Source organism: Tenacibaculum finnmarkense (genome assembly GCF_900239185.1).
Taxonomy (GTDB): Bacteria; Bacteroidota; Bacteroidia; order Flavobacteriales; family Flavobacteriaceae; genus Polaribacter; species Polaribacter finnmarkensis.
Genome location: NZ_OENA01000097.1, coordinates 126,540 through 241,882, shown reverse-complemented (window position 1 = coordinate 241,882; position 115,343 = coordinate 126,540). Strand labels below are relative to the sequence as shown.

Annotated in this window: 102 protein-coding genes, 1 other RNA gene, 1 pseudogene and 1 riboswitch (1 of these 105 only partly in view); of the genes and pseudogenes, 55 read left to right on the top strand and 49 right to left on the bottom strand. The window is 31.3% G+C overall.

The genetic code is table 11. The annotated features are described in order from the left end of the window. A protein-coding gene (locus AQ1689_RS12155; protein ID WP_180947590.1) for a YheT family hydrolase crosses the window boundary here: on the top strand, window positions 1-369 show its final stretch. 675 nt of this gene lie to the left of the window's left edge; the window shows 369 of its 1,044 coding nt (coding positions 676-1,044); its start codon lies off the left edge, out of view; its stop codon occupies window positions 367-369. A gap of 250 nt (window positions 370-619) precedes the next feature. Continuing rightward, entirely contained in the window at window positions 620-1,849 is a 1,230-nt protein-coding gene (locus AQ1689_RS12150) for a lipoprotein N-acyltransferase Lnb domain-containing protein (RefSeq protein ID WP_232122556.1), read from the top strand. Here AQ1689_RS12150 and aroQ read toward each other — a convergent pair. The 3 genes from aroQ to AQ1689_RS12135 all read right to left on the bottom strand — a co-directional run bounded on the left by aroQ (window position 1,826) and on the right by AQ1689_RS12135 (window position 3,555). Continuing rightward, complete coding sequence (gene aroQ / locus AQ1689_RS12145) at window positions 1,826-2,242, bottom strand: type II 3-dehydroquinate dehydratase (protein ID WP_101915542.1); 417 nt, start codon at window positions 2,240-2,242, stop codon at window positions 1,826-1,828. The two genes, AQ1689_RS12150 and aroQ, sit on opposite strands and share 24 nt — an antisense overlap. Before the next feature lie 103 nt (window positions 2,243-2,345). Next, window positions 2,346-2,927: an outer membrane beta-barrel protein gene (locus AQ1689_RS12140; RefSeq protein ID WP_101915541.1), complete on the bottom strand. Its 582-nt coding sequence runs from the start codon at window positions 2,925-2,927 to the stop codon at window positions 2,346-2,348. A 154-nt stretch (window positions 2,928-3,081) separates the two neighbouring features. Continuing rightward, window positions 3,082-3,555, bottom strand: coding sequence for an outer membrane beta-barrel protein (locus tag AQ1689_RS12135; protein WP_101956248.1), 474 nt, complete (start codon window positions 3,553-3,555; stop codon window positions 3,082-3,084). 95 nt (window positions 3,556-3,650) lie between these two features. On the opposite strand from AQ1689_RS12135, the gene AQ1689_RS12130 reads away from it, so the two are divergent. Beyond that, a complete protein-coding gene (locus AQ1689_RS12130) occupies window positions 3,651-4,568 on the top strand; it encodes a site-specific tyrosine recombinase (RefSeq protein ID WP_101956247.1) in 918 nt (305 codons plus the stop codon). Window positions 4,569-4,909: 341 nt separating this feature from the next. Here AQ1689_RS12130 and ffs read toward each other — a convergent pair. After that, an RNA gene (gene ffs / locus AQ1689_RS12125) (signal recognition particle sRNA small type) lies at window positions 4,910-5,008 on the bottom strand. 164 nt (window positions 5,009-5,172) lie between these two features. On the opposite strand from ffs, the gene AQ1689_RS12120 reads away from it, so the two are divergent. The 4 genes from AQ1689_RS12120 to AQ1689_RS12105 all read left to right on the top strand — a co-directional run bounded on the left by AQ1689_RS12120 (window position 5,173) and on the right by AQ1689_RS12105 (window position 10,329). Further along, on the top strand, window positions 5,173-5,694 hold the full coding sequence (locus AQ1689_RS12120; protein ID WP_101956246.1) for a DUF4199 domain-containing protein: 522 nt from the start codon (window positions 5,173-5,175) through the stop codon (window positions 5,692-5,694). Window positions 5,695-5,801: 107 nt separating this feature from the next. Further along, the gene (locus AQ1689_RS12115) at window positions 5,802-6,758 is read left to right on the top strand and encodes a glycosyltransferase family 2 protein (protein ID WP_101915539.1); all 957 of its coding nucleotides are present in this window, start codon (window positions 5,802-5,804) and stop codon (window positions 6,756-6,758) included. A gap of 29 nt (window positions 6,759-6,787) precedes the next feature. Then, window positions 6,788-8,500: a phospho-sugar mutase gene (locus AQ1689_RS12110; protein WP_101956245.1), complete on the top strand. Its 1,713-nt coding sequence runs from the start codon at window positions 6,788-6,790 to the stop codon at window positions 8,498-8,500. Beyond that, a complete protein-coding gene (locus tag AQ1689_RS12105; protein ID WP_101915537.1) occupies window positions 8,500-10,329 on the top strand; it encodes an ABC transporter ATP-binding protein in 1,830 nt (609 codons plus the stop codon). Before AQ1689_RS12110 ends, AQ1689_RS12105 begins: the two co-directional genes overlap by 1 nt. Before the next feature lie 192 nt (window positions 10,330-10,521). Here the strand turns inward: AQ1689_RS12105 and AQ1689_RS12100 are convergent, their stop codons facing one another. The 6 genes from AQ1689_RS12100 to AQ1689_RS12075 all read right to left on the bottom strand — a co-directional run bounded on the left by AQ1689_RS12100 (window position 10,522) and on the right by AQ1689_RS12075 (window position 17,348). Further along, window positions 10,522-11,943, bottom strand: coding sequence for a CCA tRNA nucleotidyltransferase (locus AQ1689_RS12100; RefSeq protein WP_101915536.1), 1,422 nt, complete (start codon window positions 11,941-11,943; stop codon window positions 10,522-10,524). A 39-nt stretch (window positions 11,944-11,982) separates the two neighbouring features. Then, window positions 11,983-13,974, bottom strand: a complete 1,992-nt coding sequence (locus AQ1689_RS12095) for an LTA synthase family protein (protein WP_239764714.1) — start codon at window positions 13,972-13,974, stop codon at window positions 11,983-11,985. Between the two features lie 109 nt (window positions 13,975-14,083). Then, window positions 14,084-14,635 (bottom strand): L-threonylcarbamoyladenylate synthase, encoded by a 552-nt coding sequence (locus AQ1689_RS12090; RefSeq protein ID WP_101956243.1) that lies wholly within the window; start codon window positions 14,633-14,635, stop codon window positions 14,084-14,086. Between the two features lie 19 nt (window positions 14,636-14,654). Then, window positions 14,655-15,680, bottom strand: a complete 1,026-nt coding sequence (locus AQ1689_RS12085) for a hypothetical protein (RefSeq protein ID WP_101956242.1) — start codon at window positions 15,678-15,680, stop codon at window positions 14,655-14,657. A 1-nt stretch (window position 15,681) separates the two neighbouring features. Beyond that, window positions 15,682-16,515 carry a glycosyltransferase family 2 protein gene (locus AQ1689_RS12080; protein WP_101915532.1) on the bottom strand — a complete coding sequence of 278 codons (834 nt, stop codon included), beginning with the start codon at window positions 16,513-16,515 and terminating at the stop codon, window positions 15,682-15,684. Between the two features lie 74 nt (window positions 16,516-16,589). Then, window positions 16,590-17,348 (bottom strand): glycosyltransferase family 32 protein, encoded by a 759-nt coding sequence (locus AQ1689_RS12075; RefSeq protein ID WP_101956241.1) that lies wholly within the window; start codon window positions 17,346-17,348, stop codon window positions 16,590-16,592. Window positions 17,349-17,395: 47 nt separating this feature from the next. Between AQ1689_RS12075 and AQ1689_RS12070 the strand changes: the two genes are divergently transcribed. After that, window positions 17,396-18,148, top strand: a complete 753-nt coding sequence (locus AQ1689_RS12070; protein ID WP_101956240.1) for a glycosyltransferase family 2 protein — start codon at window positions 17,396-17,398, stop codon at window positions 18,146-18,148. A 56-nt stretch (window positions 18,149-18,204) separates the two neighbouring features. Here AQ1689_RS12070 and AQ1689_RS12065 read toward each other — a convergent pair whose 3' ends face one another. Further along, complete coding sequence (locus AQ1689_RS12065; RefSeq protein WP_101915529.1) at window positions 18,205-19,020, bottom strand: 2,3,4,5-tetrahydropyridine-2,6-dicarboxylate N-succinyltransferase; 816 nt, start codon at window positions 19,018-19,020, stop codon at window positions 18,205-18,207. 327 nt (window positions 19,021-19,347) lie between these two features. Here AQ1689_RS12065 and AQ1689_RS12060 point away from each other — a divergent pair, with 327 nt between their 5' ends. Genes AQ1689_RS12060 through AQ1689_RS12035 form a run of 6 tightly spaced genes read left to right on the top strand, consistent with a single transcriptional unit; the run spans window position 19,348 to window position 23,188 of the window. Beyond that, window positions 19,348-20,082 carry a glycosyltransferase gene (locus AQ1689_RS12060; protein WP_101915528.1) on the top strand — a complete coding sequence of 245 codons (735 nt, stop codon included), beginning with the start codon at window positions 19,348-19,350 and terminating at the stop codon, window positions 20,080-20,082. A 13-nt stretch (window positions 20,083-20,095) separates the two neighbouring features. After that, entirely contained in the window at window positions 20,096-20,506 is a 411-nt protein-coding gene (gene ruvX / locus AQ1689_RS12055) for a Holliday junction resolvase RuvX (RefSeq protein ID WP_058884813.1), read from the top strand. A 55-nt stretch (window positions 20,507-20,561) separates the two neighbouring features. Then, a complete protein-coding gene (gene def, locus AQ1689_RS12050) occupies window positions 20,562-21,149 on the top strand; it encodes a peptide deformylase (protein WP_101903467.1) in 588 nt (195 codons plus the stop codon). A 35-nt stretch (window positions 21,150-21,184) separates the two neighbouring features. Beyond that, a complete protein-coding gene (locus tag AQ1689_RS12045) occupies window positions 21,185-21,604 on the top strand; it encodes a DUF5606 family protein (RefSeq protein WP_101915527.1) in 420 nt (139 codons plus the stop codon). A 3-nt stretch (window positions 21,605-21,607) separates the two neighbouring features. Beyond that, a complete protein-coding gene (gene mazG, locus AQ1689_RS12040) occupies window positions 21,608-22,387 on the top strand; it encodes a nucleoside triphosphate pyrophosphohydrolase (protein ID WP_101956239.1) in 780 nt (259 codons plus the stop codon). 39 nt (window positions 22,388-22,426) lie between these two features. Further along, window positions 22,427-23,188, top strand: coding sequence for an SDR family NAD(P)-dependent oxidoreductase (locus AQ1689_RS12035; RefSeq protein WP_101956238.1), 762 nt, complete (start codon window positions 22,427-22,429; stop codon window positions 23,186-23,188). Here AQ1689_RS12035 and priA read toward each other — a convergent pair. Both priA and AQ1689_RS12025 read right to left on the bottom strand, forming a co-directional pair. After that, the gene (priA, locus tag AQ1689_RS12030; protein WP_180947589.1) at window positions 23,185-25,626 is read right to left on the bottom strand and encodes a replication restart helicase PriA; all 2,442 of its coding nucleotides are present in this window, start codon (window positions 25,624-25,626) and stop codon (window positions 23,185-23,187) included. The genes AQ1689_RS12035 and priA overlap by 4 nt on opposite strands. A gap of 236 nt (window positions 25,627-25,862) precedes the next feature. After that, window positions 25,863-26,081 carry a VF530 family protein gene (locus AQ1689_RS12025; RefSeq protein ID WP_101915524.1) on the bottom strand — a complete coding sequence of 73 codons (219 nt, stop codon included), beginning with the start codon at window positions 26,079-26,081 and terminating at the stop codon, window positions 25,863-25,865. A 226-nt stretch (window positions 26,082-26,307) separates the two neighbouring features. On the opposite strand from AQ1689_RS12025, the gene gcvT reads away from it, so the two are divergent. Continuing rightward, window positions 26,308-27,390 (top strand): glycine cleavage system aminomethyltransferase GcvT, encoded by a 1,083-nt coding sequence (gcvT, locus tag AQ1689_RS12020; protein ID WP_101915523.1) that lies wholly within the window; start codon window positions 26,308-26,310, stop codon window positions 27,388-27,390. A 318-nt stretch (window positions 27,391-27,708) separates the two neighbouring features. On the opposite strand, the gene AQ1689_RS12015 is transcribed toward gcvT, so the two are convergent. The 4 genes from AQ1689_RS12015 to AQ1689_RS12000 are packed head-to-tail and all read right to left on the bottom strand — an operon-like array spanning window position 27,709 to window position 32,032. Further along, a complete protein-coding gene (locus AQ1689_RS12015) occupies window positions 27,709-28,830 on the bottom strand; it encodes an efflux RND transporter periplasmic adaptor subunit (RefSeq protein WP_101956237.1) in 1,122 nt (373 codons plus the stop codon). Between the two features lie 15 nt (window positions 28,831-28,845). Beyond that, window positions 28,846-30,087 (bottom strand): ABC transporter permease, encoded by a 1,242-nt coding sequence (locus AQ1689_RS12010; RefSeq protein WP_101956236.1) that lies wholly within the window; start codon window positions 30,085-30,087, stop codon window positions 28,846-28,848. A 2-nt stretch (window positions 30,088-30,089) separates the two neighbouring features. Then, a complete protein-coding gene (locus tag AQ1689_RS12005) occupies window positions 30,090-31,319 on the bottom strand; it encodes an ABC transporter permease (RefSeq protein ID WP_101956235.1) in 1,230 nt (409 codons plus the stop codon). A gap of 2 nt (window positions 31,320-31,321) precedes the next feature. Beyond that, window positions 31,322-32,032 (bottom strand): ABC transporter ATP-binding protein, encoded by a 711-nt coding sequence (locus AQ1689_RS12000; RefSeq protein WP_101956234.1) that lies wholly within the window; start codon window positions 32,030-32,032, stop codon window positions 31,322-31,324. 156 nt (window positions 32,033-32,188) lie between these two features. Here AQ1689_RS12000 and AQ1689_RS11995 point away from each other — a divergent pair, with 156 nt between their 5' ends. Further along, window positions 32,189-32,602, top strand: coding sequence for a thiol-disulfide oxidoreductase DCC family protein (locus AQ1689_RS11995; RefSeq protein ID WP_101956233.1), 414 nt, complete (start codon window positions 32,189-32,191; stop codon window positions 32,600-32,602). Between the two features lie 91 nt (window positions 32,603-32,693). Here the strand turns inward: AQ1689_RS11995 and AQ1689_RS11990 are convergent, their stop codons facing one another. Further along, window positions 32,694-33,782 carry a YncE family protein gene (locus AQ1689_RS11990; RefSeq protein WP_101956232.1) on the bottom strand — a complete coding sequence of 363 codons (1,089 nt, stop codon included), beginning with the start codon at window positions 33,780-33,782 and terminating at the stop codon, window positions 32,694-32,696. Window positions 33,783-33,786: 4 nt separating this feature from the next. Further along, window positions 33,787-35,679, bottom strand: coding sequence for a TonB-dependent receptor plug domain-containing protein (locus AQ1689_RS11985; RefSeq protein ID WP_101956231.1), 1,893 nt, complete (start codon window positions 35,677-35,679; stop codon window positions 33,787-33,789). Between the two features lie 32 nt (window positions 35,680-35,711). Beyond that, window positions 35,712-35,904, bottom strand: a riboswitch (cobalamin riboswitch). A gap of 120 nt (window positions 35,905-36,024) precedes the next feature. On the opposite strand from AQ1689_RS11985, the gene AQ1689_RS11980 reads away from it, so the two are divergent. From AQ1689_RS11980 to AQ1689_RS11960, 5 genes are read left to right on the top strand one after another with little or no spacing between them, the layout of a single operon-like run. Further along, window positions 36,025-36,528 (top strand): bifunctional adenosylcobinamide kinase/adenosylcobinamide-phosphate guanylyltransferase, encoded by a 504-nt coding sequence (locus AQ1689_RS11980; protein ID WP_101956230.1) that lies wholly within the window; start codon window positions 36,025-36,027, stop codon window positions 36,526-36,528. Between the two features lie 12 nt (window positions 36,529-36,540). Continuing rightward, window positions 36,541-37,581 carry a nicotinate-nucleotide--dimethylbenzimidazole phosphoribosyltransferase gene (gene cobT / locus AQ1689_RS11975; RefSeq protein ID WP_101956229.1) on the top strand — a complete coding sequence of 347 codons (1,041 nt, stop codon included), beginning with the start codon at window positions 36,541-36,543 and terminating at the stop codon, window positions 37,579-37,581. Between the two features lie 3 nt (window positions 37,582-37,584). Next, window positions 37,585-38,361: an adenosylcobinamide-GDP ribazoletransferase gene (locus tag AQ1689_RS11970; RefSeq protein ID WP_101956228.1), complete on the top strand. Its 777-nt coding sequence runs from the start codon at window positions 37,585-37,587 to the stop codon at window positions 38,359-38,361. After that, window positions 38,346-38,873 (top strand): alpha-ribazole phosphatase, encoded by a 528-nt coding sequence (gene cobC, locus AQ1689_RS11965; RefSeq protein ID WP_159459669.1) that lies wholly within the window; start codon window positions 38,346-38,348, stop codon window positions 38,871-38,873. Before AQ1689_RS11970 ends, cobC begins: the two co-directional genes overlap by 16 nt. Before the next feature lie 13 nt (window positions 38,874-38,886). After that, window positions 38,887-40,023, top strand: coding sequence for an ABC transporter substrate-binding protein (locus AQ1689_RS11960; RefSeq protein WP_101915563.1), 1,137 nt, complete (start codon window positions 38,887-38,889; stop codon window positions 40,021-40,023). 79 nt (window positions 40,024-40,102) lie between these two features. Here AQ1689_RS11960 and AQ1689_RS11955 read toward each other — a convergent pair whose 3' ends face one another. The 4 genes from AQ1689_RS11955 to AQ1689_RS11940 form a co-directional block, all read right to left on the bottom strand. Beyond that, window positions 40,103-41,299: a hypothetical protein gene (locus AQ1689_RS11955; protein WP_101915511.1), complete on the bottom strand. Its 1,197-nt coding sequence runs from the start codon at window positions 41,297-41,299 to the stop codon at window positions 40,103-40,105. 67 nt (window positions 41,300-41,366) lie between these two features. Then, on the bottom strand, window positions 41,367-43,814 hold the full coding sequence (locus tag AQ1689_RS11950) for a M1 family metallopeptidase (protein ID WP_101956227.1): 2,448 nt from the start codon (window positions 43,812-43,814) through the stop codon (window positions 41,367-41,369). 121 nt (window positions 43,815-43,935) lie between these two features. Further along, a complete protein-coding gene (locus AQ1689_RS11945) occupies window positions 43,936-44,442 on the bottom strand; it encodes a DUF4252 domain-containing protein (RefSeq protein WP_101956226.1) in 507 nt (168 codons plus the stop codon). A 12-nt stretch (window positions 44,443-44,454) separates the two neighbouring features. Then, window positions 44,455-44,682: a hypothetical protein gene (locus AQ1689_RS11940; RefSeq protein ID WP_145993533.1), complete on the bottom strand. Its 228-nt coding sequence runs from the start codon at window positions 44,680-44,682 to the stop codon at window positions 44,455-44,457. Window positions 44,683-44,904: 222 nt separating this feature from the next. On the opposite strand from AQ1689_RS11940, the gene AQ1689_RS11935 reads away from it, so the two are divergent. Beyond that, a complete protein-coding gene (locus AQ1689_RS11935) occupies window positions 44,905-46,323 on the top strand; it encodes a S41 family peptidase (RefSeq protein WP_101956225.1) in 1,419 nt (472 codons plus the stop codon). A gap of 81 nt (window positions 46,324-46,404) precedes the next feature. On the opposite strand, the gene AQ1689_RS11930 is transcribed toward AQ1689_RS11935, so the two are convergent. After that, window positions 46,405-47,376, bottom strand: a complete 972-nt coding sequence (locus AQ1689_RS11930; protein WP_101956224.1) for a patatin-like phospholipase family protein — start codon at window positions 47,374-47,376, stop codon at window positions 46,405-46,407. A gap of 62 nt (window positions 47,377-47,438) precedes the next feature. Between AQ1689_RS11930 and AQ1689_RS11925 the strand changes: the two genes are divergently transcribed. From AQ1689_RS11925 to AQ1689_RS11910, 4 genes are all read left to right on the top strand, one after another. Then, window positions 47,439-48,506 (top strand): WD40/YVTN/BNR-like repeat-containing protein, encoded by a 1,068-nt coding sequence (locus tag AQ1689_RS11925; protein WP_101956223.1) that lies wholly within the window; start codon window positions 47,439-47,441, stop codon window positions 48,504-48,506. Window positions 48,507-48,557: 51 nt separating this feature from the next. Beyond that, the gene (locus AQ1689_RS11920; protein ID WP_101956222.1) at window positions 48,558-49,370 is read left to right on the top strand and encodes a metallophosphoesterase; all 813 of its coding nucleotides are present in this window, start codon (window positions 48,558-48,560) and stop codon (window positions 49,368-49,370) included. Window positions 49,371-49,437: 67 nt separating this feature from the next. After that, window positions 49,438-50,235 carry a TrmH family RNA methyltransferase gene (locus tag AQ1689_RS11915; protein WP_101956221.1) on the top strand — a complete coding sequence of 266 codons (798 nt, stop codon included), beginning with the start codon at window positions 49,438-49,440 and terminating at the stop codon, window positions 50,233-50,235. A 112-nt stretch (window positions 50,236-50,347) separates the two neighbouring features. Next, window positions 50,348-52,033 carry a DUF262 domain-containing protein gene (locus AQ1689_RS11910; RefSeq protein WP_101956220.1) on the top strand — a complete coding sequence of 562 codons (1,686 nt, stop codon included), beginning with the start codon at window positions 50,348-50,350 and terminating at the stop codon, window positions 52,031-52,033. 107 nt (window positions 52,034-52,140) lie between these two features. Here the strand turns inward: AQ1689_RS11910 and AQ1689_RS11905 are convergent, their stop codons facing one another. Then, on the bottom strand, window positions 52,141-53,208 hold the full coding sequence (locus AQ1689_RS11905; RefSeq protein ID WP_101956219.1) for a methyltransferase: 1,068 nt from the start codon (window positions 53,206-53,208) through the stop codon (window positions 52,141-52,143). A gap of 236 nt (window positions 53,209-53,444) precedes the next feature. Between AQ1689_RS11905 and AQ1689_RS11900 the strand changes: the two genes are divergently transcribed. Together AQ1689_RS11900 and AQ1689_RS11895 are read left to right on the top strand one after the other, a co-directional pair. Then, window positions 53,445-53,786: a VF530 family protein gene (locus AQ1689_RS11900; protein ID WP_083501055.1), complete on the top strand. Its 342-nt coding sequence runs from the start codon at window positions 53,445-53,447 to the stop codon at window positions 53,784-53,786. A 71-nt stretch (window positions 53,787-53,857) separates the two neighbouring features. After that, entirely contained in the window at window positions 53,858-56,179 is a 2,322-nt protein-coding gene (locus tag AQ1689_RS11895; RefSeq protein WP_101915500.1) for a DNA topoisomerase 3, read from the top strand. Here the strand turns inward: AQ1689_RS11895 and AQ1689_RS11890 are convergent. The 3 genes from AQ1689_RS11890 to AQ1689_RS11880 form a co-directional block, all read right to left on the bottom strand. Next, on the bottom strand, window positions 56,176-56,853 hold the full coding sequence (locus AQ1689_RS11890; RefSeq protein WP_101956218.1) for a TrmH family RNA methyltransferase: 678 nt from the start codon (window positions 56,851-56,853) through the stop codon (window positions 56,176-56,178). The two genes, AQ1689_RS11895 and AQ1689_RS11890, sit on opposite strands and share 4 nt — an antisense overlap. Window positions 56,854-56,949: 96 nt before the next feature. Then, entirely contained in the window at window positions 56,950-57,417 is a 468-nt protein-coding gene (locus AQ1689_RS11885) for a DUF6495 family protein (protein WP_101915499.1), read from the bottom strand. Window positions 57,418-57,788: 371 nt separating this feature from the next. After that, a complete protein-coding gene (locus AQ1689_RS11880; RefSeq protein WP_101915497.1) occupies window positions 57,789-58,964 on the bottom strand; it encodes a GlmU family protein in 1,176 nt (391 codons plus the stop codon). 99 nt (window positions 58,965-59,063) lie between these two features. Between AQ1689_RS11880 and AQ1689_RS11875 the strand changes: the two genes are divergently transcribed. Continuing rightward, window positions 59,064-59,462 carry a 6-phosphogluconate dehydrogenase gene (locus AQ1689_RS11875; protein ID WP_101915496.1) on the top strand — a complete coding sequence of 133 codons (399 nt, stop codon included), beginning with the start codon at window positions 59,064-59,066 and terminating at the stop codon, window positions 59,460-59,462. An 11-nt stretch (window positions 59,463-59,473) separates the two neighbouring features. Beyond that, complete coding sequence (locus tag AQ1689_RS11870) at window positions 59,474-60,043, top strand: acyl-CoA thioesterase (protein WP_101956217.1); 570 nt, start codon at window positions 59,474-59,476, stop codon at window positions 60,041-60,043. Window positions 60,044-60,350: 307 nt separating this feature from the next. Here AQ1689_RS11870 and carB read toward each other — a convergent pair whose 3' ends face one another. Both carB and rpmH read right to left on the bottom strand, forming a co-directional pair. Next, window positions 60,351-63,203: a carbamoyl-phosphate synthase large subunit gene (carB, locus tag AQ1689_RS11865; protein ID WP_101956216.1), complete on the bottom strand. Its 2,853-nt coding sequence runs from the start codon at window positions 63,201-63,203 to the stop codon at window positions 60,351-60,353. A 122-nt stretch (window positions 63,204-63,325) separates the two neighbouring features. After that, window positions 63,326-63,487, bottom strand: coding sequence for a 50S ribosomal protein L34 (gene rpmH, locus AQ1689_RS11860; RefSeq protein ID WP_058884776.1), 162 nt, complete (start codon window positions 63,485-63,487; stop codon window positions 63,326-63,328). 228 nt (window positions 63,488-63,715) lie between these two features. On the opposite strand from rpmH, the gene AQ1689_RS11855 reads away from it, so the two are divergent. From AQ1689_RS11855 to AQ1689_RS11845, 3 genes are all read left to right on the top strand, one after another. Beyond that, window positions 63,716-65,329 (top strand): CTP synthase, encoded by a 1,614-nt coding sequence (locus tag AQ1689_RS11855; protein WP_101915493.1) that lies wholly within the window; start codon window positions 63,716-63,718, stop codon window positions 65,327-65,329. A gap of 210 nt (window positions 65,330-65,539) precedes the next feature. Further along, entirely contained in the window at window positions 65,540-67,420 is a 1,881-nt protein-coding gene (gene yidC / locus AQ1689_RS11850; protein WP_101956215.1) for a membrane protein insertase YidC, read from the top strand. Window positions 67,421-67,746: 326 nt separating this feature from the next. After that, a complete protein-coding gene (locus AQ1689_RS11845; RefSeq protein WP_101956214.1) occupies window positions 67,747-70,206 on the top strand; it encodes a TonB-dependent receptor domain-containing protein in 2,460 nt (819 codons plus the stop codon). Window positions 70,207-70,614: 408 nt separating this feature from the next. Here the strand turns inward: AQ1689_RS11845 and AQ1689_RS11840 are convergent, their stop codons facing one another. Further along, on the bottom strand, window positions 70,615-70,788 hold the full coding sequence (locus tag AQ1689_RS11840; RefSeq protein WP_058884772.1) for a hypothetical protein: 174 nt from the start codon (window positions 70,786-70,788) through the stop codon (window positions 70,615-70,617). Between the two features lie 147 nt (window positions 70,789-70,935). On the opposite strand from AQ1689_RS11840, the gene fumC reads away from it, so the two are divergent. The 4 genes from fumC to pip all read left to right on the top strand — a co-directional run bounded on the left by fumC (window position 70,936) and on the right by pip (window position 75,169). Further along, window positions 70,936-72,336 carry a class II fumarate hydratase gene (fumC, locus tag AQ1689_RS11835; protein ID WP_101956213.1) on the top strand — a complete coding sequence of 467 codons (1,401 nt, stop codon included), beginning with the start codon at window positions 70,936-70,938 and terminating at the stop codon, window positions 72,334-72,336. A gap of 146 nt (window positions 72,337-72,482) precedes the next feature. Next, window positions 72,483-73,349 carry a YkgJ family cysteine cluster protein gene (locus tag AQ1689_RS11830; RefSeq protein ID WP_101956212.1) on the top strand — a complete coding sequence of 289 codons (867 nt, stop codon included), beginning with the start codon at window positions 72,483-72,485 and terminating at the stop codon, window positions 73,347-73,349. Between the two features lie 88 nt (window positions 73,350-73,437). Beyond that, entirely contained in the window at window positions 73,438-73,911 is a 474-nt protein-coding gene (locus tag AQ1689_RS11825; protein ID WP_058884769.1) for a nucleoside deaminase, read from the top strand. Between the two features lie 331 nt (window positions 73,912-74,242). Then, on the top strand, window positions 74,243-75,169 hold the full coding sequence (pip, locus tag AQ1689_RS11820) for a prolyl aminopeptidase (RefSeq protein ID WP_101956211.1): 927 nt from the start codon (window positions 74,243-74,245) through the stop codon (window positions 75,167-75,169). A gap of 125 nt (window positions 75,170-75,294) precedes the next feature. Here the strand turns inward: pip and lgt are convergent, their stop codons facing one another. Genes lgt through cysS form a run of 3 tightly spaced genes read right to left on the bottom strand, consistent with a single transcriptional unit; the run spans window position 75,295 to window position 77,922 of the window. Continuing rightward, complete coding sequence (lgt, locus tag AQ1689_RS11815) at window positions 75,295-76,146, bottom strand: prolipoprotein diacylglyceryl transferase (RefSeq protein ID WP_101956210.1); 852 nt, start codon at window positions 76,144-76,146, stop codon at window positions 75,295-75,297. A 38-nt stretch (window positions 76,147-76,184) separates the two neighbouring features. Beyond that, a complete protein-coding gene (yidD, locus tag AQ1689_RS11810) occupies window positions 76,185-76,436 on the bottom strand; it encodes a membrane protein insertion efficiency factor YidD (RefSeq protein ID WP_058884766.1) in 252 nt (83 codons plus the stop codon). Between the two features lie 7 nt (window positions 76,437-76,443). Further along, window positions 76,444-77,922 (bottom strand): cysteine--tRNA ligase, encoded by a 1,479-nt coding sequence (gene cysS, locus AQ1689_RS11805; RefSeq protein ID WP_101956209.1) that lies wholly within the window; start codon window positions 77,920-77,922, stop codon window positions 76,444-76,446. Window positions 77,923-78,205: 283 nt separating this feature from the next. Between cysS and AQ1689_RS11800 the strand changes: the two genes are divergently transcribed. From AQ1689_RS11800 to AQ1689_RS11780, 5 genes are all read left to right on the top strand, one after another. Then, complete coding sequence (locus AQ1689_RS11800; protein WP_101956208.1) at window positions 78,206-78,853, top strand: DUF2459 domain-containing protein; 648 nt, start codon at window positions 78,206-78,208, stop codon at window positions 78,851-78,853. Between the two features lie 174 nt (window positions 78,854-79,027). Further along, window positions 79,028-79,372, top strand: a complete 345-nt coding sequence (locus AQ1689_RS11795; protein WP_101956207.1) for a tRNA-binding protein — start codon at window positions 79,028-79,030, stop codon at window positions 79,370-79,372. A gap of 106 nt (window positions 79,373-79,478) precedes the next feature. Further along, window positions 79,479-80,249, top strand: a complete 771-nt coding sequence (locus tag AQ1689_RS11790) for a phospholipase D family protein (RefSeq protein ID WP_058884762.1) — start codon at window positions 79,479-79,481, stop codon at window positions 80,247-80,249. 13 nt (window positions 80,250-80,262) lie between these two features. Further along, entirely contained in the window at window positions 80,263-82,071 is a 1,809-nt protein-coding gene (locus tag AQ1689_RS11785) for a DUF885 domain-containing protein (RefSeq protein ID WP_101956206.1), read from the top strand. Window positions 82,072-82,314: 243 nt separating this feature from the next. Further along, window positions 82,315-83,208, top strand: a complete 894-nt coding sequence (locus AQ1689_RS11780; protein WP_101956205.1) for a TIGR01777 family oxidoreductase — start codon at window positions 82,315-82,317, stop codon at window positions 83,206-83,208. A gap of 243 nt (window positions 83,209-83,451) precedes the next feature. On the opposite strand, the gene AQ1689_RS11775 is transcribed toward AQ1689_RS11780, so the two are convergent. From AQ1689_RS11775 to hemA, 9 genes are all read right to left on the bottom strand, one after another. Next, entirely contained in the window at window positions 83,452-84,768 is a 1,317-nt protein-coding gene (locus AQ1689_RS11775; RefSeq protein WP_101956204.1) for a dihydrolipoamide acetyltransferase family protein, read from the bottom strand. A gap of 213 nt (window positions 84,769-84,981) precedes the next feature. Further along, window positions 84,982-85,884: an oxygen-dependent coproporphyrinogen oxidase gene (gene hemF / locus AQ1689_RS11770; protein WP_101956203.1), complete on the bottom strand. Its 903-nt coding sequence runs from the start codon at window positions 85,882-85,884 to the stop codon at window positions 84,982-84,984. 59 nt (window positions 85,885-85,943) lie between these two features. Continuing rightward, window positions 85,944-86,690, bottom strand: a complete 747-nt coding sequence (locus AQ1689_RS11765) for an EI24 domain-containing protein (RefSeq protein WP_101956202.1) — start codon at window positions 86,688-86,690, stop codon at window positions 85,944-85,946. Window positions 86,691-86,794: 104 nt separating this feature from the next. Beyond that, on the bottom strand, window positions 86,795-87,412 hold the full coding sequence (locus tag AQ1689_RS11760; protein ID WP_101915477.1) for a TlpA family protein disulfide reductase: 618 nt from the start codon (window positions 87,410-87,412) through the stop codon (window positions 86,795-86,797). Between the two features lie 29 nt (window positions 87,413-87,441). Next, complete coding sequence (hemE, locus tag AQ1689_RS11755) at window positions 87,442-88,467, bottom strand: uroporphyrinogen decarboxylase (RefSeq protein WP_101956201.1); 1,026 nt, start codon at window positions 88,465-88,467, stop codon at window positions 87,442-87,444. Window positions 88,468-88,541: 74 nt separating this feature from the next. Beyond that, complete coding sequence (hemL, locus tag AQ1689_RS11750) at window positions 88,542-89,831, bottom strand: glutamate-1-semialdehyde 2,1-aminomutase (RefSeq protein WP_101956200.1); 1,290 nt, start codon at window positions 89,829-89,831, stop codon at window positions 88,542-88,544. Window positions 89,832-89,971: 140 nt separating this feature from the next. After that, on the bottom strand, window positions 89,972-90,937 hold the full coding sequence (gene hemB, locus AQ1689_RS11745) for a porphobilinogen synthase (RefSeq protein WP_101915474.1): 966 nt from the start codon (window positions 90,935-90,937) through the stop codon (window positions 89,972-89,974). Between the two features lie 73 nt (window positions 90,938-91,010). Further along, complete coding sequence (hemC, locus tag AQ1689_RS11740; RefSeq protein WP_101956199.1) at window positions 91,011-92,597, bottom strand: hydroxymethylbilane synthase; 1,587 nt, start codon at window positions 92,595-92,597, stop codon at window positions 91,011-91,013. Beyond that, window positions 92,581-93,849 (bottom strand): glutamyl-tRNA reductase, encoded by a 1,269-nt coding sequence (gene hemA, locus AQ1689_RS11735; protein ID WP_101956198.1) that lies wholly within the window; start codon window positions 93,847-93,849, stop codon window positions 92,581-92,583. Before hemA ends, hemC begins: the two co-directional genes overlap by 17 nt. A gap of 209 nt (window positions 93,850-94,058) precedes the next feature. Here hemA and AQ1689_RS11730 point away from each other — a divergent pair, with 209 nt between their 5' ends. From AQ1689_RS11730 to AQ1689_RS11705, 7 genes and pseudogenes are all read left to right on the top strand, one after another. Next, window positions 94,059-94,952 carry a helix-turn-helix transcriptional regulator gene (locus tag AQ1689_RS11730; protein WP_101915471.1) on the top strand — a complete coding sequence of 298 codons (894 nt, stop codon included), beginning with the start codon at window positions 94,059-94,061 and terminating at the stop codon, window positions 94,950-94,952. 5 nt (window positions 94,953-94,957) lie between these two features. Next, window positions 94,958-95,467, top strand: a complete 510-nt coding sequence (locus AQ1689_RS11725) for a TrmH family RNA methyltransferase (protein ID WP_101915470.1) — start codon at window positions 94,958-94,960, stop codon at window positions 95,465-95,467. A gap of 71 nt (window positions 95,468-95,538) precedes the next feature. Continuing rightward, window positions 95,539-96,546 (top strand): ferrochelatase, encoded by a 1,008-nt coding sequence (gene hemH, locus AQ1689_RS11720; protein WP_101956197.1) that lies wholly within the window; start codon window positions 95,539-95,541, stop codon window positions 96,544-96,546. A 70-nt stretch (window positions 96,547-96,616) separates the two neighbouring features. Then, window positions 96,617-96,820: a hypothetical protein gene (locus tag AQ1689_RS13355; RefSeq protein WP_232112778.1), complete on the top strand. Its 204-nt coding sequence runs from the start codon at window positions 96,617-96,619 to the stop codon at window positions 96,818-96,820. Between the two features lie 12 nt (window positions 96,821-96,832). Next, window positions 96,833-97,306 (top strand): annotated as a pseudogene (locus AQ1689_RS13350) (LipL32 family surface lipoprotein); the annotation flags it as partial. A 70-nt stretch (window positions 97,307-97,376) separates the two neighbouring features. Then, complete coding sequence (locus AQ1689_RS11710; protein ID WP_101915468.1) at window positions 97,377-97,958, top strand: CopD family protein; 582 nt, start codon at window positions 97,377-97,379, stop codon at window positions 97,956-97,958. Window positions 97,959-98,027: 69 nt separating this feature from the next. Then, window positions 98,028-98,444 carry a putative periplasmic lipoprotein gene (locus AQ1689_RS11705; protein WP_101915467.1) on the top strand — a complete coding sequence of 139 codons (417 nt, stop codon included), beginning with the start codon at window positions 98,028-98,030 and terminating at the stop codon, window positions 98,442-98,444. A gap of 69 nt (window positions 98,445-98,513) precedes the next feature. Here AQ1689_RS11705 and recR read toward each other — a convergent pair whose 3' ends face one another. Beyond that, window positions 98,514-99,131, bottom strand: coding sequence for a recombination mediator RecR (gene recR, locus AQ1689_RS11700; protein ID WP_101956196.1), 618 nt, complete (start codon window positions 99,129-99,131; stop codon window positions 98,514-98,516). Window positions 99,132-99,223: 92 nt separating this feature from the next. On the opposite strand from recR, the gene AQ1689_RS11695 reads away from it, so the two are divergent. From AQ1689_RS11695 to AQ1689_RS11670, 6 genes are all read left to right on the top strand, one after another. Then, complete coding sequence (locus AQ1689_RS11695; RefSeq protein ID WP_101956195.1) at window positions 99,224-100,687, top strand: aminoacyl-histidine dipeptidase; 1,464 nt, start codon at window positions 99,224-99,226, stop codon at window positions 100,685-100,687. A gap of 64 nt (window positions 100,688-100,751) precedes the next feature. Further along, entirely contained in the window at window positions 100,752-101,351 is a 600-nt protein-coding gene (locus tag AQ1689_RS11690) for an acyl carrier protein phosphodiesterase (protein WP_101956194.1), read from the top strand. A 39-nt stretch (window positions 101,352-101,390) separates the two neighbouring features. Then, window positions 101,391-102,263: an RluA family pseudouridine synthase gene (locus AQ1689_RS11685; protein ID WP_101956193.1), complete on the top strand. Its 873-nt coding sequence runs from the start codon at window positions 101,391-101,393 to the stop codon at window positions 102,261-102,263. Continuing rightward, window positions 102,254-102,931 carry a tRNA (guanosine(37)-N1)-methyltransferase TrmD gene (gene trmD, locus AQ1689_RS11680; RefSeq protein WP_101915462.1) on the top strand — a complete coding sequence of 226 codons (678 nt, stop codon included), beginning with the start codon at window positions 102,254-102,256 and terminating at the stop codon, window positions 102,929-102,931. The genes AQ1689_RS11685 and trmD overlap by 10 nt, the downstream gene beginning before the upstream one ends. Before the next feature lie 220 nt (window positions 102,932-103,151). Then, a complete protein-coding gene (rplS, locus tag AQ1689_RS11675) occupies window positions 103,152-103,499 on the top strand; it encodes a 50S ribosomal protein L19 (RefSeq protein ID WP_101915461.1) in 348 nt (115 codons plus the stop codon). 269 nt (window positions 103,500-103,768) lie between these two features. After that, window positions 103,769-105,994 carry an NADP-dependent isocitrate dehydrogenase gene (locus AQ1689_RS11670; protein ID WP_101956192.1) on the top strand — a complete coding sequence of 742 codons (2,226 nt, stop codon included), beginning with the start codon at window positions 103,769-103,771 and terminating at the stop codon, window positions 105,992-105,994. A 104-nt stretch (window positions 105,995-106,098) separates the two neighbouring features. Here AQ1689_RS11670 and AQ1689_RS11665 read toward each other — a convergent pair whose 3' ends face one another. From AQ1689_RS11665 to AQ1689_RS11645, 5 genes are all read right to left on the bottom strand, one after another. After that, the gene (locus AQ1689_RS11665) at window positions 106,099-107,247 is read right to left on the bottom strand and encodes a gliding motility-associated C-terminal domain-containing protein (RefSeq protein ID WP_101956191.1); all 1,149 of its coding nucleotides are present in this window, start codon (window positions 107,245-107,247) and stop codon (window positions 106,099-106,101) included. A gap of 20 nt (window positions 107,248-107,267) precedes the next feature. Next, complete coding sequence (locus tag AQ1689_RS11660) at window positions 107,268-110,375, bottom strand: hypothetical protein (protein WP_101956190.1); 3,108 nt, start codon at window positions 110,373-110,375, stop codon at window positions 107,268-107,270. Window positions 110,376-110,597: 222 nt separating this feature from the next. Then, window positions 110,598-111,755 carry a hypothetical protein gene (locus tag AQ1689_RS11655; protein ID WP_101956189.1) on the bottom strand — a complete coding sequence of 386 codons (1,158 nt, stop codon included), beginning with the start codon at window positions 111,753-111,755 and terminating at the stop codon, window positions 110,598-110,600. A 230-nt stretch (window positions 111,756-111,985) separates the two neighbouring features. Beyond that, on the bottom strand, window positions 111,986-112,672 hold the full coding sequence (locus AQ1689_RS11650; protein ID WP_145993771.1) for a hypothetical protein: 687 nt from the start codon (window positions 112,670-112,672) through the stop codon (window positions 111,986-111,988). Between the two features lie 29 nt (window positions 112,673-112,701). Further along, on the bottom strand, window positions 112,702-114,105 hold the full coding sequence (locus AQ1689_RS11645; protein WP_101956187.1) for a hypothetical protein: 1,404 nt from the start codon (window positions 114,103-114,105) through the stop codon (window positions 112,702-112,704). Window positions 114,106-115,343: the final 1,238 nt, after the last annotated feature.

Below are 115,343 nucleotides of genomic sequence, written 5' to 3'. Positions count from 1 at the left end.
GATAAAAAAAAGGTGCAAAACGCGACCAAACTTTGGCAGTTAGAAGCCCAATATACCGCACCAATATTTGGTTTTAAAAGCCCACAAGATTATTGGACAAAAGCAAGTTCAAAACCCTATATCAAAAAAATTACATTGCCAACATTGCTTATCAACTCACTTGACGACCCTTTTTTATCCGAAGAATGTTATCCTTTTGATGAAGCCAAAAATATGGCTAATTTTTATTTATTAACGCCAAAATACGGCGGACACGTAGGATTTATTTCAACTTTTAACACTTCAAAAAATGGCAAAAACATCAAAAATAAGTGGCTTGAACAAACTATTCTGAATTTTATTCAACAAAAAATAGGTGTTTCTTTTTAGAGCTTGTTTAAATTTATTTCAGAATCGCATAAAGTGAAGAGTCACCGTAAATCAGGATGTGAAACTGAACTAAATTCAGTTTGACGGATTTTATTTCTTATTCTTCTATTATATTTTTTTCAGATGAAAGCTGAATTCAAGTCACAAGCGCAACTTTTTGGTTAAATAATAATACCTCCATAAAAACTACTTTTTTTTAATCTTAATTAAGATATTTGTAAAACATACAATTTACTTTATTTGCTTATTTATGATGATAAAAAAAATTACACTTAGTAGCTTTCTTCTTTTCTTTTTTGTTGGAATTACTTCTTTTTTCGGGCAAACCAAACAAATTGATCAAATTAATAAAATAGCCCTAAAAAAAACCTTCGAATTATCAAATAACGCACAAATAAGCATCATTACTTCAGGTCCTGGCGAGGTTTTGTATGAAAAATTTGGGCACTCTGCAATTCGTGTAAAAGACCCTGTTTTAAACTTCGATTTAATTTACAATTACGGAATTTTTGATTTCGAAAACCCTACTTTTTATGCCGATTTCACCAAGGGTTTTATGAAATATAAATTAGCGAAATATCCTTTTTATTTGGCTTTAAAAAATGCACAATATTATAAACGCTGGGTGAAAGAGCAGGTTTTAAATTTATCGCAAGCACAAAAAAATGAGTTTTTCACGATTTTAGAAATCAATATTTTACCTGAAAATGCCGGCTATTTATACGACCCGTATTTTGATAACTGCGCCACAAAACCTCGTGATATTATTAAAAAAGTTGTCGGCAAAAATCTAATTTTTAAAGATGATTTTGTTACCCAAAAAATGTCTTTACGTGAATTAATGAACAACGAAATTCATCAAAATACTTGGGGAAGTTTAGGAATTAACATCGCTTTAGGAAGCCGATTAGATAAAATTGCAACGCCTAGCGAGTATTTATATTTACCCGATTATGTTTTTGAAGCCTTAAAAATTTCTAAGGTTTTAAAAGATGGAAAAAAAGAAAATATCATCTCAAAAACCAATATTTTATTAGATTTTAACGAAAAACAGCCAAAAAGCGATAATTTCAGCCCATTTTTAATTATTTTAATACTTTCTTTACTTGGTTTATATATCACCTATAAAGATTATAAAAATGCCAAAAGAAGCAAATCGCTCGATTTTATATTGTTTTTTACCACAGGAATCACCGGTGTTTTAATTGTCTATTTATGGTTTTTCACCAATCATTCAACCGCGCCAAATAACTTTAACTTTTTATGGGCTTTTGCGCCGAATTTAATTGTCGCTTTTTTACTAAAACAAAAAAAATCACCAAAATGGCTTTCAAAATATATGCTATTTTTACTGGTATTTTTAGTGATTTCAATGATTATTTGGATAACAAAAACGCAGTTGTTTTCAATTACCTTAATACCTTTATTTATTTTATTAGCCGTTCGTTATTGGTTTTTACAAAAAACTTTGAATCGCTAAATTATAACTTTGCAAGCCAAAGCCTAAAATTACACCTTTTGCATTTGCCGATAAATAACTTTTATGACGAAACGCTTCACGAGCGTGTACGTTTGAAATATGAACCTCAACAACAGGTGTTTCAATTGTTTTTACAGCATCGGCAATAGCGATTGAAGTATGCGTGTAAGCAGCGGCGTTTAACACAATTCCGTCATATTCGAAACCTATTTCATGTAATTTATTGATAAGTTCACCTTCAATATTTGATTGAAAATAACTTAATTCAATAGTTTTATAGGTTTGTTCTAACTCTTTAAAAAAATCTTCAAAAGAACTCGCCCCATAAATTTCTGGCTCTCGTTTTCCTAATAAATTTAAGTTCGGTCCGTTTATAATTATTATTTTTTTCATCAGAATATATTTTGCTATTTTACTTGGTAAAAATACTCTTTTAACTTTTAAGCATAAAAAAAGGGAAGCTAAATTGCTTCCCTTTTTTACGCTTAAAATTTTATTATAACTTATACGTTAATCCAAAATTCACATTAGATAAATTTAAGTTTAAACCAAATGAATTAACTGATTTAGCACCCGTAATATCTACCTTTGAACTGCTATAAGATAGAGCTCCAACTGAAGCTTTTAACGCTATCGACTTAGATACGAAATAGTTAATCCCAGGAGAAACATCAAGACTAAAAGTATTTCTATCAGGCCCTTCAATACCTGCCGTTTCTGTTTTATAAGTAGTGTATCCTAAGCCTGCCCCAACAACAAAAGAAAAATCATTTTTAGGAGTAAAGAAATAATCTGCTCCTGCCTTAACTCCAAAAGCAGTTGATTCAGCAGCTCCATTTTCAGAACCACTAATCGCTAAACCTAACTCTAAAGCTATATTTTCAGAAACAAAATAACCAACCGATGGAGAAAAAGTATAAATACTTACGTCTCCAGCTCCTGACATTTTACTATAACCTACACTACCCGAAACATAAATATCTTCTTGTGCAAAACCTCCTTTAACTTCATTTTTATTTTGTGCATTTGCTGTAAAACCTGCAGCAACAATTGCAATTGTTAATAGTACTTTTTTCATGTTTTTTTTTAAAAAAAAATTATCTAACAAACATATTATTATTTTTAGACATAAAAAAACTTAACGAACTAAAAATGAAGTATATCCGATTTAAGCATAAAAAAAGTGCTGTTATAAATAACAGCACTTTTATATAATTTAAAATTTTAATTCCTTATAAAGAAAAAGAATATGTTGCTCCAATTCCAAAAGAAGAAAGTGTTGTTTGATCAAGAACAACTGCTGCATAATCAACATGAGCTGTAATTGCGTTTGTTACTTTATAACCAACCATTGGTCTGTAGTAAAAACCACTTTCAGTATTTTCAGATGGTCTAACTCCTATTCCATATCCCATATCTAATCCTAAATAAAACTTTTCAGATACCGTAAAACGACCTGCTGCTGCTATTGGTAAAAAAGCGGCATCTGCGCCATCCCCTAAGAAATGTATGTGAGAAATAGCTCCACCTACTTTTAATTCTTCTGAAACTTTAAATAAATAGTTTACCTCAATAGCTCCTGTTACATCAGCTCTTGAATCTCCTGAAGGAATACCAATAGTACCACCAACATTTAATTCTGATTCTTGTGCGTTTGCTGTAAATCCTGCAGCAACAATAGCAATCATTAATAATACTTTTTTCATAATTTTAATTTTTTATTGATAAATTTGTCAAACAAATTTACTTTTTATTATCTTATTAAAACGTTTTTTTTTAAAAATAACCAATCTTATATACAATGAATTGGAAACAAGCTATTTCAGATTATACAAACTTCTTAAAAATAGAAAAAGGACTTGCAAAAAACTCCATAGAAAGCTATTCAAGAGACATTAAAAAACTGATTTTATTTATTGATACGCTAAACACGCCAATTTCTCCGATTAATATTACTTCGGAAATAATTGAGCAATTTATGTACGATATTAGTCAAAAATTAAACCCACGAAGCAAAGCACGGTTAATTTCAGGCTTGCGCAGTTTTTTTGATTATTTAGTTTTTGAAGATTATCGAAAAGACAATCCTACGGATTTAATTGAAAGCCCAAATACCATTCGAAAATTACCAGATACCCTCGAAAAAGAAGAAATTGACAATTTAATTAACGCCATTGATTTGAGTCATCCCCAGGGCGAACGCAACAAAACTATTATTGAAACCATTTTTAGTTGTGGTTTGCGAGTTAGTGAATTAATTAATTTGCAACTTTCCGATTTATTTTTTAACGAAGGTTATATTCGGGTATTAGGAAAAGGAAATAAATACCGATTTGTACCCATTCACAGTACAACTATTGACCGTTTAAATTTTTATATAAATGATATTCGCCCTGCGATAACTCCGAAGGAAAAAGAAGAAGATATTATTTTTTTAAACAGACGCGGAAGCCGATTAAGCCGTCAAATGATCTTTATTATTTTGAAAGAATTAGCCATTAAAACAAATCTTAAAAAAAGTATTGGTCCGCATACCTTGCGTCATTCTTTTGCAACTTATTTATTAAAAAATGGAGCAGATTTACGTGTTATTCAGCAATTATTAGGGCACGAAAGTATTACAACCACCGAAATTTACGTGCATTTAGATACGAGCTATTTAAAAGAGGTTGTTAATTTACATCACCCAAGAAGCGCGATTAATATTAATGACCAATAAAAATTTAAAACTGTCAGTTCGAGTGATTTTTTTCCTTCAAAAAAATTGTATCGAGAACTTTTACGTATAAAAAAATTAAAATTTAAATAAAAACCAAATTTTCGTCATTCTGAATTTATTTCAGAATCGCATAAAGTGAAGAAATTCGGCAAATCAGGATGTGAAACTGAAATAAATTCAGTTTGACGGATTCGATTTTTTAGCTATAAAACGTTTTTTAGATAAAATTTAAAAGGCCCTGTAAAATGAAAAAAAAACTTAAATAAGTTTTAGATGAATAATTTAGATGAAATAAGAAAAGGGTAATTAAAGAAAAGTAAAACGAAAATAGAAGACAAAAAAAATGGCAAGCTACCTACATCACACTGCTACAACCTAATACCCTTGCTGCGTTCCCGCCCTGGGGGATTCAAAGGGAGCTAGTTGTGTAGGACTTGCCGGGGCAAATTTACATCCTTTTTTTAAATTGACAATGAAAAAAATAGCTTTTTTTTTGTAACATTTTTAACCACCTGACTACTAACACATTGTTTAGAAACTTTTTTATACTAATTTAGAATCGAAAACAAAATAATATATTTGTATAACTAACCAAATTCAAACAATGGAAAATCAAGTAAACAGTAAAAGTATTATTTTAAATTATGGACTATATTTAGGGCTTCTAGGTATTTTTATTCACTTGATATTTTATGCAGCAGGTAGCCTAATCGCATCAAGCTCTATTATTGGTATTGTGGGTATTGTAGCCATGATTTCATTCATTATTTTAGGGATAAAAAAATTCAAAACAACTAACAGTGGTTTTTTAAGTTTTGGAGAAGCATTAAAAGTAGGTGTAGGAATTGCAGTAGTTAGCGCAGTTATTAGCGCTGTATATACGTTGATTTTTACGAATCTTATACAACCTGATTTTCAAGAACAAGTTATGGAAATTCAAAAACAAGCTTGGTTTGACGCTGGTTTAAATGATCAAGAGGTTGAAAAATCGGCAGCAATAGCAAAACAATTTAGTGGTCCAGGAATTACAATTCCTGTTTCAATAGTTATATCTGCTTTCTTCGGATTTATATTTTCTGCAATTGGCGGAGCTATTATGAAACACACTCTAGAAGATCAATATTAATAATCATTAAAAAAGGTAGGTTATAAAATTTTCGAAATACTCCAAATATTCGAAAGACTTTGTAACTTTACCTTTTTTAAATTTGCACTAATTTGTATCAAAAAAACATGGATATATCGGTAGTTATACCACTTCTTAATGAAGAAGAATCTTTACTAGAATTACACAATTGGATTGCTAAAATTATGCAATCCAATACTTATTTATATGAAATTATTTTTATTGATGATGGCAGCACCGATACTTCTTGGCAGGTAATTGAGCAATTATCCGAAGAAAATAATGCCGTAAAAGGAATTCGTTTTCAAAAAAATTACGGAAAATCGCAAGCTTTAGATGCTGGTTTTGGTTTGGCAAAAGGAGACGTTGTTATTACTATGGATGCCGACTTGCAAGACAGCCCCGACGAAATCCCTGGATTGTATGAAATGATAACAAGCCAAAATTTCGATTTAGTTTCAGGATGGAAAAAGAAACGATACGACAATGTTATCACCAAAAATATTCCGTCTAAATTATTTAATTGGGCAGCTCGAAAAACATCAGGATTACAATTAAACGATTTTAACTGCGGATTAAAAGCCTACAAAAATGAGGTTATTAAAACCGTAAAAGTTAGCGGAGAAATGCACCGTTACATTCCTGTTTTAGCTAAAAATGAAGGTTTTAATAAAATTGGCGAGAAAATAGTACAGCATCAGGCACGAAAATACGGGGTTACCAAATTCGGGATGGATCGGTTTGTGAATGGTTTTCTTGATCTAATTACGATTTCCTTTTTATCAAAATTCGGAAAACGTCCGATGCATATTTTTGGGCTTTGGGGAACATTGATGTTTTTCTTTGGGTTTTTATCGGCATTTTTTATCGGTTCTATGAAAATCTATCATTTATTTGCAGGTATAAAAGCTATTTTAATTACTGATAACCCTTGGTTTTTTATCGCTTTAACTTCTATGATATTAGGAACGCTCTTATTTTTAGCAGGATTTTTAGGAGAATTGATTATTAAAAGTAATCCGCAGCAAAAACACTACAAAATTAAAGAAAAACTGAATTTTTAATACACGTACTTTTACGTCACTTATATATTATGGAAGAGATCTTAAATAAAGCTAAATTATGGCTTTCTGAATCGTTTGATTTGGCTACTAGAAATGAAATTGAACAATTAATAAGCGAAAAATCGGATGATTTAGCCGATAGGTTTTATAAAAATTTAGAATTCGGTACAGGCGGAATGCGTGGAATTGTAGGCGCAGGAACAAACCGAATTAACAAATATACTTTAGGAAAAGCAACACAAGGTTTAAGTAATTATTTACATCAAATACATCCAAAGAAAGAATTAAAAGTTGCTATTGGTTATGACTGTCGTCATGATAGCAAATGGTTATCTAAAGTTGTTGCCGATGTTTTTTCTGCAAATAACATCAAGGTTTTTCTTTTTGAAGATCTACGCCCTACGCCTGAATTATCGTTTGCGGTAAATCATTTAGGTTGTGATGTTGGTATTGTTTTAACAGCTTCTCATAATCCGCCTGAATATAATGGTTACAAAGTATATTGGTCTGACGGAGGGCAAATTGTGCCACCACAAGATACGGCAATTATAAACGAAGTAAATTCATTAGCTTTTACGGATATTAATTTTAAAGCAAATGAAGAATTAATTTCGAGCATCGGAAGTGAAATTGATGAAGCTTTTTGGCAAGCATCGATTAAAAATGGAACTTTTGATGTAAAAAATCGTAAAGATTTAAAAATTGTTTTTACCAATTTACACGGAACGGCAATTAAATTAATTCCTGAAGTTTTAAAACGTGCTGGTTATACCCAAGTTCATATTGTGGAGGAACAAGCCCAGCCAAATGGAAGTTTTCCAACGGTAAAATCGCCAAACCCTGAAGAGCCTGAAGCTTTAAAAATGGCTGTTGATTTAGCGAATAAAGTAGGTGCTGATATTGTTTTAGGAACTGATCCTGATTCTGATAGAATTGGTATCGCTGTTCGTGATTTAGAAGGAAACATGAAGTTATTAAACGGAAATCAAACCATGAGTATGATGACCGATTTTTTAATTAATGATTGGAAAAATAACGAAAAATTAAACGGGAAACAATTTGTAGGTTCTACGATTGTTTCGACCAATTTAGTTAATGAAATTGCGAGTTCATACGGTGTTGAAACTAAAGTTGGTTTAACAGGTTTTAAGTGGATTGCAAAAATGATTAAAGATTTCCCTGAGCTTGATTTTATTGGCGGTGGTGAAGAAAGTTTTGGGTATATGGTTGGTGATTTTGTGCGAGATAAAGATGCGGTAACCGCTGCTTTATTAGCTTGTGAAATTGCGGCGGATGCCAAAGCAAATAACAGTTCTTTTTATCAAGAATTATTAGAATTATACACCCGTCATCATTTTTACAAAGAGCATTTAATTGCTATCGTTAAAAAAGGAATGGACGGTGCGCAACAAATCAAGCAAATGATGGCTGATTTACGTAGTAATCCTTTTACAGAAATGGACGGTGCCAAAGTAGAATTCTTATATGATTATCAATCATCGATTAAAAAGAATTTAATTACTGGTGAAGAAATACTTATGGATATTCCAAAATCGAATGTATTGATTTATCAAACTACCGACGGAACAAAAATGGCAGCCCGCCCAAGTGGAACAGAACCGAAAATAAAATTTTATTTCAGTGTAAACACCAAGTTAGAAAATATTAAAAATGCAGAGGCTATTGAAGCATCATTAGATGCAAAAATTCAAAGAATTATTAAAGAAATGAAACTAAATTAATGGGATATTTTAAAGATATATTAAAATATGAAAAAAAGTATCGAAAATTTACAGTTCTAAATATTGTATTTAATATACTTTACGCAATTTTTAATGTGCTATCAGTTTTAGCTTTTATCCCTGTTTTAGGGATTCTATTTGGTACTGATAAAAAAATTATAAATGAGCCAAACTATGAAGGTCTTAGTAAAATTGGTGATTTTTTAAAAGATAGTTTTTATCATTTTATATCAGAAAAAATAAAAACAGAAGGTGACATAAATACACTTGTATTTATTTGCTTATTAGCACTTTCATTATTTTTTCTAAAAAACTTATTTAGATATTTAGCGTCTTATGTTATTGCTTTTTTAAGAACAGGTATTGTAAAAGACCTACGAGATAAACTCTACGATAAAATTGTTGAGTTACCGATTTCTTATTTTTCCGAAAAAAGAAAAGGAGATATCATAGCACGTATGACTTCTGATGTACAAGAGGTAGAGGGTTCTATTATATCATCAATAGAAACCATTGTTAGAGAACCTTTAACAGTTATAATATCTATCTCTATCATGCTTTTTATGAGTTTAAAACTCACCTTATTTGTTTTTGTTTTACTACCTGTTTCTGGTATTATAATATCATCTATAAGTAAAAAACTAAAAGCAAATTCAGCAAAAGCACAAAAAGAAACTGGTAATTTTTTATCTTTTATTGAAGAAACATTAACCGGCTTAAGAATAATTAAGGGTTTTAATGCTGAAAGTGTAATTGCAACAAAATTCAATAACTCTACAAGTAATTTTAAACAATTAACGACAAGTGTTTTTCATAGGAAATCATTAGCTTCACCTATGAGTGAGTTTTTAGGTTCTGCAACCATTATTGCCATTCTTTGGTACGGAGGAACCGAAGTTCTATCTAAAACAAGCGCACTACAACCAGATGAGTTTTTTGGTTATATTGTATTGTTTTACACCGTTTTAAACCCTATAAAATTAATAACATCAACGTTTTATAATATCCAAAAAGGTGAAGCTTCTGCAGAAAGAATTATGACGGTCTTAAATACAGAAAACACTATTAAAGACAAATCAAATGCAACTATAAAAGAGACCTTTAAAAATAAAATTGAATTTAAAAACATTTCTTTTAAATATAAAGATGATTATGTTTTAAAAGATTTTACATTAACTATTAATAAAGGCGAAACTGTTGCTTTGGTTGGACAGTCTGGGAGTGGAAAATCTACTTTAGCAAACCTTATTACTCGTTTTTATGATGTAAATAAAGGAGAGGTGGTAATTGATGACGACAATATTAGAGACATCACCAAAAAATCGTTAAGAAATTTGATGGGAATTGTATCACAAGATTCTATTTTATTTAATGACACTATCACAAACAACCTTAAGTTAGGGTCACAAAATGCCAATGACACTGCTGTTTTAGAAGCTGCAAAAATTGCAAATGCTGATGAATTTATTCAAAATTTACCAGAAAAATATAATACAAATATTGGTGACAGTGGAAACACACTTTCTGGAGGGCAAAAACAACGTTTATCTATTGCAAGAGCTGTTTTAAAGAATCCACCAATTATGATTTTAGATGAAGCAACCTCAGCTTTAGATACCGAATCGGAACAATTGGTACAAGTTGCTTTAGATAAAATGATGAAAAACAGAACTTCTTTGGTTATTGCACACCGATTATCGACCATTCAAAATGCCGATAAAATTGTTGTGATGAAAAAAGGCGCAATTGTTGAACAAGGAAAACATGACGAATTATTAGCTAAAAAAGGCGAGTATTATAAATTGGTTACCATGCAGTCTTTAACGTAATACTTCGGATAAGGCCATCCTAAATTTATTTTTACTAAATATAATTACAAAAAAAAGGAACGTTTTATAAAACGTTCCTTTTTTTATTTATAGCCTATTAAAAACTAAATAAACTTGTCAGTTCGAGTGATTTTTTTTTCTTCAAATTCCTTTTAGTCATTAAAATCACTCGAATTGACAAAAATTGTAAAACTACGCTATTTCTAAGCCTAACTTTTTTCCTTTTAATATCATAAAATCGTAACAAGCTTTATGTTCATTAGGAATTTCACCGTCTAAAATAGCTTCTTTTATCGCTTCTTTTATCTGACCTATTTCTCTACAAGGTGTTAAATTGAACGCCTTCATAATTTCCTCTCCAGTAATTGGCGGTTGAAAATTACGCACTTTATCGCGCTCTTCAACTTCTTTAATTTTTTCACGAACAAGCTCGAAATTTTTATGATAACGGCTAAATTTCTTAGGATTTTTTGTGGTAATATCTGCTTCGCAAAGCGTCATTAATGAATCTACATCATCGCCCGCATCAAAAACCAACCTACGCACCGCAGAATCGGTAACATCGCTAGCCAACACAATTGGGCGAGAGCTTAACATGACCATTTTTTGAACAAACTTCATTTTATTGTTCAAGGGCATTTTTAATCGCTTGAATAATTTATAAACCATTTTAGAGCCTACAAATTCATGCGCATGAAATGTCCAACCTTGTTTTTTATGATAACGTTTTGTAGGTGCTTTTCCTATATCATGCAATAAAGCTGCCCAACGCAACCAAACATCTTCAGTATTTTCTGCAATATTATCAACTACTTCTAAGGTATGATAAAAATTATCTTTATGCTTCTGTCCTTCAACTTCTTCCACACCTTTTAAAGCGATTAATTCAGGAATGATACGTTCTAATAAACCCGTTTCTTCTAACAATAAAAATCCAATAGAAGGCTTATCCGAAGCTAAAATTTTATTTAACTCAACAACAATACGTTCTTTGGTGATGATATCAATACGTTTTGCATTTTTAGCAATAGCACTTAACGATTCTTGCTCAATAACAAAGTTTAATTGAGAGGCAAAACGAATGGCACGCATCATACGCAACGGATCGTCAGAATAGGTAATATCAGGGTCTAACGGCGTTTTTATTATTTTAGCTTCTAAATCGGCAATACCATCAAAAGGATCTAATAATAATCCGAAGGTATCTTTATTTAAACTTAACGCTAATGCATTTATAGTAAAATCACGCCTGTTTTGATCGTCTTGTAAACTCCCCGATTCCACTTCAGGATTTCGGCTATCTTCGGTATAAGATTCTTTACGAGCGCCAACAAATTCTATTTCAACCTCTTTATAGCGCAACATAGCGGTTCCGTAGGTTTTAAAAACTTGAACTTTTGGTTTATTAGGTAGTAAAGAAGCCACTTTTTGAGCCAATTCAATACCGCTACCAACAGCTACCACATCGATGTCTTTTGCTGTACCTCGTTCTAAAATAAAATCACGAACAAAGCCACCAATTACATAACTTTCTAGCTGTAATTGTTCTGCTGCTTTGCTTATATATTGAAATATTTCGGCAGAAATTGCCTCTTTATAGTATTGATCTTGCATAAATTATTAGATAATATTCTGTACTGTTTTTTTGAAAAATTACTTTTTATTATTAAAATACAAATATTTTGTACTGTGATAAAAAGAGCTTAATAAATCATCCATTTCTTTGGTTAATTCTTTATTTTCGGGGTTTTCGTTACTAATATCTTTTAACGAATTATTATTTAAATTGATTAATTCGTGTTTATTATTGTAAACTGTTTTGTAGTAATAAAGCGAATCTTTTATAATTCCAGAAGCTGGCTCGCCTTTTATATTTCTATAAACAAACGAAAAAGTGTTGGTTTTTAAACTATCCAAAACATTTTGACCAAGTGTATAATTGGTATAATCTTGCTTTATTAAACTCATCACTGTCGGAACAACATCTACTAAATGCGCATTTTTAGTAATTTCTTGTGGTTTTACCAATTTGGGTGCATGAATAATAAAAGGCACATTATGCATTAAAAGCCCTAATTTAGTGTGTGCGGGTCTGAAATGCGTTATCGGATTCATCGCTGTTTGATGGTCGCCAAAGAAAACAAAAATAGTGTTGTCATAATATCCTGATTTTTTAGCTCTTTTAAGAAACTCATTAATATTAAAGTCTAAATATCGAAGCGCATTTAGTTGTGCTACAGATTTAAATCCTGATTTTTTTAAGATTCCCTTGTCAACATCTTGCTCATTTAAAGGCTCATAACTTCCTTTTTTATCAGGCACTGTAAAAGGCATGTGATTGGTTGCTGTTTGTAAATATGCTACAAAAGGTTTCTTGCTATCATGTGTTTTTTTAAAAATTTTATCGGCTTCTTTAAATAAATCATAATCATCGATTCCCCAAACATCTGCCCTATTTTCTTCTTGATAACTCCCCTCTTCATAAACGGTTAAACCTTGGATATTTGCCTGAAAAACAGCCCTAATATTTGCCCAATTTGCACTTCCACCTAATAAATATAATTTTTCATAGTCATCGAATTGATTAAATAATATTCGCTGATTGATAATCATCGGATTTCTAGAGGCTGACTTTACATTGTCAATATCTGGCAGGCCTGTAATACTTCCAAAAACACTTCCTGCTGTTGTTGCTTTATGTACATAATGATTGGTAAAACTGATGCTTTCTCGCATTAAACTATCTAATACGGGTGTACTTTTAATAGGATTTCCGTAATAACTTAAAGACGCATTCCCTACAGATTCCATCATTACAAAAACTACATTTGGTTTGTTTTTTGAGATATCTAAGCTGTCATTAATCTTAAAAGATCTTTTTCTTTCAAAATTGATGGTATCGCCTTTTATTCCTAAATAATTATTGATAATCGGCACATATTTTTTTGCCGTATCAATATTGTAATTTTCATTTCGAAACTTAAAACTATCGACAAAATACAGCACAGGATTCAATGAAAACTGATTCAATTCTTTGCTACTAGAAAAAAATGCTTGACTCCATCGCAAAGGATAATGCTGAAAACTACTAAAAACTCCAAAAGCCAACACAAATAAAGTAGCTATTGAAAAGATAATTTTATTCTTTTTTTCTGATACAAAATTCGTTTTTGAAAACTTCGTGTAAAGCCAATTATGATATTTTATAATCACGAAAAACAACACTAACAATAAAAACCCACCTTTATAAACTGGGTAACTTTCCATAAAAACTTGTGTCGATATTTTTACATTTTCTAAGAAACGTAAAGCACTCGCGTTTACTCTTAAATTCAAATAACTGTAATGCCCAAAATCAAATAGGTAAAAAGATACAATTACCAAATATAAAAGAGTCGAATAGACCAGGTAACTTATTTTTGCTAGTTTTTTAGTGAAAAACTTTTTAGATAAAAAATATCCTAAAGCTACGGGAACAAAAGCTAATATTGCCATTTTTAAATCGAACCGAACACCAAAAGAAATTGCTTGTAATAAATCATTGGTTTCAATAACTAATTTATTAATAAAGAAACTGTAAAAAGCAACTCTTAAAACAGTTACGAAAAGAAATAAACTTAAAATATTTACATATAAAAATTTCAAGTAATTGGGTATTTTATAACGCATATTAGTAGGTATTAAAGTAGAAAAAGCAACTCTTAAAAGTTACTATAAAAGTGCTTGTCAAAAAATTGATAAAAGAAATTAAAATTTATTCTCTAATAATTTCAATTTCATTCGTTGCTGTTATTTTTAAAATAGTAGACGATTTCACTACTTTTTTATCAGATTGCAAAGCTACCACATAATCTACACTTTGTAAAATTGCGGTACTTATTTCTGAAAATGTTTTAGGGGTTGGTTGTCCACTAATATTAGCCGATGTAGATACAATGGGTTTACCAAAGGCTTTTATCAACTGTAAACAGAAATCATCTTTAGGTATTCTAATAGCAATGGTATTATCGGAAGCAATGGTGTTTTTTGCTAAATTTTTAGGATTTGGATATATAATACTCGTTGGTTTCTTAGCATTTTCAATAAGCTGAATTGCTAGTTTTGGAAGCACCTCAACATAGTTTTTTAACATTTCTACCGAATCAACTAAAATAATTAAACTTTTAGATTCAGCCCTGTTTTTTAGTTGATATACTTTTTGAACAGCCTCAATATTTGTAGCATCACAACCGATACCCCAAACGGTATCGGTTGGATAGAGGATTGTTTTGCCTGTTTTTAATTTTTCTTTTATTTCTGCAAACATTTAATCTAAAAATTAAATTTTATTCATATATTTTTAAAAGAGCATTTAATACTAATTTATCTGATCTTAAGTAGTTATTATAATATTCGTAATTATTATACATCATATTTTCCATTTTATTATTATCACCTAATAATTCAGATATATTAGTCATTAAATCATTTGTAGATTTAAATGTCGAATAATTTTCATTATTATTAAAATCACCTGGAAGTTCATAAGATAAAGGTTCTGTTATTATCGCTCTTGATGCAGCTACATACTCCGCAAATTTCCATCCTATAGAATCATGTAACCCCTTAGTAGAAATACAAATATTACTTTCTTTTACCGTTTGCATAAAATTACGCTTATTAGTCATTGAAGAAGGCATTAATAAATCTTTACCATTTTTTTTCGAAAAATTATCATATTGAATTCCTCCTATAAAATTGTCTCCGAATTCTGCTTTACAACTCTTAATGAAATTTATTCTATTTTTATTAATTAACTCTCTTTCTTGTTTTAAATGCTCTAACGAAACCTCATTAGGGTCCCATAACCTAGTTAAAAACAATATTTTATTTGTTTTATGACGAACGGGGTAAAATTCAAAATCGTTACTATAAAAACGATTATTTTTCGCTTTTTTTATATTTTTTTTAACAAAAAATTTTATTTTTCGTTTTAAATTAGTGTCTAAATATTTTTGAGGTGTGATCAAATAATTTAAACCTAAAGGAAAGACTTTACAGTTGTCTGGTGCATTATCTGTAATTAACTGATTAAAACTTCTTTTAAAATAAAAATCAGCTTTAATGTTATTTTTAAAATATTTTAAATTTTCTTCTATAGAAGCAGGAATCCAACTTAAACCATCTGCTGTATCAAAAAAAACGGTATATTTACCATCAACTAACACTTTTAAAGATGATGATGCAGAAGTGCTATATTTAACTGAAAGGTCAATTATACCTTTTTCGCTAAGCTTATTAAATCCGTCATATATTTGATTCAAATGAGGAAAACACGAATACTCTAATTCACATTTAAAAAAAGGTTTCATATTATTTTATATTTATTATCCTAATTATTATCTTTTTTAACACTTTTAATAACCTAAAAAAAGCACTTATACTAGCTATTAATATATTTTTATTTTGTGTTCTTTTTCTTGAATAACTAATTTTAATGTATTTAAAAACATCTGATAGTTTTATTTCAGTAAGAGGTATTTTACTTCTGATTAATTTAAAATATTTTTTATGTAATATCTTTGTATTTTGATATCGTGAAACTCCATTGTCAATAACACGATATTTGTAAGTAAACATCGGTAAATATTTAAAATCACCACCTTTAACAGCACACTGAATCCAAAAATCATAATCTTCAAAAGTCTTTAAACCTTCATCAAAACCTCCTACTTTTACCCAAAGATCTCTTCTAACAAAAGAACATACAGGAACTATATTATTTTCAAACCATAACGCTACTTTATTAAACTCGTGATTTTTTTCGACTTTATCGATATCTCCAAAATATAATAAATCTCCATACAAAACATCTATACTCTTATTTTCTTTAAGATAACTTATAAATAAACTAAAGTCATCGTTCAGTATATCATCTGCATCTAAAGGAAAAATATATTCGCCTTTAGCTTCTTTAATTCCTACATTTCTAGCAGAACCTGGTCCTCCATTTTTTTTATGAATTAAACAATATTTATTTTCATCTAAATTTGATAAATAATTTAATATTTCCTCACTTTTTGAACCATCATTTACAATTATTATTTCACTTGTTATTGAAGATGGAATTAGCTTTAAACTATCTAAGCATTCTTTTAGAAATTTTATTGGTGTATTATAAACTGGTATTATAATGGATAAAAACATATATTAAATAAAGTAATTTAAAAGCATTAATTTTAATAAGATATATATTCTATATCCATTTTTTAAAATTTTTATTATAAACGATCTATTATATAAAAACTTTTCTCAAAAAAAGCGTATCTAATTTTATTTAAGAAAATTAATGGTAATTTTTGTAATTTTCTACTTAGACTATCTAAAATATACGAGAAACCTTTTTGCTTGTTTCCCCAAGAATCTTCCCACCAATGAATACAAATTGTTTCAGGTTTAATACATTCTTTAGTAAATTTTTCATTTATATAAAATGGATAAAAATATTTTTTATCTAATACTAATACTTTTTTTATAGTTTGAGTTTTATACTCCTTCAAACCATATTTTAACAATACTTTTGTTAAAATAGGCGGACCTCCCATTCCGTTAAATTTTAAACGCTGTTTTCTTTCAGTTTCTTTAATACAATCTAAAATAAAAATATTCCCTTTTTTAGCACCAATCATTCCAGCTGCAACAGGAAATGGAGAATCTTCCATGTTTGTTTGAAAGCCTGTAAAAGAATCTTCTTTATGTAACTCATCAAAACGTTTTAAAATTTCAATATCAGTATCCATATAAACTCCTCCTTCTTTATATAATGCATATAATCGCACATAATCTGTTATAAACGACCATTTTTTCTGCTTATAAAGTAACTTTAAAAACGGGAGTTTATCAAAAGGAGTATTTGTCTCATCCCATTTTTTAATCGTATAATCTGGTAATTTTTCTTGCCATGATGCAATACACTTTTTTATCGTTTCATTGTACTCTCCTTTACCATACCAACAGAAGTGAATAATTTTTGGAATCATTTAATTATTGTATTTTTGACATTACAAATCTACAATAATATTTAAAAATGAATGTAAGCGGTTTAGTAATTACTTTTAATGAAGAGGTGAATATTAAAGATTGTATCCTTTCTTTAAAAAAAGTGTGTAATGAAGTAATTATTATTGACTCTTTTAGTACCGATAAAACTATTGAAATAGCCGAATCTATGGGAGCTAAAGTCTATTCTCAAAAGTTTTTAGGTGATGGATTACAAAGAGTACACGGGCTACAATTTTGTAAAAATGATTGGATTTTAAATTTAGATGCTGATGAGCGTTTAGATGAAGATAGTTATCAGTTTATAAAAAGTCAGAAATATTTAAAACAACCTTATGATGCTTATAACTTTAGACGAAAAAATTTCTTAAAAAAACAACCTATTAATTTTGCAGGATGGTATCCTTCATATACTTGTCGTTTTTTTAATAAGCAAACCGCAAAACCTGCTACAACTAAAGTACATCAAAGTATACAGGCTACAAATTTAAAAAAAACAAACTTACACCTATTACATTACGGTTGGAAAGACTTTCATCAAATTATAGGTAAATATAATTTATATACAACTTGGCAAGCCGAAGAATACTTTGAGCAAGGAAGAAAAGTTCACTTCTTCACTCCTATCACTCATGGAGTTTGGTCGTTTATTCGTTGTTATATTCTTAAAAAAGGAATTTTACATGGTTTAGACGGAATTACATTTTCTATGTTACAAGCTTTTTCTTCTTATATAAAATACGCAAAACTTAGAAAACTATATGAAGAAAGTAAATTATAATAAAAAAGGTGCGATTTAAATCGCACCTTTTTTTATTTATTAAAGCTTAAAACATATTAAACTGCAACATCATACTCTCTCAAAGCATCATTTAACGATGTTTTTTTATTGGTACTTTCTTTACGTTTCCCAATAATTAAAGCACAAGGAACTTGAAATTCACCAGCAGCAAATTTTTTGGTATAACTACCAGGAATCACTACCGAACGAGCAGGAACAACACCTTTTGTTTCCACAGGTATATCGCCCGTAACATCAATAATTTTAGTACTCATTGTTAATACAACATTTGCCCCTAAAACAGCTTCTTTTTCTATGCGAACACCTTCCACAACAATGCAACGAGAACCGATAAAAGCACCATCTTCAATAATTACAGGAGCAGCTTGTAATGGCTCTAAAACACCACCAATTCCTACACCACCAGATAAATGTACATTCTTTCCGATTTGCGCACAAGAACCAACTGTAGCCCAAGTATCAACCATTGTTCCTTGATCAACATAGGCACCAATATTTACATAACTAGGCATTAAAATTGTTCCTGATGCAATATACGCTCCATGACGTGCAACCGCATTTGGCACAACTCTAATTCCTTTTTCAGCAAAGTTTTTCTTTAATGGAATTTTATCGTGGTATTCAAAAATACCAGCTTCTAAAGTTTCCATTTTCTGAATAGGGAAATACAACACAACGGCTTTTTTTACCCATTCATTAACTTGCCAACCATTATCAGTAGGTTCAGCAACACGCAAAGTTCCTGCATCTAATAAATCAACCACTTTTCTAATGGCGTTAATAGTTGTTTCTTCTTTTAATAAATCACGATTATTCCACGCTTTTTCTATAATATCTTGTAATGCTGTCATTTTTTAATAATTAAAATTTTATGCAAATATAAAGCCTCTATAACTATTGTATGCGAAGATATATTTTTTTAAACAGATGTTTTTTTCTTGTTAAAATTACATCATTTTCTTTTAAACTATCTAAATTATTAGAAGCAATTTCCCGCTTTACGCACTCGCTTTTTTTATTTTTTTAAAAGAAAAAACAAAAAAGAGCTCAAACAATTGCTTCAATCGGGGCTAGGCATTTAATATCTATTTAAAAATTTTAACACTATTTATTATTTAAAAAAACAAAAGAAGTACAATTTATAAAGGTTTAAAACTTTATTTTTGTGAAAAAACATAATGAATCACCCAATAACCTTTGTACTAACAAGTTGTGATAGGCATGATTTACTAGAATTAACTTTACAAAGTTTTATAGAGAATAATCAATATCCAATAGCACAATACATATTTATAGAAGATAGCCCAAAAGAAAATAGTATAAGAAATGTTTTAGATAAATTCCCAGAACTAAAAGGATATAGATTAATTGTAAATAATCCTAAATTAGGTCAAATGCGTAGTATTGACTTAGCTTATTCTTATGTAGAAACTGAATATATTTTTCATTGTGAGGATGACTGGAAATTTTTAAGATCGAACTTTATAGAGGAATCTCTGAGTATTTTAGAGGAGAATAAAAACATAATGACTGTTTGGCTTAGAGAACAGAGCGATACAAACGGACACCCTATTGAAAAAACCACTTTTTCAACTAAAACAGGAGTAGATTATAAGTTAATGGCTACAAACTATTTACGTGTTTGGCATGGCTTTACATTAAATCCTGGATTACGTAGGTTATCCGATTATAAAAAAGTTGGGTTATTTTATACTAATGGTCATGAAGGAGAAGCTAGTGTTATTTTTCACTCTTTAAACTTTAGAGGTGCTATTTTAAATAAAGGTGCTATAGAACACGAAGGTTGGAGTCGCCATATTCAGGATACAGTTCATTTAAATAGAGATAAAACACAATTACGTATAAAGTCTTTTTTTCGAAAAGTTAAAAAGTTTTTTTCTAAAAGACACTAAAAAATAAAAACATTTGGGACGAGTTTTAGCCATCGATTTTGGTAAAAAAAGAACAGGAATTGCAGTTACTGATGAATTACAAATTATTGCATCAGGATTAACAACTATTAATACTAAAGAATTAATATCTTTTTTAAAAGACTATATTAAAAAAGAAAACGTAGAATTGTTTATCATCGGAAAACCAAAACAAATGGATAATTCCGACAGCCAAAGTGAAGCCTTAATACTTCCTTTTTTAGAAAAATTAGCAAAATCAATACCAAACATTCCAATAAAAAGAGAAGACGAGCGTTTTACCTCAAAAATGGCATTTCAAACCATGATTGATAGCGGTCTGAACAAAAAACAGCGTCAAAATAAGGCTTTAGTCGATGAAATAAGCGCAACTATCATCTTACAGTCGTATTTATACAACAAATAATTTTATACATAAACGATTCTTTGTATTTTCGTACCCTTAAAAAATTTAAAAACACATGATTTTACCCATTGTTGCTTACGGAGATCCCGTATTACGTAAAGTAGGAACAGAAATCGATAAAGACTATCCGCAGTTAGAAAAATTAATTGCGAATATGAAAGAAACAATGTACAATGCGCAAGGTGTCGGGTTGGCAGCACCACAAATAGGTAAAGATATTCGTTTATTTTTAATCGATGCCTCACCTTTTGCTGATGATGAAGATTTATCCGAAGAAGACCGAAAAGCCTTAGAAAACTTTAATCATGTATTTATAAATGCAAAAATAATCAAAGAAGAAGGCGAAGAATGGGCTTTTAACGAAGGTTGTTTAAGTATTCCGAATGTTCGTGAAGATGTTTTTCGTCAAGAAACCATTACTATTGAATATCAAGATGAAAACTTTGACAAACACACCAAAGTTTTAAGCGGTTTAGCGGCACGTGTTTTTCAGCATGAATACGATCATATTGATGGTGTTTTATTTACTGATAAATTATCGACCTTAAAAAAACGCTTGATTAAAAAGAAATTAGAAAATATTTCTAAAGGAAAAGTAGACGCGGGTTACAGAATGCGTTTTCCGAATGCCAAGAAAAAATAGTCTTTTATATAAAGATACACTAAAAACACCATAATATGGAATTTAACAAAGTTATAGCAGTTACTGGGAAACCAGGATTATTTGAAATTATCTCTCAAACAAAAACAGGAGTAATCGTTCGTTCAATTGTTGATGGAAAACGTTTTCCTATTGCAGCAACTCACAATGTAAGTTTATTAGAAAACATCGCAATTTACACTTACGAAGAAGAAGTGCCTTTAGCAGTTATTCTTAAAAGTATGGCTGAGAAACAAGAAGGTAAAGAAGCACTTTCTCATAAAGAAAGTAACGATACTTTAATGGCTTATTTTGAAGAAGTTTTACCAGGTTTTGACAAAGAACGTGTGTATGCTTCTAACATTAAAAAGGTAATTCAATGGTATAATACTTTAGCAGCAGCTAATTTCGATTTTAATACCTTACAAAAAGTAGCAACTCCAGAAGAAACTAAATAAATTATGAATACTCGTAAGCAACAATTAGACGCTTTTAACCGTTTGTTAGACATTATGGACGATCTTCGTGAGAAGTGTCCGTGGGATAAAAAACAAACTTTAGAGAGTTTGCGTCATTTAACGATTGAAGAAACTTACGAGTTAGCAGATGCCATTCTAGACAATGATTTAGAAGAGGTTAAAAAAGAATTAGGCGATGTGTTATTACACATCGTCTTTTATGCTAAAATTGGAAGCGAAAAAAAGGCGTTTGATATTGCCGATGTTGCAAATTCAATTTCTGATAAATTAATTCATCGTCATCCGCATATTTATAGTGATGTTGTTGTTAAAGATGAAGAAGAAGTAAAACGAAACTGGGAAAAACTAAAGCTAAAAGAAGGTAAAACTTCTGTTTTAGAAGGTGTTCCTAAAAGTTTACCCGCTTTGGTAAAAGCAAGTAGAATTCAAGAAAAAGTTGCTGGCGTTGGTTTTAAATGGAAAAATCCTGAGCAAGCTTGGGAGAAAGTTCAGGAAGAAATTCAGGAATTAAACCAAGAAATAAAAGCTGATAATCAAGAACGTATCGAAAAAGAATTTGGCGATGTGTTATTTTCACTGATAAATTACGCACAACTTATAAAGGTAAATCCTGAAAATGCCTTAGAAAAAACGAATAAAAAGTTTATCAATCGTTTTCAATATTTAGAAAAACAAGCCAAAAAACAAGACAAAGAAATTTCTGATATGACTTTAAAGGAAATGACTATTTCTTGGGAAAATTCAAAGGAGTTTTTTGAGTAAAATTTGCTAGTATTTTTCATCTTTCTTATATTTTTTTTCATGAATATCATCATAATCACAGGCGGAAGTAAAGGAATTGGAAAGGCGTTGGCTCAAAAATATGCTTCTGAAAATTACAGTGTGTTTTCATTAGCTAGAACTTCAACTGAAATATCCGAATCCGAAGTAAAAAACACACAAAATAGTAAATCTATTAAAGTTGATTTAGCGGATAGTATTGCAACTCAAACTATTTTCACGGCTCTTTTAGATAAAATTATCCATCAAAAATCAACTTCTAAAATCACTTCAATTACCTTAATTAATAACGCTGGGCGCTTAGGTAAAATAGCGAGTTTAGAAAACTTAGAAGCCAATGATATTTCAAAATCTATTCAATTAAATATTAGTACGCCTCTTACTTTATCAGGATTATTTATCAAGAAAACACAAAAATTATCCTGTAAAAAACAAATCATCAATATTTCATCGGGCGCAGCCAAAAAACCCTATGAAGGCTGGAGTGTTTATTGCACATCAAAAGCAGCAATCGATATGCTAACAGAAACAATTGCTTCTGAACAATCGGAAATAGAAAATGGCGTAAAATGTATAGCAATTTACCCAGGTGTTGTTGCTACGGATATGCAAATACAAATCAGAAACACCCACGAAACTGATTTTAAAAATGTACAGCGTTTTATCGATTTAAAAAATCAAAATAAATTATACACGCCTAGTTTTGTTGCCGATACTATTTATAAAATTGATACTCAAAATCAGTTAAATAGTGGCGATATTTTTGATATTCGGAATATTTAATACGCATCCACATCCATAATAAAACGAATAGACCTAAAATCCTTCACACTTTCAAAAGAATTTTTCACCCTAATAATTTGTTCTTTTGTTTTTCCTAACGATTGTTTTGGCGGAATTTTAATTACTAAATTTTTAATATACAAATTTCGAACACGCGATACCGCTGGCGTTGTTGGTCCTAAAACATTTTGCGCAAACACATTTTGTAATGATTTTACCAGCCAATTTACCCCCATTTCCACGCGAACAGCATCCCTGTGTTTTAGCGTAATTTTAATCAATTTATAATATGGTGGATACTTAAAATCCCAACGCTCCTGCAATTGTTCTTTGTACATTTCGGCGTAATTAGTGGTCGAAACTTGCTGTAATATTTGATGATTTGGGTTGTAAGTTTGTATCGCAACATTTCCTTGTTTTTTACTACGCCCTGCCCTACCCGACACCTGAACCATTAATTGATAGGCACGTTCGTGGGCTCTAAAATCAGGGAAATTTAACATAGAATCGGCACTTAAAATACCCACTAACGATACATTTTCAAAATCCAAGCCTTTCGATAACATTTGTGTTCCTACTAAAATATCAATTTCTTGCGCCTCAAAGGCACCAATTATTTTTTGATAGCCGTATTTTCCACGTGTGGTATCCAAATCCATTCTTCCGATGTTATAATCAGGAAATAAGGTTTTTAGTTCTAGCTCAATTTGCTCTGTTCCAAAGCCTTTTGTATCAAGGGTTGTACTTCCACAAGCCCCGCAATTATTAGGCATCGCTCGTTGATAGCTGCAATAATGACATTTTAATTCTCGTCTAAATTTATGAAATGTTAAACTGACATCACAATTTGGACATTCTGGAGAAATACCGCAGGTTTTACATTCAACAACGGGAGAAAAACCACGCCTATTTTGAAATAAGATAACCTGTTCTTTTTGCTCCAAAGCATCGGTAATCATGGTTAATAACCTATCGGAAAAATGCCCTTTCATTTGCTTTTTTCGTTGCTTTTCTTTGATGTCAATCAGTTCGATTTTTGGCAGTTGAATATTTCCAAAACGACGGGTTAATTCAACAAAACCATATTTATTTTGCTTGGCATTAAAATAACTTTCTAACGATGGCGTTGCAGAACCTAACAACACTTTTGCGCTGTGTAAATGCCCTAAAACAATTGCCGAATCGCGGGCATTATAGCGTGGTGATGGTTCAAATTGTTTGTAAGAAGTTTCATGCTCTTCATCAATTACAATTAATCCTAAATTTGAAAATGGTAAAAAACCAGCCGAACGAGCGCCTAAAATTATCTGTGCTTTTGGTTTATTTTCCAACACGTTATTCCAAACTTCTACTCGCTCGTTCATGGAATATTTAGAATGAAAAACGGATATAAAATCGCCAAAATAACGTTCTAATCGACTAATTATTTGAGTTGTTAACGCTATTTCTGGCAATAAAAATAATACTTGCTTGCCTTCTGCGATTACTTCTTTTATCAGTTTTACATAAATTTCTGTTTTTCCAGAACCTGTAACCCCGTGTAATAAAGTTACATTTTGAGTTTCAAAAGATGTTTTAATTTCATTAAAAGATTGCTGTTGAAACTCGTTTAATTCTTTTATTTGATTGGTTTCTCCTTCAAAATTAATTCTATCGGTTTGAATTTGATAAAACTCAAAAATTTCTTTATCAACCAAGGCTTTTAATATTGCTGATGATGCGCCTGATTTCTCTTCTAATTCTTTTGCTTTTATGGGTTTTTTAGATACTGCTAATTGAAAATAAGCAAGCACTGCTTCGCGTTGTTTTTTTGCTCTTGATAAATTTTCTAGCAATTCTTGAAGTGCTTCATTCGATTGATGTGCAGCATTTAAACGAACATATTTTACTAATTTAGGCTTGTATGTTTCATAAATTGCTTCTTTAATAAAAACAACTTCTTTGTTAATTAAACCATCAATAATAGGTAAAAAAGTTTTTTTATCGATAATCTTAGCAACTTGATTAAGTGTAAGTTCAGAACTATTTTGAAGGGCTTCAAAAATTAAAAATTCGTCATCAGTTAAAATAGTTTCATCTGTAAAACTGTCATTTTTATAAATAATTGTTTCACTTTCTAACATAAAAGCCGATGGTAATGCCGCCCTATAAACATCGCCTAACGAACACATATAATAGCTCGAAATCCACTGCCAATGCTTTAATTGATATTCGTGTACAATAGGTGTTTCATCTAAAATTTGATGAATATCTTTTGCTTTATATACTTCAGGAGCATTTTGATGAATATTAAAAACAAGTGCCGTATAAATTTTACTTTTCCCGAAAGAAACCGCCACTCGCATTCCTTTTTTAAGGAACGAAAATTCGGCTTCGTTTACAGCGTAGGTAAACATTTTTTTTAATGATATAGGCAATATAACGTCGATGAAATACATAGTGAATTCTAGTAATTTTTCGGTTGAATTCGTAAAAATACAATTATATATATAAAACGTACACCTCACCGATTTTAAAAATTGGTGAGGTATAAATATACTTATAAAATACCGTATTTCTATAAATAAGTAGAAATCCCTAGCCCCGATTGAAGCAATTGTTTGAGCTCCTTTTTTTGATTTTTTTCAAAAAAAGAGCGAGTGCGGAAAGCGGGAAATAGCTCCAAAAAATAAATTTAACGTATAAATTTCAAATAAAAATTCTCTACTTTGGTTCTAGCCCAAGGCGTTGTTCTTAAAAATTTCAAACTCGATTTTAATGTCGGATTATTTTTAAAACAATTTAAGTTTAAAATTTCTCCTAATTCTTGCCAACCATATTCTAAATATAGTTCTTCTAACATGGTGGCTAATTTTATTCCGTGAAGCGGATTATTTGGTTGTTCTTGGCTCATCTTTGGTACTTATTTTTATCTAAAAAAGCAAAAATAAAGGTTCTAGTTGATTAATTCATCTAATAACGTTCTTACTTTAAAGCAGCTTAACTTCACTTCCTTATTTTCACAAAACAATATCAACACATTTTTAGGTAATAATTCATTAAAACATTAACCAAAATAAGGTTATTTATTTGTCATTTTTCAATATTTTAGCATATACTTTTAAATAAAAAATTTTAGAATGAAAAATACTGCATTAACACATATTCACGAAGCTTTAGGTGCGAAATTAGTTCCTTTTGCTGGTTATAACATGCCTGTACAATACGAAGGAATCAATATAGAACACGAAACGGTTAGAACAGGCGTTGGTGTTTTTGACGTAAGCCACATGGGAGAATTTTTCTTAAAAGGAGAAAATGCCTTAGCTTTAATTCAAAAAGTAGCAACCAACGATGCTTCAAAATTAGTTCCTGGTAAAGCGCAATATAGCTGTATGCCAAATGCTGATGGCGGAATTGTAGATGATTTAATTATTTACATGATTGCTGAAAACGAGTATATGTTAGTTGTAAACGCATCTAACATTGAAAAAGATTGGAATTGGATTGCTAGCCATAACGACTTAAATGTTACTATGGAAGACCGTTCTGATGACTGGTCTTTATTAGCTATTCAAGGACCAAAAGCTGTGGAAGCTATGCAGTCGTTAACAGCTGTAAATTTATCAACGATTAAATTTTACACCTTTGAAATTGCTGATTTTGCAGGGATTCCTAACGTTGTTATTTCGGCAACTGGTTACACAGGTTCTGGAGGATTTGAAATTTATGTAAAAAATAAAGATGTAGAGCAACTTTGGAAAAAAGTTTTTGAAGCAGGTGCAGACTGGAATATTAAACCAATCGGTTTAGCGGCTCGTGATACTTTGCGTTTAGAAATGGGATATTGCTTATATGGTAACGATATTGACGACACCACCTCTCCTTTAGAAGCTGGTTTAGGTTGGATTACTAAATTCACCAAAGATTTCGTAAACTCTGAAGCTTTAAAGGCTCAAAAAGAAGCGGGTGTTACTAAAAAATTAGTCGCTTTTGAATTAACAGAACGTGGAATTCCTCGTCATGATTATGAAATTGTTGATGCTGATGGAACTGTAATCGGTCGTGTAACTTCAGGAACAATGAGTCCTTCTTTAGGAAAAGGAATTGGTTTAGGATACGTTACTAAAGAAAATTCAAAAGTAGATTCTGAAATTTTTATTCAAGTTCGTAAAAAACAATTAGCTGCGAAAGTCGTTAAATTACCTTTTTACAAAGGATAAGAAAATTTTATCATGTATATAGAAAAGCAACTCTTTTTAAGGGTTGCTTTTTTTGTTAAACTATTCCCGCTTTCCGCACTCGCTTTTTTTGTTTTTTAAAAAAGAAAAAAACAAAAAAGAGCTCAAACAATTGCTACAATCGGGGCTAAACATCCGTTGTTTATTTTAGTAAATAGGTAAAATACCTGCTATCAAATAAAGCAAGAGAAATTCCCCTTTTCGATAACATTTTAATCACTAGAATTAAAAAAAACCATAAAAAAAGGAGAAATTCAATACTGAATTTCTCCTTTTAACCCAATTAAAAAACTAAAATGATTAATGTTCTTTTTTCGTATCGTTCGTATCTTTTGATGCTTTGTTCCAAATTTTTATTTTATCATCTTTGGTAACACCTTCTAAAACCTCAACATTTACACCATCTGAAGTTCCTAATTTAACCGTTATTTTTTCAAATTTATCTGTTGATGTTTCAACCTCAACATACGGTTCTTCTGTTTTTTTATCAAACCTAAGCAATGCTTCTTTTATTGATAAAACCGAGTCTTTTTTCTCTAAAACAATATCTGCATTTGCGCTATATCCTGCTCTAATAAAAAAGGCATCATCTAAGGTAACATCGGCTTTAATTTTAAACTGCACTGCTCCACCTTCATCGGTTCCTTTTGGTGCTATAAAATTTAAAACCGCAGGAAATTTCTTATTTTCAATCGCCCCGATAGCTATTTCAATTGCTGTTCCTTTAATTAATTTACCAACTTCTGACTCATCTACTTTTCCTTCAAAAATCATTTTGGTCATATCAGCAATACGAGCAATTGTTGTTCCAGCATTAAAATCGTTGGTTTGTGTAACCTGATACCCTTTTTTTACAGGAATTTCAACAACCATCCCCGAAGTTGTTGCTCTAATACTTGTATTTGCAGCACTTCCTAAACCTGATGTTGTTCCTTTTTTAATAATATCCATGTCCGATTTTGCATTGGCTAATAACAAACGAGCGTTGTTATAATTTAATTCCGCATTTTCAAAATCTTGACGAGAAATTACTCCTTTATCAAATAAATTTTTATTTCTATCAAATTGTAGCTTTGCATTATTAAACGATAATTTTGCATTTTTCACACTACCATTTGCCCTGTTTAAAGACGCTACGTTAGGAACAACTCTAACTTTTGCTATTAAATCGCCTGCTTTAACAATAGCACCTTCTTCCACTAAAATTTCAGAAACAATACCAGCTATTTGAGGTTTAATTTCAACTTCTTCTAAAGGAATTACCTTTCCTGTTGCTACGGTTTTTTTAACTATTGTTGTTCTAAATGCTGTTTCCGTTTCGTAGGTTACACTATTTTTTTTGTTCTTTTTTGCGAACCATATTAACGCTATTGCAAATAATATTGCTACAATTCCTAAAATAATTTTTGCTCTCTTACTCATAATTTGTTAATTGATTTATTCTTCTCTTAATGCTTCGATTGGTTTGATTACTGTTGCCATATGTGCGGGTATTAATCCTATTAAAGTTCCTAATACTACCAAAGTAGTAAAGGCAATTAATATAATTGGAATGTTTACCGTTGGGTTAATTAATTTAGCATCGGGCCCTTGCCCAAAAGCCATATCTATTAAATAAAGTACCAATGCGCCCAATATAATTCCTAGCATCCCGGCGATGGTTGTTAAAAAAACAGATTCTAATACAATTTGTTGTCGGATACTTTTAGGCGTTGCTCCTAAGGCTCTACGGATTCCTATTTCTTTGGTACGTTCTTTTACCGTTATTAATAAAATATTACCAATTGCAAAAACTCCCGCTATTAAAGTAGCGATTCCTACAAACCATGTTAAAAATTGCATTCCTGTTAAAAAGCCTGTGAACTTTGCTATTTCAACCCCTAAATTTACGCTTCCGAAGGCTTTTTTATCATCAGGATGCACTTTATGTAGGTTTTTTAAGGTTAATAATACATCTTTTTCTAACTGTTTAATATCTACTCCTTCATTGGCTGTTATCATCATCCAATGAATTTTATCACCCATATTATACACCTGCTGAAAGGTTGTAAACGGAATATAAGCACAAGCACCATCAAAATTAACACTGCTTGACTCTTTATAAACCCCAATTACTTTATAGTTGATATTGTTAATTTTGATATATTCTCCTATTGGTTTTTCGCCTTTTTCAAAGAGTTGTTTATAAATATCTTCGGCAATTACCGTTACTTTTGCTTTAGATAAAATATCATTTTCGTTTAAAAAACGCCCATAAATCAAGTTCTTTTTTTGCACCTGATCTAAAATAGGATAATCGCCACTAATATCAAAACTTCCAGATTTGAAACCTTTAACTATCTGCCCGTTCGATTGACTTCTTGGTGCTAATAATTTTATTTCTTTAAACTCTTTTTTTAATATTTTAACATCCGTTAATGTGGGTGAAAAATGTCTTCCTTTTTGAAAGCCTTTAAAAGGTCTGTCGGTAGATTGCGTCCATACAAAAACGCTATTGGTTGCAAAATTTCCAAAAATTTTCTTAAAACTATTTTCCATCCCTCGAGATGCCCCTAACAGAACAACTAATAAAAATATCCCCCAAAGAACCCCTATAATTGTTATTACGGTTCTAACTTTATTTTTACGGATGCTTCCATAAATTTCTTGCCAAGTATCTGAATCAAATAAAAATTTCATAATTAATCTGCTCTTAATGCTTCAATTGGTTTAATATTCGCGGCTCTTTTTGCAGGTAAATATCCTGCAATTAAGCCCGATAAAACTAAAACAACAGTTGCTCCTATTACAATCCCTGGGCTTACGCTAGGGTCTTTTATAAAATATTTTTCTAAACTATCGCCAAGTAAACTTAAAATATAGGTTCCTAACGACAGCCCTAAATACCCTGCAATTGTAGTTATCAATACGGATTCTTGCACTACCATTCCTACTATTGACGACGGCTTTGCACCTAATGCTTTTCTGATACCAAATTCTTTGGTACGTTCTTTAATTACAAAAATCATAATATTACTAATTCCTATAATACCAGCGATTAAAGTTCCTGAGCCTACAAAAATGACAATAAAATACAACGCCATCATAAAAGTACCAATACCCTTATTTGCTTCCGCCATATTCCGTACAGAAAGTGCCCCTTGATCGTTTGGATGAATGTCTAAATTTTTACGTAAATCACGCTCCATTTTATTTCCAAAAGCAATTGCCTGATCTAAACTTAGTGTAGGGTCATAGCCCACAACAATTTGACTTAAATGGTCGTTATTTCCATAAATCATCTGTGCTGTAGTAACGGGCATATAGGTTTGACGCTCTTCTCTATCGCCTCCATCATCAGAAAAAATACCGATAATTAAATAAGATATTCCGTTTACATTTACTCGTTTTCCTAAGGCTGGTTTTTCACCAAATAAATCTTGCTTTACCAAACGACCAATAACAATAACTTTCGATTTTTCTTGTAAATCGCGCGTGTTAATATATCTACCTTGATCAATAATTGTTTTCTCTAAAAATTGATCATCGGGATGAACGGCTCTTAAACTATACTTATCTGATTTATTTTTATACGAAATACTTACATTCTTATAAATACGCGCCGTTAAATGCTGAATTTTATCATCATATTCTTTTTTGATAAAATTAAAATCTTTATTTTTAAGTTGAATTTTTCTCCCTGTTTGTAAGCCTTTATAAGGTTTTGATGTTTTCCAAACACGAATTCTCATGGTATTCATGGCATCATCAACAAAAGCGCCTTTAAACGAATTACTTAATCCGCTTACAATTCCAAAAAGTAAGGTAAATAGTAAAATTGCAAAAGCCACGGTAAAGCCAGACATTACCGAACGTAATTTATTTTTACTAATACTTTGAAATATTTCTCTCCAACGATCTAAATCAAACATATTTAAATTGATTTAGATTTAACTTTATTTTCGATGTTGGCAGTTAATTCATCACTAATAATAACCCCATCTTTTAAACGAATTATTCTTTTAGTTTGTTCGGCAACTTCTTCTTCGTGGGTAATTACAAAAACCGTCATTCCTTCTTCATTAATTCCTTTTAATAAATCCATCACCGAATCTGTCGTAGTAGAATCTAACGCACCTGTAGGCTCATCAGCTAAAACAACTTTGGGTTTTGTAACCAAGGCTCGTGCAATAGCAACTCGTTGTTTTTGCCCGCCCGAAAGTTCGTTTGGCAAATGATGCGCCCATTCTTTTAAGCCTACTTTTTCTAAATATTCTAAGGCGATTACCGCGCGTTCTTTTCTGTTTACACCTTTATAATATAAGGGCAACGCTACGTTTTCTAGAGCGGTTTTATAAGATATTAAATTAAAAGACTGAAAAATAAATCCTAAAAATTTATTTCGTAAAACAGCTGCTTTCGTTTCGTTTAAATCTTCAATTAACTGCCCGTTTAAATAATATTTTCCATCATCATGTGAATCTAACAAGCCAACAATATTTAATAAAGTTGATTTTCCTGAACCTGATGACCCCATAATAGATACAAATTCTCCTTCTTTAATATGTAAATCTAATCCTTTTAAAACATGAAGTGAGTCTTTACCGATTGGGTAAGATTTGTGTAAGTTTTCTATTCGAATCATTGCGCTAGTTAGTTTTAAAGATAAAAAATACTGATGCTTAATTTGTCACTAATTTTATGTTAAATTAGTATTTACTTCCTTACAAGACGCTTAATTTTGATTTATGTTACATTTTTTTTAAGTAATTTTAAATTTAACCTCAACACGCTAACTTAAATGACTGATTTACCTGTCGATAAAAAAATAATTCTATTTGATGGAATTTGTAATTTTTGCAATTCTTCAGTTTTAAAAATAATTAAATTTGATAAAAAAAACCAGTTTGTTTTTGCTTCTTTACAGTCGGATATTGGTAAAAAAACACTTATACATTTAGGAATTGACACTACAAAAATTGATTCCATTATTTTATATGAACCCACTATTTCTTATGATATAAAATCGACAGCAGTTTTAAAAATAATGGCTTGTTTTGGTGGTTTTTGGCGTTTAACAGTATTTTTAAGGTTTTTACCTGAAGGATTTCGTGATTTTTGCTATGATATTATCGCAAAAAACAGGTATAAATGGTTTGGCAAAAAAGAAACGTGTATAATTCCATCCAAAGAAATAAAAGAGAAGTTTTTATAAAAAACAAACCCACTTAACAATATGTTAGCGGGCTTATTCAATTCAAAATTGGGGGATTATTCTATGAGAAGAAGAGACTTCTTCTAGTCTTTTAGTTATTAAAATAAATTTTAGAAGCTCCTAAACCTACAGGTGAAGCATATATTTCTGATTTAGTATTTATATCAAAAACTTTAAATTTACTTAATTTTTTAAACGCATATTCTACCGTAAATAATTGATTTTGTCTTACATTCATTCCGTAAATTGAACCAACATTTATACCTTGAGTCGCTAAATTAGATGATGTATTAGTGATATTATAGACCGTAGCATTACTTCCTTGATAATAATAAACTTTATTATTATCGAAACTCATGTAAGTCGCTCTTTTGTTTTCAGGAAAAACTAATTCTTTTACTATTTTATTAGTAGAAGTGTTAATAAAACTTATTGAAGAGGTTGTTGAAGTTAATACTTTTGTATAATCATCATTATAAGTTAAAGGTTTTCCTTCAGATAAAACAATTAAATTTCCAGCGTTATCAAAAGCCATTTCATCTGGATTATCTTTTACGATAATTTTAGAAACACTATTATTTGCCTTTAAATCGACCACAGAAATAATATTACTTGACGACCAAGCTCCTTTGTGAGAAACATATAATTTATGATCTTTATTTAAAATTTGTTCTACACCGTTTTCTAAAGAAATAGTTGTTGTTTCAATTTTATTAGTTTTCAAATCGATAATAGCTACATAATCATCAGTAACATTTCCTCCATCGCCCCAATTGGTAACATATCCTTTATCGCCTACAACGGTCATATATCTAGGGTTTTTTAAGCCCGTCGTAATTTCTGCTTTTTTCTTAAACGTTGTTTTATCGGCAATAATAATGGTATTTACATCATTTAAAATAATATACGCATCGGTATCAGAAAAGGCAATTGATTGAATTAATCCACCTAATTGCGCATTATTTTCACCTGTATAAACGAAATTTGTTGCTAACTTCGATAATTGACTATTTACATAAGCAATTGAGCCATCTTTATTTCCAAACCCTCCTTCCGAACTAATAATAATTCCTTTAGTATAGTCACTTGGAAGTTCTTTAATCGGGGCATCATCACTAGAACAAGAAGTAATAAGTAAACTCCCTAAAAAAAGCGATAAAAATATTTTTGTAATTTTCATTTTATTAAAATTTATAGTTGATATTAAAATTTGTTCCTGGCATCGGGCGTAAATTTGAAAAATAATACACTTTATTAAATATATTATTAACCGTTACCCCAATTGTAGGAAGGTTTATTTTTGTTGTTGATAAATTAAAATTAAGCCCTATATTTTGAACATTTACTTTTTTGAGTGCATAAAAATCTAAATTTATTTCATTCGTATATACTTTACTTTGATATAAACTCTGTAGAAAAACACTAATTTTTTTATAAGAATAATCGGCAGTAAAATTCCATAAATGCTTTGGAGCATAAGGCAAAATTTTATTATTTTCGATATTTTCAGCCGTTGTAAACGTGTAATTCGATGAAATAGCAAATCGATGTTCTGCTATTTTTTTTTGAAAACTGATAAAAGATTCTATTCCTTTATGAACTACATCATTTACATTTTTTGGTCGCCATAAATTACTGTTTCCAGCGGGCAGCCATAAAATTTTATCATTAATATGAATATAAAATGCTGTTGATTTTAACTCTATATTTTTATTTTTAAAAGAAACACCCGCTTCTCCTTGAACCGAATTTTCTGCTACTAAATGTAAGTTTCCTACTATCGGCCAATACATTTCGTTATACGTTGGCACTCTGTAATTGGTAGAGAAATTCGCTGAAAAATTTACTTTTGAAGCTATTTTATATTCACCTGCTACAAATACAGAAACAGGCACGTTAAAATCTGAATTAAGTTCTTTTCTTAGCTGTAAACTTGTTTTAACTTTTTTGATAGGCTGATATTTTACACTTCCGATAAAAGCGATTGAATTTCTTTTTTTAATTATTTTTGAATTATTTTCTGAATTATTAGCTAAATTTTTGCCCGTAATATTTTCAAAAACAGTTTTATAATTAAAAGATAAAATATTCGAAGCCCTATAAGTTAAGTTATAATTAATATGTGTCGTTTGCGATTTTCCAAAACTAAAATCGGTAGCATTTTTAGTTCCATAATAGCGATACTCTTGCGTTAAATAAGCAATACTTAGTCGCTGTTTAAACGCCGAAAAATTATATTTCCACTGTAATAAATTGCGTTGGTTAAAATCTTCATTACGTTCACTTCCTGCGGAAGGGTTTGGTAATCCATCGGAAAACAACCGATTTCCGTAATATTTTGTGGTATAAAAAGCAAGTTTATTTTTTGAATTAAATTGGTGAGCGATATTAAAATTAACGCCATAATTTTTATAATTTCCATTTTTATTTTTCAATAAATGCCCATTTTCATCTTTATATCGCTTATCGATAAAGGTATAATTATTATCAGAATAATTAAATGTAGAAGCCAATTTTACGCTCCATTTTTTATCAGCAAAAGCACTTTTAAAAAAATTAGAACTTGTATTAAAACTTCCAAAAGAAGAAAAAATATGAATTTTTTGATGTTTTTTAAAATTTATTTCATCGTTTAAATGCACCGTTCCACCGATAGCTCCCGAACCAAAATCGGTACTATTTCCGCCACTTTGAACAATTACAATATCGCTAATATTAGCAGATAAGGCATTAAAATCGGTTTGCCCACTACCAACGGAATTAATCGGGATTCCATTCCAAAGCACCAAAGTATTCGAAGCCGAAGTTCCTCTAAAACGAGCTGTACTTACGCCCCCATTTCCATAATCTCTAAAGGAAATTGGGCTGTTATATCGTAAAAGATTGGTGAAATTAATAGGGTTTTTAACTTGTTGTTTTATGCCTATTTTTATGGATTTTACACGTATTTTTTTAGGAGCTATTTTTTTATTTCCAACAACCACCACTTCCTCTAAAACATTCGAAATCGAATCTTTTTGAGCAAAGCAAGCAAATGCCACCATAAAAAATAGTATAAAAAGTACGTGTTTTTTCATAAATATATTAAAAACCTTTATCCCGAAAGTTTGAATTATTTAAAATATAGGCAGGTCTCCTGGCTTGCGTCTTGTAATTGGTCTTCCCATTAAAAAACAGTGACTAAAGAATTATTACAAGCTTTCTAGCTTACAGTTGCGGGAACAGCTTCGGTATTTAACCGAATTCCCTTTTAATTTGATGTTATGTTTTTAAACATCAAAACCTAAATTTTCGGCAAATGTAGACTATTATTTTAATAATTTAACAATAAGAATTCATTATCATTAAAAAAGCTATTATTCTCTTTTTCTAAAAAATGTTTACAATCTTTGCAATAAATTCATTTATTATAATTATTAATTATGATGTATTATATCTCTGGCGGAGAACGTTCAGGAAAAAGCAGTTATGCACAAGAATTAGCAGAATCATTATCAGAAAACCCTTATTATTTAGCAACTTCAAGGATTTGGGATGCCGATTTTAAAAAACGTGTAGACAGACATATTTCTGATAGAGATGAACGTTGGACAACTATTGAAGAAGAAAAAAACATCAGTAATGTAATTCCTAAAAATGCAACCGTAGTTATTGATTGCGTTACTTTATGGTTGACTAATTTTTATTTAGATACTAAAAATGATGTTCAAGAAAGTTTAACACTAGCTACTAAAGAAATTGACAAACTAATTGAAATTGATGCAACTATTATTATTATTTCAAATGAAATTGGCATGGGTTTACATGCCGATACTAAAATTGGTAGAAAATTCACCGAATTACAAGGTTGGACGAATCAATATATTGCAAAAAAAGCCGATAAAGCCACTTTTATGGTATCAGGATTGCCTTTAACTTTAAAATAAAAAACTAAAAAAATGTATTCTACTGATATAAAACCACTTTCAAATACGCTAAAAACTGCACTTCAGGATAAAATTAATTTCAAAACAAAACCAATTGGTTCGTTAGGAGTTTTAGAAGAAATTGCTTTACAAATAGGACAAATTCAAAACAGTCTTACTCCTACCATATCAAAACCAACTATTGTTGTTTTTGCTGGCGACCACGGAATTGTAAAATCAAAATCGGTGAGTCCTTATCCCCAGGAAGTAACACAACAAATGGTGTTAAATTTCTTGAACAATGGAGCTGCAATTAATATTTTTTGTAATCAGAATGATATCAATTTAAAAATTGTTGATGCAGGTGTAAACGCTGATTTTGAACCAAATATTAATTTGATATCAGCAAAAATAGCTAAAGGAACAAAAGATTATAGTATTGAAAAAGCAATGACCACAGAAGAGTGTTTATCAGCTTTAGATAAAGGGAAAAAACTAGTTACAGAGTTACATAAACAAGGAACAAATACTATTGGTTTTGGTGAAATGGGAATTGGAAACACTTCTTCTGCTTCTTTATTGATGAGTTATTTTACGGATATTTCTATTGAAGATTGTGTTGGAAAAGGAACTGGTTTAGATGATTCTGGAGTTCTTAAAAAAGCTAAAATTCTTAAAAATGCCCTTGCTTTACATCAAAAAAACATTCGAAATCCGATAGATGCTTTGGCTACTTTTGGTGGTTTTGAAATTGTAATGATGTGCGGTGCAATGTTAGAAGCGGCATCTTTAAAAATGACCATTTTAGTAGATGGATTTATTGTTACTTCGGCGTTATTAGCGGCACAGGCTATCAATAAAAACGTTTTAGAGTATTGTATTTTTTGCCATACATCAGGCGAACAAGGTCATCAAAAAATGTTGCAATTTTTAAAGACAAAACCACTGTTAAATATTGGTTTACGTTTAGGCGAAGGAACTGGTAGTGCGATTGCTTTTCCTATTGTAAAATCGGCTGTTAGTTTTTTAAATGAAATGGCAACTTTTAAAAGTGCCAATATATCTGAAGGGTAATTTATGAAAAATCAAATTCATTATTTTTTAACTGCGGTTATTTTTTTCACCCGAATCCCCTGCCCTAAATGGGTAAATCATTCTTCGGATATTTTAAATAAAAGCAGTCGTTATTTCTCGTTAGTTGGTATTCTTATTGGCGTAATTTCGGCATTAGCTTATGTTGGTTCAGCGTATCTTTTTAATGAAAACATCGCCCTTGTTTTTAGTTTGATTGCTTCTATTTTAGCAACAGGTGCTTTTCATGAAGATGGTTTTGCTGATGTGTGCGACGGTTTTGGTGGCGGATGGAGCAAAGATAAAATTTTAACCATCATGAAAGATTCTCGATTAGGAACTTATGGTGTTGTTGGGATTATTTGCCTTTTATCGATTAAATTATTGTGTTTACACCAACTTTTACAATTCAATAATTCGATTAAAACAATTCCTTTACTATTGATTTCAGGACATGCAATTAGCCGATTTATCGCAACTATTTTATTATATACACATCAATATGTAAGAGATATTGACACAGCGAAAGTAAAACCGACCACAAAAAAAATGAGTACAAAAGCGTTAATTATTTCTGGTTTCTTCGGAATTTTTCCGCTTGTATTTTTTCAAGACATTAGAGTATTTACCGTTTTAATTCCGTTGTTTTTAACGTATTTATATATGGGGCGTTTTTTCAAAAAATGGATTGGCGGACAAACAGGCGATTGTGCTGGGGCATTACAACAGGTATCCGAAGTTATTTTTTATTTATCAATACTTATTTTATGGAAATTATTTTAGTCAGACATACCACGCCAAATATTGAAAAAGGAATTTGCTACGGGCAAGCAGATATTGGCATTATCGATACTTTTTTAGCAGAAATACCCCCTATTTTAAAAGAAGTTCCTATAAATGATATCGAAACAGCGTATTATTCAAGTCCTTTACAGCGATGTAAATTATTAGCTGAACAATTATCTGATACTATTATTTTTGATGATAGATTAAAAGAACTCGATTTCGGCGATTGGGAACTTCAAAAATGGGATGATATCAATAAACCCGAGTTAGATATTTGGATGAACGATTTTGTAAATATTACCGTTACTAATGGCGAATCTTACATTGATTTACATAGCAGAACTGTTCAATTTTTAAATGATATTAAAAAGCTAAAAAAACAACGTGTTGTTATTGTTACCCACGCAGGAGTAATCAGAAGTTTGTGGGCTTTTGTACATAATATTCCGCTAGAAAATTCTTTCGATTTGAAACTAAATTACGGGCATATTGTTAAATTTACACTATAATTCAAGCATCAAAATGAAACATTTTTTTACACTTCTTATTATTTCCTTGTTTTTTATCCGATGTAAAAACACCGATAAAAAAGAACCTCAACATCAAAACAAACAAGAAAATACTGAAAAGCATAATTTTAGCAGCATTAAATACGCCAAGGGCTTTGATATTATTACTGAAAATAATCAGAAAAAATTAATCATTAAAAAAGTGTTTCAAAACTCTAAAAAACAATTTGAATTTACACTTACCAATAAAACTGATATTTCTAAAAATGAACTAAAAATTCCTGTAAAAAAATTAGTCGTTACTAGCACCACACACATCCCGATGCTCGAACTTTTAAATAGTGAAAACACCTTAATTGGGTTTCCACACACTAAATATATTTCATCAAAAAAAACAAGAAAAATAATTGATACTGGTCATATTATAGAGCTTGGAAATGAACAAAATATGAACACCGAAAAACTACTCGAGTTACAGCCAGAATTGGTGGTTGGTTTTTCGTTACATCCAAATAGTAAACTATACGAAAACATTAAAAAAGCAGGTATTCCTGTTGTTTTTAATGGCGATTGGCTAGAAGAAACACCTTTAGGAAGAGCGGAATGGATTAAATTTTTTGGTGTACTTTTAGATAAAGAAAAACAAGCCGATAGTATTTTTAATGCTATTGAAAAAAGCTATTTAGAGGCTAAAAATACGGCTCAAAAAAGCCCTAATTATCCAAGCATTTTATCAGGAAGCATGTTTAAAGAAGTTTGGAATCTTCCTGGCGGAAATAGTTTTATGGCTACTTTTTTTAAAGATGCGCATCTAGATTATTTATGGAAAGAAACCAATAATTCGGGAAGTTTACAACTTAGTTTTGAAAGTGTTTTAGACAAAGGAAAAACTGCCGATTTTTGGCTTGGCTGCGGATTTTATCAAACAAAAAACGAAATTTTAAACGCCAATAAACACTACAAAGAATTTGATGCTTTAAAAAATGGAAATGTATATACAATTGGCACAAAAAAAGGAAAAACAGGTGGGCTTATCTATTTTGAATTAGCCCCAACCCGCCCCGATTTGGTATTAAAAGACCTCATCAAAATTACCAATCCAACCGCATTGCCCGATTATGAATTAACCTTTTTTGAAAAGATGCAGTAAATTATCGGCTAACTTTTCCACCTAAAAAAAACTCCTGCTACAAACAGGAGTTTTTCTATGAATCTTATCTAAAACCGCTTTAGTTCCTCAATTTATTTCGAGTAATTATATGTTTAAATTTTTCTTTCAAATCGCTTCCTGTATCATAAACCATTTGCTCGTTTGATGGAAAATTTACCGATTGCAATCTTGTTAAATTAAAAAACGATTCGTCTAAAGCCCGTCTATCTCCATCATAACGAGCGTAAATATGTTCAAAAATAAATTCGCTATCAATAGGAAAACTCTCTATTAATTGATTTGTTGAATTATCAAAATACTTTACAACACCTGCTACTTTACTACTCTTAAATTGTGTAAAACGATACAACTGACATCTAATAGTTTTAAAATTATCAACTTTAATTTTAACACCTAAACTGTCTTTTACATAACCGCCCTTGTTATCTTTTAAATATTTAAAACCGTCTTTGATTTGCTTTTCTTTGATAATTTCTTTTTCGTGAATTTTTTCGGGCGAAATAACAATACTTCTCAAATTTAACTCCACATCAAAATCATACTTTACTAAACTATTTTTTTCCGCATGATATACCGTCCATAAATTATTTAACCCATAGGTGTCTAATGCTAATAAATCAGCTTCTAGCCTTCTCGGAATTATTTGATTTGTTTGATTATTTAAGGATACAAAAATATAATCTGTTCCTTTTAAATGTGCTTGTTTCTGTAAATCGTTGGTATTTTTATAATTTGGTGATATTTTATTTAATTTGGTAAAAACAGTATATGAATTTCTATAATTCATCTTATTTTGATAGCCAGTATTTAATAAACGAACACCCTTTTGATATAAATAATCGGCATAATTTTCTTTGGCTTCAATAATATTAGTGTCGTAATTAACCAAGTTAAAATCTACAATTTTACCTGTTGAAACATCAGTTAAAGGCAGTAAAGGTTTTATTTTTTCCTGTCTATTTTTTAAGCGATGATATAACGTATAAATAGCTTCTAAATTTGCAGAATTTGCCTCTTTTTTTAAATAATCTATTTTTTCTAAATCTCTATTTGTAGCCTTAAAAAAAGCATTTTGAAGCGTTATAACGTAGGGTTGGTTTTTCGCTTTATACTTATTTTTTGCTAATTTTTTAATTGATAAAGCAATTGCTTTTTCATAATCGCCTGTATTTAATGCTTTTTCAGTGGTTTTAAGACTGTTGCAAGAAAGCGTTACAAAGCTTATAAAAAGCAGTAATAAAGTAGTTTTTTTCATGAGTTTTAAATTTTGATAACAAAAGCAACTAATATGCCAATAATTACGAATTTCGTTTAACTATTTTTTATTCTAATAATTGCGCCATTGCCATTTTTGCAATTTCAATATTTTTTAATTTATTAGGATGATTCTCTTTCTTTTGTTTTTGTACCAACTCACGCAATAAATTTACGCCTACTTTATCAAAACCATATTGTTTATATTGCATTCCTTTCGAAACAATATCTGCCGATAAATTTTTAATAGCCTGCATATTATTACTTTTTGCAATTTTTAAATACGCCTTTTTATACAACGATTGTATTTGATTATCTTGACTTAAATACATCCCCGACATTACATTACTTGCAATAAAAATAAGCTCATCGTCGTCATTTTCTTCTAAATAAATACGTATTAAAGGATTTGCTATAATTTTTTTCACTTCAATAGGCAGTGTTTTTGATTTTTGAATTGCCAACTTTTTATCAACATAATACATCGCTACTAACGATTTTCCCAAAACGGCATACGATGTACTTTGCAATCCTTTTTCAAAAACCGATTTTAATTCAGGGTCGGTTAATTTCCCTAAAGTTTCAATAGCAGCTGCTTGCACCAATGTTTTCGAATCGTTTACAGCACGTTCTTTTATTTTTTCAATGGCAGTTTTTTTAGCATTCTTATTCGCTAAACTAATGTTTTCTAAGGCTAAAATTCTAAGTTTATAAAAATCGGCAGTCATAGCATTTACAACTGCATTAAAGGCTTTTTTATCATCTTGATGCTTAGAAACCTCCACTAAAGCTTCTTTTTTATGTTGATAATTAGCAGCGTATTTTAGTTGATATATATAATCGCTCAATACTTTATTTTCAAAAATATCACATAATAAAACTCCATCAGCATTTACCTGAATTAAGCTTGGTTGTTTTACAAATGCAAATGTGAACGAAGCATCTTTATCATTTACAAAAACAGTATGACGCGTTGGTTTATCACCTTCAAAAATATCAATAGCTAAAGGAAATTTAAAGTCGTTTTCTTGAGTTTGTATAATATTTACGCTTACTGTTTTTCGTAATTTATTATAATCATAAGAAATTTCCAATACAGGATGTCCGCTATTAAAATACCATTGCTTAAAAAACCAATTTAAGTCTTTTCCTGTAATTTCTTCAAAAGATAATCGCAATTGATGTGCCTCAGCAGTGCCGTATTTATTAGCCGTCAGATAATGTTTTAAACCCGCATAAAATGCTTGGTCGCCTACATAATTTCGCAACATATGTAAAATTGCGCCACCTTTATTATAGCTAACAGCGTCAAACATATCTTCTTTATCAGTGTAGTTAAAACGCACCAAATGTTTATCAAAATTCTGCCCGTTTTTATAGCCTTCAATATCTTCTAATAAATGTGCATCGGCAGCATTTTTTCCATATTTATATTCCTGCCATAAATATTCACTGTAATTGGCAAAACTCTCATTTACCGTTAAATTACTCCAACTTTCAGCCGTTACATAATTACCAAACCAGTGATGAAAAGCTTCGTGTGCAATGGTATTTTCATGGATGTTTTCATCAATTAATTGCCCTGGCATTTGATAGGCATGTTCGCCATGAATTACCGCCGTAGTATTTTCCATCGCACCACTTACATAATCACGCCCTACAATTTGTGCGTATTTATTCCACGGATATTCGATGCCTGTAATTTTCGAGAAAAAACCCAACATTTCAGGCGTATTTCCAAAAATAGCCTTTGCGTGTGGTGCATATTTTTTTTCGACATAATAATTTACAGGGATATTCTTATAGGTATCTTTTACAATTTCATATTCGCCTACGCCCATAAAAAATAAATACGGCGCATGTTTTTGAGTAAAATTCCAATAATCGGTACGAGTTCCGTTGCTGTTTTTCTGTTGATTTTCTAATTTACCGTTAGATAATGTTACATATTTATCAGGAACAGTTATGTAAATTTCTTGTGAAGTTTTCTGATTAGGCGCATCAATTGTAGGAAACCAACAACTACTTGCTTCGGTTTCTCCTTGAGTCCAAACTTGGGTTGGTTTATTTTTATCTAAACCTGTCGGATTGATAAAATACAAGCCTTTTGCCGAGGTAATAGCAGCACTTCCTTTTTGTTTTACCTTTTCAGGGCGTGCCGTATATTTTATATAAATGATAAATTCTTCATTTTTTTTATAGCTGCGAGGCAAATCAATAATCAATTTAAAATCATCATAATTATAGGCTAATTTTTGATTATTCATCGTTATTTTATCAATAAGCATGGCTTTGGCATCTAAAGTAACCTTATCGGTTTGATAAAAATGAGGTTTTAACCTTATCCAAGCCTCGCCGTTTAATTGCTTTTCTTTAAAATTAAAATCAACCTTTAATTTAGTGTGAATTAAATCGTGAATTTTAGCTGTTTCAGGATGATAAACAGCAGTCGACTGTGAAAATAAATTCAGTGTACAAAAAAGGAGTATCAGTATAAAAGCGCTTTGAAACTTCATAAAATAGTTTAATTTGAACCTCAAAAATAAGAAATTCTATTTGGAGACTTGTTAATGCGTCGTTAAAAAGAAAAACCATCAATAAGTTGATGGTTTTCGTTTTTTATTTTTAAGATTATTGTTATTTATCCTTAGAAAAAGTAGCTGCTAATTTTGACATTTTATTAATATCAATAGTACCTGTTAAAAATACAATTATTGATTCTGCATTGCCATTTTCACCTTTTTTATCCTTTATAAACATTAAAACCTCACTTACAAAATTTTTGTTTTTAGTTGATTTTACATAAATTTTTACACGAGAATTTTCATCTTTTATACGCATCAACGCTACCAGATTATTTTTGCTAACAGCACTTTTAAGCAGCTGTTCCATTTGAACAACAACACTTGGCTTTTTGGTTGAAAATACTTTTAACTCGTCTAAATTTTTAACCATATTAAAAACCTCTATAGCCTCGTTATCTTGTGAATTTACATCAAATTTTGAAAGCATTTCAAAAGCATCTTTGTTTACAATTACTGACGATACATCGTCCATATCTTCTAGTTTATCAAATATTGATTGCCCAAAACTTAGGTTTACTGTAAATATCAATCCTATTATTATTGTTATAATTTTCGTCATCTTTTTTAGCTTTTATTTTACGCTATTTATTACTTTCTGTACTGTTTTATCGTAGGTATTTAAACGTGCTAAGGCTGTATTTCCTTTGTTTAAATTTTCTGAAACTAACTGTAATGCTACTGTTATTTGCAAAAATTGTTCTCTTTGCTGATAGTGTTCATATTTTTTATTTCCTACAAAAAACAACACTAAAAGTGCTACTGTTACTGCTACTATCCATTTTTTTTTAATTTTTTCCATTTTCAACTCAATATATTCGATAACTATTTCTTTTTCAATCTTTTTAAAGAACACAATAACAAATATATTCCTACAAATGTAATGCCAAGTTAGCAAGTATATTATTTACTTGCCTATTTTTAAAAGGCCTTTTTATCCTTCATTTTAAGTTTATTACATCAAACTTAATAAAAAAATAATATTATTCATTAAATTGCGTTAATAATAGCTAATATATTCCTTATGAAATTATTTAAAGCATTTTCTAGTACCTTTTTCAGCTTATTTTTACTGATGTCAATGGTTTCTTGCAGTAAAAAAGCAGCAACTCCAAGCGATATTCAAATTCAAAATTTTATATGGAAAGGATTAAATGCCAATTACTTATGGCAAGATCAAGTAGCTGATTTATCCGATAAACGCTTTACAAACGACCAAGAATTATATGCTTTTTTATCAGAAACAGAAAACCCGTCAGACTTTTTTGAAAAATTATTACACAAAAGAAATGAGCTAGATAAATGGTCGTGGATTGTTGATGATTATCTTGCCTTAGAGCAATCTTTTCAAGGAACAAGCCAAACCACAGGAATGGAATTTGGCTTAAAAAGATTCAAAACAAACGCTAGCGAAGTATTTGGTTATGTTCGTTATGTTGTTTCAGGAACAGACGCCGATACTAAAGGTATTAAAAGAGGGATGATTTTCACCCAAGTAAATGGCACACCGATAAACGATAAAAATTACAAAGAATTATTATTTTCAAACGCAAATTCATACACTATTAATTTAGCCGATTATAATAATGGTGATCCAATAACAAATACAACAAGCTATACTCTTGAAAAAAGTGTTTATACCGAAAATCCAATTCATATTGCCAAAACAATTGAGCATGCGGGGCAAAAAATGGGCTACTTAATGTATAATAGTTTTACCGCAAATTTTGATTCTGAATTAAACCAAGCATTTCTTAAGTTTAAAACAGCAGGTATTCAAAATTTAATTATTGATTTAAGATATAACGGCGGTGGTTCTGTAACCACAGCAACCCGATTAGCAAGTATGATTACAGGGCAATTTACAGGTGATATTTTTGCAAAACAACGCTGGAACAGTAAATATATGGCAGTTCTTAATCCTGATGATATTACCAATAAATTTACAGATAAAATAAGTGCTTCGGAAGAAATTAACAGTTTAAACCTACGCAATATTTATTTTATTATTACAGAAAGTTCAGCATCGGCATCTGAATTAGTTATTAACGGTTTAGTGCCACATATTAACGTAAAAACAGTCGGAAGCAAAACCCACGGAAAATATGTAGGTTCAATTACATTATATGACTCTCCTACTTTTAGTAAAAAAGACATTAATACAGCACATAATTGGGCAATGCAACCCATTGTTTTAGAAATTGTAAACAAAGATAATCATAACGATAAAGAAGGTATTCCTCCAACAGTAACACGTTTTGAAGACTTTGGTAACTTAGGCGAATTAGGTAACAAAACCGAGCCTTTACTAGCAAAAACACTTCAACTGATAAGCTCAGGAGCTCGTGGAAACACGAATAGTAAAATGATTCAATTAGAAACAATTGGAAGTTCAAAATCAAACAATGTAAACTACAACACCATGTATGTTGATTTAAAATAATCCTTCTTTTTGATAAAAAAAGTGAACAAAAAACTAAGAAAACCTAACTAAAAAAGTTGGGTTTTTTTATTAAAAAATAATTTACAAGCCTTCTTCTATTTCTTCTATTTCCTGATTTTTAATAGCTTCCTGATTTTCGAGCATTTCAGGCCTAAATGGCGCCATTTTTTCAGCATCTAATTTCTCAGCATATTCATAGCCCGATTCCCACCATTTTGTCATTAATTTTTTATCAAAAACTAAAGTGTTTGTTGTTAAAACAGTTGGTGTATAATATAAATTCAACTTTACATCATGGTGTTTTGCCGATAATTTACCAATAGTAATATTATGTTTTTCTACATGCTCTAGCAAAAAACCAAAAACATCTAGCATTAGCGAAAACGGGTTTTTAGCAGGCATTCTATTAATTTGATTCACCTCGGTTTCTAAAATAATCGCATCAATTTCTTTAGCGCCACGTAAAATAGCTTCTCGAATAGGCACTAAACTTCCAAAACCACCATCAGCATACTGACAGCCATTTTTTTCTAACAAACTCATAAAAGGCACGTAATTACACGAACCCCAAATCCAATCACAAAAATCTTCGTAAGTACATGCTGAAATCGCTTTATATTCAATTTGGTTTGCTGTTAGGTTTGATACCGTTACTACAACTTCCTTGTTTTTTTCACGAATTTCATCATACATTTCACGGGTAACATTCTTTTTGATTAATTTTCTTAAATTTTTGCTTTCCCCAAAGGTTTTTCTTCCGTTTAAAAAATTCCAAAACGTATTTCTATGTCGAATAGATATTACTTTTTCACCATGAACCAGCTTTATTTTAAAAGGACTGTTACTAAAAATAGATTTTTGATTTACATTGGTATATAATTTCTTTAAGGAATCTACTTTACCTAGCGCTAAATGCGACACCATTAAACTACCTGTTGATGTTCCTACAAATAAATCGTACTCTTTTTTCTTTTGTTTCATTAAAAATTCAGCTACACCGCCCGCAAACGCGCCTTTACTTCCTCCTCCAGAAATTACCAATGCTTTTTTCATGTATTTTTTTTGATATAAGTAAATTGATTTCGCTATTTTTAGTTTTGTAAAAATATCAAAAAATGAACCGTTTCCCTATTTTAATTTTAGTGTTATTTATTTCTTTTTCTTGTCAAAAAACTTCACCAAAAGAAGTTAGCCCTAGAAAATTTAAAAGTATTAAAATCAGTCAATTTAAACAAGAAAACACCAGTATTCGTGCACTTAAAATTATCCATAAAAATGAAATCGTTTTTGCGGGTTCAAACGGAATAATTGGTAGTACTAAAAATGGTGGAAAATCTTGGAATCAAACACAAATACGTTATCAAGACAGTATTATTCCTAATTTTAGAAGTATTGCTGTAACTAAAAATGCGGTTTTTGCTTTATCTGTTGAAAACCCTGCCTTGTTATATAAAATTACTGCCGATACCACAAAAATTGTCTATCTGGAAAAGCATCCGAAGGTCTTTTACAATAGTTTACATTTTTTTGATGATAAAAAACACGGAATTGCCGTAGGAGATCCTACAGATAAAGAAAATTGTGCGGCTATTATTTTAACTTCGGATGGCGGAAATTCTTGGACAAAATTACCCTGTAGCCAATTGCCAACATTTGAAAAAGGAGAAGCTTTTTATGCCGCAAGTAATACCAATATTTCGATAGTTAATAACACGGTTTGGATTGCTTCTGGCGGTACAAAAGCACGGATTTTAAAATCTACCGATTTTGGAAATTCTTGGGAAATTTACAACACGCCTATTATCCAAGGAAATGGTTCGCAAGGTATTTATTCTATTGATTTTTATGATGAAAATAACGGATTTATTATTGGCGGAAACTACGCCAAACCTACTAATAATTGCGCCAACAAAGCACTTACTTCCGACGGTGGAAAAACCTGGAAATTAGTTGCCGATAATCAAAACCCAACCTACAAAAGTTGCGTGCAATATGTACCAAACACCAACGGTAAAGAACTTTTTGCTGTAGGTATAACAGGCGTTTGTTTTTCTAATGATGGCGGAAATTCTTGGCAAAAAGTAAGCGAAGAGCCTTATTATAGCATTCAATTTTTTGATAAAAATACGGCTTGGTTATCTGGTGATAAAAAAATAGGGAAATTAAATCTTGGTGAACTGTAATTATTTTTAATAACCTGTTTTTTTTAAAAAACAGAATATTTAAGAAGTTTAATGAAAAAATTAAATAGAAGAAAATTTATAAAGAGAGGAATATTAACATCTATTGGATTAGTTCTTTTAGACGCACTTTGGTTTGAAAAATATAATATTGAGTGGAATTATTTTGACATCTCAAAATCAAAAGAAAACAAGGTGAAAATTATTCAAATTTCAGATTTACATTTTGACAAATTACGATATTTTCACAAATCTATTGCAAAAAAAATAAACGCAATAAAACCAGATTTAATATTTATAACAGGTGATTCTGTTGATAAAACTGAAAAAATTGATTCCTTAAATGAGTTTTTGCAATTGATAGATAATTCTATCCAAAAATATGCAATTACTGGAAACTGGGAATATTGGGGGAAAGTAAATTTAACAGAACTTAAAAAGATCTTTTTAAAAAATAACTGTGAATTATTAATCAATGAAAACAGAACAATTTCAATAAAAAATCGTGAAATATCAATAATTGGAATGGACGATTTGGTTGGTGGAAATCCTGATTTTAAAAACGCAACTGAAAACATAAAACAGACCCAAACCAATATTGTTTTAGCACATTGTCCACAACATAGAGATATTATTGCAAAACAAACAGGAAATTTAACGATTGATTTAGTTCTTTCGGGGCATACTCACGGAGGTCAAATTACATTTTTAGGAATTGTGCCTTTCAAACCTCAAGGAAGCGGTAATTACTTAAAAGGTTGGTATGATAAAGCCGAGCCAAAAATGTATATATCAAAAGGAATTGGAACGAGTATTTTACCTATCCGATTTGGAGCAAGAGCAGAAATGGTTGAAATCGACCTATAAAAACACGGATAATATATTCTCCTATAAATAACTATAAAAATTCCCAATATTAGGTATTTTTGCGGTTATGAAACAAATTAGCAGCATACAGAACCCTTATATTAAAGATTTATTAAAACTTCAAGATAAATCGCGTGAACGAAAAAAAAGAGGCTTATTTTTAGTCGAAGGACAGCGTGAAATTTCGTTGGTTATAAAAGGAAATTATCAAATAGATACCCTTTTATTTGTTCCTGATATGTTTTCTTTGGAAGATTTAAAAGCTATAAGAGTCGCTACTGCTTCTTGCATCGAAATTACTAAAGAAATTTATCAAAAAATAGCCTACAGAGATACTACCGAAGGTGTAATTGCGGTTGTAAAAGCTAAAAATTTTAGTTTAGATACTATTCAGTTTGAAACTAAAAACCCGCTTATTTTAGTCTTCGAAAGCATTGAAAAACCTGGTAATATCGGTGCAATGCTTCGTACCGCCGATGCCGCAAATGTCGATGCCGTTTTTATAGCAAATCCGAAGACTGACTTGTTTAACCCAAACATTGTACGCTCTAGTGTTGGCTGTCTTTTTACCAATCAAATTGGCGTTGGTACATCCGAAGAAATTATTGATTTTTTACAAGAAAAAAACATCAATATTTACAGTGCAACTTTACAGAACTCCAACGAATATCATAAAAATGATTACACACAAGCTACTGCATTAGTTGTTGGTACAGAGGCTACAGGTTTAACTCAAATTTGGCGCGATAAAGCAACGCAAAACATCAATATTCCGATGCAAGGGCAAATAGACTCGATGAACGTTTCGGTTGCCGCCGCTATTTTAACTTTTGAAGCAAAAAGACAACGAGAATTTAAGGTTTAGATTAAAATTATAAGGCAGATTCTATTTAATTTTTATAAACCACTAATATTGATGGTTTTATTTCGATAATATTTCATTTTTAATTCCTATTTTTATAAAAAATACTAGAAAAATGAAGCCATCAACAACAGTAAAACAAATGCTCGCTGGAAATAAAATTCATGTTCCAAGTTATCAAAGAGCCTATTCTTGGGAAACAGAATTCGATGCTAAAAAAACACCTAAACAAGTAAATACTTTTATTACCGATTTAGAAAATTACAATAAAAGTACCACAAAATCAAAATATTATTTTGGTCATTTTCTATTTGAAGAACAGTCTGAAAATACCTTCGGAATTATTGACGGACAACAACGTATGACAACAATTGTTATATTTCTTTCTGCATTATTTAGCCGATTAAAAGAAATTAGACCTTTAAATGATACCGAAGAAGAGATTTTTGAAGATATTATAAAAAGACGAAATACATATCGATTTGAAACGGTTGATTATGATAAACAACTTTTTAAAGATTATGTGATCGACCAATCTAAAAAAGATAAAAACGGACTAGAAACCACATCGGCAAAAAGAATTGTAGAAGCTTTTGATTTTTTTACATTTATTTTTTCTGATAAAAACGAACACTATTTACTTGAAATGTTAAATACTGTTCAAAACGCATCGTGTACAACGCATCCTGTAAAAGATGAATCCGAAGCAATTCAAATGTTTATTTTTCAAAATAATAGGGGAAAAAAACCTTCGAATTTAGAAATTATAAAAGCACAATTCATGTTTAATGTTCACCTGTATGGCGGTGAAGAAAAAGCTTCTTTAATTGATGAAATTAAAACTCGTTTTGAGAAAATATATAAATCAATTTCATCAATAGAATACCTAATTAATGAAGACGATATTTTAACTTATACGCTTCGTGTACACTTCAATTCTCTTTGGGAAACAAATGCAATTGACAGATTAAACAAACTAATTTCCCAAGAAAATCCAATTCCTTTTATACAAGAATTTACGCAATCGTTAGCAAATAGTTTTGAACATTTAAACACTTTTTTCGGAAAAGATGAAAGAGGAAATTTAGAAATTCATTCTCTTGTAACTCTTGGCGGAATCGGTATTGCGATACCTTTTTTAATTAAAGCGTATCAATTTGGGTTGCCGATACAAGAAATTAATCAACTATCTTCTAATTTAGAATCGATTATTTTACGACACCGATTAATTGGTACTAGAGCTGATATTACCTCAAGAATAAATGATGTTTATCAAAATTTCACGCTTGAAAACCCAAGTATAACAACAATTATTGACAGAATCCAATGGATGAAAACAACAGAAGATTGGTGGTGGGCATATTGGAATAATACTGAATTAAAACGCTCTTTACAAGGCGGTATCAATCATAAAACTTCTAAATTTTTACTTTGGAAATATGAAAACAATTTAGAATCTAAAGGGAAAAACGGCTATACGCCTACTCGTTTTGATAAAATCATAAACCCTGAATTAGAACATATTGCTCCACAAACTGAAAATCCTGAAAAAGGATATGATACTTATGATGAAACATTTATAAATGAGTATCTAAATTGTTTAGGTAACTATTTATTACTTTCTAAATCTCATAACTGTTCTGAAGGAAACAAACCATTTATCGAAAAAAGAGACAGCTATAAACATTCCGAACAACAACGTGAAATTCAAGAAATCACAAAAGAAAAATCACTTTGGACAAAAGAAAATATTCAATATCGAAAAGATAAAATTACTAGTTTTTTAATGGAAAATGTGTAGTTAAAAGTACAACAAACCAACACTTTTTTATCCTCAATAAAAAACCTCACAGATTTTAAAAATCTGTGAGGTTTAATTCATTACAAAATATATTTATGTAAATCAGCTTATTTATGAGTCAATACCCAAAGTTGTACTTCTTCTAAAGAACGCCAATGTTGGTTACGTTTTGTTATTTCAGAAGCTCTTTTTACAGGTTTTGTATAACATTTTTCCAATTTAAACCTTCCTCCGTTAGCAAGTTCATTCTTTATTGGATGCTCTTCTGTTACATTGGTTATTTCTGCTAAATTTGAAAATAAAAGCAGTAATTTTCCATCAGGTAACAAACGTTCTTTTGCTTGTTCAAAAAATTCTGGAAATAAATCTTCATCATAATAAATTGCTTTATCAATTGCATCGCCTTTTTGTAATTTTGGCAACCAAGGTGGATTAAAAACAATTAATTCTGTTTGCTTTTTTAAGTTTCCAAAAAGATGCCCAAAGTCTAACTCTATTTTTCGAGATAACTTTGTTTCTCCCATAAATTCAGATAATCCAGCAATCGCATTTGGGTTGGTATCGGTACCAAAAACTTTCTGAAAACCATGTTTTACCATCTGAAAAGAAAGAACACCACAGCCAATACCTACATCAACAGCCGATTTTTTAGCACCTTCATATTTTGATAACCATTTATCAAAAATATATAAATGTTCAAAACGAGTTGGAAAATACGTTCCATAATATGGATGTATTTTATTACGTAAAACAGGAATCGTAAGTCCTTTTAAATACCATTGCCAAGCACTATTTAACCCTTGAACTTGAGGGAAAGTTAGTAAATAATTGGTGTTTTCAGGATAAAATTTTTCAAACCAACCTATTGATGGCGATTTTCTAACAACTAATTTATGATCAGCTATTTCAACTAAAACAAGGTTTGAAAGCGCTTGGTATTTTGCTCTATATGCACGTTGTTCTTCAAAAGTTTTGTTTGGCAACGTTCTTTTCAAATACTTATGTAGTTCTTCTAAAAGCGTTAAACCATTACTGTATAAGCCAGTAATTAGCACGTATTTACCAGCTTCTAAAGTTTCGATAGTAGCTCTAATATTTGTACCACCTTTATATGGTTTTATGGTTTTATCAACAGCAATTGGCGTTGGTTTATTTATTTTTATGTCTGTAATCATAATTGGGTTTTCTGTTATTGTCAGCTTAAAAATAGCTACTTAGTTTTACAAATTAAAAGCGTTATAAAACTGCGTCAAAGGTACTTTATTATAGCCTATTAAAAGTGCCGTTATTTAAATAAATATACGCTACCTAATTTTTTAAAAATGTCTAAAAATTTAGCTTGAATTTTAAGGTCTAAATCAATAACTTCGCTAAAATCAGAAAAAAATAACAGGCAAATACTATATAAACAATGACCGTAGAAAATAATCATAATAGTACTGAAAATAACCAACAAAATGACCAACAAAAAAACGAAGAAACAACAGCAAAACCTGTTAAAAAAATTAGAAGACAAGCTACTGAAGAACAATTAAAAAACCCACTTCACGGCGTAAAATTAGCACAAGTTTTAGAACGTTTAGTAGCACATTATGGCTGGGAATATTTAGGAGAACGTGTAAATATTCGTTGTTTTATAAACAATCCAACAACAAAATCAAGCCTTGGTTTTTTAAGAAAAACAGCTTGGGCGAGAGAACATGTAGAAGATATTTATTTAGAAATGGTAGAAAAAACAGCATCCGAAGAATAAAAAATTAGTTTTCACACGAACCAATTTATTTTAGTAATTTCGAATCTCTAAAAATCGAATAAATAAAGCTAATGAAAGTCTGTATTGCCGAAAAACCAAGTGTAGCAAAAGAAATTGCTAATATATTAGGAGCCAACACCAAAAGAGATGGCTATTTTGAAGGAAACGGCTATGCGGTAACCTACACTTTTGGGCATTTATGCACGCTTTTAGAGCCCAAAGATTACAAACCACATTGGAAAAGTTGGGATTTGAATAATTTACCCATGCTTCCCGAACATTTTAATACCAAAGTAACCGGCGATCAAGGTATTCAAAAGCAATTTAAAATTGTAAAATCATTATTTGACAAAGCCGATTTGGTTATTAATTGTGGCGATGCAGGAACAGAAGGAGAATTAATACAGCGTTGGGTAATCAACCAAGCTGGTTATAAAGGCGAAGTGCAACGTTTATGGATTTCATCGCTAACCGAAGAAGCAATTCGTGAAGGTTTTAAAAATTTAAAACCCTCTAAAGAATACGATAATTTATATTACGCAGGGTTTTCACGTGCCATCGGCGACTGGTTATTAGGCTTAAATGCCACCCGATTATACACTGTTAAATTTGGCGGATACAAACAAGTATTATCCGTAGGAAGAGTGCAAACCCCCACCCTTGCAATGTTGGTTAATCGATTTAAAGAAATTCAAAACTTCAAATCGCAACCTTACTGGGAACTACAAACCCTATACAGAGAAACACTTTTTTCTTACGAAGAAGGTCGTTTTTTAAAGAAAGAAGCAGGGCAGATTTTTGCTGATAAAGTAAAAGAAAGTGATTTTGAAATTACTTCGGTGACCAAGAAAAAAGGAAAAGAATACGCTCCTAAATTATTTGATTTAACAGGATTACAAGTATATTGTAATACTAAATTTGGCTTTTCTGCGGATGAAACATTAAAAATGGTTCAAAAGCTTTATGAAATGAAAGTGGTAACATATCCGAGGGTTGATACTACTTTTTTACCCAACGATGTGTATCCAAAAATAGCAGGAATTTTAGGGAAACTAACTAATTTTAATACCTTAACAAAACCATTATTAGGGCAGAAAATAAAGAAATCTAAAAAGGTTTTTGATGATAAAAAAGTAACCGATCACCACGCTATTATTCCTACGGGGATTCAAAATAATTTACCCTACAATCAGCAACAAGTGTACGATATTATTACCCGTCGTTTTATTGCTGTTTTTTATCCTGAAAGTGATGTTGCGAACACTTCTGTAATTGGAAAAGTTGGTGATATATCTTTTAAAACAAGCGGTAAAGAAATTTTATCAAAAGGATGGCGTATTGTTTTTGAGCACGCAAACGACAGCAAAAAAACAGAAACCAACGTATTACCGACTTTTGTAAAAGGTGAAAAAGGAACCCACGAACCTAGTTTTTTACAAAAAGAAACCAAACCACCACGAAATTACACCGAAGCTAGTTTATTACGTGCTATGGAAACCGCAGGAAAACAAGTCGATGACGATCAAATGCGTGAATTAATGAAGGAAAATGGTATCGGTCGCCCGTCAACTCGTGCAAGTATTATTGAAACTTTATTTAGACGAAAATATATTGAACGTCAGAAAAAACTGGTAATTCCTACCGAAACAGGAATTGAATTGATTGATTTAATTGATAACGAATTATTAAAATCGGCAGAACTTACAGGGCTTTGGGAAAAGCGACTAAAAGAAATTGAACGTGGCGAATTTAATGCAGGAACATTTATCAAAAACATGAAAAAAATGGTGGATGAATTGGTGTATGAAGTTCGTTCAAGCAATAAAACAAAACGACTTTCTTCGGATAACCAAACACCTAAAACAACTATAAAATCAGCTAAAAAAGAGGTTGCTTCTAAGAAAATAATTGTCGGTAAAACATGCCCAAAATGTAAAAAAGGGCAATTATTAAAAGGAAAAACAGCCTACGGATGTTCAGGGTATAAAACGGGTTGTAATTTTACTTTACCTTTTAGTTTTATGGATAAAAAAGTCTCTGAAAACCAATTAATTCGCTTGCTAGATAAAGGTTGCACCACCAATTTAAAAGGTTTCAAAAATGGAAATGATAAAATAGAAGGTCTAGTTCGTTTTGATGAAAATTTCAATTTAAAATTAGAAGAAAAACAAGCAACAGATAAAACCTCAACTTCGAAGAACACCAAAAACACAGAAACTATCCCCTGCCCGAAATGTAAAAAAGGAACAGTTTTAAAAGGAAAATCGGCATATGGATGCTCTGATTATAAAAGCGGTTGTAATTTTGTATTTACCTTTGATAACATCAAAAAAATAGCCAACGGACAAACGTTGACTAAAGATTTGGTTTTAAAGATTATCAGTACTAATTAAGAATTTTGTAATTCTTTATGATAATATTCAATTAATTTATCAGGATTTTTTATCGTGTTTTTAATCCATTCAAAATATAAAACACGCTGTTCTTCTTTGCTTAATTTCCAATCGATATTTGTTTTACGCAAACGTGCCGTAACATCGTTCAAAGTAATTGCAGCGGCTACCGATATATTTAAACTTTCGGTAAAACCAACCATCGGAATTTTTAAAAAACCGTCGGCTTCTTGTTTTATATAGTCAGAAATCCCGTCTTTTTCGGCACCAAATACAAAGGCTGATTTTTTAGTAACATCAAAATCAGATAACACACATGAATCAGTATGTGGTGTTGTACCAATTATTTGATAACCTTTTGCTCGTAAGTCGTCAATACAGGCTTTTGTATTATCGCCATCTTCTTTATACCTGTTGATATTTAACCATTTTTGGCTTCCTTTTGCAACGTGTCGAGATACTTTGTTTGTAAATCTATTTTCAATGGCATACACATCTTGAACACCAAAAATATCACAACTTCTCACCACCGCACTTGCGTTATGAGGTTGATAAATATCTTCTAAAACAACAGTAAAATGACGTGTTCTTTCATTTAAAACGCTGTTAAATGTTTCTTTTCTTTTGTCGGTAATAAAACCTTCTAAATATGCTAATAATCCTTGGTCAATCATCTTGCAAAAATACACTTATTTATTTTCTAAATTATATGGAATAAAAAAACGTCTTTAAATTATTAAAGACGTTTTGTAATATTTTTTTAAAATTACTTACGATGTTAACTTACTAAAATACTCGTAAATTTCTCCCTTTGATATTGAACTTCCTTTTTCTATTAAATCGAAAACCTCAACATTTCGTTCTCTTTTATACTTTATCGTTCCTGTAAAAAGTTCGACTTTTTCATCATTCGGGTTTTGCATTAACCACTCAAAACCTTCTTGTTCTAATAAATTTATATCTTTATCAATAGTTACCATAATACGATGAATTTCATCTTTATCGCATTTAAATAAATTAACCATTTTTGGTGAAAAATGCTCTAAATACTCGGTTTTTGTAAGTACATCATCCCAAACGACATCACTAAAAACGTTCATTTCGTCTTCGGCTACGGCTGGTTTTTGTTCTTTTAATTCTTTCCATTCTTTGGCATCGATACTTTGTGATGCTAAAAAACGTGCAAATTCTTCATGCAATCCTTCAAATTGCTCTTTTGTTAATTGTCTGTACTTCATTCGGCAATTTTAAGGATAATTTAGGGGTTTGACAATTTTAATGTTCAAATTATAAATGATCAAACAAATATTATTTTCAGCAAAATCGCCTAGCCCCGATTGAAGCATTTGTTTGAGCTCTTTTTTTGATTTTTCTTCAAAAAAAAGCGAGTGCGGAAAGCGGGAAATAGCTTCAAAAAATAATTATAAAAAAAATCCCCACAATATAAATTATGAGGATTTTGATTTTAACTCTCTTATCTATTTTCGTTATGCTGAATTTAGTTCAGTATCGCATCAACAAGAGAACTACGGCAAATCAGAATGCGAATCTGAAATAAATTCAGATTGACGAATTCGATGCTATTTTTAGATGAAATTTAAACGGAATCTTAGTAATTTCTATACTGTTTAGTTTGTTCAAAAACATGACTTAAAATTCGCTGTTCTTTTTCATCAAACTCAATATTTCGTCTTTTCATTACCATTTCGGCTACTTCAAAAACTTTGTTGGTTTTGTATTCTGTAAACCCAGAAGCGCCTCCCCAACTAAAAGAAGGTACAAAATTTCGAGGAAATCCGCTACCAAAAATATTAGCGGAAACACCTACTACAGTTCCCGTATTAAACATGGTATTGATGCCACATTTAGAGTGGTCGCCCATCATTAAACCACAAAATTGTAAGCCTGTTTTTGCAAAACGACCCGTATCATAGCTCCATAATTTTACCTCAGCATAGTTATTTTTAAGGTTAGAATTATTAGTGTCTGCTCCAATATTACACCATTCTCCAAGCACAGAATTTCCTAAAAACCCATCGTGTCCTTTGCTAGAATAGCCCATTAATACCGAATTATTAACCTCTCCTCCTACTTTACAATGAGGCCCTAAAGTGGTTGCTCCGTATATTTTTGCTCCTAATTTTAATACCGAATTTTCACACATTGCCAAAGCGCCTCTTACTACAACGCCTTCCATAATCTCGGCATTTTCACCGATGTAAATAGGTCCTGAACTTGCGTTTAAAGTTGCAAATGTTAGTTTTGCACCCTCTTCAATAAAGATATCTTTTTTATTGATACAATTTACTGTATCAGGAATTGGCTCAGATGTTCTGCCGTCGGTAATTAAATCAAAATCAGCACGAATTGCTTTATCATTTAAAGAAAAGATATCCCAAGTATTTCTAATTTGAAGTAGCTCTTCTTGGTATTCAATTTGCTCATAATTTGCAAAATTCACTTCGTCTTGGCTGTCGTTGGTATAAAAAGCAATCACATCTTCACCCTTAAAAATTGCCTGATTTTTGGTTAATGCTCTTACCATATCAACCAATGAATCTGTTGGTAAAAAAGAGGCATTTAACAGCACATTTTCTTCCAACTCTACCATCGGATATTTTTCTTCTAAATATTCTTCAGTAACTGTTGTGGTGGTTGATCCTAAATGTTTTTCCCATTTTTCGCGAATCGTTAAAATTCCGACCCTAATATCGGCAACGGGTTTTGTATATGTAAATGGTAATAAAGCGGTTCTTACATCACCATCAAATAAAATATAATTCATATTTATTATTTTTTGAACTCACACAAAATTACTACTTTCAATTCATTTTACAAGTTTAAATATTAGCCTTACTTTTGTTACCTAAACTTAAACCGTTCCATGAAAAAAATAGTCGCTTTAATTATTCTTATTATCACATTAATTTCTTTTTCCTATTATGCTTTTATTTATTACGTACCTTATAGTAAAGGTGTGCGCTCTGGCGAACTTATAAAAATAAGCTACAAAGGAGTTGTTGTTAAAAGCTGGGAAGGTGAAATTAGCCAAGGTATTTCTGGTGCTCAAATTTTTTCTTTTTCAGTGCAAGACAATGAGAAGAAAGTTATTGCCGATTTACAAAAATTTCAAGGACGTTATGTTAAAATTACGTATAAAGAGCTTTACAGAACCTTTTCATGGTTAGGCGATTCTAAATATTTTGTTACCAAAGTAGAACAAGAAAATTCACCTCATTTTAGAAGTTTAGAAGAGACTCCTGAAATTAAAAAACAAGAATAATAACTAACAAAATGACAAGCAAAACAACAAATAAAACGACTCGAAAATTTAAACACGTTGAAGAAACTGGTATCACTATTTCAGAATTAATGCTGCCATCGCACGCTAATTTTAGCGGTAAAATTCACGGAGGTTATATTTTATCGTTATTAGACCAAATTGCCTTTGCTTGTGCTTCAAAACACTCTGGCGAATACTGCGTAACGGCATCGGTTGATACGGTTGATTTTTTAAATCCCATTGAAGTTGGCGAGTTGGTTACCATGAAAGCCTCTGTAAATTATGCAGGACGCACCTCGATGGTTGTTGGTATTCGTGTGGAAGCTGAAAATATTAGAACAGGAGTTACCAAGCATTGTAACTCGTCTTATTTTACCATGGTTGCTAAAGATAAAGACGGGAAAAGCGTTCAAGTTCCTGGTTTAATTGTAAATGACGATATTGAAATCAGGCGTTTTTTAAAGGCGATAAAACGTATTGAAATGAAAAAGAAACGTCAAGAAGAATTTGACAGTGAAACTTTTGTACATCAAAATTACACTAAAGATTTAGAAAAATACAATGTAAAAATTGAACTATAATAGCGTTCCTTTAATGCTAAAATCATTTTAAATATAATTTTAAAATACATAAAAAATTAAAAACCTTGATTGTTTTATAACTTTCGAGGTTTTTTTATGGAGCTATTTCCCGCTTTCCGCACTCGCTTTTTTTATTTTTTTGAAGAAAAAAAAACAAAAAAGAGCTCAAACAATTGCTTCAATCGGGGCTAGAATTATCTACCATAATTTCGATTAATATTTAACAATAGATTTCAAATTTATATTTTTCACCTATAAAAAAAGCCTATCATTTCTGATAGGCTTTTAATTTTTAATCTTAAAAAAATTATTTTGTTAAGTACATTTTACGTCTTGAATATAAGTCGTAAAACTGATCATCTTTTAAATCATCAATAAACAAAATACTTTCACCTGTTGATTTCATTTCAGGTCCTAATTGTTTATTTACGTTCGGAAATTTGTTAAATGAAAATACCGGTTGCTTTATCGCATACCCTTTTAACTGAGGATTGAAATCAAAATCAGTAACTTTATTTTCGCCTAACATTACCTTGGTTGCATAATTTACATACGGCTGTTTATACGCTTTTGCTATAAAAGGCACCGTACGTGATGCTCTCGGGTTTGCTTCAATAATGTAAACTACATCATCTTTAATAGCAAACTGAACATTTATTAAACCTACCGTTTTTAATTCTAAAGCGATGGTTTTTGTATGGTCTTTTATCTGCTGTAATACTAAATCACCTAAGTTAAAGGCTGGTAAGGTTGCGTTTGAATCTCCAGAGTGTACTCCACAAGGTTCAATATGCTCCATAATTCCGATAATTTGCACATTTTCACCATCACAAATTGCATCTGCTTCTGCTTCAATTGCGCCATCTAAATAATGGTCTAATAATAATTTATTACCAGGCATTCTTCTTAATAAATCAACAACGTGCTCTATTAATTCTTCTTTATTGATAACAATTTTCATTCCTTGCCCTCCTAAAACATACGATGGACGAACTAAAATTGGGAAATCTAATTGATCCGCTAAAACTAAAGCTTCATCGGCTGTTTCAGCAATTCCAAATTCTGGGAATGGAATTTTGTTTCTCAGTAAAAGATCAGAAAAACTACCTCTATCTTCGGCTAAATCTAAGGCTTCAAAACTCGTTCCTAAAATTTTGATTCCGTATTTCGTTAATTTCTCCGCTAATTTTAAAGCAGTTTGTCCACCTAATTGAACAATAACTCCTTCTGGCTTTTCATGCTTAATAATGTCATATATATGTTCCCAGAAAACAGGTTCAAAATATAATTTATCCGCCGTATCAAAATCTGTAGAAACCGTTTCAGGATTACAGTTAATCATAATGGTTTCATAACCACATTCTGCAGCTGCTAAAATACCATGAACACAACAGTAATCAAATTCAATTCCTTGCCCAATACGGTTTGGTCCTGAACCTAAAACAATAATTTTTTTCTTTGCAGTAACTTCACTTTCGTTAGCCACCACTGTAACACCTTCTTTGGTTACAATATCACTTTCAAAAGTTGAATAATAATACGGAGTTTTTGCTTTAAATTCAGCAGCACAAGTATCAACTAACTTGTAAACTCTGTTGATATTTAATTCTTCTCTCTTTTTATATACCTGACTTTCTAAACATTTTAACATATGAGCAATCTGACGATCTCCATATCCTTTTTGTTTTGCTTCCAATAATAAATCTCTATCAAGCGTATCAACGGTATATTTAGAAATTTCTTTTTCTATTTCGTGTAATTCTTCGTATTGTTTTAAGAACCACATATCAATTTGCGTAATTTCGTGGATTTTACTCAACGGAATTCCCATTTTGATAGCATCATAAATAATAAAAACTCTGTCCCAAGAAGCGTATGTTAACTTCTCTATAATTTCGTCGTAGTTTTTATTTTCTTTTGCATCGGCACCTAAACCGTTACGTTTAATTTCAAGCGATTGTGTTGCTTTGTGCAATGCTTCTTGAAACGAACGTCCAATTCCCATTACCTCACCAACAGATTTCATTTGTAAACCTAACGTTCTGTCAGAACCTTCAAATTTATCAAAGTTCCATCTAGGAATTTTTACAATTACATAATCTAAAGTTGGCTCAAATAAAGCTGATGTCGATTTTGTAATTTGATTGTCTAATTCATCTAAATGATACCCTAAGGCTAATTTAGCCGCAATTTTTGCAATAGGATATCCTGTTGCTTTACTTGCTAATGCTGATGAACGAGAAACTCTTGGGTTAATTTCAATAGCAATGATGTCTTCTTTTTCATCTGGAGAAATAGCAAACTGCACATTACATCCTCCTGCAAAATCACCAATATTACGCATCATATGGATTGCCATATCACGCATTTTTTGGAATGTTTTATCAGAAAGTGTCATTGCAGGAGCTACCGTAATTGAATCACCAGTATGAATTCCGATAGGGTCCATATTTTCGATCGAACAAATAATAACAACGTTATCATTAGCGTCTCTTAATAACTCTAATTCGTATTCTTTCCAACCGATAAGCGCTTTATCAATCATTACTTCATGAATTGGAGAAACCTCTAATCCATGAGTTAATAATGCATCAAAATCTTCTTCTTTATATACAAAAGAAGCCCCTTCTCCACCTAAAGTAAACGACGCTCTAATAATTAAAGGAAAACCAAATTCCTGAGCAATTTCTTTCCCTTTTAAGAATGATGTTGCAGTTGCTTGAGGCGCCATTGGAATACCGATGTCTATCATCAAGTTTCTAAACTTCTCACGGTCTTCCGTAATATTAATGGCATCAATATTAACACCAATAATTTTTACACCAAAATCTTCCCAAATACCTTTTTCATCAGCTTCAATACATAAATTTAAAGCTGTTTGACCACCCATTGTTGGTAAAACTGCATCAATTTGTGGATGCTCTTTTAATATTTGTAATATTGACTTGGTATTTAAAGGTAAAAGATACACATGATCAGCCATGGTAGGGTCTGTCATGATCGTTGCAGGGTTCGAATTGATTAAAACAGTTTCAATTCCGTCTTCACGTAAAGAGCGTAAAGCTTGCGTTCCAGAATAATCAAATTCACAGGCTTGTCCAATAACAATTGGCCCTGATCCGATTATTAAGATAGATTTAAGGTCTTGATTTTTAGGCATTTTAAGTAGGTGTTGTGTTGTTGTTGTTGTTGTGGTTTTCTGTAAAGGTAAAAAAAGTTTATATACAAAAAAGGTGTTACTATAAAAATAGTAACACCTAATATATTAACGATTGTTAATCATTATTTTTTTGGTCTTGGAGCTGAAGATACACTTAAGTTTTTTCTTCCTTTAGCTCTTCTTCTAGCTAGTACTTTACGTCCATTAGCAGATGCCATTCTTTCTCTGAAACCGTGTTTGTTTCTTCTTTTTCTTTTCGATGGTTGGTAAGTTCTTTTCGGCATTATTTATGTTTTTAAAAATGGTCTTTAATTCAACTTGCTTTTATGAATTTCCGTCTGCTAAAAGCGTGGGCAAATATACAATAGTTTTTTTGTCTTACAAATACTCCATTTGTTTTTTTTGAAATATTTTTCAACTTTACAAAAATACGCTTTTTTTATGTATTTTTTTTACTTTTTTATTTGTTCGGATAGTCAGACTTCTTACTTTTGCCCAAACCTAACAATACCATGAGCAACACTAAATACGTTTTTGTAACAGGAGGCGTAACTTCATCACTAGGAAAAGGAATTATAGCCGCTTCTTTAGCTAAATTATTACAGCAAAGAGGTTTTTCAGTGACTATCCAGAAATTAGATCCGTATATTAATATAGACCCAGGAACATTAAACCCTTACGAACATGGAGAATGCTATGTAACTGATGACGGTGCCGAAACAGACTTAGATTTAGGGCATTACGAACGTTTTTTAAACATTCCTACCTCTCAGGCAAACAATGTTACTACAGGTAAAATTTACCAATCTGTAATTAACAAAGAGCGTAAAGGAGAATTTTTAGGAAAAACAGTTCAGGTAATACCACATATTACCGATGAAATTAAAGAACGTATTCAAATTTTAGGAAAAACGGGAGATTATGACATCGTTCTTACCGAAATTGGTGGTACTGTTGGCGATATTGAATCATTGCCTTATGTAGAGGCAGTGCGTCAATTAAAATGGGAATTAGGCGATGATAACGTTATTGTTATTCACTTAACTTTAGTTCCTTATTTAGCTGCCGCTGGTGAATTAAAAACCAAACCAACACAACATTCTGTAAAAATGCTAATGCAAAGCGGTGTAAGCCCTGACATATTAGTATGCCGATCAGAACATGAAATTAACGACACTATAAAGCGTAAATTAGCCTTATTCTGTAACGTTAAAAAACAAGATGTTATTCAATCTTTAGACGCAGAAACTATTTACGATGTGCCTAATTTAATGTTTAAAGAAGGTTTAGATTATGTTGTTTTAGAGAAATTAAAATTATCTACACGTAAACAACCAAAATTAAAAGCTTGGAATCAGTTTTTAGAGCGTCATAAAAACCCAACTGCTACTATTGAAATTGGTTTAGTTGGTAAATATGTTGAATTACACGACTCATATAAATCAATTACCGAAGCATTTATTCATGCAGGAGCAGCTAACAGAACAAAAGTAAAAGTTCGTTGGATTCACTCTGAAGAATTAACTCCTGAAAATGCTGCCTCACAATTAGCAGGATTAAACGGTGTTTTAGTTGCCCCAGGTTTTGGTGGTAGAGGAATTGAAGGTAAAATTGCAGGAGTACAATATGTGCGTGAAAACAACATTCCATTTTTAGGAATTTGTTTAGGGATGCAAATGGCCGTTATTGAATATTCTCGCAACGTTTTAGGTTTAAAGGATGCAAATTCTACTGAAATGGATGAAGAAACAGCCGATCCTGTTATTAATTTAATGGCAGCACAAAAAGAAGTTACCCAAAAAGGTGGAACCATGCGTTTAGGAGCTTGGGACTGTGAAATTACCGAAGACTCTAAAGTTTTTGAAGCTTATAAAACAAGTTCAATTAGCGAACGTCACCGCCACAGATTCGAGTATAATAACGACTATAAAACGCAACTAGAAGATGCGGGAATGAAATCAACAGGTATAAACCCTGAAACAGGCTTAGTTGAAACTGTTGAAATCCCTACACATCCTTGGTTTGTTGGCGTACAATATCACCCAGAATATAAAAGTACCGTATTAAACCCACATCCTTTATTTGTGAGTTTTATAAAAGCAGCTTTACAGCAATCTAAAAAATAAATTTAAAAATCCTGTAATTAAAAAATTACAGGATTTTTTTTCTTTTTTAATACGTATGGAACATTCTTTGAGCGAATATCCTTATTAAAATTAATAACGGTAAAACCTCATAAAAACGATTCGGTTTTACTAAACTTGTCTGATTTTTCTGGTATTTTTAAATTATCAGAATAAACAATGACAAGTTGTCATCATTTATAACACATATCAATGGAACAAAAAAAATTTGATGTAAAGTCATTCATCGGAATGCTTTTATTAGGAGGAATACTACTTTGGTGGATGAACAGTCGCAAGCCTGAAGTAACTCCTGAAACTAAAACGCAAACAACACAAGTTACAGATGCTTTAACAGCTCAAAATAACGCAGTAGGAACAGCAATTTTAAGCGATTCACTACAAAAAATCGCCTTAAAAAATAAATTAGGTGCTTTTGCTTATGGCGCTTCAACAGCAAAAAGTGGCGTTACCTCTATTGAAAACAATCTTGTTAAATTAACTATTGATAATAAAGGAGGGCAAATTACCCAAGCTTTACTTAAAAGCTTCAAAACCTACGATTCGCTTCCTTTATATTTAGTAAAAGATAAAAATGCTTCTTTTAATCTTAATTTTGGAACTACCGATAACCGTATTCTAAATACCAAAGATTTATTATTTGCACCTACTTTAACTAAAAATGGCGATACGAAAATACTTTCGATGAAATTGAAAGTATCAGAAACTCAATTTTTAGAATACCGTTACGAAATTAAAAAAGACGATTATTTAGTTGATTTTAGTGTACGTTCACAGGGTTTAAGTACTGTAATAAATGCTAGTAATCCTATTAATTTAGATTGGAAATTAAAAGCCTTTTCAAATGAAAAAGCCTTTAATTACGAAAATCAAAATACCGCAATTCATTATTATGAAGACAACTCAATGGAGTGTCTTGGAATAAAATCAAATGATGAAATTGCCAATAAAGCAACTTGGATTAGTTTAAAACAACATTTTTTCTCTTCTATTTTAATTAATAAAGACGGTTTTTCTAAACCAACTTTAAAGCAAGAAGCTTATGAAGAAGACGGTGCAACAGGAACTAAATTTTTAAAAGCATTTAATGTTAACATTCCTGTAACTGTTCAAAATGGTGAAATTAACCAAAATATGTCATGGTTTTACGGACCAAACGACTATAACATCTTAAAAAAATACAATGAATTAGGATTAAGAGATAACATGAATTTAGGTTGGGGTATTTTTGGTGCGCTAAACAAATATGTTTTCTATCCTGTATTTAACATGTTAAAAGGTTTTATTGGTAACTTCGGATTAATCATTATTTTAATGACCATCGTTGTTCGTATTATTATGTCGCCAGTACTTTATAAATCGTATTTATCGAGTGCAAAAATGAAAGTGATTCGTCCAGAAATGGAAGAAATCAACAAGAAATATCCAGGGAAAGAAAATGCCATGAAACGTCAGCAAGAAACCATGGCAATACAGCGAAAATCTGGTGTAAGCATGATGTCGGGTTGTATTCCTGCCTTATTACAAATGCCGGTATTCTTTGCATTATTTAAGTTTTTTCCAAAGGAAATTGATTTACGTCAAAAAGGTTTTTTATGGGCTGATGATTTATCAGCTTATGATGAAATTTTCAAATTACCATTTAAAATTCCTTTTTATGGTGATCATATTAGTTTATTCCCAATTTTAGCATCTATCGCTATTTTCTTTTACATGAGAATGAACCAAAGTCAGCAAGCAAACATGCAAGCGCCAACGCAAGAAGGAATGCCTGACATGCAAAAGATGATGAAATATATGATTTATTTCTCTCCGCTTATGATGTTATTTTTCTTTAACAGTTACGCAAGTGGATTGAGTTTATATTATTTTATATCAAACTTACTTACTATCGCAATTATGTTAGTTATTAAAAACTTTGTAATTGATGAAGCTAAAATTCATGCAAAAATTCAAGAGAACAAAAAGAAGCCTGAAAAAGCTAAAAGCAAGTTCCGTGAACGTTTAGATAGCGCTATGAAACAAGCTCAAGAGCAACAAGCTGCTCAACAAAATGCAAAGAATAAAAAATAATTTTTATTTTTCATAATTTCAATACTAAAAAGGTCGCTAAATGCGACCTTTTTTTATTTAAAAATTTTCAACAAAAAGATTAAACCTTTAAAGAATATTTTAGTCTTATTAGAGCCTGTTTAAATTTCATCTGAAAAAAAAATATCACAGAAAAATAAGGAATCGCATCGATCAAAAGGATTTTATTTCAATTTCATATCCTGATTTGCCTTATTTTTCCTGTTGATACGATGCTGAAATAAATTCAGCATGACGAGAATTTAGTTTTAATTTAATTTTTAAACAGGCTCTTAATCACACTTATTATTAAAACAATTACATATTCGATGAAAAAAATTACACTTATAAGTATTCTTTTATTTTCTGTAGCAGTATTTGCACAAAAACACACAAGAAATCGGGCAACTATTCCTAAAATTACCCTTACAGGAAAAATTATAGAATCGAATACTAAACAACCTTTAGAATATGCAACTTTAGTACTCACACACACGCGAAGCAAACGTATTTCTGGAGGAATAACAGATACAAAAGGAAACTTTTCTATTGAAGTTCCTAAAGGATTTTATGCAATTAAAGTAGAATTTATCGGATTTAAAACTAAAAATTTATCCAATAAAAAATTGACTGAAAATACCAATTTAGGTATTATTACGCTTTCCGAGGATGCAGAAAAGTTAAATGAAGTTGAAATTATTGCTGAAAAATCAACCGTAGAAATTCGTTTAGATAAAAAGATTTACAACGTTGGTAAAGACATGACTCTAAAAGGCGGAACAGCTTCGGATGTTTTAGACAATGTACCCTCGGTAAGTGTCGATGCTGTAGGCGCTGTAAGCTTACGAGGAAATGAAAACGTTCGTATTTTAATCGATGGAAAACCCTCGGCTTTAGTCGGCTTAACAGGCACAGATGCCCTACGTAATTTACCCGCCGATGCCATTGAAAAAATAGAAGTTATCACCTCGCCATCGGCACGTTATGATGCGGAAGGAACTGCGGGTATTTTAAATATCATCCTTAGAAAAGGAAAAATTACAGGTTTTAACGGCTCATTAAATATTACGGCAGGTAATCCTGATTTAGTTCGAATTGCACCAAATTTAAATTATCGCACAAAAAAATTCAACTTATTTTCTAACCTTGGTTATTCTTACCAAAAAGGTCCAGGAAATTCAAAAACCACCTTTTCTTATTTAAAAAATAGCATTTTAGATAGCACACAAATAGAAGATAGAACTTTTGATAGAAAAAACAAAAACTTCAATGCTTCTATTGGCTTAGAATATTATATTGATAAAAAAAGTTCTGTAACAGGTAATTTTGTGTATCGAAAACATAAAGCAGATGATGTTGCCACTAATTTAACAGACAGGTTTTTATTCAATAATTCTTCGCAACCTTTATTAAACGAAATTCGTATCGAGAATGAACAAGAAAATGGTACAGACAAACAATACTCTATAAATTACACCAATAATTTAAATGATAAAGGGCAAAAAATAACCATCGATTTACAATATGGAGACAGCCAAGAAACAGAAAATATGCCAATTACGGTTAATGGCGTTTTATCTGAATTAAATTCACAAATAACAAGTACAAAAGAAAAATTACTTCAAATAGATTATGTGTTGCCAATTGGAGAAAACAGTCAATTCGAAATTGGGCATAAAGCAAGTTATCAAGATTTAAGCTCTGATTTTAACGTAACTATTTTAAATTCAACAAATAATTTTGACCCGTCAAATGCTATTATTTTTAAGCAAAATGTATTTGCTTTTTATTCGCAATACGGAAGTAAAATAAATCAATTCTCGTATCTTTTAGGACTGCGTTCAGAAATTACAGATATTGATTTAAACGTATTAACCACCAATCAAGAAGCAACTAAAAAATACACCAAATGGTTTCCAACAGTAAATATTGGCTACGAATTAAACGATAACGAAAACCTAACTTTAGGGTATAGCAAACGTTTAAAAAGACCGCGTCATTGGTTTTTAAACCCTTTTGAAAGCAGAAGTTCAGCTACTAGTGTCTTTAGAGGAAACCCCGATTTAAACCCGACATTTACCAATTCTTTTGATTTAGGTTACAACACAAAAATCAGAAAATTCAACTTAGGTGCTTCTCTATATTATCAACATTCAACGGATATTGTTCAACCGATATCGGTTATAGAAGAACGAAATGGAAATAATGTTTTTGTTCGTCAGCCAGTAAATTTAAACGACGAAAACCGCTACGGATTCGAATTTACAAGTAATTATAATCCTACAAAAAAAGTACGTTTATCGGCAAGTTTCAATTATTATAAATTTAATACCGATGCTTTTTCACACACTTATACTTCTCAAAATGGTTCAAAAATTGTTACAAATTTAGCAGAAGTAAACGAAAATAGTTGGTTTGCTCGTTTTAATTCACGCGTCACATTACCCGCAAAAATTGCTTGGCAAACACGATTAATGTATCGTGGTTCTAAAAATAGTGCGCAAAGTAATATAAAAGGAATGTTTATGGCAAATTTATCTTTTAGTAAAGATATTTTAAAAGATAAAGCTTCATTAGTATTAAATGTAAGCGATTTATTCAATTCTCGTAAGCGTGAAAGCACTACCTATTATGGCGGACGTGAAAATCCATCAACAATAGCAGATGGAACTTTTCAATGGCGTGAACGTCAAATATCGTTGAGTTTTACCTATCGTTTTAATCAAAAGAAGAAAAGAGGAAAACCTGCGTATCAAAATAATGGCGGCGGCTCAGAATTTAGCGGGTAATTTTTTTTGGGCGTTCGAGCGGGCTTTCATTACTCGCTTTTTAGTTTGATGCAAAAAAGCACCAAACTAAAAGAGCTCAAACATGCCATTCAATCCCTAACGCAATTCTTAGTTTTTTTTTGATGATTCTTCTCAATTCAAAGACAGACCTCACAGGTTTCTAAAACCTGTGAGGTCTAAACATTCAAATAAATTATCAGCTTAAAAAACTTCGTGAAAAATAAAATTTTTAGCAAAAACCCCTAGCCCCGATTGAAGCTTTGTTTGAGCTCTTTTTTGTTTTTTTCAAACAAAAAAAGCGAGTGCGGAAAGCGGGAAATTGCTTCAAATAAAAATAAAACCACTACGCACAACAAAAAGCTCGTTCAAATAAATGAACGAGCTTTTTTTATATACTTTTATAAAAGTCTAGTTACCTTGAGCGGCTTTTTTAGCGTCTCTTTTTAATTTCAAGTTTTCTAAAATTGTTCCACCAATCCAATAAGGAACAACAAATGTTAATAAGAAAATTAACAACCAAAAACCAGTTGTAAAAATAAACATGAATAATACTAATCCTGAAAATTGTGAAAAATCTAACATTTGTTTTCTGTGAATAATTGTTACAAGGCAAAATTAGAACTAATTTTCTTTTTATCCAATAAAATATGATAAAAATCACGACTAAAACCTATAAGAATTTGTAAATTTGGAGGTAAGTTAAATTATATTCTTTTAAATAATTTTAAAATGGCAAAGTACAGAATTGAAAAAGATACCATGGGAAATGTTGAAGTTCCTGCGGATAAATATTGGGGAGCGCAAACAGAGCGTTCTCGTAACAACTTTAAAATAGGTCCTGCTGGCTCAATGCCTTTAGAGATTGTATATGGTTTTGCATATCTTAAAAAAGCAGCCGCTTACACAAATGCAGAATTAGGTGTTTTAGCTACCGAAAAAAGAGATTTAATTGCACAGGTTTGTGATGAAATTTTAGCAGGTAAACACAACGATCAGTTTCCGTTAGTAATCTGGCAAACAGGTTCGGGAACACAATCGAACATGAACTGTAACGAGGTAATTGCCAACAGAGCGCACGAAATTGCAGGTAAAATTATCGGTGAAGGTGAAAAAACGATTCAACCAAATGATGATGTGAACAAATCGCAATCATCAAACGATACTTTTCCTACAGGAATGCACATTGCTGCTTACAAGAAAATTGTAGAAGTTACCATTCCTGGAGTTGAACAATTACGTGATACTTTAAAAGCAAAATCGGAAGCGTTTAAAGACGTTGTAAAAATTGGACGTACGCATTTAATGGATGCTACTCCCCTAACTTTAGGGCAGGAATTTTCTGGTTATGTTGCACAATTAAACTTCGGATTAAAAGCTTTAAAAAATTCTTTAGAGCATTTATCACAATTAGCTTTAGGTGGAACTGCTGTTGGTACAGGATTAAATACGCCTGCTGGTTACGATGTTTTAGTAGCTAAATATATTGCTGAATTTACAGGATTACCTTTTATTACTGCCGAAAACAAGTTTGAGGCATTAGCAGCTCACGATGCTTTTGTTGAAACGCACGGTTCTTTAAAGCAATTAGCGGTTTCTTTAAATAAAATAGCTAACGATATTCGTATGATGGCTTCTGGTCCTCGTTCTGGTATTGGTGAATTAATTATTCCTGCAAACGAGCCAGGTTCTTCTATTATGCCAGGAAAAGTAAATCCTACGCAAGCAGAAGCAATTACGATGGTTTGTGCGCAAGTGATGGGTAATGACGTTGCGGTTACTGTTGGTGGTACACAAGGACATTACGAATTAAACGTTTTTAAACCGATGATGGCGGCAAACGTATTACAATCTGCTCAATTAATTGGAGATGCTTGTGTATCTTTCGATGTAAATTGTGCGGCTGGTATTGAGCCAAATCACACTAGAATTACTGAATTAGTAAATAATTCTTTAATGTTAGTTACTGCTTTAAATACAAAAATCGGATATTATAAAGCTGCTGAAATTGCAAACACGGCTCACGCAAACGGAACTACGTTAAAAGTAGAAGCGGTTCGTTTAGGTTATGTTACAGAAGCGCAATATGACGAGTGGGTAAAACCTGAAGAAATGATTGGTGGCTTGAAATAAGCTTCTTTTTATCATTTATATAATTTAAAAATCCCTGCAATTTATAATTGTAGGGATTTTTGTTTTTAAAATCTTATTTTTGCCCTCGCTATAAAAACAGCTAGTACTCATTTTCAACGATTCATTTTTAAAATAAAACATACAAAATGCAAGTAACAAAACTAAATTCTGAAAGTACATTACCGCTTACCTGCTCACGTTCAGGCTCGTGTTGTTTTGGAAAAGATGTAATGCTGAATCCGTGGGAATTATTTAGTTTTAGTCAAGAGAAAAAAATTAGTACTAGAGAATTTCGGGATCTTTATAGTGAATTTGGCGGTATTCAATTACTTTTTGATGGAAAAACCGATAAAAAAGGACAGAAATCATGTAGCCAATATTTAGATAACGCTGGTTGTAGCGTACATCTTGGGCGACCTCTAGCCTGCCGTTTGTATCCGTTAGGTCGTCAAGTTCAGTTTGAAAAAGCCGAATATATTTACGAAGGAAACGCTTTCCCGTGCTTAACAGATTGTTCCGAAGTGTTAGATTTACCAAAACTTAGCGTAGGCGATTACTTAAAAGGACAAGAAGCGCATCAATATGAAAAAGCATTAGATGCGTATTTAATGGTGATGCAAAACATTGCTGATATTGGTTTTGAATTGCTTTTAGACTCTGGGTTATCAGCCTCTGGCGATACCAAAACACTTTCAGCGTGGCGAAAAATAGGACAAGAATCATCACAAAAATTAGCCGAAAGAATCGGTAAAAAATGGCTAGATTATTTAATGATTCCAAATATAACAAATCACGAAAATAATCCTGTTACTTTCGCTCAAAAACACAACGATTTTCTACTTTTAAAAGCACAAGAAGAGTTTGGAAGTTTACAAACATTTGAAGAACTTCATCAGGCTTCGGTTTTAATAATTGCCGTAGCTTTGCATTTATCAAGAGGTTTAAGAGCCGATACAAAAGGATTATCCGAACATTGGATTGAAACTGCGAAAAGTCACGGTGCTAAAGAATAATACTTAAATATTTTACTTTTTTTTATTAATTAAATATGCTAAATCACTTAAATTAGGCAGTGATTTTTGCCCCCTAAAACCAAAAACAATGAACGAACACGAAAAACATATGAGTGAAGCTGTTAAAGCGGCTTTAAAAGGAATGAGTAACAATGAAGGCGGTCCTTTTGGCTGTATCGTAGTAAAAGACGGTGTGGTTATTGGTAGCGGAAATAATAAGGTTACCTCGACCAACGACCCAACAGCGCACGCCGAAGTTACAGCAATTAGAGATGCCTGTAAAAACCTTGGTTCTTTTCAATTAGACGGTTGTATTATTTACACTTCTTGCGAGCCTTGCCCGATGTGTTTAGGCGCAATTTACTGGGCAAGACCTGATAAAGTTTACTACGGATGTGACCAACAAGATGCCGCAAATATTGGTTTTGACGATGCTTTTATTTACAAAGAAATTGCATTGCCTTACGAAAAGCGTAGCATTTCTTTTGAGCAAATAGGGCAAAAAATTGCTTTAGAGCCGTTTGAAAAATGGACAGAAAAACAAGATAAAGTTGAATATTAATATCAAAATCCTAAGTTTATAGCTTAGGATTTTTTTTTGAAGCTATTTCCCGCTTTCCGCACTCGCTCTTTTTTTTAAAAGAAAAAAAAGGAGCTCAAACAAAGCTTCAATCGGGGCTAGGGGTTGTTGCTTATTTGATTATTATTAGTAAGTTTTTAAGCCGATAATATATTATATATTTAGACCTCACAGGTTTTAGAAACCTGTGAGGTCTGGCTAACGTTTCAATCCCTTGTTTCTTACAAATTATTCTGATATTTAGACTATCATAAAAACTAGCAAAACCCGTATCTTTATCTTTTTAAACGCAAACTTTCAAGTAAAATATATTATGACATCAGAAAAAAACATAGCATCTTATAAAACAGGATATTTCCCTGTTTCTCACGGACACGAACTATATTTTGAATTATATGGAAACCCAAAAGGGATTCCTGTAATTTTTTTACACGGTGGTCCAGGAGCTGGTTTTGGCGAAAAAGACAAGCAATTTTTTGACCCAGAACGATACAATGTGCTGTTTTTTGACCAGCGAGGAACTTCAAAAAGTAAGCCTTTTGGAAGTATCGAAAATAATACAACACAACTTCTTTTACAAGATATTAATGCTTTGTTAGATTATGTGAATTTTGATAAAGTCTATGTTTTTGGCGGTTCTTGGGGAAGCACGCTTTCTCTTGTCTATGCAATTCATCATCCAGAGCGTGTTTTAGGATTGATTATTCGAGGAATTTGGTTAGCAAATAAATACGCATTTGACCATTATATTGGCGGTGGAATTAAAGAATTTTTTCCTGATGTTTGGAATCGTTTTAATAAATTAGTTCCTAAAGGCGAAAATCCTGTTGATTATTATTTAAAAATGATGACCTGCGATGATGAAGAAATCAGCAATAAATATGCGTATGAATGGGCGTTTTATGAAATGTCTTTTTATACAATTAACAAAATTACCGATACCGAAGAGGTTTTAAAAACTTTTTCGTACAAATCAATGGCAATTTTAGAAGCGCATTATATTAAAAACAATTGTTTTATTCCGGAAGATTTTATCATGAATAACATCGATAAAATTAAAGATATTAAAACCGCAATTGTTCACGGGCGCTACGATTTTATTTGTACGCCAATTCAAGCTTTCAGATTGCATGATGCGTTAAATAATTCAACATTAAATATTGAAAACGCAGGACATTCTTCTTCGGATGAACAAAATAAAATTGCGTTAATTTCTGAATTAAAAAGAATTACTTCTTAAAGTTAAAAAACTGTCAGTTCGAGTGATTTTTTTCCTTCAAATTCCTTTTAGTTATTAAAATAACTCGAATTGACAAAAACAAAAAAACCTCCAATTAAATTGGAGGTTTTTTATATAAATTAAATTTATTTCGATTTTCTAAACATCAGCCAAACACCTATTAAAACAAGTGGAATACTCAATACTTGTCCTGTGTTTAAAGAGTTTAAAACCCAATCTTCTCTGCTATCTACTTGTGCTTTTTTCAAAAATTCGATAAAGAAACGTAGCGACCATAAAACAACCATAAACAATCCGAATAAAAATCCTTCTTGCTTCTTTTTATCTGTTTTCCAATAAAAATGCCATAAAGCAAAAAATAAGGCTAAATAACTAAACGCTTCATATAATTGCGTTGGATGACACGCCACAGTTTCGCCTGCTCTTTTAAAAATAACGCCAAAGCTCGTTCCTGTTGGTTTTCCGTAAATTTCCGAATTAAAAAAGTTTCCTAATCGGATAAAAAAACCTGCCAAAGCAACCAAAACCGCTACTCTATCTAAAATAAACAACCACGATTTTTGCAAATGTTTTTTAGCATAAAAATACAAGGCAATCGGAATACCAATTGCGGCTCCATGACTTGCAAAACCTGTGAAACCTGTAAATTTCCATCCTTTTATCAATCCAAATAATGTAGAAGCGCCTTCTTGCTCTTTCATCGGTAAAAATATCTCTAATAAATGATGTTGATAATAATCCCAACTATAAAAAAAAACATCACCCAAACGCATTCCGACCAACATCGAAACGAAAACATACATAAATAATGGATCTAATTTTTCCGCAGCAATATTATCATTTATAAAAATTTTCTTCATTAAATGAAGCCCTAATATAAAAACCGCTACAAACATTAAGCTGTACCAACGAATACCGAAGCTACCGATTTTTATAATTTCAGGATCTAAATCCCATACGATGGATAAAAAATTCATGTATTATTTTATTTTATGTCATTACATTAAAACGACTATTATTTATTTTCTTTTTTTGACACAGGCTTTTCAGGCACTGGGTCATATCCGCTTCCGCCCCATGGATGACAGCTAAAAATCCTTTTCAAAGCCAACCAACCGCCATAAAATACGCCGTGTTTTCGCAAGGCTTCAATGGCGTAACCCGAACAAGTTGGCGAATATCGGCAACTCGCTGGTGTAAATGGTGAAATTGCTGTTTGATAAAACCGCACCAAAAGTATAAACGGATATGTTAAAATTTTTTTCAACTATTTATTAATTAATAGAAAAACTTGTTCCGTCTTTTCCGTCTTTTAACTGAACACCTAAAGCTAATAATTCGTCACGAATTTGATCAGATAATGCCCAATCTTTATTTTCACGCGCTTCTTTTCGTAGCTTGATTAATAACTCAACTACGCCATTAACTTTATCTGAACTATCTTTTACAGCTTCGTTCATCAATCCTAAAACATCAAAAACAAAAGCGTTTATAGTTGTTGTAAATTCTGATAAATCAGCCTGGGTTAAACTAGCTTTATTTTCTTTTATTTGATTGATTGTTTTTACCGCTTCAAATAAATGAGAAATTAATACAGGCGTATTAAAATCATCATTCATGGCATTATAACAGTCTTTTTTCCATTTCTGAACATCAAAAGTAGAAGAACTTCCTGCTTCAATTTTTTCTAAGAAGTTTACCGCTTCCATTAATTTTGAATGTCCTTTTTCTGATGCTTCTAAGGCTTCCCCTGAAAAATCTAGGATACTTCTGTAATTGGCTTGCATGTTAAAAAAACGAACCACACTTGCCGAAAATGCCTTTGGTAAAACGTCATTTTCTCCTGTTAAAATTTCGTTAGGTAAAATAAAATTACCTGTTGATTTTGCCATTTTCTGGCTATTTAACAACAACATATTGGTGTGCATCCAATAATTTACAGGCGTAACACCGCTACAAGTTTGCGATTGTGCTATTTCACATTCGTGATGTGGAAATTTTAAGTCCATTCCACCACCGTGAATATCAAATTTTTCACCTAAATATTTGGTACTCATTACCGAACATTCTAAATGCCAACCAGGAAAACCATCGCTCCAAGGCGAAGGCCAACGCATTATATGACGTTCATCTGCTTTTTTCCAAAGTGCAAAATCTTGTGGATTTTTCTTATCAGACTGCCCGTCTAAAACTCGTGTATTATGAATAGCATCTTCTATTTTTCGTCCAGAAAGAATTCCATAATTACCAGTTTCATTATATTTTAACACATCAAAATACACCGAACCATTTACTTGATAAGCAAAACCTTTTTCCATGATTTCTTTAATCATTTCAATTTGCTCTACAATATGCCCCGTTGCCGTTGGCTCAATACTTGGTGGTAAAAAATTGTAATTATTTAGAACATTATGAAAATCTACGGTGTACTTTTGTACTACTTCCATAGGTTCAATTTCTTCTAAACGTGCTTTTTTAGAAATTCTATCTTCGCCCTCATCGGCATCATTTTCTAAATGCCCCGCATCGGTTATATTACGCACATAACGTACTTTATACCCTAAATGCAAGAGGTAACGATATACCACATCAAAAAACATAAATGTTCGTACATTTCCTAAATGGGCGTTGCTATAAACCGTAGGACCACACACATACATACCTACGTGTCCGTCGTTTACAGTTTTAAAAAGCTCTTTACTTTTTGATAAAGAGTTGTATACTTTTAATTGGTTTTCTTGATATAATTTCATACAAAAAATGACTATTAATAGATGCTAAAGATAGGCACTTTATAAAGAATAATGAAATAGAAATTTAGGTAAGTTTCTGTTAAAAAAGAAGGGATATTTTAATGCCATTTTAAATACGCTGTTCATTTAATTAATCTGATAAATTTTCTAACATTTTTTTTATTATCTTAAATATGATACTTTTTTACCTTCCGTGTATTTTGCTTTGTATTTATATGTAATTTTACGTTCTTATTTCGTTTTTACTTTATATAATTGTTAGCAAACAGATGAACCAAACTATATGAAACTAGGAAAGAAAATAATTAAATGGATTTTATCTTTTTTATTAATTCCAACAACATATATAATTATTTCTTTAATTCTATCTTCAATAACAGTTGACAGAATTTTGAATAATGAAAGTGCTGAAAAACTGATTTATTTAAATACAAATGGAGTTCATTTAGACATTGTAATTCCAATAGAAAACGTTGATAGCTTAGTATTATCAGGAATAAAACACGAAAAAAGTGAAAAATATTTATCTTTTGGTTGGGGAGATGGAAATTTTTATATCAACACACCAACTTTGAGCGATTTAACTTTTAGCAATGCTTTTAGAGCATTATTTTTAAAAAGTTCAACATTAATGCACGTAACTCGCTATAAACAGAAACGTTCAGATTGGATTCAAATAAAAGTAAATTACTCTGAATTACAAAAACTAAACAGTTATTTACTCAATACATTTGAAATTAATGAAAATGGTATGAAAATGATTCTTGAAAATAAAGGCTATTCATCAAGAGATAATTTTTATAGATCAAAAGGAAGTTATTCCTGTTTTAAAACCTGTAACAGTTGGGTAAATATTGGATTTAAAGAAACGGGATTAAAATCTTGTTTATGGACACCTTTTGATTTTGGGCTACTAAACAAGTATCAATAAAATACCATTTTCTAACACGCTATAAAATTAATTGTTAGTTTTAATTTATTTAGGAAATTAAGCTCTAAACTTACAACGATAAAAAAACTACGCTTTCTATAAAAACAATTCTTTTTATCCAATAGAAAAGTACCTGTATAGAAACACAAAACCACTAAAAAAACATAAAAATAAATGCAAAAAAACACATCATTAACTTGGGATGATTTTACCAAAGTAGAAATGCGTATTGGCACTATTCTTTCTGCTGAAATATTTAAAGAAGTAAAAAATCCCGCTTATAAAATGCACATTGATTTCGGTGAATTTGGCATCAAAAAAACATCGGCACAAATAACCAAATTATATACGCCAGAAGAATTAATAGGAAATCAAATTGTAGCGGTTACCAACTTTCCTGAAAAACAAATAGCCAATATTATGAGCCAATGTTTAGTGCTAGGTGCTATTGGCGACAACAAAGAAGTAACGCTTATTTCTGCGGATAAAAACATTAAAAACGGCACAAGAATTGGATAATTCTTAAATTTACTAGCTATTAAATCCCCTTTTTAATTTTAAATAATATAACGCTAACCGCTGTTACTTATTTAAAATAATTACTAATTACAACAACGAATTCAAAATGTTTATTAACAATGCCAAATGTGATATTTATATAGGTAAAGCCGCAGGAAAACACTTAATTAGTGATATTCAAAATGCCAAAAAATCTATAAAAATTGTTTCCCCTTATTTATCTGCTTCTTTAGTAAAGGAGCTCATCAAATTAAAAGCTAAAAAACTAAATATTGAATTAATTACTTCCGATAATATTGAAGACTTTAAAAATGATTCCGATAAAAATATCCGTAAATTAATTGTTCAAAACAAAAAGAAAAAAGGCCTTTCAGCTAAAAGATGGCAGGCAATTTCTCAAATAATAATATTCAGTATTATTGGGGTACTAATGACCATGCTCTTTGCCTTTTATGAAACCGAAAACCCCCTAATTTCAATTGGTTTTATTCCCGTAATAATACTTTGTTTTGTTTACAGATCTTTTAGCAAAAAAATTGCGCCAAAAAACACGTATCGCTACTCACAATTGTTCCCTTTTAAAGTGTATATGTCGCCTTATAAATCAAAATTAAGCGATTCTTTTATCCATAGTAAAATTTATATAATTGATGATAAAATAGCCTATGTAGGTTCGTTAAATTTTACTGTTAGTGGTTTAAAAAACAACTACGAAACAAGTGTTCGAACCAAAGATTCTGGCGCTATCAAAGAAATTAAAAAAGAATTTAATCAGTTATTTCATCATGCTAATTTACACGAAAAAGACATTCAACTTTGGGGTGCCGAATTATATGAAAATAAAACGACTAAAAACAATCCTAAAAAAACAGCTTAAATAACCAATACTTATGAAAAAAATATTTTTATCCGTAGTAGCCGCCGCTACATTGCTAACTTCTTGTAAAGAAGAAAAACAAGCAAATACGCAAGCAGTAAATCAGCAAAAAACAGCAAATGTAAAAAACACCGCGTTTAACACATTATTAAACCAATATAACGAAGGAAAATTAAAATTAAACCCAATTAATGCTACAAATGCAGGCGATAATCGTTTTAATGACCAATTTCCAAATACCTTATCGGAAGCTTATCAACAAAAGAACACGGCTTTTTACAGCAAATTTAAAACAAAATTAACTCATTTTAAAGATGCTGATTTATCTGAAAGTGAGCAAATGAGTAAGGCTGTTTTAGCTTGGGATTGCAATATGGCACTAGCGCAAAACAGCTTTAAAAACGATGCCTTAATGCCCATAAACCAAATGTGGACTATTAACTTAACCATGGGGACTTTTGGTAGTGGTAGCGGTGCACAGCCTTTTAAAACCGTTAAAGATTATCAAAATTGGTTAGGCAGATTAGACGGTTATTACAACTGGCTAGAAACCGCCATTAAAAACATGCAACAAGGAATTAAAGAGGGTTATGTATTGCCAGCATCTTTAATTAAAAAAGTAATTCCGCAGTTTAAAACATTAGCCCAAGCAACAACAACCGAGCATTTATTTTATACGCCTATAAGCAATTTTCCTTCGGATTTTTCGGATGCTGATAAAAAAATACTAACCAAATCGTACACAAATATGTTGGAGGCTAAATTAATTCCTTCCTTCAAATTAATGCACACTTTTTTACAAACCGATTATTTAAAAGCAGGTAGAAAAACAAGTGGAATTGATGCCGTTCCTAACGGAAAATCCTATTATTCCCACGCCATAAAAAATTATACGACCACACAAATGACCGCCGATCAAATTCATCAATTAGGTTTAAGCGAAGTTGCCCGTATTTTATCTGAAATGGAAAAAGTAAAAGAACAAGTCGGTTTTAAAGGAAGTTTAAAAGAATTTTTTGATGACGTTCGTAGCAATAAAAAATTAATGCCCTACACAACGCCAAAACAAATTATCGATAATTTTAATGCCATTCATGCCAAAATGAAACCGCAATTAAAAAAATTATTTGGTAACAAACCTAAAACACCATTTGTTGTAAAACAAACCGAAAAATTCAGAGAAGCATCAGCAAGTGCCGAATATAACGCAGGATCTTTAGACGGAACACGTCCTGGCGTTTTTTACACACCCATTCCTGACGCTACAAAATACAACGTATTTTCAGACGAAGCTTTATTTTTACACGAGGCAATTCCTGGGCATCATTATCAAATTTCATTGACCCAAGAAAACCAAGATTTGCCCGAATTTAGAAAAACCTTATGGTACAGCGCCTACGGTGAAGGCTGGGCTTTATACACCGAAAACCTAGGAAAAGAGCTTGGTTTATATACCGATCCTTATCAATATTTTGGGATGTTGGGCATGGAAATGCACCGAGCAATTCGCTTGGTTGTCGATACCGGAATGCACACCAAAGGCTGGAGTCGTGAAAAAGCAATTCAATATTCATTAGATAACGAAGCCGAAGGCGAAGCGAGTATTATTTCAGAAATTGAGCGCTATATGGCAAACCCGGGGCAAGCGTTATCGTATAAAATTGGGCAGTTAAAAATCAGAGAATTAAGAGCTAAAGCAAAGCAAGAATTAGGCGCTAAATTTGATATTCGTGAGTTTCATAATCAAGTTTTAGAAACGGGTTGTATTCCGTTGGCGCTACTTGAAAATAAAATTAACAAATGGATTATTGCGACTAAATAAAAGCGTAATTACCTCCTTTTTCATTCAAAACCTAAACCTCTTCATCTATATTATGAAGAGGTTTTTTTGGAGCTATTTCCCGCTTTCCGCACTCGCTCTTTTTATTTTTTCTTTTAAAAAAATAAAAAGGAGCTCAAACAATTGCTTCAATCGGGGCTAGAAATTTCTGCTAGTATTTAGAATTTAAAAAAGTTGATTATATTCGTTATTTAAGTTTCATAAAACTAAAAAACAAAGAACAGTATGACAAAAGTATTAATTACAGGAGGCACAGGTTTGGTAGGCAAACAACTGCAACAGGTTTTTAAAGAACTTAATATTGATGTGGCAATACTTAGCCGAAATCCGAAGAAAAAAAATGAATTTAAATGGGATATTTCAAAAAAACATATCGATAAAAAAGCTTTTGAAAACGTTACACATATTATTCATTTGGCAGGCGCAGGAATTGCCGATAAACGCTGGACACCCGAACGAAAAGAAATAATAATGAACAGCCGAGTAGCCTCTGCTAATTTACTTTTTGATAACATTAAAGAATTAAATATTCCGCTAAAAGGTTTTATTTCAGCTTCAGGAATTGGGTATTATGGCGCTGTTACTTCAGGGCAAATTTTTACAGAAACTGATGTTCCTCAAAACGATTTTATATCAAAAGTTTGTGTTGAATGGGAAAAATCGGCAAATCAATTTAAAACATTAAACATTCCTGTAACTATTTTAAGAACCGGCGTAGTACTTAGTAAATTTGGTGGCGCTTTATCAAAAATAAATACCCCTTTATTTTTAGCATCTTTAGGAAGTGGTACCCAATATATGCCATGGATTCATATAGATGATTTATCTAATTTATATGTAAAAGCGACACAAAAAAATGAGTTTACAGGTATTTATAACGCCGTAGCTCCCGAACATCAAACCAATAAAAGTTTTACAAAAACACTTGGTAAAACCATTAAAAAACCGATGTTATTTTTAAATGCTCCTGCTTTTATATTGCGATTTATTTTAGGCGAAATGGCGTGTATTTTATTAAAAGGAAGCCGAGTTTCTGCTAAAAAAACAGCTAAAAAATATGCGTTTAAATATCCTGATTTAAAATCGGCTCTGTTCGCTATTTATCAAAAAAATAAATAGTTTAAATTTCATCTAAAAAAATTATAACAGAAAAATAAGAAACTGCATCCGTCAACCTGAATTTATTTCAGGTTCGCATCCTGATTTGCCGTAGCTTTCCTGTTGATGTGATGCTGAAATAAATTCAGCATGACGTTTATCTCTTTTAAAGAACACTTTCTTTAAAATTTAAACAGGCTCTTAAACAAATAAAGACGCGATAAATCGCGTCTCTACATTAATATCTAGGTTGATAAGTTATTTCTAAAAATCTTGATTTACATCCCAAGATTCTAAAATTTCTTTTAGCGTTTTAATAAACATTCCTCCTAAAGCTCCGTTTACAACTCGGTGATCGTACGAATGACATACAATCATTTTTTGACGAATTCCAATAAAATCGCCTTCTGGAGTTTCAATAACTGCAGGTTTTTTAACAATCGCTCCTAAGGCTAAAATTGCTACCTGCGGCTGATTAATAATTGGTGTTCCGGTAATACTTCCAAAACTACCTACGTTTGTAACCGTGTAAGTTCCGCCCTGAATATCGTCTGGTTTTAACTTGTTTCCACGAGCTCTAACCGCCAAATCGTTTACCTGTTTGGTAATACCTACTAAACTTAATTGGTCGGCATTTTTAATAACTGGCACAATTAAATTTCCGTCAGGCAAGGCTGCTGCCATCCCTAAGTTAATATTTCCTCTTTTGATAATTTTATCGCCATCAACAGCAATATTTATCATCGGATGTTTCTTAATTGTTTGCGCTACCGCTTGCATAAAAATTGGCGTAAATGTTAATTTCTCACCCTCTCTTTTTTGATATGCGTTTTTAACTTTATTTCTCCAAGTAACAATATTTGTTACATCTATTTCAATAAACGACTGTACATGTGCCGATGTTTTTACCGAATCAACCATGTGTTTTGCTACTAATTTACCCATGCGAGTCATGTCAATAATTTCATCTTGACCCGACAAAGTAATTGGTGCTGATTTCACTGCGGCTTTTGGTTTTTCAACCTTAACAACGGCAGGGGAAACAGGTGCAGTAGTAATTTCTGGTTTATTTTTACGATTTTTTATATATAATAAGATATCCGCTTTTGTAACGCGTCCTTCTTTTCCTGTTCCTTTAACAGTTTCTAATTCTTCAAAAGAAATTCCTTCTTCTTTTGCAATGTTTTTAACTAATGGCGAGTAAAAACGATCGCTTGACGATGTATTAATGACACCCGATACTTCATTTTTAATTACCGAAGCTTCTTCAATTGTTTTTTCAACAGCTACAACAGCGGCTTTTACAGCATCCGTTTTAGGTGCTTGCTCACTATCATCTCCTGCTGTTTCAATAATCGCAATTGTTTGCCCTACTTGAATAACAGTGTCTTTGTCAAATAAAATTTCAACCAAAGTTCCTTCAACCTCACTAGGCACTTCGCTATCTACTTTATCTGTAGCTACTTCAACAACCGTATCGTCAATATCAATAGTATCTCCAATTTCTTTAACCCAAGATGTAATAGTTGCTTCTGCAACACTTTCGCCCATTTTAGGTAATTTCAATTCGTATCTAGCCATAGTATAAGTTTTTTTTAAGGTGTGCAAAGTTACTAAAAATCGAGCATTTTTTTATGATTTTCGTCATTTAAAAAACAGCAAGACCCCTAAGTCATTAAATAATTCACAATTATAACGCTATAAAACAATTTAGGTTGAATAAAACTAACCAAAAATGACGTTTAACTGAGCTTTTCACAAAATAATGTATTTCTATTTAAAATAATAGTTGCCTTATACCCAATTTTTAGGAGTCGCTAAAACTGCTAATAATTTAGCTTCTTCGCTTCCTTGTTCTGGGTGATGGTTATATTTCCACTGAACAACCGGCGGTAAACTCATTAAAATACTTTCAATACGTCCGTTTGTTTTTAGCCCAAATAAAGTTCCTCTATCGTGTACTAAATTAAATTCTACATAGCGTCCTCTTCGTACTTCTTGCCAGTCTTTCTGCTGTTTATTATAGATGATATCTTTTCTTTTTTCAACAATTGGCACATATGATTCTAAGAAACTATTTCCTATCTGGGTTACAAAATTATACCTATCAGCAATTGAAAACTCAGGAGTTTCTTTTAAATAATCAAAAAATAAACCACCAATTCCACGAGCTTCTTCTCGGTGAGTATTCCAAAAATAAGTGTCGCAGGTTTGCTTAAACTTCGGATAAAAACCAGGATGATGTTTATCACAGGCTGTTTTACAAACGCTATGAAAATGCGTTGCATCTTGTTCAAATAAATAATACGGTGTTAAATCTTGACCTCCACCAAACCATTGCGTAACGATATTTCCTTTTTCATCATACATTTCAAAATAACGCCAATTTGCGTGTACTGTTGGCACTAATGGGTTCTTCGGATGTAAAACTAAGCTTAATCCACAGGCAAAAAAATCACCATTTTCAACGCCAAATTGTTTGCGTAATGCTTCTGGTAACTCGCCAAAAACTTTTGAAATATTAACACCTCCTTTTTCAAAAATAGCGCCATTTTCAATAACACGAGTTCTTCCTCCGCCACCTTCGGCACGTTTCCAGTTGTCTTCTTGAAACTTTGCACTTCCATCAACCTGTTCTAGTTTTGAGGTTATGCTGTCTTGTAATTCTTGTATATATGCGTAAAACTGATCTTTCATGTTTTAATTCTTTCTTCTCTTAATTCTTATCTATTTGGTAAATCCTCCTGCAAAAATACCTATTCTGATACTTTTTTTAATTGAATTTTTTTAATAGTTTCTGTTGTTGCAGCAGTTACCGATAGCGGTAAAACTAATAATACGCCTATAAACGGCACTAATAAAAATAAGATAAATACCAACCCGTTTCCTACCGCTGTTCCTTTATTTTCTTTTACAAACTCAACACTTTCTTTGTATTTAAAATGACGTTCTAAGGTGTAATCCATATTACCAAAACCTGCATAATAGGCTTGTATCAAAAATAATAATGCGGTTGAAAACAATCCTATTACAGGTATTAAACTTAGCAATAAAACAGGAATCGTTACAAGTAATTCACGCAGTAAATTTCGAGTATTTATTCGAATTCCTCTTATTAACTGCTCTTGAAAAGATGTTTTTCGATGGCTGTGATTTCCGCCAGTTAAATACGCTTCAATTTTTTCTGATACAGGGCTCATAAACGGTGCCGATAATGCCATAACAATATGTTTGTAAAGTATTAATCCGATAAGTAAAATTGATAATCCGCTTAAAAAAGTACTGATTACTTCAAAGGTTTGTTTTCCAAAATCCCATTTCCAAAAATTAGCGATATAATGCCCTACATCATCCGACAAAGCGTAGGCTGAACTTGCAATTATAATAGCAGTAAAAACACTTATTAATATCGGAATTATAAAATAGTTCCATAATTTTAGTTTCGATATTAATTGAAAAGCCCCGAAATAAGCTTTTATTGCTTGTAGTATATTTTTTATCATTTTTATTATTTTAACTAAATTAAAAAACCTCTTTCCGATAAAAGAAAGAGGTTTTGAAGTATTTTCACTATATTTTCAATGTGTTATTAAAGTCAAATCAGCATTTATTTAATTACCGCTTTAATAAAATTATCTAATTCTTGTTCGTTAATTTTATTAACTTCATCCCATCCCATCTTTTTGGTTGGCGATAAAGCACCTCTTTTAAAGTCTAAAATTCGTTTTTTATCGGTAATTAAATATGCCGACGGATAATCTAACTTATGAATAAAACCAGCTACATTTAAAGAAGATCTATTTTCTAATTTTTCAGTAGAAGGAACTAAGAATATTCTTTTGTCAAGTTTTTCTGCCATTCTAGCAACACCTTTTTCTAAATCTGAAAAAAGCATGATAAATTTTACTTTACCGTCATACTTTTCTACCATTTTATTCAATGCAGGAATTTCTCCCCAACAAGGTGCACACCATGTAGCAGCAGCTAATAAAACAATAGGAATATCAATAGCTTCAGTACTTATGGTTTCTCCTTTAATTGATGTAAAATTATAATTAGAAATATATTTATCTTTAATACAATTATACACCACATCGTCTAACATTGCAACATCATTACTTCCCGTAGAAATACACTGATCAACAATATCTTTGTAATAAATTCTCTTTTGAGAAAAACCTTGCGTTGCTAGTAATAAAGTTAATATAAGTACTATTTTATTCATTTTTAATAATTTAAAAGGGGGTTACATTTTTAAACCTTATACTCTTTTACCGCATCGATAAATGCTTTTGCATTTTCAAGCGGAATATTAGGTAAAATTCCGTGCCCTAAGTTAACAATATATTTGTCTTTACCAAACTCATTTATCATTTGGTGTACCATTTTTTTAATTTCAGCTGGTGGCGACAACAATCTAGAAGGATCAAAATTACCTTGTAATGTAATATTTCCTCCTGTTAAATAACGTGCGTTTCTAGGTGAACATGTCCAGTCAACTCCTAATGCTGAAGCATTTGAGTTTGCCATTTTATCTAAAGCAAACCAACATCCTTTCCCAAAAGCAATAACTGGTGCATCGTCTTTTAATGCTTCAATTATTTCGTTGATATATTGCCATGAAAATTCATGATAATCAGTTGGTGATAACATTCCACCCCATGAGTCAAAAATTTGAACAGCATCTACACCTGCTTTTACTTTTGCTTTTAAATAAGCAATCGTAGTCTCTGTTATCTTACTAAGCAATTGGTGTGCCAAAACTGGTTTTGTAAAACAAAATTCTTTTGCTTTGTCAAAATTCTTTGATCCTTGCCCTTGTACAACATAACATAAAATTGTCCATGGCGACCCTGCAAAACCAATTAAAGGAACCTGGTCGTTCAACTTTTCTTTGGTTACTTTAATAGCCTGCATTACGTAGTCTAGTTCGATATTTACATCAGGAACAACAACGGTATCTAATCCTTTTTGATCTCTAATCGGGCTTGGTAAATAAGGACCAAAATCAGGTTTCATTTGCACCTCAATATTCATCGCCTGTGGAATCACTAAAATATCTGAAAATAAAATAGCAGCATCCATTCCATACCTACGGATAGGTTGTACGGTAATTTCTGAAGCTAATTCAGGAGTTCTACAACGGGTAAAAAAGTCGTATTTCTTTTTTATTTCTTGAAATTCTGGTAAATAACGCCCAGCTTGACGCATCATCCAAACTGGTGGACGATCTACAGTTTCTCCTTTTAATGCTCTTAAAAATAAATCGTTTTTTATCATTTTATACTTTTTTACTAACTGTTCATTTTTAATTCGTTTAAAATTTAAAAATGAACAGACAGCTATTTTGTTATTTATATTTTAGAAACAGCTTCCATTGCTTTATCAATCGCTTTTGAAACCTTTTTCATATCTTTTTTTGTTAAAGCTGAAGATAAAAACCAAGATTCAAACTGTGATGGTGGTAAAAATACACCGTTTTTGATCATTGCCCAAAAGAAGGTTGCAAATTTATTGGTATCTGATGTTTGTGCCTGTTCAAAATTAGTTACCGTAACATTGGTGAAAAATGGGTTTACCATCGAACCAAATCTGTTAACTGTTATTTCTACGCCGTATTTTTGTGCCGAATTTAATAAAAACGTTTCAATCGCTTGCGCAGTTTCATTAAATTTATCGTACGGGTTTTGTCTTTTTAATTCGGTTAAAGTTGCAATTCCACCAGCCATCGCAATTGGATTTCCACTTAGTGTTCCTGCTTGATACATTCCTCCTAAAGGCGACACTTCTTGCATAATTTCGTTACGCGCTCCGTAAGCTCCCACAGGGAAACCTCCACCGATTACTTTTCCTAAACACGTAATATCAGCTTCTACCCCTAACAATTCTTGTGCACCACCAAATTTAGAACGAAAACCTGTCATAACCTCATCAACAATTAACAAAGCTCCTTTTGATTCTAAATAGGTTTTTAAGTCTGTCAAAAAGTTATCCGAAGGCAATACAACTCCCATGTTACCTGCAATAGGCTCTAAAATAACCCCTGCAATATCGTCATGTTCTTCAAAATGTGCTTTTACACTTTCTAAATCGTTATAAGTAGCAATCAATGTATTTTTTACTGCACCTTCTGGCACTCCTTTACTTCCTGGTAAACTTAAAGTAGCCAAACCAGAACCTGCTGCAACCAATAAAGCATCTTGATGCCCATGATAACAACCCGAAAATTTTATAATTTTATCTTTTCCTGTAAAAGCTCTTGCCAAACGGATTCCACTTAAAACAGCTTCTGTTCCTGAATTTACAAAACGAACTTTATCCATCCCTGGAAAAGCATCACAAACTATTTTAGCTAATTTAATTTCATTTTCTGTAGATGCACCAAAAGAATACCCATTTTTCAAGGCTTTTTTAATAGCTTTCTCTACTTTTTCATGACGATGCCCTAAAATCATTGGTCCGTAAGACAATACTAAATCTACATACGTATTATTATCAACATCGGTAATTTGACTTCCTTTTGCTTTTTTGATAAACAATGGATTCCCTCCTACTGATGAAAACGCTCTTACTGGCGAATTTACAGCTCCAACAAGGTTTACCAATCCTTTTTTATATAGTTTTTGTGATTTTTTGAATTCCATTTTTATAGTTTTTTTAGAATCATATTTTCTAGGATTTTATATGAAATAAAAATGTATCGAAAAGGCTTAAAATTAACCTCTTTGATACAAATTTATTATTTCTTTAAAAATTTACTAGATATGACAATTCGTATTTCGTTTTATTTTCTATTCAAAACTTTTGCCGCTTCTTTAGCAAAATAAGTAATAATAATATCGGCTCCTGCTCTTTTCATTGACAGTAAGCTTTCCATCATCACTTTTTCACCATCAATCCAACCTTTTTCTGCTGCTGCTTTTACCATTGAATATTCTCCACTTACATTATAACAAGCAATTGGTCGGTCAAAATTATTTTTTAAATCTCTAATGATATCTAAATAAGATAACGCTGGTTTTACCATTAAAATATCTGCTCCTTCTTGATCATCAAAAGTTGCTTCACGCATTCCTTCATCTCTATTCGCAGCATCCATTTGATAGGTTCTTCTATCACCAAAAGAAGGTGCAGAATCTACCGCTTCTCTAAAAGGTCCGTAAAATGCTGATGCATATTTTACAGAATACCCCATAATTGGTAAGTTCGCAAAGCCAGTATTATCAAGAGATTCTCTCATCATGGCAATTGTTCCATCCATCATTCCTGAAGGCGCAACCATATCTGCTCCTGCTTTTGCGTGCGAAACAGTTTGTTTTGCTATATTTACTAAAGTTGCATCATTATCAACATCATTATTATGAATAACGCCACAATGACCGTGCGATGTATATTCGCAAAAACAAACATCAGTAATTACATATAAATCAGGATAATTCTTTTTGATAAAACGGATTGCTTGTTGCATGATTCCGTTATCATTCCATGTTTCAGTTCCTTGGTCATCCTTTTTAGCAGGAATTCCGAATAATAAAACAGCAGGAATATTTAATTCAACAACCTCATCCAATTCTTTAGAAATTCTATCCAAAGAAAAACGTTTGATACCAGGCATAGAACTTATTTCTGTTTCAATATTTTCACCTTCTTCAATAAATAAAGGATATACAAAATCATCAACAGATACTTTTGTTTCTCTAACTAATCTTCTAATTCCTTCGGTTTTTCTAAGTCTTCTTGTACGAAACATAACAATATATTTTGATAAAATTAAGCGCAGTAAACATTTCTAAAAAACCTTAACTGCACTTAATTTTACTTTTTTATTCTTTTATAAAATGTGCATTTACCAATTCAACAACACTTTCTACGGTTGGTAATTTAGCAACTTGTACATTTTCGAAATATTTACGAGCTTCTTTTGCAGTACTTTCACCAATACAGAAGGCTATTTTATCTGCCGTATTTTCTTTCATATAACTTTCAACGGTTGATGGGCTATAAAATAACACACCGTTTACAGCATCGTCAACTTTAGATGAACTAAGCGTCGTTTTATACGCCTCTACTTCGTTTACCGTAATTCCGTTTTCTTTTAACGTATTTGGTAACGTATCTAAACGTAAATCACTACAAAAATAAGTAGCAGATTGTCCTTTTATTTCAGTTGCTAAATAAGCAGCTAATTTTGAAGCATTTCTTTCAGATTTTACTACTTTTCCGATTCTTTGCTCAATTAATTTTTTGGTTCTACGCCCAACACAATAAATATTTTTGAAATTTAATTCATCCGAAGTAAATGAATTTGCAATTGCTTCTACCCCATTTTGACTGGTGATAATTACATTTTCAATTTCATCTTTAACCACTTTAGGAGCAATTCTATTAAAACGAATTTTAATAAAATCACTATCTTGAACATCAATTGATGAATCAACTAATTCTTTTTGAATTTCAGATAATTTTTTAGTAGAATAAATAGCGAAGTCTTTTTCTTCTTCTACATTTTTTATCATTAATTCTTTACCTCCTTTATTGATAATATAATCAGCACAATCTTTCGCTAAAAAACGATGACGCCCAACTTTAGCATTTTTAGTTACTGATATTTTCTTTTTACCATCTTCACTTAATAATAAACCTCTAAAGTTTATTTCTTCCGTTTTAGGGTCAACATAAGCAATTGCACCTATTGGCGCAGTACAACCGCCCTCTAATAAGTTTAAAAACTCACGCTCAATACCTACACAAAGTTGTGTTTCGTAATGGTTTAGTTGCTCACAAGCATCTTTAGAAAAATCATCATTACTTGAAACAGTAATCATAATTGCTCCTTGTGCTGGTGCAGGAATCATCCACGATAAGTTAATTGCTCCTTCTGGTCGCTTTCCTAATCTTTCTAATCCTGCGGCAGCAAAAATAGCGCCGTCCCATTCGTTATCTTCTAATTTTTGTAAACGTGTGTTTACATTTCCTCTTAAACCAACTACTTCGTGCGTAGGATAACGGTTTAACCATTGTGCTCTTCTACGTAAACTACCCGTTGCAATAACAGCATTTGGTTGCCCAAAAAACTCTTCGTTATCTTTTAATAGTAAAATATCGTTGTAATTTGCACGTTTTAAAACAGCTCCTTGAATAATTCCTTCAGGTAAAACCGTTGGAACATCTTTTAATGAATGCACGGCAATATCAATATCACCAGCTAACATAGCAAGGTCTAAATTTTTAGTAAAAACACCTGTAATTCCTAATTCGTGTAACGGTGTATCTAAATCAAGATCTCCTGTTGATTTTATTGGAATTATTTCACATTCGTACCCTAATTCTTCTAATTCTTTACGAACTTTGTTTGCTTGCCACATAGCCAATTGGCTATCTCGTGTACCTATTTTAATTGTCTTCTGCATGGATAGTTTCTAAATTTGCCCCAAACACTTTTGCCATTACTTCTATACTATTACTGACAGAAGTTTCTTCGGTTTTTAAGTGTTTCACAAATTGTGTGGTTATTTTTTGAATAAATCTTGATGTAATTACTTCTGCTTGCGATTCGTCAAAATCTTTTATTTTTTTCTTATGAAAAGCGATTTCATCTTGTTGAATAGTTTTTAACGATTCTTTTAACGCCGTAATTGCGGGTGTAAATTTACGATGATTTAACCACTCTTTGAACTCATTTTTATAGATTTCTATAATTTTTTCTGCTGCAGGCACTTCTTGCTGACGAATAGCCAATGTTTCATCTGTTATTTTTGATAATTCATCAACGTTTATTAGCGTAACATTTGGTAAATCGGCAACTTCTTTCGATACGTTTGCAGGCATTGATAAATCTAAAATTAAAAGCGGGTTTTTTGTTAAAACATGTTCTCTTTTAATGGTTGCCTGAGCCGCACCTGTTGATACGATTAGCACATCGGTATTTGCGATTTCTTTGTTTAAGTTTTCGAATTTCGCATTTTGAATAGCTGGATGCTCTTTTACAAATTCAATGGCTTTTTCTTCGGTTCTATTAACTAAACGTACTGATTTATTTTGTGTATATTCTGCTAAATTTTTACAAGTATGTTTTCCCATTTTACCCAAGCCAAAAACCAACATGTTTTTAGCGTTATAACTCGGTAAATTTTTAATAAGATACTGAACTGCTGCATAAGAAACCGATGTAGTCCCTGAACTTAGTTTTGTTTCGTTTTTTACACGCTTACTAGCCTGCATTACGTGGTTTAATAAACGCTCAAAATACGCATTTACCGTTCCTATTTCTTTTGCTAATTTAAAAGCCTGACGTAGCTGCCCAACAATTTCATAATCGCCTAGTATTTGGCTATCTAAACCTGTCCCCATTCTAAAGAGGTGGCGAATTGCTTCGTTATTCTTATAAACGTTTGATACTTCCGCAAATTCTTCAATTGCTCCGTTAGAATATTTACACAATAGGCTTATTAACTGAAAAGGATGCGCTGCAAAACCTGTAATTTCGGTTCTGTTACAGGTTGATAACACAAAAATGCCATCAATCCCGCTTTGTTTTGCATCTTCTAAAAGTGCTACTTGGTTTTCTTTCGAAATACTAAATTTACCTCGAATAGTTGCATCAGCTTTTTTATAGCTAACACCTATGTTGTATAAATTCTTGTTATGTTTATCTGTTGCCATTCAGTCTTCTTCAGTAAGGAGTGACAAAAATATAAAGATTAAATAAAAAAAAATGTCGCTCAAAGAACTTTTAATGTCGCTTGCTGTTTTTTAGTATAAAAACATCTCTAAAACACTTATAAAGTGTATTTTTGCAGTGAAATCAGCTATGGAAGCTAATTCAATTTAGAGTCATTCTAAATAGATTATTTTTAATTATATTTTAGACTATGTCAAAAAACATCGCAGAAAGTACGTTTAGAGAAATCATCCTAGAAAAAGGTTTTTTTGTTTTAAAATTTCAAAATAACACCAACGAAACTGAATTTTACAAAAGAGACATTGACAACTCCTATATACAGTTACATTATTGTGTTAAAGGGAATTGCAAGTTTCATTTTAACAATACCAGCTATACATTTAACGTGTTAGACAAGCATGTTATCTTTTTATATAACCCACAGCAAAACCTTCCTATAAACTTAGAGATTTTACCGAAAACATCTTTGGTGTCTCTTTTAATTTCTATTGAAAAATTTCATGCTTTATTTTCAAAAGAAGCCAGTTATATTCCTTTTTTAAGCGATGATAATAAGCATAAAAAATATTATGACGATACTCAAATTAGCCCAAATGCCTTAATGGTTTTACAGCAAATTTTAACGGCAAAAAACCATAGTTCGATGAAAGATCTTTACATAAAAGGGAAAACATACGAATTATTAAGCCTTCATTTTGATACTGGCGAAAATACCGAAAATGAATACTGTCCTTTTTTAGTAGATGATCGAGAAATTCAAAAAATAAGACATGCAAAAGATATTATTATTGCTAAAATGAGTGAACCGCCTACCCTACAAGAACTTGCTACCGAAGTGGGTTTAAATTTAAAAAAATTAAAAGAAGGCTTTAAACAAATATATGGCGACACGGTTTACAGTTTTCTTTTTGATTACAAAATGGAACACGCGCGCAAACTTTTAGAAAGCAATCAATTTAACGTAAACGAAGTTGGTTTACAACTTGGTTACAGTACTTCTAGCCATTTTATAGCCGCTTTTAAAAAGAAATTTGGCACTACTCCAAAACAATATGTAATTTCTTTACAAGCCAATCAAAAGTAAAAAAGATGAAACAACTTACGCATTACGACATAGAAAACAAGCAACAAACATTTCCAATAACCATTGTTTGCGATGCCATACGAACTCCTGAAAACATCGGTATGTGTTTTCGTATTGCCGAGAGTTTTGGGGTTCAAAAAATATTTTTACACCAAAGTTCGCCTTCTATTCAAAATAGAAACGTAAAACGCACCGCTAGAAATACTATTGCGCAAATTGAACATGAAATTTATGATGATTTCAACCAAGTTATTAAGCAATTAAAAGCCGAAGGAAATACCATTATAGGTATTGAAGTTGCCGATAAAAGTGTAGCGCTTCAAAATTTCGATTTTACATCCGAAGAAAAAATAGTACTACTTTTAGGAAGTGAAAGAAATGGCATTGAAAACATTAATAATGTTGATGCAACTGTTGCAATTCCTATGTTTGGTAGAAACTCATCAATGAACGTAATACACAGTTTAAGCATTGCTTTATATGAAACAACAAATCAATTAAATAAGATAAAATAACATTAAAAACACGGTAAATCAGGTTCTTTTAAACAAACTTGCTTTACTTAGATTGACAAAAAAACAAAAAAATGAAAGGAGCTTTATTAGTCAACTTAGGATCACCTGAAAGCACAGATCCAAAGGATGTAAAAAAATATTTAGGAGAGTTTTTAATGGACGAACGCGTAATTGATGTTCCGTATTGGTTTCGTTCATTTTTAGTAAAAGGAATTATTTTAAACACACGCCCGAAACAATCAGCAGCGGCTTATAAAAAAATTTGGTGGAAAGACGGTTCTCCTTTAATTGTTTTATCAGAAAGATTACAAAAAAAGGTGCAAGAAAAAACTGAATATCCTGTTGCTTTAGCAATGCGATACGGTACAATGACCATTAAAAAAGGATTGCAAGAATTACATGATAAAGGTGTTACCGAAGTATTATTAATTCCTTTATATCCTCAATTTGCGATGGCAACAACTGAAACTATTGTGGTCTTAGCTGAAGAAGTTAGAAAGGAGTTTTTCCCAGAGATGAAAATTACCGATGTTCCTGCTTTTTATAAAAAACCGGAATACATCAGCGCTTTATCGAACAGTATTAAAGAGTATTTAGCCGATAAAGAATACGACCATATATTATTTTCTTACCATGGAGTTCCTGAGCGTCATATTCGCAAATCTGACATTACAAAAAGCCATTGTAAAATAGACGGAAGCTGTTGTAATACGCCATCAAAAGCGCATGAATTTTGTTACCGTCATCAATGTTTTCAAACTACAAAAAATGTAATATCAGCATTAAATTTAGATGAAAATATGGTTTCTACTTCTTTTCAATCTCGTTTAGGAGTTGATCCTTGGCTACAACCTTATACTGATAGAACTATTGTAAAAAAAGCCGAAAAAGATGGTATTAAAAAACTAGCAATTGTAACACCTGCTTTTGTTTCTGATTGTTTAGAAACTTTAGAAGAAATTGCCATGGAAGGAAAACACGAGTTTTTAGAAGCCGGTGGTGAAGAATTCCATACAGTGCCTTGTATTAACGACAATAAACAATGGGTCAATGTTTTAGCTGACTGGATTAATAAGTGAAAAAACTTAAAACAAGTGCGTTATTCTAATTTTATTATCTATATTCGCTCTAAATTAGATATAAAAAACAATGAAAAATTTAAAAAAAATTGCTGCAGGACTTGCTATTGCTGTGGTATCTGTAGGAAGTATTAGTGCTCAAAAGAAAGTTGGTACTTTCGGAGGTTTAACTCAAAAAAATCTTGGGTTTAAAAAAATAAGACTTCCATACACCGATGTAGTTTCTTACAAAGGTTTTGTGAAGCCAGGTAATGAAGACGAAGTTAAAGATTGAAAAAAATTCTATTATTTATACCTTTGGATTCCTGCTGTTTCTCCTGAGTTAGGTATCAGAATGGTTTCTCCTGTAGGAAAAAACAAACCGAAAAATGCCATTGTATCTGCTGATTTTGAAGCAAATAAAAAATCTAAAGATTATTTTGATACTTACATTACTTTAGAGCGTTCAGATATTTTTACAAAAGGTTCTATTACCGAAAGTAAAGTTAAAAACGCAAATTGGCACACACTTGCTAAAAATGATGATAGTAGCGAAATGCCTAAATTACCTAGTGGATCTAGATATAATTCATTATTAAGGTATAAAAGTGAAATAGGAAATCCTTTAAAAGCCATTACTACTGGTTTGTACAGAATTGGATTTACGACCTATAAAAAAGGAGAAGTAAAAGGTACATTTTTAGCTCAAATTGCAGCACCTATAAAATTACCAGGAGTTGTTGTTGCTAAATCTATTGCTGAATTAAAAAAGCAAATGTAATTAATTACATTAAAATCATTAAATTTGAGGTCTTAAAACAATATTGTTTTAAGACCTCATTTTTTTTATTATGGATTTTTTATATATAAAAGCACTACATATTATTTTTGTAGTTACTTGGTTTGCGGGTTTATTTTATGTTGGGCGCTTATTTATTTATCATGTAGAAGCCGAAAAAAAAGAAGAACCTGCCAAAACAATTTTACAAACGCAGTACAAATTAATGACCAAGCGTTTGTGGTATATTATTACCTGGCCATCGTTATTTTTAGCGAGTTTTTTTGCTATTTGGATGCTTATAGAAAATCCTATTTATTTAGAATTGCCTTGGATGCACGTTAAATTAGCCTTTGTTTTAGCCTTATATTTTTACCACGGATTTTGTCATAAAATATATAAAGAATTACAGCGAGATGAAATAAATTACAGCCCTACAAAATTAAGAATATTTAACGAAGCACCAACTATAATTTTGTTTGCCGTCGTTTTTTTAGTGGTTTTAAAAAACACGATTAGTTGGGTTTGGGGAGTTGCAGGAATTATTCTTTTTGGTGTATTATTAATGCTTGGAATTCAGTTTTACAAAAAATTAAGAGCTAAAAAATCTTGGGACAAACAAGACAGTGAATTGCTTAAAAAACAGGATAAATAATCCGTTAATTTTTATTTTGACATCAAAAAAAATTAAAAACACCTTAAAAAACAATCTTAAAACAACAGTATGAAAAAAATATTTTTAGTATTTATTAGCCTTATTTTACTTAGTTCATGTGCTTCTAAAAGTGATGAAATACCAACCCCTGAAGAACTAATAGAAACCAAAGATCCTCTTATCGGTATTTGGAAATTAACCCACAAAAACACCATAGCTATAACAGATATTTGCCAAAAAAAAGACAGCTACACCTTTGTTAATAATGGTTATTATATTTTTAATGATTATAATAACACCAATAATTTATGCGCTAAGGATGAAAAATCATCTTATAAAGGCTATTGGAAAAATAACAAAAACAATACTTATAACTTTAAAAAACACGGATATACAGGTAATGGTGCCGATTTAAACATTACTTTCTCTGAAGATAAACAAGAATTTACCTTTCCTAGTAATGGTTTAACTTACAAAAGACAGTAACTCATAAAAAATCCGAAATTTTAAAAATTTCGGATTTTTTTATGCACTTTTTATATCACTTCTCTTTTATCACACTTTTATTGACTGCTCAAAAGGAATACGGTTTACAATAGACCTACCTAAAGTAATTTGGTCGGCATATTCTAACTCATCGCCTACCGAAATTCCACGGGCAATGGTAGAGGTTGTTATATTGCAATCTTCTATTTGCTTGTAAATATAAAAATTTGTAGTATCGCCTTCCATCGTTGCACTCAAAGCGAAAATCAATTCTTTTATTTCGCCTTTTTTAACCTTAGCAACCAAAGATGCTATTTCTAAATTTTGAGGACCAATTCCTTCAATGGGCGAAATTTTACCACCCAAAACATGATACATCCCTCTAAATTGTGCCGTGTTTTCAATAGCCATTACATCTCGAAGATCTTCAACAACACATACAATACTAGCGTTTCTATTCGGGTTATTGCAAATTTCACATAAAACGGTATCGGAAATATTATGACATTTTTTACAGGCTTTTACATCGTTTCGTAACTGCGTTAAAGCACTTGTTAAATAAGCGGTGTTTTCAGTAGGTTGTTTTAATAAATGTAAGACCAAACGAAGCGCCGTTCGCTTGCCTATTCCTGGCAATCGACTTACCTCATCGACTGCTTTTTCTAGTAATTTTGAAGAAAAATCCATGCCGCAAATTTACAATTTTTCAAATAGCATCGCTAAAATATATCAGTTTAAAAAAGTATCTTTGTTGCTTACATTTAAACAAACAATTTACAATGAATTCAGAAATAAGAAACTTAGAGCCTAAAGCTGTTTGGAAGAATTTTGCCGACTTAAATGCCGTACCTCGTCCATCTAAAAAAGAAGAAAAAGTTATCCAATTTATGGTTGATTTTGGTAAAAACTTGCAATTAGAAACGATGGTCGATAAGGTTGGAAACGTAATTATTCGCAAGCCAGCTTCTTTAGGAATGGAAAACCGTAAAGCCATTGTACTTCAAAGTCATTTAGACATGGTACATCAAAAAAACTCTGACACTGTTTTCGATTTTGATACAGAAGGAATTAAAATGTTTGTTGATGGTGATTGGGTAAGGGCTAAGGGAACTACTTTGGGTGCCGATAACGGTTTAGGTGTTGCCTCAATTATGGCTATTTTAGAATCTTCAGAAATTGTACATCCTGCTATTGAAGCTTTGTTTACTATTGATGAAGAAACTGGTATGACTGGTGCAATGGGCTTAGAAGGTGGCATTTTAAAAGGAGAAATCTTATTAAATTTAGACACCGAAGATGATGACGAAATTAGCATGGGTTGTGCAGGTGGTGTCGATGTTACCGCTACAAGAACTTATACTCAAGAAGCTACTCCTGAAAATACAACGGCTTTTAAAATTTCTATTACAGGTTTAAAAGGAGGTCATTCAGGAATGGATATTATTAAAGGTTTAGGAAATGCCAATAAAATAATGAATCGTTTATTATTTGATGGTTTTACAAACTTTGGTTTACGTGTTGCCCATATAAATGGCGGTAGTTTACGTAATGCTATTCCTCGTGAAAGTTTTTCAACAGTTGTTGTTGATACTGTATCAAAAGAACCTTTCTTATTTGAAACTCAACAATTAATAAATACGATTAAAGCAGAATTTGCTTTATTAGAAGTTAATTTATCAATTGAATTAGAACAAGTTGAAACCCCTAAAAACGTGATGGATTTAGGTATTCAAGAAGGATTTATAAAATCAATGTACACGGCTTTAAATGGTGTATATCGTATGAGCCCAGATATTGAAGGATTAGTAGAAACCTCTAATAATATCGCTCGTGTTACTGCAAAAGACGGAAAAATAAGAATCGCTTGTTTAACTCGTTCTTCTTCAGAAAGTAATAAATGGGATTTAGCAAACGCAATGCGTTCGGCTTTTGAATTAGCAGGTTTTGATGTTGAATTTTCTGGTTCGTATCCTGGTTGGTTGCCAAATTTAAATTCTGAAATATTAAAAGTTGTTGAAAAATTATATGTAGAATTACATAACGAGCAGCCAAATGTAGCTGCTTGTCATGCAGGTTTAGAATGCGGTCTTTTAGGGCAAAATTACCCTGATATGGACATGGTTTCTTTCGGACCAAATATTAGAGGACCACACTCTCCTGACGAATGTGCTCAAATTTCATCAACACAAAAATATTGGAAATTTTTATTAGAAATTTTAAAAAATATCCCTAGTAAAAACTAAACAGTAAATAACATCTTAAAAACCACAACCTAACTGTTGTGGTTTTTTTGTTTACATTTACGCTATGAATTTGTTATCACACTTATATTTATCAGGAAATGACACGCAATTAATGATTGGAAATTTTATTGCCGATCATATTAAAGGCAACAAAATAACTCATTTTAACCCACAAATTCAAAAAGGCATTCTTTTACACCGCCAAATTGATACCTATACCGATGCACATAAAATTGTTAGAAAAAGTAAAAGACGTTTACACGAACGCTACGGACATTACGACGGCGTAATTATTGACATCTTTTTCGATCATTTTTTAGCTAAAAACTGGGCTATTTATTCAGAAATCCCTTTAGATATTTACGTAAATTCTGTGTATCAATTATTAGAAGAAAACAAACAGATTCTCCCTGAAAAAACACAAAAATTATTGCCAAATATGATACGGTATAATTGGCTGTATAATTATCAATTTACCAACGGAATTCAAGAAGTATTAAACGGCATTAATAAACGTACACAAGGAAAATCTCAAATGAATCTGGCTTCGGAAGATTTAGAAAACCATTACCGCTTATTTGAAGAAGATTTTACGCTCTTTTTTGAAGATTTACGCTCTTTTTGCAGCGTAAAAATTACTGAAATTAAAGAAGAAGAAAAATAAATACAAAACCAAATACGAGAATCTATTTTTATATATTAAATGACCCTATCTGAAACTCATAAAGTGCCGTTACTAGAAAACCCCATTCGATTGCAAGAATACGGTGTTGGAATTTTTAAAACCATTCCAACAAAATCGGGTATTAAAAAAGCGCTAAAAAAAAACTTAATTTTTGTTGATAAAAAAATTGCCACTTCTGCCCTATTTATCACTGGAAATGAAAAAATAGAATTGTATAAAATTGGCGAAGACACTACTTTTAAGCACTTTGATTTTCCGTTAGAAATTATTTTTGAAGATGATTATTTAGCTGTTATTTATAAACCTGCTGGTATTTTAGTTAGTGGAAACTCGTTTGCAACTATTGATAATGCACTCTTGCAAAATATCAAAAAAAGCCCTTTAGAAGATGCTGTTCGCCCTCGACCTGTACATCGATTAGATTATCCAACAAGTGGGCTTTTATTGGTTGGAAAAACAAGTTCGAGTATCATCGCTTTAAATAAATTATTTGAGGATAAAGAAATTCAAAAAACATATCATGCAGTAACTATCGGGAAAATAGAAAATAACGGAATTATTGATTTTCCTATTGATGATAAAAAAGCTGAAACATCTTATAAACTGATAAAATCAGTTATTTCTGAACGATTCAAAATGTTAAATCTTGTTGAATTAACACCAAAAACAGGGCGTAAACATCAGTTAAGAAAACATTTATTAGCTATAAATAGCCCTATTTTAGGCGATAAAGAACATTTTTTAGACGGCTTTGTTTTAAACGGAAAAGGATTGTATTTACACGCCTCTAGCCTACAATTTGAGCATCCTTTTACAAAAAAAGAGCTGTTTATTACAAAAGAGCTTCCTAAGAAATTTAAAAAAATTATATCTTTGCCAACATGCGAATAGACATTATTACCCTAGCACCCGATTTATTAAAAAGCCCGTTTGAACATTCAATGATGAAACGCGCTATTGACAAAGGTTTAGCCGAAATTCATTTTCATAATTTACGTGATTATGGGCTTGGCTCTTACAAAAAACTAGACGACACCCAATTTGGTGGTGGCGCAGGAATGGTTTTAATGATTGAGCCTATTGATGCTTGTATTTCTAAATTACAAGCTGAAAGAAAATATGACGAAATTATTTATATGACACCTGATGCGAAAACATTGAATCAATCAATAGCAAATACGCTTTCGTTAAAAGAAAATATCATTATTTTAACAGGGCATTATAAAGGAGTTGACCAACGTGTGCGTGATAAATTTATTACCAAAGAGGTTTCTATTGGCGATTACGTTTTAACAGGCGGAGAATTAGCAGCTGCTATTTTATGCGATGCTGTTGTGCGTTTAATCCCTGGAGTTTTAGGCGATGAACAATCTGCTTTAACAGATTCTTTTCAAGATAATTTATTATCGCCACCCGTTTACACAAGACCTGCAGAATATGACGGAATGAAAGTTCCTGAAATATTATTATCAGGGAATTTCCCTAAAATTGACAAGTGGCGAGAAGAAAAAGCCTACGAACACACCAAAAATATAAGGCCCGATTTATTAGATGAATAATCGTTTTATACTTTAGCTACCTATTTTATTTGAAACTATTGGCTATATGTATTAAAAAAATAATCGATTAAATAAACTGATAATCAACAGTGTAAATCAATAAATATTATTTAAAAATAAGTTCGTATTTTATAATATTTTGATTAATTTTGCAGCAATAAATTAACCTCTGACGATACTCGTGTATGTTGTTTTATAAAACTATATAAATATCATTACCATGGATTTAGTAAAATTTGTTCAAGACGAATTTGTAACAAGAAACGAATTACCAGTATTCTCTTCAGGAGATACAATTACTGTGTATTACGAAATTAGAGAGGGAGAAAAAGTACGTACTCAGTTTTTTAGAGGTGTAGTTATTCAAAAAAGAGGTGTTGGTGCTTCTGAAACTTTTACTATCAGAAAAATGTCTGGTACTGTAGGTGTTGAGCGTATCTTCCCTATTAACTTACCTGCTATTCAGAAAATTGAAATAAACAAAAAAGGTATTGTACGTAGAGCACGTATCTTTTACTTTAGAGATCTTACTGGTAAAAAAGCAAGAATTAAAGAAAGAAGAGGTTAGGAATAACTTTTTTATTCAACTTATAAAAAAGCGTTGTGATTTTTCACAGCGCTTTTTTTTGGTTTATAAACACGTAAAAAAAGACGCGATAAATCGGCGTATCTACCCATATTTTTCGGATTTAATTTTATCATATCGATAATAAAACACCCTAACTATTAACAGTTTTGCATCAAAAAAATCATTTCTAATTCTTAAATTTGCAATACTTCAATAAATTTAATAATAACTGTGCGTGTTTTAACAACACCGCGTTAAAAAACTGATATATGAGCAAAATAGCAAAAATTATGTACACGAAAACGGATGAAGCTCCTGCGTTAGCTACTCGTTCGTTTTTACCTATTGTAAAAGCCTTTACAAAATCATCTGATATAGCAATAGAAACCAAAGATATTTCTCTTGCAGCACGTATTCTTGCTAATTTTTCAGATTTCTTAACTAAAGAACAACAAGTTGAAGATGCCTTGGCTTTTTTAGGTGAATTGGCTAAAAAACCAGAAGCTAATATTATTAAATTACCAAATGTTTCTGCATCTGTACCTCAACTAAAAGCAGCAATTAAAGAATTACAATCATTAGGGTATGCTTTACCTGACTTCCCAGAGGAAGCAAATACAGCGGACGAAAAAGCTATTTTAGCGCGTTATAATAAAATTAAAGGATCGGCTGTAAACCCAGTTTTACGTGAAGGAAATTCTGACCGTAGAGCTCCGAAAGCAGTGAAAAATTACGCAAGGAAAAACCCGCATTCAATGGGTGCTTGGGCTTCAACTTCTGAAACTCATGTTGCTACAATGAATGATGGTGATTTTGCACATACCGAAAAATCTGTTACTATAAAAGATGCTACCGATGTAAAAATTGTACATACAAGCGCAAACGGAACAGCAACTACCTTAAAGGAAAAAGTTTCGTTATTAGATGGCGAAATTATTGACGGTTCAGTAATGAGTAAAAAAGCATTATTGGCTTTTTTATCTGAAGAATTAGCCGATACCAAAGAAAAAGGATTATTATTTTCTTTACACATGAAAGCAACGATGATGAAGGTTTCTGACCCAATTATTTTTGGGCATGCCGTTCGTGTTTTCTTTAAAGATTTATTCGCAAAACATAGCGCTACTTTTGAAGAAATTGGTGTTGATGTAAATAACGGATTCGGAAACTTACTTAGTAATTTAGAAGAAGTATCTGCCGATAAAAAAGCAGCAATTTTAGCTGATATTGACGCTATTTATGCAAATAATGCAGACGTAGCAATGGTAAATTCTGATAAAGGAATTACCAATTTACATGTTCCTTCGGATGTAATTATTGATGCTTCAATGCCTGCAATGATTCGTACTTCGGGGCAAATGTGGAATAAAGCAGGGAAACTACAAGATACCAAAGCAGTAATTCCTGATAGTTCGTATGCTGGTTTATACCAAGAAACCATCAATTTCTGTAAAAAGAATGGTGCTTTTGATCCTACAACAATGGGAACGGTTCCTAATGTTGGTTTAATGGCGCAAAAGGCGGAAGAATATGGTTCGCATGATAAAACTTTTGAAATTTCTGCAAACGGAACTGTTAATGTAATTGATTCAAATGGAACTGTTTTAATATCCCACGAAGTGGAACAAGGCGATATTTGGAGAATGTGTCAAACAAAAGATGCACCTGTTCAAGATTGGGTAAAGTTAGCCGTTACTCGTGCTAGAGCTTCAAAAATGCCTGCTATTTTCTGGTTAGGAAAAGAAAGAGCGCATGATGCTGAAGTTATCAAAAAAGTAGAAAAATATTTACAAAACCACGATACTGCTGGTTTAGATATTCAAATTTTATCGCAAGTTGAAGCGACTAAATATACTTTAGAAAGAGTAAAAGATGGAAAAGATACGATTTCTGTTACAGGAAATGTATTACGTGATTATTTAACCGATTTATTCCCGATTTTAGAATTAGGAACTTCGGCAAAAATGTTATCTATTGTTCCGTTAATGAATGGTGGTGGTTTATTTGAAACTGGTGCTGGTGGTTCTGCCCCTAAACATGTTGAACAATTAGTTAACGAAAATCATTTACGTTGGGATTCATTAGGTGAATTTTTAGCCTTAGCTGTTTCTTTAGAACACTTAGGAACTAGCAACAATAATAGTAAAGCGAACGTTTTAGCTGAAACTTTAGACCTGGCTACTGATAAATTATTAGATAACAAAAAAGGACCTTCTAGAAAAACTGGAGAGTTAGATAATAGAGGTTCTCATTTTTATATTGCAATGTATTGGGCAGAGGCTTTAGCGGCTCAAAATAAAGAAGCAGCATTAAAAGCACAGTTTGCTCCTATTGCTGAAAAGTTAGCAGCAAATGAAGCGGTAATTGTAAATGAATTGAATAAAGTTCAAGGAGAAGCTGTTAACATTGGTGGGTATTACCAACCAAATGATGCTTTAACTGATGTTGTTATGAAACCTAGTGAGGCTTTAAATAGTATTTTAAACGCTATTTAAAAATCGTTTTCACAAGTTTTACAACAGTAAACATAAAAAAAAGCAGATGAATATTCATCTGCTTTTTTAATTTATTGACTACACAAATTAGAATAAAAATAGATCTATCTATTGATATAAACCCATCCTTTTTGTGTTTTAGATACTCCGTGAACTACATAGTTTAAGATGTAAAAATACGTACCTGCAGGTAATTTATCTTTCGAATTTACTACAAACCTACCGGTAGATTCTCCTGTCCAATCATTTTTGTAATTCTCTGTATTGTAAACAAGATTACCCCAACGGTTAAAAATCTCTAAACTATTACTATCGTATTTTGTTAAATTTTTAAAGACTAATGTTTCGTTTTTTGTATCGCCATTTGGTGATATTAAAAGGTTTATGTTGTTTGAATCAGTAAAGCCCGATGCTAGGGTTATAATTTGATAATTATCAGGAATAAAACTGCTTGAGGTTACCGATCCTTCGGTTAAATTTCCTGTTATCTCGGTTGCACCAAGGTCTTCCCATTGGTCATTGTCGTTACTCCAACCTACAACTCTTAATTTTTCAAGACTATTTTTTGATAGCATCGCTACATCACTACGGTCATTCCAAGTTAAGGTAATGCTTGTTTCTGATGCACCGTTTAAATCCCAAAATTCTGTTTTACTAACGTTATCAATAAAGACTTGCTTACTATCTGTTAAAAAATTTTCAGAAAAAGTTGTTGGCATATTTGGATCTTCAAAAAAATAAGCACCTAAAAAAGTGTTTTGCCTATTTTGAATAGGTAATTTCATCGGACGCAGATTATCGCCATCTCCAATTGGAAATGTAAATTCATCAGTTCCTGTATCTCTTAGCATTGCATAACCGTTAATATGCTTATCATCATCTTCACCTACATAAAAACGATGTTTATTAAATTCTAAAGAAATAGCTAGATTGCTTTTCTTTGTAATAACATCACCATACATAAAACTTAAATCGTTGGTAAGGGCTAATGATTTTTCTAAGACCAAGTTATTTGCAACAGCGATATCAAGATTGTAAAAAGTTGCTTTTTTAGCTCCTGAAACTATTAGTGTTTCGGTCTCACTATAAAAACCCGCTGTTCCTTTACTGTTTCTAAAATCGCCATCATTAATTAAATTGGTATGAAAAGCAATGTTTGCATCATCATGTAACTGAATAGTCCCCGTGTTTTTAAATGCCGTTTGGGCAAAGGTTACTGTAGTGGATAAAATGATAAAAAGTAAGTTTTTCATACTATTAATATATGTGAAAATTAATTTATTTGTTGCCAATCAGTTCCGTCAGATTGTAACTGAACTGTACTTCGACTTGGTATATAATTAGTTGTATTAGTTGTTCTTGTTATATAAGTAATATTTAAGTTCACTCCTCGATACCAATTTGTTTTTATAATATAAATACGCCCTGTAACACTACTAGCAGCAGGTAAGGTTATAGTTCTAGTATTTGACTGATCTTTAGCAATCAAGGTATAATGGTCTTCTGTTAAAGTAAAATCAGTATCAGATTTAATAATAGATTTTGAAATAGAACCAGCTACTTGAAAGGTAGAGTTTGCCTTTTTAAAAGAAGCGTCATTAGCATTGTTATCTAAATTACCCGCAATAGGTACTTCTTGTGGATTTAAATTAATACCAAACCTTGTTTTACTCTCTCTAGCATCCGCACTACCTTGAACACGAAATAATTCTCTATGAAATTCAGCACCTCTATAGTTATAACTTTTAAAAATCATTGGTTCATCGCCATCATCACCAACTATAAATTCTAAACGACCTTGATTATCAGGTCCTGCAGAACCAATTTCGAAAAAATCTGATTTTCCAGCACTTCCTTTCAGTCTAAAACTTCCGTTTGAAGTGGTGAAAAACATGGGTTTATAAAACGTAGTACCACTTGCCTGAAATTGTAAAGCCGAAACACCATTAGCACCCTTAACATGCACTACAGATTGATCAATATCAGTATAATCTGGGTATGGTTGAGTTAAGCCTAATGTTTGCCTACGACCAAACTCTAACATCGGAATGTTATTTGAGCGTATTTGCATTTTAACATCATCGGTAGTTCCTAAAAAGTTAGCCGTTGTTGTTCCTGAGTTTCCTGTGGTTAACCAATTATTTAATGCAGGATTATCAATCCAATTAGTACCTGAAGTTGTTGATGTTAAAATTTGTCCAAACGACCCTGGGCTTCCACTGGTATCTTTAAATCGCTTCTTTACCCAAATATTTTCATTTACAGTAAGGTTTTTTGCTATAGTAAGGTTTTCAGTTATAGTTGCATTGCTATTTAATTGTATATTATTAGCTGCTTCAATAATTACTCCGCCATTTATAGACCCGAATTTAGAGTTATTTTGACTAAGTATTTCAGCTGTATTAGAGTTTACTTTAAACTCATCAATATTATTTAATGAAAAGTTAAGATTATTTGCATCTAAAGTTCTGGCAGTTGTAAGTCTTCCATTTTCTGTATAAATATTACCACTAGCAGTAGCATCTACCCATTTTGTAGCTGTACTTGTTGATGATAAAACTTGCCCATTTCCTCCAAAGCTTCCCGTACTATCTTTGTAACCTTTATCTACAGTAATATTTTCTACAAAACGTGCGTGGTCAACTACGTTAATACCACTAGCAGCTCTTAAATCTAAATAACCTGTAGATTGTAGTGCGATATAATTTGTATCATCTATATAAAAATCAGTTAAATCTGTAAAACGAAATGATTTATTATCACCTGTTACTAATCTATCTGAAGTTAAACTTCCATTTTCTGTATAAATATTATCAACAGAGCCCCTATTACCTGAAGCAATAGCATCTACCCAGTCTGTACCTATACCTGTTGATGATAAAACTTGCCCTGCTGTACCAACATCACCTGTTGTATCAGCAAAAGTACCTGTTACTGATAAATTTTTAGGAATACTAATATTCTGTGTAGCATCTATTGATAAAGCATTTACTCCACCCGTTGTAAAACCTAATTGATCGGCAGCCATACGGTACATTCCTGTATTATTATCACCTGAAAATTTAAATGCAGGATCTCCTACGGTACCATTAGAACTCCTAAAACGGGTAGCTCTTGCTGTTCCGTTTACAGTTAATTTATTAGTATCTGTAGTGTTAAAAGGAGCTCCTACATAAAGCTTAAGAGCTGTGTTATCCCAGGTTAATTGTATGTTGTTTTCTGTTGGCTTCCCATCTGTTCCCGCAAAAAATATAGAACCTGGTGTTCCTGTGTGTGCGGCATTGTCAATCCAATCAGTTCCTATTCCTGTTGATGATAAAACTTGCCCTGCTATACCTGAATCGCCATCCTTATCTAAAAAAGATTTTTTTACTTGAAAATTTTCATCAGCAATGGTACTACTACGTAAATTAACTCCATTAATTGCTTGTAAATTGATCATTTCAGTAGCGTCAAAAGTTATAAATTCAGTATTGGAAATCATAAAAGCTTTAAAATAACCAATATCAAATCTATTTACTATGTTACCTGTTATAGTTCTATCAGCAGTAATATTTCCATTTGTAGTATAAATATTATTGGCAGCAGCGGTAATATTAGAAAGTTTTTTCCATTGATTAGCAACTATAGGCTCATCAGCATCGTAAATTTTTATTTCATTATTTACGGTATCAAACCAAACATCGCCTTCTATTGAATTACTAGGCTCAATTGATGTTGCAGTAGCAGTTACCTTGTTTTTGATATTATCAACCCATTTTGTAGTTGTTCCTGTTGATGATAAAACCTGCCCATTTGCACCTGCATTGTTACTAGCATCTATAAATTGTTTTTTTACTTTAAAATTTTCATCTACAGTAAGATTTTCAGCAATACCAAGACTTTTAGCAATACTCGTGTTGTTATCTAACAGTATATTTCCAAAAGCTGTAATTGTTACATCACCTACACTAGAACCAATTTTTGTTTTGCCTGAACTAAGTATTTCAGTTACATCAGTATGTACGGTAAAATTTCTAATATCGTTAAAAGAAAGGTCGTATTTTCCGCCAGATCCTGTGCTTCCTGTTAAAACCCTATGAGAAGTTAAGGTTCCATTTGCATTGTAAAAATTTGTAGTAAGGTTATTGGTATCTGATAATTTTTTCCAAATAGCACCATCATAAATTTTAATTTCGCTATCAACATCATTAAACCAAACATCGCCCTCTACGGGATTTAAAGGTGCGGTTGATGTTGTCGTTGTAGTTACGTTGTTTTTAAATACCGTGTTTATAGTTCCTTTATTATCAACAACTTTAAATTCTTGTGCATTTGTATTTAAAGAGATTAAAATAAAAGTAATAATTAAGGTAAATAAACGCTGTTTATAGTTTCTCATCTGTTTAACAATTAGCAATAAAAGTAATACTATTTTTATCAAATAGCCTTATATCAATTTTTTGCGTAAATATAATTGAAATATATTTGAGAATAAAACATTCTAAAATATATTAATTTATTTGTTGCCAAGCAGCTCTAACTATAATACGCTACTATATTAAAAGTTTTTTAACTTATTTTTTACAGTTATTTTACTTGTTGCTACATACTATTACCAATCTTATTTTCGCCAAGCAATTTCTATTAAAGTTTCAGGATGACTAACATTAGTACCATTACAATATGCTTGTATAAAATCACCTTCGTTAACATCAATATTAAGAGTATTATTATGGTTTCCTTGCTGATTCGTTATTGTTAATGATGCTATTGCTATTGTACCATCATTTTTACGAATTTCTAAGGTCCAAGTTTGATTTATGTCTGTTTGCGCACTTATTGCCGTAATAGTACCATTTCTAATCATTCGCCAACCATTTTGACTAGACTGTGCGCCATTAAATTGTCTTAAATATTCATTACCAGTATTAGCGTTATTTACACCCCAGCCAACCATAGTACGATCAACACTAAGCCATTTCGCTCTTGTGCCGTCATAAATATATAAAATACCATTTGTGCTGTCAACAAACATCTGTCCGCCACTTATTCCTGTAGGCGTAGTAGTGTTTGGTTCAATTTTAAAAGGGACATCAGTACTTTTTACGTGTAATTGTGCATCGATAGTAGTTGCTGAAAAATCGCCAATACCAACATTATCATTTTTATATATTTTGGTATCGTTTTTATCCGCAGTTAAATTATCATCTTTAGCAAGCCAAGTGCTATTTGCGCTATCAACCCAATTAGTAACTGTTCCTGTTGATGATAAAACTTGCCCATTTGTACCAGCATTGTTACTAGCGTCTATAAATTGTTTTTTTACTTGAAAATTTTCATGAGCAATAGTAGTACTACGTAAATCAACTCCATTAGTTGCTTGTAAATTGATAGTTTGAGTAGCTCGTAAATCTATATATTCGGTATTATAAATAAAAAAACCTTTAAAAGAACCAATATTAAATCTATTTACTGTGTTACCTGTTATAGTTCTATCAGCAGTAATAGTTCCATCGGCGGTATATATATTATCGAGAAGTGGATTTGTATTGGTTATTTTTTTCCAAACAGCAGCATCATAAATTTTTATTTCACTATTAGCAGTATCAAACCAAACATCGCCTTCTATTGGTGTAGTTGGTGGCGTTCCTGTAGTTACCGTATTTTTAAACACCGTATTTATAGTTCCTTTATTATCAACAACTTTAAATTGTTGTGCATTTATTTTTAAAGAGATAAAAAAAAGGCTAAAAACAAAAAGTAATTTATAATTTATCATACGGTATAAATTTATTTTATATTTTATTATAATCATTACTAATTTATAAGCTATTTATAGAAGAGTAAGTATATCTTAAAATTTAAACCCTTGTAGTAGAAGGTGGTTTTGGGGATAAAAAAAAGAGAAAAAGTAATTGTAATATCTTAAAAATAACCGTTAAACATTGGTTTTAATTATAAAACCAATGCCTAGGGTTAAAAATATATTGTTGCTTTTAAGCAGTAATATTAGTTTGTGTATTGAACTTCAATAATATCATCTGCTGCTATAACAGGTACTAATATATCAACTTGTCCAGCAGTATTAACAGTAAAGTCAGTACCAAAAACTAATTTAACACCGTTTTTATATACAAATAATCTAGATTTGCTATTATTATGTGCTAGATTAGTTAAAGGATCAACAGCATCCGCAGGATCAATTTTAGGTAAACCAATAACCGTAACAGTAGTCGTATTTCCAGTACCATAAGCAGCTGGGCTAAATGCACTTAAAAACATAGCAGCATCAGAAGCTAATAATTTTTTAACTTCGCCAGTTTGTTCATCTCTAACCATTAGAGATAAACCAGCATCACCAAAAGCAGTAGCAGGTAAATCACCACCAGCAACACTTGTTTCTGCAATACCTGCAATATTAAGAGCTTTACCAGCAGAAGCAGTAATAGTTGTAGGAGCTACTAAAACACCACCTAATTGAAAAGTAGTTACATTAGTTGCAGCATCCGTAGCTTCAGTAAGACCATTAGCAACCTGTACATGTTTAATTGTACCTTTGTTATCTACAGATTTTACAGCTGTTGCTTGTTTTGCTAAATCAGCATTAGTAGCATCAGTTTGCTGTGCGCTAACAGTTCCGATAGTTAACATTCCTACAGCAACCATTGCTAATTTGAACGAGTTTGTTTTTTTCATCATTTTTGGTTTTAATTGGGGTTCTTTATTTAATAAATTTGTACTATTCTTATTTGATCGCCTGTATAACATTTTGCATCATCCTCTAATGTAATACCAGTTTTAGCAGCGTTTACCGTAAAACCTACACGAACACCGTTTCTATAAACGTTTATTTTATCTTCGGTTTTTAAAGTTACTAAAAACTCTACTTGATTTAGTGTCGCAGCTGTTAATACCATTTCCTCTTGCTGAACAGCTATATTTGCTAGCGTTACTTTTCTTAAAACACCATTTGCATCAACAGTAACAACCTTATCAGTTGTTGCGTTTCCATCTTCTAAACCTTCAATAGTTAAGGTATTTGTAGCGGATGTTGTTATTGTTGTCGGTTTTGTTAAAGCTCCACCTAACTGTATGTTGTTAGCAGCGTCAATATTTAAACCATTGTTTGCTGTTACAGTTGTGCTTGTTTGTGTAACCCAAGCTGTTCCGTTATGGGCATAAATTGTTCCTGATGCGGTATCTACATAAATATCACCAGCCACAGAATTTGGAGCTGTTATATTAGTAGGTGCTCCATTTCCTTTCTTCGGATTTTCATTTAATAAAACCCAAGCTGTACCATTATAAATACTTGTTTGATTGGTTGTGGTATTCATCCAAAAATCTCCTTTCGTATTATTTAATATAGGAGCAGTAGCTTGCTTTGTAATTTCAACAGTACTCGTTGTATTCGTTGTCGGATTTAATAAAACCCAAGCTGCACCGTCAAAAAGACTTGTTTGATTGGTTGTTGTATTAATCCAGAAATCTCCTAAATTATTATCTGTTGCAGGAGCAGTAGCAGCAGGTGTTACTTTTACAGAACTTCCTGTATTTGTTGTCGGATTTAATAAAACCCAAGCTGCACCGTCAAAAAGACTTGTTTGATTGGTTGTTGTATTAATCCAGAAATCTCCTAAATTATTATCTGTTGTAGGAGCAGTAGCAGCAGGTGTTACTTTTACAGAACTTCCTGTATTAGTTGTCGGATTTAATAAAACCCAAGCTGCACCGTCAAAAAGACTTGTTTGATTATTTGTTGTGTTAATCCAAAAATCTCCTAAATTATTATTTGCTGTAGGAGCAGTAGCAGCAGGTGTTACTTCAACAGAACTCGTCGCTAAATTACATAAACTAACCCATGCAGCACCGTTATACATAAAAACACAGTTATCAGTCGTATTATAAACCAACGCACCTTGTAAAGGACGTTTATCAGGATCGGAATTTAAAAGCAAGCTTTGCATTACCGTATTATCCATACGAGTTAAAACGAAAACCTTATCAGTGCTTTCTAGCTCTAAAATAGAAGTCGGGTTGATATCACTAGGATTATCACCAATTTTTACCTGCGCAAAAAGAGTGATATTCGTTAGTAAAACAAGTATTAAAGAAATTTTTAATCTCATACTTTTGTGTTAATTTTTTACAATATTAATCTTTATTTAAATAAAATGAAACAAATTTCTTGTATATTTTTTTTTCAAAATAAATAAGTTAAGTGTTTATATATAAAAGAAATAACAATAATCATGCCTGTTTTTTTAAACAAAAAGAGGCTAAAAAAAATTATATACAAGCAGGCATACCTTTGTTAATTTAAAGTTAAAACACTCTAAAGTAAAAAGATAAAAAAATTTATGACTCATAGTGCCTGTTTAAATTTTAGCTAAAAAAAGTTTTGTAACAGAAAAATAAGAAACAGTATCACTCAAAAAAAAATAATTCAATTTCGTGTCTTTATCTGCTAAAATAGTATCAATTCGAGTGATTTTAATGACTGAAAAGAATTAAAATAGTATCGAGAATTTGAATTGTTTTCTTTTGATACTAAAAAAGTTCTCGATACATTTTTTTGAAGGAAAAAAACACTCGAACTGACAATTATTTTGATGATTCTTGTCAATTCGAGTGATTTTAATAGCTAAAAAGAATTAAAATAGTATCGAGAATTTGAATTGTTTTCTGTTGATGATAAAAAAGTTCTCGATATATTTTTTTGAAGGAAAAAAACACTCGAACTGACAATTATTTTGATAACCCTTGTCAATTCGAGTGATTTTAATGACTAAAAGGAATTAAAATTGTATCGAGATTTGAATTATTTTCTTTGGATACTAAAAAAGTTCTCGATATATTTTTTTGAAGGAAAAAAACACTCGAACTGACAATTATTTTGATAACCCTTGTCAATTCGAGTGATTTTAATAGCTAAAAAGAATTAAAATAGTATCGAGAATTTGAATTGTTTTCTGTTGATGATAAAAAAGTTCTCGATATATTTTTTTGAAGGAAAAAAACACTCGAACTGACAATTATTTTGATAACCCTTGTCAATTCGAGTGATTTTAATAGCTAAAAAGAATTAAAATAGTATCGAGAATTTGAATTGTTTTCTGTTGATGATAAAAAAGTTCTCGATATATTTTTTTGAAGGAAAAAAACACTCGAACTGACAGTTATTTTGATGATTCTTGTCAATTCGAGTGATTTTAAAGCCTGAAAAGGAATTAAAATAGTATCGAGAATTTGAATTGTTTTCTGTTGATGATAAAAAAGTTCTCGATATATTTTTTTGAAGGAAAAAAACACTCGAACTGACAATTATTTTGATAACCCTTGTCAATTCGAGTGATTTTAATAGCTA

What these genes read in the sequence shown, in the direction of transcription:
- AQ1689_RS12150 (WP_232122556.1), top strand. Translation starts at nt 620, where the DNA reads ATGATGATAAAAAAAATTACACTTAGTAGCTTTCTTCTTTTCTTTTTT.
- aroQ (WP_101915542.1), bottom strand. Translation starts at nt 2,242, where the DNA reads ATGAAAAAAATAATAATTATAAACGGACCGAACTTAAATTTATTAGGA.
- AQ1689_RS12140 (WP_101915541.1), bottom strand. Translation starts at nt 2,927, where the DNA reads ATGAAAAAAGTACTATTAACAATTGCAATTGTTGCTGCAGGTTTTACA.
- AQ1689_RS12135 (WP_101956248.1), bottom strand. Translation starts at nt 3,555, where the DNA reads ATGAAAAAAGTATTATTAATGATTGCTATTGTTGCTGCAGGATTTACA.
- AQ1689_RS12130 (WP_101956247.1), top strand. Translation starts at nt 3,651, where the DNA reads ATGAATTGGAAACAAGCTATTTCAGATTATACAAACTTCTTAAAAATA.
- AQ1689_RS12120 (WP_101956246.1), top strand. Translation starts at nt 5,173, where the DNA reads ATGGAAAATCAAGTAAACAGTAAAAGTATTATTTTAAATTATGGACTA.
- AQ1689_RS12115 (WP_101915539.1), top strand. Translation starts at nt 5,802, where the DNA reads ATGGATATATCGGTAGTTATACCACTTCTTAATGAAGAAGAATCTTTA.
- AQ1689_RS12110 (WP_101956245.1), top strand. Translation starts at nt 6,788, where the DNA reads ATGGAAGAGATCTTAAATAAAGCTAAATTATGGCTTTCTGAATCGTTT.
- AQ1689_RS12105 (WP_101915537.1), top strand. Translation starts at nt 8,500, where the DNA reads ATGGGATATTTTAAAGATATATTAAAATATGAAAAAAAGTATCGAAAA.
- AQ1689_RS12100 (WP_101915536.1), bottom strand. Translation starts at nt 11,943, where the DNA reads ATGCAAGATCAATACTATAAAGAGGCAATTTCTGCCGAAATATTTCAA.
- AQ1689_RS12090 (WP_101956243.1), bottom strand. Translation starts at nt 14,635, where the DNA reads ATGTTTGCAGAAATAAAAGAAAAATTAAAAACAGGCAAAACAATCCTC.
- AQ1689_RS12085 (WP_101956242.1), bottom strand. Translation starts at nt 15,680, where the DNA reads ATGAAACCTTTTTTTAAATGTGAATTAGAGTATTCGTGTTTTCCTCAT.
- AQ1689_RS12080 (WP_101915532.1), bottom strand. Translation starts at nt 16,515, where the DNA reads ATGTTTTTATCCATTATAATACCAGTTTATAATACACCAATAAAATTT.
- AQ1689_RS12075 (WP_101956241.1), bottom strand. Translation starts at nt 17,348, where the DNA reads ATGATTCCAAAAATTATTCACTTCTGTTGGTATGGTAAAGGAGAGTAC.
- AQ1689_RS12070 (WP_101956240.1), top strand. Translation starts at nt 17,396, where the DNA reads ATGAATGTAAGCGGTTTAGTAATTACTTTTAATGAAGAGGTGAATATT.
- AQ1689_RS12065 (WP_101915529.1), bottom strand. Translation starts at nt 19,020, where the DNA reads ATGACAGCATTACAAGATATTATAGAAAAAGCGTGGAATAATCGTGAT.
- AQ1689_RS12060 (WP_101915528.1), top strand. Translation starts at nt 19,348, where the DNA reads ATGAATCACCCAATAACCTTTGTACTAACAAGTTGTGATAGGCATGAT.
- def (WP_101903467.1), top strand. Translation starts at nt 20,562, where the DNA reads ATGATTTTACCCATTGTTGCTTACGGAGATCCCGTATTACGTAAAGTA.
- AQ1689_RS12045 (WP_101915527.1), top strand. Translation starts at nt 21,185, where the DNA reads ATGGAATTTAACAAAGTTATAGCAGTTACTGGGAAACCAGGATTATTT.
- mazG (WP_101956239.1), top strand. Translation starts at nt 21,608, where the DNA reads ATGAATACTCGTAAGCAACAATTAGACGCTTTTAACCGTTTGTTAGAC.
- AQ1689_RS12035 (WP_101956238.1), top strand. Translation starts at nt 22,427, where the DNA reads ATGAATATCATCATAATCACAGGCGGAAGTAAAGGAATTGGAAAGGCG.
- priA (WP_180947589.1), bottom strand. Translation starts at nt 25,626, where the DNA reads ATGTATTTCATCGACGTTATATTGCCTATATCATTAAAAAAAATGTTT.
- AQ1689_RS12025 (WP_101915524.1), bottom strand. Translation starts at nt 26,081, where the DNA reads ATGAGCCAAGAACAACCAAATAATCCGCTTCACGGAATAAAATTAGCC.
- gcvT (WP_101915523.1), top strand. Translation starts at nt 26,308, where the DNA reads ATGAAAAATACTGCATTAACACATATTCACGAAGCTTTAGGTGCGAAA.
- AQ1689_RS12015 (WP_101956237.1), bottom strand. Translation starts at nt 28,830, where the DNA reads ATGAGTAAGAGAGCAAAAATTATTTTAGGAATTGTAGCAATATTATTT.
- AQ1689_RS12010 (WP_101956236.1), bottom strand. Translation starts at nt 30,087, where the DNA reads ATGAAATTTTTATTTGATTCAGATACTTGGCAAGAAATTTATGGAAGC.
- AQ1689_RS12005 (WP_101956235.1), bottom strand. Translation starts at nt 31,319, where the DNA reads ATGTTTGATTTAGATCGTTGGAGAGAAATATTTCAAAGTATTAGTAAA.
- AQ1689_RS12000 (WP_101956234.1), bottom strand. Translation starts at nt 32,032, where the DNA reads ATGATTCGAATAGAAAACTTACACAAATCTTACCCAATCGGTAAAGAC.
- AQ1689_RS11995 (WP_101956233.1), top strand. Translation starts at nt 32,189, where the DNA reads ATGACTGATTTACCTGTCGATAAAAAAATAATTCTATTTGATGGAATT.
- AQ1689_RS11990 (WP_101956232.1), bottom strand. Translation starts at nt 33,782, where the DNA reads ATGAAAATTACAAAAATATTTTTATCGCTTTTTTTAGGGAGTTTACTT.
- AQ1689_RS11985 (WP_101956231.1), bottom strand. Translation starts at nt 35,679, where the DNA reads ATGAAAAAACACGTACTTTTTATACTATTTTTTATGGTGGCATTTGCT.
- AQ1689_RS11980 (WP_101956230.1), top strand. Translation starts at nt 36,025, where the DNA reads ATGATGTATTATATCTCTGGCGGAGAACGTTCAGGAAAAAGCAGTTAT.
- cobT (WP_101956229.1), top strand. Translation starts at nt 36,541, where the DNA reads ATGTATTCTACTGATATAAAACCACTTTCAAATACGCTAAAAACTGCA.
- AQ1689_RS11970 (WP_101956228.1), top strand. Translation starts at nt 37,585, where the DNA reads ATGAAAAATCAAATTCATTATTTTTTAACTGCGGTTATTTTTTTCACC.
- cobC (WP_159459669.1), top strand. Translation starts at nt 38,346, where the DNA reads ATGGAAATTATTTTAGTCAGACATACCACGCCAAATATTGAAAAAGGA.
- AQ1689_RS11960 (WP_101915563.1), top strand. Translation starts at nt 38,887, where the DNA reads ATGAAACATTTTTTTACACTTCTTATTATTTCCTTGTTTTTTATCCGA.
- AQ1689_RS11955 (WP_101915511.1), bottom strand. Translation starts at nt 41,299, where the DNA reads ATGAAAAAAACTACTTTATTACTGCTTTTTATAAGCTTTGTAACGCTT.
- AQ1689_RS11950 (WP_101956227.1), bottom strand. Translation starts at nt 43,814, where the DNA reads ATGAAGTTTCAAAGCGCTTTTATACTGATACTCCTTTTTTGTACACTG.
- AQ1689_RS11945 (WP_101956226.1), bottom strand. Translation starts at nt 44,442, where the DNA reads ATGACGAAAATTATAACAATAATAATAGGATTGATATTTACAGTAAAC.
- AQ1689_RS11940 (WP_145993533.1), bottom strand. Translation starts at nt 44,682, where the DNA reads ATGGAAAAAATTAAAAAAAAATGGATAGTAGCAGTAACAGTAGCACTT.
- AQ1689_RS11935 (WP_101956225.1), top strand. Translation starts at nt 44,905, where the DNA reads ATGAAATTATTTAAAGCATTTTCTAGTACCTTTTTCAGCTTATTTTTA.
- AQ1689_RS11930 (WP_101956224.1), bottom strand. Translation starts at nt 47,376, where the DNA reads ATGAAAAAAGCATTGGTAATTTCTGGAGGAGGAAGTAAAGGCGCGTTT.
- AQ1689_RS11925 (WP_101956223.1), top strand. Translation starts at nt 47,439, where the DNA reads ATGAACCGTTTCCCTATTTTAATTTTAGTGTTATTTATTTCTTTTTCT.
- AQ1689_RS11920 (WP_101956222.1), top strand. Translation starts at nt 48,558, where the DNA reads ATGAAAAAATTAAATAGAAGAAAATTTATAAAGAGAGGAATATTAACA.
- AQ1689_RS11915 (WP_101956221.1), top strand. Translation starts at nt 49,438, where the DNA reads ATGAAACAAATTAGCAGCATACAGAACCCTTATATTAAAGATTTATTA.
- AQ1689_RS11910 (WP_101956220.1), top strand. Translation starts at nt 50,348, where the DNA reads ATGAAGCCATCAACAACAGTAAAACAAATGCTCGCTGGAAATAAAATT.
- AQ1689_RS11905 (WP_101956219.1), bottom strand. Translation starts at nt 53,208, where the DNA reads ATGATTACAGACATAAAAATAAATAAACCAACGCCAATTGCTGTTGAT.
- AQ1689_RS11900 (WP_083501055.1), top strand. Translation starts at nt 53,445, where the DNA reads ATGACCGTAGAAAATAATCATAATAGTACTGAAAATAACCAACAAAAT.
- AQ1689_RS11895 (WP_101915500.1), top strand. Translation starts at nt 53,858, where the DNA reads ATGAAAGTCTGTATTGCCGAAAAACCAAGTGTAGCAAAAGAAATTGCT.
- AQ1689_RS11890 (WP_101956218.1), bottom strand. Translation starts at nt 56,853, where the DNA reads ATGATTGACCAAGGATTATTAGCATATTTAGAAGGTTTTATTACCGAC.
- AQ1689_RS11885 (WP_101915499.1), bottom strand. Translation starts at nt 57,417, where the DNA reads ATGAAGTACAGACAATTAACAAAAGAGCAATTTGAAGGATTGCATGAA.
- AQ1689_RS11880 (WP_101915497.1), bottom strand. Translation starts at nt 58,964, where the DNA reads ATGAATTATATTTTATTTGATGGTGATGTAAGAACCGCTTTATTACCA.
- AQ1689_RS11875 (WP_101915496.1), top strand. Translation starts at nt 59,064, where the DNA reads ATGAAAAAAATAGTCGCTTTAATTATTCTTATTATCACATTAATTTCT.
- AQ1689_RS11870 (WP_101956217.1), top strand. Translation starts at nt 59,474, where the DNA reads ATGACAAGCAAAACAACAAATAAAACGACTCGAAAATTTAAACACGTT.
- carB (WP_101956216.1), bottom strand. Translation starts at nt 63,203, where the DNA reads ATGCCTAAAAATCAAGACCTTAAATCTATCTTAATAATCGGATCAGGG.
- rpmH (WP_058884776.1), bottom strand. Translation starts at nt 63,487, where the DNA reads ATGCCGAAAAGAACTTACCAACCATCGAAAAGAAAAAGAAGAAACAAA.
- AQ1689_RS11855 (WP_101915493.1), top strand. Translation starts at nt 63,716, where the DNA reads ATGAGCAACACTAAATACGTTTTTGTAACAGGAGGCGTAACTTCATCA.
- yidC (WP_101956215.1), top strand. Translation starts at nt 65,540, where the DNA reads ATGGAACAAAAAAAATTTGATGTAAAGTCATTCATCGGAATGCTTTTA.
- AQ1689_RS11845 (WP_101956214.1), top strand. Translation starts at nt 67,747, where the DNA reads ATGAAAAAAATTACACTTATAAGTATTCTTTTATTTTCTGTAGCAGTA.
- AQ1689_RS11840 (WP_058884772.1), bottom strand. Translation starts at nt 70,788, where the DNA reads ATGTTAGATTTTTCACAATTTTCAGGATTAGTATTATTCATGTTTATT.
- fumC (WP_101956213.1), top strand. Translation starts at nt 70,936, where the DNA reads ATGGCAAAGTACAGAATTGAAAAAGATACCATGGGAAATGTTGAAGTT.
- AQ1689_RS11830 (WP_101956212.1), top strand. Translation starts at nt 72,483, where the DNA reads ATGCAAGTAACAAAACTAAATTCTGAAAGTACATTACCGCTTACCTGC.
- AQ1689_RS11825 (WP_058884769.1), top strand. Translation starts at nt 73,438, where the DNA reads ATGAACGAACACGAAAAACATATGAGTGAAGCTGTTAAAGCGGCTTTA.
- pip (WP_101956211.1), top strand. Translation starts at nt 74,243, where the DNA reads ATGACATCAGAAAAAAACATAGCATCTTATAAAACAGGATATTTCCCT.
- lgt (WP_101956210.1), bottom strand. Translation starts at nt 76,146, where the DNA reads ATGAATTTTTTATCCATCGTATGGGATTTAGATCCTGAAATTATAAAA.
- cysS (WP_101956209.1), bottom strand. Translation starts at nt 77,922, where the DNA reads ATGAAATTATATCAAGAAAACCAATTAAAAGTATACAACTCTTTATCA.
- AQ1689_RS11800 (WP_101956208.1), top strand. Translation starts at nt 78,206, where the DNA reads ATGAAACTAGGAAAGAAAATAATTAAATGGATTTTATCTTTTTTATTA.
- AQ1689_RS11795 (WP_101956207.1), top strand. Translation starts at nt 79,028, where the DNA reads ATGCAAAAAAACACATCATTAACTTGGGATGATTTTACCAAAGTAGAA.
- AQ1689_RS11790 (WP_058884762.1), top strand. Translation starts at nt 79,479, where the DNA reads ATGTTTATTAACAATGCCAAATGTGATATTTATATAGGTAAAGCCGCA.
- AQ1689_RS11785 (WP_101956206.1), top strand. Translation starts at nt 80,263, where the DNA reads ATGAAAAAAATATTTTTATCCGTAGTAGCCGCCGCTACATTGCTAACT.
- AQ1689_RS11780 (WP_101956205.1), top strand. Translation starts at nt 82,315, where the DNA reads ATGACAAAAGTATTAATTACAGGAGGCACAGGTTTGGTAGGCAAACAA.
- AQ1689_RS11775 (WP_101956204.1), bottom strand. Translation starts at nt 84,768, where the DNA reads ATGGCTAGATACGAATTGAAATTACCTAAAATGGGCGAAAGTGTTGCA.
- hemF (WP_101956203.1), bottom strand. Translation starts at nt 85,884, where the DNA reads ATGAAAGATCAGTTTTACGCATATATACAAGAATTACAAGACAGCATA.
- AQ1689_RS11765 (WP_101956202.1), bottom strand. Translation starts at nt 86,690, where the DNA reads ATGATAAAAAATATACTACAAGCAATAAAAGCTTATTTCGGGGCTTTT.
- AQ1689_RS11760 (WP_101915477.1), bottom strand. Translation starts at nt 87,412, where the DNA reads ATGAATAAAATAGTACTTATATTAACTTTATTACTAGCAACGCAAGGT.
- hemE (WP_101956201.1), bottom strand. Translation starts at nt 88,467, where the DNA reads ATGATAAAAAACGATTTATTTTTAAGAGCATTAAAAGGAGAAACTGTA.
- hemL (WP_101956200.1), bottom strand. Translation starts at nt 89,831, where the DNA reads ATGGAATTCAAAAAATCACAAAAACTATATAAAAAAGGATTGGTAAAC.
- hemB (WP_101915474.1), bottom strand. Translation starts at nt 90,937, where the DNA reads ATGTTTCGTACAAGAAGACTTAGAAAAACCGAAGGAATTAGAAGATTA.
- hemC (WP_101956199.1), bottom strand. Translation starts at nt 92,597, where the DNA reads ATGCAGAAGACAATTAAAATAGGTACACGAGATAGCCAATTGGCTATG.
- hemA (WP_101956198.1), bottom strand. Translation starts at nt 93,849, where the DNA reads ATGGCAACAGATAAACATAACAAGAATTTATACAACATAGGTGTTAGC.
- AQ1689_RS11730 (WP_101915471.1), top strand. Translation starts at nt 94,059, where the DNA reads ATGTCAAAAAACATCGCAGAAAGTACGTTTAGAGAAATCATCCTAGAA.
- AQ1689_RS11725 (WP_101915470.1), top strand. Translation starts at nt 94,958, where the DNA reads ATGAAACAACTTACGCATTACGACATAGAAAACAAGCAACAAACATTT.
- hemH (WP_101956197.1), top strand. Translation starts at nt 95,539, where the DNA reads ATGAAAGGAGCTTTATTAGTCAACTTAGGATCACCTGAAAGCACAGAT.
- AQ1689_RS13355 (WP_232112778.1), top strand. Translation starts at nt 96,617, where the DNA reads ATGAAAAATTTAAAAAAAATTGCTGCAGGACTTGCTATTGCTGTGGTA.
- AQ1689_RS11710 (WP_101915468.1), top strand. Translation starts at nt 97,377, where the DNA reads ATGGATTTTTTATATATAAAAGCACTACATATTATTTTTGTAGTTACT.
- AQ1689_RS11705 (WP_101915467.1), top strand. Translation starts at nt 98,028, where the DNA reads ATGAAAAAAATATTTTTAGTATTTATTAGCCTTATTTTACTTAGTTCA.
- recR (WP_101956196.1), bottom strand. Translation starts at nt 99,131, where the DNA reads ATGGATTTTTCTTCAAAATTACTAGAAAAAGCAGTCGATGAGGTAAGT.
- AQ1689_RS11695 (WP_101956195.1), top strand. Translation starts at nt 99,224, where the DNA reads ATGAATTCAGAAATAAGAAACTTAGAGCCTAAAGCTGTTTGGAAGAAT.
- AQ1689_RS11690 (WP_101956194.1), top strand. Translation starts at nt 100,752, where the DNA reads ATGAATTTGTTATCACACTTATATTTATCAGGAAATGACACGCAATTA.
- AQ1689_RS11685 (WP_101956193.1), top strand. Translation starts at nt 101,391, where the DNA reads ATGACCCTATCTGAAACTCATAAAGTGCCGTTACTAGAAAACCCCATT.
- trmD (WP_101915462.1), top strand. Translation starts at nt 102,254, where the DNA reads ATGCGAATAGACATTATTACCCTAGCACCCGATTTATTAAAAAGCCCG.
- rplS (WP_101915461.1), top strand. Translation starts at nt 103,152, where the DNA reads ATGGATTTAGTAAAATTTGTTCAAGACGAATTTGTAACAAGAAACGAA.
- AQ1689_RS11670 (WP_101956192.1), top strand. Translation starts at nt 103,769, where the DNA reads ATGAGCAAAATAGCAAAAATTATGTACACGAAAACGGATGAAGCTCCT.
- AQ1689_RS11665 (WP_101956191.1), bottom strand. Translation starts at nt 107,247, where the DNA reads ATGAAAAACTTACTTTTTATCATTTTATCCACTACAGTAACCTTTGCC.
- AQ1689_RS11660 (WP_101956190.1), bottom strand. Translation starts at nt 110,375, where the DNA reads ATGAGAAACTATAAACAGCGTTTATTTACCTTAATTATTACTTTTATT.
- AQ1689_RS11655 (WP_101956189.1), bottom strand. Translation starts at nt 111,755, where the DNA reads ATGATAAATTATAAATTACTTTTTGTTTTTAGCCTTTTTTTTATCTCT.
- AQ1689_RS11650 (WP_145993771.1), bottom strand. Translation starts at nt 112,672, where the DNA reads ATGAAAAAAACAAACTCGTTCAAATTAGCAATGGTTGCTGTAGGAATG.
- AQ1689_RS11645 (WP_101956187.1), bottom strand. Translation starts at nt 114,105, where the DNA reads ATGAGATTAAAAATTTCTTTAATACTTGTTTTACTAACGAATATCACT.